The organism is Billgrantia zhangzhouensis (assembly GCF_021404465.1).
Classification (GTDB): domain Bacteria; phylum Pseudomonadota; class Gammaproteobacteria; order Pseudomonadales; family Halomonadaceae; genus Halomonas; species Halomonas zhangzhouensis.
In genome coordinates, this window is the sequence record NZ_JABFTT010000002.1 from 282526 (window position 1) to 397868 (window position 115343).

Consider the following 115343-nt stretch of genomic DNA (forward strand, 5'->3'; position numbering starts at 1 on the left):
TTGATCGATGCCTCAGCATTGGAGAGCCTGGATGCCATCAACGCCCGCCTCCGGGATTCCCGCGTCACCCTGCACCTGGCCGAGGTAAAGGGGCCGGTGATGGACCGCCTGAAGCGCAGCAACTTTCTCGACGACATGACCGGGCGCGTGTTCCTCAGCAGCTACGCCGCCTGGCGAGAACTCTCGCGCCCTCCCGCATGACACCGCAGACGACGGCGAGCAGTGATGCGAGTTCTGCGGCTGAACTTGCCTAGACCTTTGGTTGCACAAACCCTTTTCAGCTTCAGCTAAACCATGCCAAGCCCTTAGTTTTCTTGGCCGCTGCTCCCTCCCTGAGGAGACATTCCGCCTAGCGGAAAAGCCTATAGCGTCTCATCCGCAAGCATGCGTTGACACTGTCGCGGCGCCTTTCTAGTATCGATTGCAGTTTCGGAATCAAATACCGCATAGCAAAACAAGAACCGATACAGGAGACTCCCATGCGCCAGCTGTCCCAATCCCGCGCGCTTATCGCCCTTCCGCTTTCGCTGCTCTCCGCCGGCGTGACCCAGGCCGCCGAGGTCGAGCTGCCGCACACCATGGCCTGGACCGCCTACGGCACCAACTCCAGCGGCTATGCCCAAGCCGTGGCCATCGGCAACATGCTGCAGAACCATTACGGCACCTCGGTGCGCATCCTGCCCGGCGACAACGACGTTTCGCGCATGACGCCGCTCAAGCAGGGCCGCGTCGACCTGTGCGCCTGCGGTATCGCCAGCTACTACGGGGCCGAGGGCGTAATGATGTTCGCCCACCCCGACTGGGGCCCCCAGCCCATCCGGCTGCTCACGACTTCCACCGCCTCCTTCGGCCTGTCTCTGGCGGTGGCCGGCGACCTCGGCGTCGCGACCCCGGCCGACCTGGCCGGCAAGCGTATCGCCTATATTCGTGGTGACGACGCCCTCAACAAGGGCACCGAGGCCTACCTGGCCTTCGGCGGGCTGACCTGGGATGATGTCGAGCGTGTCGATTACCCCGGCTATGCACGCTCCTTCGACGGCATCATCGCCGGCGATGTCGACGCTTCTTTCACCACCACCGTGACGCCGCCCGCCCAGCAGCTCGCCAGCAGCCCCCGCGGCGTCAGCTGGCCGGTGCTCGACCCTGACGATGCCGAGGGTTGGGAACGCATGCTGGCGGTGGCGCCCTACTTCCAGCCCCATGAGGTCACCGCCGGGGCCGGTGACGTCAGCACCGACAACCCCGTACCCAGCGCCAGCTACCCCTATCCTATTGTGGTAGCCAACCAGGACCTCGATGACAACATTGCCTACGGCCTGATCAGGGCGCTGCAAGACAACTACGACGACTACAAGGATGCCGCGCCCGGAGCGATGGGCTATGCCCTGGAGTACCAGGACCTGACCTGGGTGCTGCCGTTCCACGACGCCGTGGTCGAGTACTACAAGGAGATTGGCGAATGGACCGATGACATGCAGGCGCACCAGGACTCGCTGGTCGAGCGCCAGTCATTGTTGCTTGAGGCCTGGAACGCCTTCATCGAAGACGCTCCCTCCGACGAAGAGGAGTTCCGCGATGCCTGGATGCAGGCACGTGCCACGGCCTTGCGCGAGTCCGGCTTCGAACCAGTCTTCGAATGACCGCGCCATCAGCGATTGATTTCGGGGCGGCTATGCCGCCCTTTGCCGCCTCACGGATGCTGCCATGACCACCGCTAATATCCCCCCCGAGTCGCCACGCCAGCTCAAGGAAAAGGTCACCCATGTCCGCCCGCTGCCCACCGCCCTGCGCTGGATCCCCGGCGCGGTGACGGTCGTACTGATGGCCATGACGTTGGACTACTTGTTCAACCTGGGCTGGCTGCGCTTCGTGACCGGACTGGAGACGCAGTTCTACTACGCCGTGGTGGCCCTGCTGCTGCCGCTGGTCTATCTGCTGTGGCCGATCCTGCCTTCGCGGCAACACCTCCCGGTGCCGTGGTATGACTATCTGCTCAGCGCAGCCACCCTGGTCGTCGGTAGCTACTTCGTCTATCACGCCGAATCGATCCTCGAGCGCGGCTGGGCCTTTGCCGCCCCCGATACGGCCATTCTGGCCAGCTATGCCTGGTGGCTGTTGATCGTCGAGGCCGCCCGGCGTGCCGGCGGCTGGCCGATTGCCATGATCGTGGCGACGTTCTCGCTCTACCCGCTGGTGGCCGATATCGTGCCCGGGCCGATCCAGGCGTTTCCTTCCACCCTGGAGGAGACCGCCATGTACCACACCATGAGCACCGAAAGCATCATGGGCGTACCGCTGCAGGCCTTCGCTGGTCTGGTCATCGGCTTCCTCGTCTTTGGCGTGGTATTACAGAAGAGTGGCGGCGGCAAGTTCTTCATCGACCTGGCCTTCGCCCTGCTGGGCCACGTGCGCGGCGGCCCAGCCAAGGTGTCGATCTTCTCCAGTGGGCTGATGGGCTCAATGAGCGGCAGCGTGATCAGCAACGTGCTGACCACCGGCGTGCTGTCGATTCCCGCCATGCGCCGCATCGGCATGGGCCGTTCGTTCGCGGGCGGCGTCGAGGCCTGCGCCTCCACCGGTGGCGTGCTGATGCCACCGGTCATGGGCGCCACCGCCTTCGTCATGGCCATGTTCCTCGACGTGCCCTATGCCGCCGTGGCCCTGGCGGCGGTGATCCCCTCGATCCTCTATTTCCTCGGCCTGTTCATCCAGATCGATGCCTATGCGGCGCGCCACGACATCAAAGGCTTGCCTGCCGTAGAACTGCCCTCGGTCGTGCAGACCCTCAAGGAAGGTTGGTACTTCATCTTCGTCTTCGCCCTGCTGGTGTGGATGCTGCTGGTGATGCAGCGCGAGGCCGTGGCGCCTTTCTATGCCACCGCGCTGCTGCTGGTGCTCAACCAGTTCTCGCGTCGCAACCGCTGGGGGCTGCGCGAACTGGGCGAATCGCTCTCTTCGGCGGCCAAGCTGTTCGCCGAGTTGATCGCGATCCTGGCCGGCGTCGGCATGCTGGTCGGTGCACTGTCAATGACCGGACTCTCCGGCACCATCGCCAACGACTTCATCCATATCGCCGGCGGCAGCGTGCCGCTACTGTTGATCATGGGCGCCCTGACCAGCTTCGTCCTCGGTATCGGCATGACCGTCACCGCGGCTTATATCTTTCTCGCCGTGGCGCTGGCGCCGGCGCTGATCCAGGGTGGCGGGCTCGATCCCATGGCGGTACACATGTTCATCCTCTATTGGGGCATGCTCAGCTTCATCACCCCGCCGGTGGCGCTGGGCGCCTTCGCCGCTGCCACCGTGGCCGGTGCCCGCCCCATGGCCACGGGCCTGCAGGCCATGCGCCTGGGCAGCGTGATCTATTTCATTCCCTTCCTGTTCGTGCTCAACCCCGCCTTGATCATGCAGGGGGAGGTATCGCAAATCGGTCTGGTCTTCATTCAGGCCGTGATCGGCATCGTGCTGTTCGCCTCCGCCATGCAGGGTTACCTGATCGGCGTGGGCCGGCTCGGTATCGGCGTCCTGCATGAGATCCCGGCCCGCGGACTGGTGCTGGTGGCCGGCCTGCTGTTCGCCCTGCCCGGCGGCGGCATGGTGCCGCTCAGCCAGATCGAACTGGTGGGTAGTGCGATGGCCGCCCTGCTGCCTGCCATGCTTCTGGCACGCTGGAGCCAGCGCCACGCAGGACCGCATGCGGCGAAGATGGCGCATCCCATCGATTCTTGAGGTTGCGTGCATGTACCATTCATTCAAACCGATGCCTTATACAGGGAGCCATACAGCATGACGTCCCCCGTCGCCTACCAGCGCCACGATGAGATTGGCGTGATCACCATCGACAATCCGCCTGTCAATGCCCTGGGCCAGGCCGTGCGCCAGGGGTTGATGGAAGCCGTCAGCCAGGGTAACGATGACCCACAGGTTAAGGTACTGGTGCTGGTCGCCCGTGGCCGCACCTTCATTGCCGGAGCCGACATCCGCGAATTCGGCAAGCCACCGCAGGCGCCCGTTCTGCCGGAGGTGATCGCCCATCTCGAGGCCAGCGTCAAGCCTATCGTCGCCGTGCTGCACGGTACGGCGCTGGGCGGTGGACTCGAGGTCGCGCTGGGCTGCCAACTGCGTGTGGCACTGCCTGGGACCCAGGTGGGGCTACCCGAGGTCAAGCTGGGGCTGCTGCCCGGCGCCGGCGGAACCCAGCGGCTGCCGCGCCTGGCCGGCATCGAGGCGGCACTAGATCTGATCACCAGCGGGCGCTTCGCCGCTGCCGACGAGGCGCGGTCCCTGGGTATCGTCGATGCCGTGCTCGCTTTCGACGACCCGCTGAAGGCAGGCCTGGCCGCCGCCCGTGAAATCGCCGACGGCACCTGTACGCCGCGAATCACCGGCGAGCTGCCGCCGCCGGCCGCCGTCCCCAAGGCGATCGCGCGCTACCGCGCCAAGCTGGAAGCCGAAGTACCCGAGCTCTTCTCGCCCTTCCGTTGCATCGAGGCGATCGCTGCCAGCTGCGAGGGCAGCCTGGCCGAAGGCCTGCGCCGCGAGCGCGAGCTGTTTCTTGCCTGCATGGAGTCGCCCCAGCGCGCCGGCCTGATCCACGCCTTCTTCGCTGCCCGTGCGCCACACAAGGTGCCAGAAGCAAGCGAGGCCCCCGCCCTGACACGCCTGGCCCTGCTCGGCGAGCATCCCCTGTTCGACAAGCTCAAGGGTAAGGCTGAGCGGGCTGGTATCGAACTCAGCGAGCGGGCCGACGATGTCACCCAGGCCTGCCTCATCGCTGCCGGAGCCGACGCGGCCTGTCCGACCCACGGCCTGCGTATCGCCCTGCTTGACGTGGCAGCGGCGCACGACCTCGGCAGCGTCGACGCCGACCTAGCGCTGATCGTACCTGCCGAGGGCAGCCTGGCCGAGCTGGTAACGCTGCGCGCCGATGCGACCCAGCAGCAGACCGTGGCCAATCTGCTCAAGAACCTTCGCCAGGGAGTAGCGGTCAGCCGCCAGGGCAGCCTGCTCGCCACCCTGGCAAAGGCGGCACGAGACGACGAGACCAACCCGCACGTCGCCATGGAAGCAGCCAGCCTGATGCTGGCCGAACGCGGCTGGGCCTACCGCACCAGCGATATCGACCTGCTCGCCATTGAGGCGTTGGGCTACCCGCGCCACTTGGGCGGCCCCCATCGCCAGGCCCGCTTGGCAAGGGAAGAGCAGCACGGCTGAAGGCAACACAAGTCATTACCAGGCCGCGAGCAGGAACCAACCGGCCAGCAGCGGAATGCAGGCGAGCAGGAAGCGCCCATTCCAGCAATAGCCGATGCGGCTCGATGCGATTCCGGTGAAGCGCGACAGGATCAGCATCGAGGCCGTCATCGGCGATGACATCATCGCCAGCGCCCAGCCCACCATCAGCGATGCTCCGAGCAGTGCCGGCGGCAACCCTTCAATGGGCAGCGTCGGCACCAGTCCCACCAGCAGCGTCACGGTGACGATGGGGTTGATACCGACCTGGGCCAGCCCCATCACCAACAGCATGGCCAGCACGGCGTTGGCCGCCCCCAGCGGCTGCATGGCGACCATCAATGGCCCAAGGCTCTCCACCGGCACCAGCGCTACGCACAGGTGCCCAAGGTAGCCTGCCGCCCCCAGCACCACGACCTCGTTGGCACTCGGTGCCAGCAGCCATGGCAACTGGCGATGCAAGCTGGCCAGCGCCGCCGGCACGCCCAGCATGCCAAGCCGGCGACGCTGCCAGGCGAGCCAGGTGATCGCAGCGAGTGGCGCGCCCATCAACACGGCGATGGGCAGCCGCACCTGCAGCGCCCAGGCCAGCAAAAACACCAGTGAGACGACACCCAACAGCAGCAGGCAGAACTGCCCCAACGGCGCCGCCGAGGGGGCCGGGCCGACGACATGAGCGGGATGCGGGCCGGTGACATGATCGACGCCCCACCCCACCAGGAAGATGAGCAACGCAGCGCCGATCACATAGGGAGCGAGGTCGAGCCAGCGCAGCTCGGGCAAATTGGAGAGTACCACCGCCACGCCGATACCCATGGGCGAGATCAGCGGGGCCAGCGAGAAGCCGCGCAGCAGGGCCAGCATCATCCGTCGCTGGCGTACCTGCCGCACCCAGGCGCGGCCCTGGGCCGCCGCCAGGGTATTGCTCTTCTCGATCATGCCGGCGAACAGGTTGAGTACGCCGATATTGAGAATGATGCCGAACAGCGCCGAGCCGGCCGAGAGGATCGGGTAGCGCCGTCCCGGCGGTTGCAGTAGCATCGCCTCGCCGCAGCGGCGCACCAGACGTGAGCGATAAGCGGGCAAACGCAGCAGGCTGAGCGCCACCACGAAGGTGGCAAAGAAAGCGAAACGGCCGGCTGCCTCGAACAGCAGTCTGCCGGGAGCCTCGCTGCGCCATAGAACGACCACGCTCAGTGCGGCAGCCGCTGCGAGCAGCCAGCGCGCCATGGACGACAGATGCCGGATCACGCCGGCCAGATAAAGGACCAGCGCCAATACTGCCGTGCCCTGCAGCCAGGCGCTGGTGAATACCAGGTGGCCGAGGGTCGTCAGGGTCACCAACACCAGCAGGCTGACATGCAGCCGAACCGGTGCTTCCATCAATGGACTCATGCCTCCCCGCGGTTGGCCAGCTCGCGCAGATGCCCCTTGAGGATCTTGCCGCTGGCGGTGGCTGGCAGCGCGTCCATCAGTACCAGCCGCGTCGGCCGCTTGTAGGGTGCCAGGCGCTCGGCAATGAAGGCCTTGAGCCCCTCTTCGTCAACCCTGGCACCGGGTTCGCACTGGATGAAGGCGACCACCTCCTCGTTGCCCTCCACTTGGCGTCCGATCACGGCCGACAGGGTCACGTCGGGGTGTTCATTGATCACCGCCTCGACGTCGGGCGGATAGATGTTGAAGCCGGAGCGGATGATCAGTTCCTTGCTGCGACCGACGATGTAGAGCTGATCGTCGTCATCAAAGCGGGCGATATCGCCGGTATTGAGCCAGCCGTCCTCGGTCAGGCAGGCACGGGTAGCCGCCGGCTGGCGGAAGTAGCCCTTCATCACGTTGGGACCGCGCACCCACAGCTCGCCGGCGCCGGCATGATCGGGTTCGTCCTCACCGGCATCGCCCAGCGGCTCGAGGCGATACTCCTGCAGCGGCAGCACGCGCCCCACGGTGTTGCTGTCGAAGCTATCGTCGATGCGGGTCTGGCTGATGGTCGGACTCGCCTCGGTGAGGCCGTAGCCGTTGTGCAGCGTGAGCCCGAACAGCGCCTGCACCCGGCGCTTGAGGTCGCCGTCAAGCGGCGAACCGCCGGCAGAGATATAGCGCAGCGCAGGGACCACGAGCGAGCGCCCCTCGCGACGCAGCGTCTCGAGCATGCGCGCGAACATGGCCGGCACGCCCTGCAGCACGGTGATGCGCTCCTGTTCCAGGGCCGCCAGCATGGCGGGGGCATCGAAGCGCGGCACGCAGTAGAGACAGGCACCGTTGTAGAGCGAGCCCATGCACACTGACGACAGGCCGAACACGTGGGACATCGGCAGCACGCCGTAGACCCGCTCGCCTTCGCACAGGTGGCGCATGCCACCGGAGAGCGCAGCGATGTAGAGAATGCCGCGATGCGTGAGCATCACGCCCTTGGGCGTGCCGGTGGTCCCCGAGGTGTAGATCATCGCTGCGACCTGGTCGGCGCCATCGGCCGCGACCGGCTCCGGTTCGACCTCGGCCAGCGGTGACAGCCCGAGCCGGCCCAGCGAGGGGTGCGCGAATGCTTCGGCGCCGTGCCTCCGGCCATGGGCCTCGGCATCGGGAGACGCCTCGCTGGTATAGAAGATCCGCCGTGGCTGGCAGTTGTTGCGAATGGCATCGATCTCCTGGCCTGAGAGCCGCGAGTTGACGATGGCCACCCAGACATCACGCTCGCTCGCCGCCAGCAACAGCACGACCAGCGCCCGACAGTTCTCGCTCACGGTCATGATGCGATCGCCGGGACGAATGCTCAGCGTATCGAGCCACTCGGCGGCGGCGCGTATTTCGCGTCCCAGCTCGACATAGCGCCAGCGCACCTCGCCGTCGACCAGCGCCGGCTGGTCGCTCAAACGCTCGGCATTCTCCAGCACGCGGGTACTCAAGCGCTCGGGCAGCTCGGCCACCAGCTCGCTCGCCAGGCGACCGAAGATCACCTCATCGGGCGCCTGGCGGGGCACCGAGAGAGGTTGGCGCTCAGTTGCGAGAGCCCCCCGCTCGCTATCGAGCGCCATCAGGTCACCTCCCGTACCATGTTGCGTGCGATCACCATCTGCTGAATCTGGGTCGTGCCTTCGTAGATGCGAAACAGGCGTACATCGCGATAGAAGCGCTCCACCGCATACTCGGCCATGTAGCCGGAGCCACCGTGGACCTGCACCGCGCGATCGGCCACCCGGCCCACCATCTCAGCGCAGAACAACTTGCAGCACGACGCCAGGGTGGAGACGTTCTCGCCGGCGTCCTTGCGCCGGGCCGCATCTAGCACCATGGTGCGGCCGGCATAGGCCTCGGTCTTGCTGTCGGCGAGCATCGCCTGCACCAGCTGGTGCTCGGCCAGCGGCACGCCGAACTGCTTGCGTTCGATAGCGTAGTTCAGCGACTCCTCGACGAGGCGTTCGGCCACACCCACGCACACCGCCGAAATGTGCAGGCGCCCGCGGTCGAGCACCTTCATCGCCGTCTTGAAGCCCTGGCCCTCGCGGCCGCCGATGATATTCTCGGCCGGCACCCGGCAGTCCTCGAAGATGATGTCGCAGGTGTGCGCCCCTTTCTGGCCCATCTTGTTGTCGGCCGGCCCGCGCTTGAGCCCTGGCGTGTCGCCCTCGACGATGAAGGCAGTGATACCTCCGGCGCCCTTGTTGCTCGGATCGGTCCGTGCCATTACGGTGAAGACGTCGGCCTCGGGGCCATTGGTGATGAAGCGCTTGGTGCCGTTGAGCACGTAGTGGTCGCCATCGCGTATCGCGGTGGTCCGCAGACTCGCCGCGTCGGAGCCGGAGTCGGGCTCGGTGAGACAGAAGGCACTGAGCAGTTCGCCGGTGGCCAGGCGCGGCACGTACTTCGCCTTCTGTTCCGGGGTGCCGTCGATCAGGATCCCCTGGGCGCCGATGCCGTTGTTGGTACCGAACACCGAGCGGAAGGCTGGCGAGGTCTTGCCGAGCTCCATCGCCACCAGCGCCTCCTCCTCCATGGTCAGCTCCAGGCCGCCGTACTCCTCGGGGATCGATAGGCCGAACAGGCCGACCTCCTTCATCTCCTCGAGCAGTTCCTGCGGCACCGCATCCTCTTCCGCCAGGCGCACCTCGTTGGGAATCAGGCGCTCGCGCACGAAGCGGGAAATGGTATCGATGAGCTGATCGAGCAGTTCGGGGTCACGAATCATGGCATGTCCTCACGCAGGTGGCGGCTGGCTGTCAGACACTGTGGTTAAGAGCTACGGAATGACCAAGAGTAACGGAGCCCTTGAAATGACAGGCCTTTTCTGACTCAATTTCGCATAGCAGAATGAAAAACCGCATTAAGTTGTCAGGCAATGTTGCATAGCCTAGGATGGCAGTCAATATACGGAATGGCATTCCGTCTGGCGAAACAAGCCCCCGTTACAACCTATATAAAGAGGACAGACTCATGCCGAACGACACGCCAACCCCTTCTTTCCAGACGTTGGGTATCGTCGGTACCGGTGCCATGGGGCGTGGCATTGCCCAGATCGCCGCCCAGGCCGGGCTGACCGTCTATCTCCACGATCTGCGCGAAGGCGCCGTCGCCGAAGCGCGAGATTTCATCGGCGGCATGTGGTCACGCGGCGTGCAGAAACAGCGCCTCAGCGAAACCGAGGCCGAGCGCTATCGGGCCAGCCTGAGAGAAGCGGCGACACTGGCCGACCTGGCCGGCTGCGATATCGTGGTAGAAGCCATCGTCGAGAAGCTCGACGCCAAGCAGGCACTTTTCACCGAGCTCGAGGGCATCCTGAGCGACCAGGCGGTACTGGCCACCAATACCTCTTCGCTGTCGGTGACCGCCATTGCTGCGGCCTGCCGCCGGCCCGAGCGCGTCATTGGATTTCACTTCTTCAACCCGGTACCGCTGATGACGATCGTCGAAGTGATCCCGGGGCTGCGCACCGACGCCGAAGTGACCGAGCGGGTCGAGGCACTGGGCCAGGCCATGGGACACTTCACCGCCCGAGCGACCGATACTCCCGGCTTCCTGGTCAATCACGCCGGACGCGCCTTCGGCACCGAGGCGCTGCGCATCCTTGACGAAAGCGTCGCCGACCACGCCACCATCGACCGCATCCTGGTGGACCAGGGCGGTTTCCGCATGGGGCCGTTCACCCTGCTCGATCTTACCGGGCTCGACATCTCCCACGCGGTGATGGAATCGATCTACCACCAGTACTACGAAGAGCCGCGCTTCCGCCCCTCGCCGCTGACCCGCCAGCGGCTGACGGCCGGCCTGCTCGGGCGCAAGAGCGGCGAAGGCTTCTACCGCTATGTGGAAGGCAAGCCGCAGCTGCCCGCTGAACCGCCGCTGCCCCAGGCGGAGCCGCGCCCGGTATGGATCGGCGCCGAGGAAGACGAGGCCCTCCGACAGCTCAGCGAGCTGGTAACCGCGGCGGGTTGGCCGCTGGAGAGCAGTGCGGTCCCCTCGGCCGAGGCGCTCTGCCTGGTCGCCCCGCTGGGTGAGGATGCCACCGCCTGCGCCCTCCGGCTGGGACTCGCCCCAGAGCGCTGCGTGGCAGTGGACCTGCTGGCCGGCCTCGAACGACGTCGCACTCTGATGACCACGCCGGCCACCCAGGCGGAGTACCGCGATGCCGCGATAGTCCTGCTCGGCCACGACGGCACGCCCGTCAGCGCCATCGGCGACAGCAACGGCTTCGTACTGCAGCGGGTGGCAGCATGCATCGTCAACGTGGCCAGCGAAATCGCCCAGCAGGGCGTGGCCGAGCCGCAGACCATCGATCGTGCCGTGGAGCTCGGCCTGGGCTATCCCCGCGGACCTCTCGCCATGGGCGACCATTACGGCAGCCGCCGCATCCTCACCATTCTCGACAACCTGTTGGCCGCCACCGGCGACCCACGCTACCGCGCGAGCCTGTGGCTGCGCCGTCGCGCCACCCTTGGCCTGTCGCTGACCGCAATCTGATGCCGTGAAAGGAGCTTTGCCATGCGAGACGCCTATATCTTCGACGGTTTGCGCACGCCTTTCGGCCGCCATGGCGGCAGTCTCGCCGCGGTGCGCCCCGACGATCTGCTCGGCCAGGTGCTCAAGGCGCTGGTCGAGCGCAACGCCTTCGCCGCCGAGTCCTTCGAAGAGGTACTCGCCGGGTGCACCAACCAAGCCGGTGAAGACTCGCGCAACGTGGCGCGCCACGCGGGACTGCTGGCCGGGTTGCCGGTCGAGGTGGCGGCGCAGACGGTCAACCGGCTGTGCGGCAGCGGGCTCGCTGCGGTGATCGACGCTGCCCGAGCCACCCGCCTCGGTGAAGGCGAGCTGTTCCTGGCCGGGGGGGTGGAGTCGATGTCCCGTGCGCCCTACGTACTGGGTAAGGCGGAGTCGCCCTTCGCCCGCAACCAGCCGCTTTACGATACCGTGATCGGCTCGCGCTTTCCCAACCCCTGGATCGCCCGCGAGCACGGCAGCCACAGCATGCCGGAGACCGCCGACAACGTGGCCCACGACCTCGACATCGGTCGCGAGGCGAGCGACGCCTTCGCCGCCCGCTCACAGGCGCGCTACGCCAAGGCCCAGGCCGATGGTTTCTACGACGAGGAGCTTCTCGCCGTCGAGGTGCCCCAAGGGCGCAAGCAGCCGCCGCTGACGGTGAACCGCGATGAGCATCCGCGTCCGGGCACCGACGCCGACAAGCTGACCCGGCTGGGGCCGCTGTTCGAAGGCGGCGTAGTCACTGCGGGGAACGCTTCCGGCCTCAACGACGGCGCCGCAGCGCTGATCGTCGGCAGCCAGACCGCCGGGGAACGCGCCGGCGTCGCCCCCCGGGCGCGTATCGTGGCCAGCGCCGTGGCCGGGGTGCCTCCCAGAGTGATGGGCCTGGGGCCGGTGCCGGCCAGCCACAAGGCCCTGTCACGAGCCGGCCTCTTCCTTGAGCAGATGGATGTGATCGAGATCAACGAGGCGTTCGCCGTGCAGGTGCTGGGCTGTATCAAGCAGTTGGGCATCGCCGCCGAGGACGAGCGGCTCAATGCCAACGGCGGCGCCATCGCCATCGGCCATCCGCTCGGCGCTTCCGGCGCGCGGCTGGCACTGACGGCGCTGCGCCAGTTGGAGGCCAAGGGCGGCCGCTATGCCCTGGTCACCATGTGCATCGGGGTCGGCCAGGGTATCGCTTGCATCATCGAGCGCCTGGACGCCTGACGGCACCGTTGCCCCGGGCCGGCGTCGCCAACGGACTCGGCCGGGGCGATATGCGATACTTCGCCAAACGATCTCGCGACAGGGAACCCGCCATGAACAAGCCTGCACCGCTGGAAGACGACCAGACCGTACCGGCCAAGGATCGCAACTTCGTCACTGCCCTGGCTCGCGGCCTGGAGCTGCTGCGCGCCTTCGGCACCGGCGAGGAGTACCTGGGCAACGCCGAACTCTCCAGCCGTACCGGCATACCCCGACCGACCGTCTCGCGCCTGACCTACACCCTGACCCAGCTCGGCTACCTGCGTCATAACACCCGGCTGGAGAAATATCGCTTGGGTCCCGGGATTCTGGCACTGGGCTACCGTTTCTTGGCCAACCAGGGAATTCGCGAGATCGCCCGCCCCTTCATGCAGCAGTTCGCCGAAGCCACGGACTGCAACGTCAGCCTGGGGGCGGCCGACAAGACCGACATGGTCTACATCGAGAGCTGCCATGGCAGCGGTCCGTTGATCGTGCGGCTCGACGTAGGCTCGCGGCTGCCGATGGCGACTACGGCGATCGGCCGCGCCTGGCTCTGCGGCCTGCCGGAAGCGCGCCGTGAGGCGATCCTGGCAGAACTTGCCAGAGAGCACGGCAGCGATTGGCCCACGCTCGAAAAAGGTATCAGGCGCAGCCAGGAGGAGTACGCCCGCTACGGTTTCTGCCTCTCTGAAGGCGACTGGCAGTCGCAGATCAGCGCCGTGGCCACGCCGCTGATCCTCGAGGACGGTGCCGAAGTGATGGCGATCAACTGCGGCGGTGCCGCCCACCGCCTGAGTCATTCGGTCATGGTCGACAACCTGGGCCCGCGACTCAAGGAAGTGGCCAGGCGCGTCCTCGGTGAGTTGCAGCATGGCAGTCGCAGGTAGGCCACGACCGAGGCTCCCGCTTGCTGTCGCCTAACGGCGTATGACGATATAGTGATGGCGAGATGCCCCATTTTCAGGGAGAGAGGGACGACTCACCATGCCCGACACCGCTTCCCGTCCCGGCAGGCTGGAGCAGGATGCCCTTCGTCTGAGAGTCATCGGCGACTGGACGCTGCCGCACTATGCCAGACTGCGTGACGCCGTGGCCGGGGTCCACGCCGAGTCGGTAGACCTGGAGCGCCTCGGCGAGCTCGACACCTCCGGTGCCGCCCTGCTGGTCGACCTGCTGGGCCCCGATACCGTACGCGACGTCGCCCAGTGGGCACCGAACCTGCCAGCCGAGCGCCAGGCGCTGCTGAGAGCGGTAGCCGACGCCTCCCGCACTCCCCTGTCCGCGCCGCTTGGGCCTGACAAGGGCCTGTTGGCAGCCTTGGCCGCGCTGGGGCAAATCGTCGAACAACTCGCCCGCCAACAGCTGCAGCTCATCGCCTTCATCGGCCTGACGCTCAGTACGCTGTTAGCCACGCTGGCCACACCCAGGCGCTGGCGGATCACCTCGCTGGTGGCACACGTCCAGCAGACCGGGCTCAACGCCATTCCCATCGTCGCCCTGCTTACTTTTCTTGTCGGTGCGGTGGTGGCGTTCCTCGGCGCCACGGTGCTGCGCGAGTTCGGCGCTACTATCTACACGGTCAATCTGGTGACCTATTCCTTCCTGCGCGAATTCGGCGTGCTGCTCGCGGCCATCCTGTTGGCGGGCCGCACTGCCAGTGCCTTCACCGCCCAGATCGGCTCGATGAAGGCCAATGAGGAGATCGACGCACTACGCGCCCAAGGGCTCGATCCCATCGAGCTGCTGGTACTGCCACGAGTGCTGGCGATGACGATCAGCCTGCCGATCCTGGCCCTGATCGGCATGCTCAGCGGCATGCTGGGCGGCGCACTAGTATGTGCCCTGGCGCTCGACATTCCTCCCAACCAATTCCTCGCCATCCTGCAGCGCGACATCCCGCTACGGCACTTTCTAGTCGGCATGATCAAGGCCCCGCTATTTGCCTTCCTCGTCGCCGTGATCGGCTGCCTGGAAGGCTTCAAGGCCAAGGCCAGCGCCCAGTCGGTGGGTGAACACACCACCTCCAGTGTGGTGCAGTCGATCTTCATGGTAATCCTGCTCGATGCGCTGGCCGCACTGTTCTTCATGGAGATGGGCTGGTGAATCAGAGGGGCGAGGCTATCGTCGAGATCCGTGGGCTGGTCAACCGCTTTGGGCAGCATGTGGTGCATGACGGCCTGGATCTGGACATTCGCCGCGGCGAGATACTCGGCGTAGTGGGCGGCTCCGGCACCGGGAAGTCGGTACTGCTGCGCAGTATCGTCGGCCTCAAGCGGCCCGACGGCGGCACCATCCGCGTCTTTGGCGAGGAACTGCAGCGCCTGCCTTCCGCCCAGCGGGCCCGGGTCGAGCGCCGCTTCGGCGTGCTGTTCCAGCGCGGCGCCCTGTTCTCCTCGCTCAATCTACAGGAAAACGTTGCCCTGCCGCTGATCGAACATGCCGGACTGTCGCAGGCCGATGCCGAGCGTCTCGCCCGGGTCAAGCTGGCATTGGCCGGGCTGCCGCCAGGCGCTGCTCGCCTCAACCCGGCGGAGCTCTCCGGCGGCATGATCAAGCGCGCCGCACTCGCCCGCGCCCTGGCCCTCGACCCCGAGGTGCTGTTTCTCGATGAGCCCACCGCCGGCCTCGACCCGATCGGTGCCGCCGCTTTCGACCGCCTGCTCCTGACGCTGCGCGATGCCCTGGGCTTCAGCGTCTTTCTGGTCACGCACGATCTCGATACGCTGTACTCGAGCTGCGACCGGGTGGCTGTCATTGCCAACAAGCGCATTCTGGTCGCCGATTCGCTGCCAGTGGTGGAGGATACCGACGATCCCTGGATACGCGACTATTTCCACGGCCCAAGGGGCCGAGCCGCCAGCCAGGCGGCACGACACCATTCGTCACCCAACGGGGAGGAACGCTGATGGAGACCCGCGCGCACCATGTCGTGATCGGCTTGTTCGTCGTGCTGGCGGCTGTCGGCGGCCTCCTGTTCGCACTTTGGCTCAACCAGAGCACACGCGACCAGGCCTATACCCAATACGAGGTGCTCTTCAACCACGGCGTCAGCGGCCTCTCGGAAGGCAACGCCGTGGAGTACAGCGGCGTGCGGGTCGGCGACGTGGTCAGCCTGCGCCTTGATCCCGCCGATCCTCGCAACGTCCTGGCCCTCATACGCGTGCAGAGCCAGGTTCCCATTCGCCAGAACACTCGCGCACGGCTCGCCCTGGCCAACATCACCGGGAGCATGTCCATCCAACTGCAGGGAGGAGCGCCGGAAAGTCCGCTTCTGATCACCCGCGGCGACACGCCGCCGCGCATCACCGCCGACCAATCACCGCTCAGCGCCATGCTCAGCGATAGCGAGGAACTGCTGGGTAACGTCAACCGCGTGCTGACGAGGCTGGAGGAGGTACTGTCGGAGGAGAACGTAGCCAGCATCGAACGGACGCTGGCCAACCTGGAGCGCACCACGGCGCAGTTCGCGGCCCTTGGCGACGCTCCGGGACAGTTGGCCGAACGCATGCTCGAGGTGTCCGAGGAAGCCGCACGCACCCTCGCCGAAGTTCGCGCCCTGGCCGGTCGTACGGGTGGCTTGGTCCAAGGTCAGGCAGAGGAAGTACTGGGCAATGCCCGCCAGATCACCAGCAGCCTGGCCCGCACGGCCCAGAGCCTGGAGACATTGCTTGACGACAACCAGGGCGCGCTGGAGAGTGGCCTGCGTGGTGTCCAGGGGCTGGGGCCTGCCACACTCGAGTTGCGCAATACCCTTTCCTCACTCAATCGGCTGGTACGTCGCCTGGAGGAGAATCCGCGCGACTTCCTGCTGGGGCGCGATCGCGTCGAGGAGTTCACGCCATGACCCAGCGTGCCCTGCCGCTCCTGGCCATCGTGATGGCGTTCGCCCTGCCCGGTTGCAACCTGGTACCGGAGCGCACGCCCGTCACCCTCTACGAGCTACCCGCCCAGGCTCTCGATCCCGCCCCGCATGGCAGCGCACAGCGTGAGACTGCCCTGCGCCTGGCCACACCGGATGCCAGCGGGCTGCTGGATGGCACGCGAATCCTTGTCGTGCCCACGCCCAATCAGCCGCAGGCCTATGCCGGCGCACGCTGGGCCGACACCATGCCGCAGCTCATCCGCAACCGCTTGCTCGACGCCTTTCAGGACGATGGCCGCATCCCGAGCCTGGTCCATGCCGATAGCAACGTATCGGCCGATATGGAACTGCTTAGCGACCTGCGCTCCTTTCATAGCCGCTATCGCAACGGCCTGCCCGAAGCGACACTACGCCTGGACGTCAGGCTGATCGACACTCGGTCCCAGCGGCTTCTGGCCAGCCGACGCTTCACTCAGCACCAGCCGGTGGGCAGCGAGTCCATCGAGGCTGTGATCGATGCCTTCGGCATGGCCGCGGACAGGCTGGCTCACGAATTGGTCGATTGGACCGTGAACCGGCTCGAGGACCGCTGATCGCGTCGCTCGGCGGACTGCATCGAATATAGATACTTGGTATAAATGTCGCGCGGTTACCGGCAACGGTAGCGTTTGGTTATCATGCTCGGCAACGACAAGGGAACGACGACAATGACGATGGATAGCTCGCCTCGCCAGAATCTCGGCATCAGCGCCTATAGCTGGCTCAAGCGCGACATTACGCGCGGCGTATTCCAGCCGGGCGAAAAACTGCTGATGAGCCGGCTCAAGGAGCGCTATGGCCTGGGCATCGGCCCGCTACGCGAGGCCCTGTCGCAGCTCGTTGCCGAACGCCTGGTCGTTGCCATCAGCCAGCGCGGCTATCGGGTTGCCCCTATGTCACTGGCGGAGTTGGCCGATCTCTACGACGCCCGGGCCCAGCTCGAGGGGCTGATCTTGCAGCTTGCCATCGAGCGTGGCGACGATGCCTGGGAGGCCGAGATACTGGCCAAGGCGCATACGCTATCGAAGATCATGGAGGTCAACAGTCCCGACGAGCTGCTCGATGTCTGGGACACCAGACACAAGGCATTTCATACCGCCATCGCCAGCGGCTGTCGCTCGCCGCACCTGCTGCAGGTGCGCGAGAGCCTGTTCGACCAGGTCGAACGCTACCGGCACCTGTGGCTACGCGAGACGGTATTCTCGGAAGAAGCCCTCGAACGCAAGCGCCAGGAACATGCGGCGCTGGTTGAGGTGATTCTCGAACGCCGCGCCGAGCGCGCCGCCGACATGATGCGTGAACACCTGATGACCCCGGTGCCTATCATCACCGAGGTGATGACCCGCCGTGGCTTGGCCTGACATTTTCACCAAGGCGTCATCCCATCGTCACGTCTGGCCGGCAACATTCAGGTGACAAGCTGCACCCGGCGGCTTATGTTGAGAAGAGAGGCCCCGCACGCTGCCACAGGGGCCTAGGAGGGGGGAATGCCACATCTGCTTCGGTTCTCACGCGACGTCGAGTCTCGCCTCGAGCGACTCGCCCAGCGTACCGGCAAAAGCAAGGGAGAGCTGATCGAGCGCTGCCTCACCGTAGGCATGCACGACCTGGAGTCCCAACTACTGCTGGAAGAGGCCATCAGCGCCCCGCTGCCGAACCAGCGCCCAGCACTCGACCAGTTGCTGCGTGAAAGCGGCCTCGGCGCTTGATCGTCCCGGTTCAGTGACGTCAGTTCAGTGGCATCGCTCAGCGGAACGCCTCCAGACAGCTGCGGTAGGATGCCAATGCCCGCTCACGAGAGATCGCCATCAGGCCGACCTCCTTGCCCGGCAGGCACTGCGCCAGACGTGCGGCAGCCAGCGGTGTCAGCGCCCCTAGGCGTGGGTAGCCGCCAATGGTTTGACGATCATTGAGCAGCACGATGGGCTGACCATCTGGCGGTACCTGCACCGCTCCCATCGGAATGCCTTCGGAGACCATGCTCCCCAACCGACAACGCAGCTCCGGCCCCAGCAGTCGCACTCCCATACGGTCGGCACGGGTGTCGATGCGCCATGTCGCATTGAACGCACGGTAGAGACTGGTACCGGAGAAATGGCCGATCTGCGCACCGGGCACCAGCGCCAACTGATTGCCGCGCAGCGTCACCCCCTGGGCCGAGCCGAACGGCAAACGACGCCCCCTCACCTGGCACGGGTTCCACTCCAGCCGGTCGCCATCGCCCAGGGCACTGCCATCCCCACGCGGCCCTCCCAGCTGCTCCCGCGGCGTGGCACTGCGACTGCCCAGCACGACCGGCGTGGCCAGCCCACCAGGCACGGCCAGGTAAGCACGCAGGCCATCGCGGGGCTGATGAAAGCTCAGCCGTTGGCCCGCCATGACGGCAAAGGTCGTCCCTGGCGCCAGCGGACGGTCGTCGAGCCGGGCATCGAGGTCGGCGCCCGCCAATGCCAGGGTGGCATCCTGCTCCACCTCCAGCGTCAAGCCGCCGCCGAGCACGATCTCCAGCGCTGCGGCATCCAGCGCGTTACCTAGCAGCCAATTAGCCCAGTGGAACGAGACCCAGTCGGCGGCGCCACCCTGGGTCACGCCCAGGTGGCGCACGCCGAAGCGCCCGCCATCCACCACGAGCGCCAAAGGGCCCGCCTGTACGACACGCAGTAGTGAGTGCGTCATGTGACTCACAGGGCGGCCTCCAGCGGTATGGTGTTGCCACCTTGACGTTCGAACTCGCTCCGGGAAATCGCCATGAAACGCACCCGATCCCCCGGGAGCAGCAGCGGTTCACCGCTCCGCGCATGTTCGAACAGGGGCACGGCGGTGCGCCCAAGAATGTTCCAGCCTCCCGGCGACAGCAACGGGTAGATCGCGGTCTGTCGATCGGCGATGCCCACGCTGCCGGCCGCCACCCGGCGACGCGGGGTCTTCAGCCGAGGCACGGCCAAGGTCTCCTCGACCATGCCCATGAAGCTGTACCCCGGAGCAAAGCCGAGGGCGAAGACGTAATAGTCGCGGCCACAGTGGCGCTGCACGACCTCCTCGACCGACAGTCCGGTGCGCTCTGCCACCCGCTCCAGCTCGGGGCCGACGCTGAGATCGTACCAGACCGGGATCTCGTGGCGACGCCCCAGACCAGCGGCAGCCGGCTCGAGTCGTGAAAGTACGGCCTCGATTCGCGCCTTTGCTTCGCCATGTGTCAGGCGCAGGCAATCGTAGTGCAACATCAGCGTGGTGTAGGATGGCACCAGATCGATCAGCAAATCCCCGAAGGCGTCGCGTAGCGCCCGGTCGGCGGCCACGATCCAGGACATGTTCGACTCGTCGATGTCATCGAACAGACGCACCATGAGCACGTCCATGGCCGCCAATTCGATGCGTGCCCCGTGCGTCATGCCGTTTCCAGCGCCTTGAAGGCATCACGAATCGCGCGCACCGCCGCTACTGATTCGGGGTTGTCGCCGTGGACGCAGAGCGTGTCGCAGGGCAGCCGCAGCAGCGTACCATCGCTGGCCTCGAGCGGTTCACCGCGTGCCAGGCTGACGGCCTGGGCCACGATGGTCGCCTGGTCGCGATGCACCGCTCCCGGCAGCCGGCGGGAGACGAGATGCCCCTTGGCGTCATAGGCCCGGTCGGCAAAGGTCTCGAACCAGATCGCCATATTCATCTCTTCCGCCAGCCGCAGGCTCGGCTCGGGGTCAGCGGTGGCCATCAGCATTAGCGGCAGGTTCGAGTCGAAGCTACGCACCGCTCGCATCACTGCACGCAACAGCTCGACGTCGCGCGCCATGTCGTTGTACAGCGCGCCATGCGGCTTGACGTAGCGAATGCTCGTGCCCTCCGCCTGGCAAATACCCACCAGCGCGCCGACCTGATACAACACCAGGTCCTCGATCTCCTCGGGGGAACAGGCCATGGAGCGACGCCCGAAGCCCATCAGATCGGGATAGGCCGGATGCGCGCCCACTCTCACGCCATGCTCTACCGCGAGCCGCACCGTCCGGCGCATCACATGAGGATCCGAAGCGTGAAAGCCACAGGCGATGTTGGCGCAATCGACATAGGGCATCACTTCGCTGTCGAGCCCCAGCGAATAATTGCCGAAGCTCTCTCCCATATCGCAGTTGAGTAATGGCAAAGTCGTCTGCAACATTGTGTCACCTAGCTCATCGATAATGGAAAGCGCTGTCTATTCGTGTAAGCACGTTCAGGTTGGTTCGAGCTGTTGATAATGAGTGTAGGCACTGACGACCGTTGCCCGCTGCACTTCATGCGCTAGCATGAAGGCATCGCCATATACTGTTTCATCCGGGTATTCGGTAATCAGCATCAATGGCGTCAACTGAGTGTCATCCTGCATTAGCAGATAGGGAATATCATGCATGATGCAAAAGTCGAGCTCACCTGCATGCGCTTCGAAAATCGCGCTCTGGCGTCGATTGAACGCAATCAGTGCTGAAATGTTCGCCAGGTCCCGGATGATGCCCTCAAGTAGTCGCTGCGCCTGGCGTTGCCAACCTTCTCGGTAGCGAACGATCAGGAAGAACCCTTTTGGGATCGTCCACATCTCGAAGCCGCGCGGCACATAACCGGTCAATGGGCGAGTCCACTCGTGGGCTGGATAGCCATGCAGATTCACGTGCAGCCCGGCACCACTGCATTCTATGGCTCGCTCCCGAATCGCGTGCTCGAAACTGCCGCCGAGCGGCTGCGCCTGTAGGTCGCTCCCGAACGCTGTATAACGGGCGGCATGGTGCATATGTTCAGGTTGCTCAGCGGCCAGGCGCTGGCGAAGATGATAACCGTCCGGGTTCTCCAAGGGAGAGATGACGAAATGGGCATTCGGAAGAGCATTCAGCTCAACGGCAGCCCGCAGAGCCCCCACGATACCGGAGGTTTCGTTGGCATGCTGAGCAGCACTGATCAAGACGGCTCTATCGCTCCCGGGGCGATACCGCGCCACCACCGAGCGCCCGCTTCGGCTGTACGAAGACAGCGTCCGCTGCCCCAGTGCATCGAGGATTCCCCTGATCTGAGATTCGCCCAATGGTCGATCGGCCCTGTCCAACGGCGCGCTGGGAGGCACCGGGCTCGCTGACATGTGCAAGCCTTGCAGTGTGACGATTACGCTAGGCAAGGCATCCGGCCGTGTCAGAACCTCCGGCACGATTTGCCCGGGCTGGACCGAGCGATCGCCCAGCGGCAGGCCGGCGCGGTACTGGAAGTATTCGAGCAACGAGAAGTAAAGATCTTCGTGCAGACCTTCTGCCAAGCTGATGTGCTCCGCACCGTGCGCCAGAGGCATATCCTGACTAGGCAGAATGACCCGAAGGTTCAGTTCTTCGAAGAGAGGCTGTTCGTCTTGCCACTCGCTTCCAATGACCGCACTCATGGCAGACTCGAACAGTTGTTCATAATCGGTGCGCAGTGGCGCATCATGGCGCTCACCTGCGACGGAGCACCAGCTCACCCAGCCGCATGGTGACAGCTGAAGAGTATCGACGTGATCGCGATGCATACGGTTGGGTGCAGCAACGCTGTGCTTTGCCACGACACCATCGGCGTGAGTCAGATGCACTTCATAGGAATAGCGGGTAGTGGCCTCTTCGGCCGCTACGGGCTCCCAAGTCAAGGTTACCTCGTCGCCCAGCAGGCCAGCCAAGGGATAGGCTTCCAGCAGGAAGCGGCGCGGTGACATTGCCGGTGATGGATAGAGTATCGTCACGGCCGTCAATGGCTGGTTACCGACTTCCTCGAGAAAGAAGTGGACTAGCGGCTTGTAAGCGCTACGGAAGCGCGCTCGAACGCCATGGCGGGCCAATTCACGCTCAGCGTCCCGGCGAGACTTCAGGTCATCGAATACCCATGCCTCAAGAGAGCCATCTCTGGCCGTGGGCCCACTATATTCGGCCACCAAGGCGTTGACGCTGCGCTCGAAGGTCTGCTTGAGCAAGATCTGCGTCTGCGTCACAGCGATGTCCTCCCGGTGGGGTCCAGGGTATCACGCAACCAATCGCCCAGCAGGTTGAGCCCCAGCACGGTCAGCAGGATTGCCAGTCCTGGGAAGACGCTGACCCACCACGCCGTCTGTAGATAGGTACGGCCTTCGGCCAACATACCGCCCCAGCTCGGGACCGACGGATCGACACCCAGGCCAAGGAAGGTCAGGCTACTTTCCAGCAGAATGTTGTTGGCCACGTTGAGAGTCATCAACACGATGACGGGGCCGATGAGGTTAGGCAGTAGATGCTGGAAAAGGATCCGCGCGTCGCGCACCCCAATGGCCTTGGCCGACAGGATGAACTCACGATCCTTGAGCGACAGCACGGAGCCCCGCACCAAACGCGCATACTGCACCCATTGAGAAATGATCAACAGAATGATCATGTTGGTCAGCCCACCGCCTATCACCGCAATGAAGGTGATCGCCAGCAGGATGAAGGGCAGCGCCAGTTGCACATCGGCGAAGCGCATGACCAGCATGTCGATGACACCACCGTAGTAACCTGAGATGAGCCCCATGACGATGCCTATCACTACCGCTCCCAAGGCGGAATAGACGCCTACCTTGAGAGATATCTCGCCGCCTATGACCACGCGAGCCAGCAGATCGCGCCCCAGGGGATCGGTGCCCAATGGATAGGCCGGTTCGGTCATGGGAGGCACCAGACGCATGGAGAGGTTGATATCGCTGCCACCGCTGGGGAACAGCCAGCCGGACAACAGGATGGCAGAAGCGATACCTCCCACCAGCAGGATGCCCAGAATGAACTCGAGGTTCTTGAAACGCCGCAGAGGCATAGCATTGAGAGACAGCATTACACTTAGTCCTTACGTACTCGGGGATCGACCAACCCGTAAGCGATATCCACCAGAAGGTTGATGGTGATGATCAACAACGAGAGTATGGTGATCACGCCTTGCAGCACCGGGTAGTCGCGCGCCGCGACAGCCTCGAAGGCTAGCGTGCCTAACCCCGGCCAGTTGAAGACCCGTTCTACGACCACGATGCCTCCCAACAGACCGCCGAACTGCAGGCCAAAATAGGTGATCAGCGGGATCGAGCAGTTACGCAATGCATGCTTGTAGAGCACCACCGAATTGGAGAGCCCCTTGGCCCTGGCCACCATCACATATTGGGAGCATAAGGTGTCGAGCATAGTAGTTCTCACTAACCTGACGTTGGTGGCAGTCAGGATGATGCCCATGGTGGCTGCTGGCATGATGAAGCTGGTCCAGCCCTCCATGCCGCTGGGCGGCAGTAGATTGAAGGTGATGGAAAGCAGCAAGACCAGCATGATCGCCAACCAGAAGTTGGGAAAGGAAAGCCCTATCAGCGACAAGACCCGGATCAGTTGGTCCGGCCAGCGCCCACGAGACACCGCCGCCTTGATGCCTAGTGGAATGGAAACCACGACGGAAACGAGCAGAGAGGCGAATGCCAGGGCGAGGGTCGCCGGCAATGCGCGTGCGATGAGGTCACTGACCTGGGTGCCGCCCATGAAGCTGCGACCAAGGTCGCCTACCAACAAGCCGCGAAGGAAGTCGAGGTACTGAGCGATGAACGGCTGGTTGAGACCCAACGCTTCACGAATCCTCTCGAGATCGGCCTCGGTGATGCTCCCAGAGCCTTGGGCTAGCATGACGGCTGGATCACCGGTCAGACGGATGGCGAAGGATACGATCAAGGTGACCGCCAAGACCACGAAAGCGGCTTGCAGTAATCGATAGAATAGAAATTTTGCCACGGATGGCTCCCCTTGGACGATAGCCAGCTGCCACCCAGGAGGAGTGACAGCCAACCGGTCACTTACTCCGAGACGCTGACGTCGGTCAGGCGTAGACGATTGTCGGGGGCAGGCTCGAAACCCTGAACCCGATCGCTGACTCCATAGAGAGCGTTGAGACTGTACAGCGGCATTTCCAAGGCCCTCTCCTGGGTATAGCGGGCGATCTCCTGCAACATTGCCTCGCGCTCGTCACGGTCGGTGATACCGCGCTGTGCGTTGAGCATACGATCCAGTTCCTCATCGCTATCGTAAGGATTCCAGCGCTCACCGGTGTGGTACATCAGATAGGCAGTGTTATCGTAATCGAAAGTCCAACCGCCCCACTTCTGCTGAAACATCTCCCCGGTACGTCCTGCCGGGATGATGTCATTGAGCAGGACATTGGTTTCGTAGGGCTGAATCGATGCGTTGATCCCCACCCCTTGGAGATAAGCCGCCACGACTTGAGCGACCTCACCGAAGGTAGAATCGTTGCCGCGTACATCTATCTGAACGACGGCCCCTGGCTCGACACCGGCTTCGTCGAGCAATTGACGGGCACGTTCGGGGTCGTAGGGGTATGGTTCCAGCTCGGGGTCGTGACCGAATGACTGAGAACCCTGGAAGCTAGCAATCATTTGGCCTTCTCCGGCCAGAATGGAGTCGATGATAGCCTGACGATCTACCGCCATGATCATGGCTCGACGCACTCTTTCATCGGCAGTAATGCCCGACCGAGTATTGAAACGAACTGCCTCCACCGTCGGCGAAGGTACGCTTACGACTCTGATTCCGTTGTGGTTGTTGATGGTATCAATCATGCCGATGGGGATCGTCGGAGGAATGACGATATCGACACGTCCCGACTGCAGCTCAGCAACGGCCGTGGAGGGTTCGGAGATAAAGCGATAGGTGACGCTACTCAGTTTGGGCGCTCCTCCCCAATGATCGGCGAAAGCCTCCAGGCGAACATTCTCACGGGGGCTATAGTCGACCATCCGAAATGGCCCGGTGCCCACGGGATTACTGTTGAAATGCTCGTCTCCATGCTCTTCGATATAGCCCGGCGGTACTATCATGGCACCATAACCAGCCAACTTGGTTAACAGTACGGGGTCCGGCTCGCTCAAGTGGAAGTCGACGGTATAGTCATCGATGATCTCGACGCTCTCGATGGCCGTATAGTTGGAGCGCTGTGGGCCACGCGCTCCCTCCTCTCCCAGCAAGCGCTCGAAGGTGAACTTGACTGCCTCGGCATTGAAGGGTTCACCGTTATGGAAGGTCACGCCTTCACGTAGCTCGAAGCGAATACGCGTGCCGTCATTCAGCACCTCCCAACGAGTAGCCAAACCGGGCACCAACTCCAAATCCGGCCCACGATAGGTGAGGCCATCGAACACGTTGGTGGCAAGCGAAGCCCAGTTCACCAGAAAAGTGTCGATTGGATCCCAGCTGCCGGGATCCTGAGGGGTTGCGATCGTCAACGACCCGGCCAGGGACATGGCGGAAGTTGACAGGGCCGATGCCGCCGCCAGCGCTTTGATCAACGCTCTCTTGTTTTTCATGTTCTTGTCTCCTACAAGCTATTGTTCACAGCGACTGAGCGCTGCGGTTGTGGCTCGCCTCGCGAGAGACGAAATGGCCAGGGTGAACTTCGATCAGCGGGAGAACTCTCGGCTCGTCACCCACCTTCCTGATAGGACTGGGGATCTCTCCCTCCAGCAGCGTATGCTCACGGCGATGGGTAGGGTCGGCCACGGGCACAGCTGCCAGCAACTTACGTGTATAGGCGTGCTGGGGGGCGTCGAACACGCGTTGCCTGGGCCCCATTTCGACGACCTGTCCCAGATGCAGCACTGCCACTCGATGGCTTATCTTCTCGACGACGGCCATGTCGTGACTGATAAAGAGATAGGCCAGTCCTTCTTCCCGCTGCAATGTCATCATCAAATGGATGATCTGAGCCTGAATCGATACGTCCAGTGCCGACAGCGCTTCATCGGCAATGATCAGCTTGGGGCGTGACGCCAGTGCCCTGGCGATACAGATACGCTGACGCTGGCCGCCGGAAAACTCATGCGGATAGCGCTCGGCATGCTCGGGCTTTAGACCCACGCGTTCGAGCAATTCGCTGACGCGGCGCTGGATCATACGCTTACCGCTGAGCAGACCATGGGTATGAATGGGTTCGGCAATCGAAAAACCAACGCTCTTACGCGGATCGAGGGAGGCAAAAGGATCCTGGAAGATGTACTGAACTTCCTGCCGTAGCCGCATCTTCTCGATACGACTCATCTGGGATACTGGCTTGCCGGAGAAGAAAATGTCACCGCTGGTGCTTTCCTGCAGCAACTGGATGGTACGACCAATGGTCGACTTGCCTGATCCCGATTCGCCAACCAGCGCGAGCGTCTCCCCGGGATAAATTTCCAGGCTGACGTTCTCGACGGCATGTACACGGTGACTGACACCACCGAAGAATCCTTTTCGAATGTCGAAGCGAGTGACTAAATTGTCGATTCGTACGATCGGGGGTACATTCGGCTGGACGGTATCCTGCTCCTTGGACTCGCCTCTGCTACAGGCTTCGCTACCGTCGAAAACGACCAAGGGATCGATACGAGGCAGGCTATGGCCTTGCATGCTGCCAAGCTTGGGCACTGCCGAGAGCAGTGCCCTGGTATAGGGCTCCCTAGGAGTGGAGAATATTTCCTCTACCGGGGACTCCTCGACCTTTTCACCCTCTCTCATGACGACCACGTGATCGGCAACTTCCGCCACGACGCCCATGTCATGGGTAATGAAGATCACCGCCATGCCCAGTTTCTTCTGCAGATCACGAATGATTGCCAGGATCTGAGCCTGAATAGTCACATCTAATGCCGTGGTCGGCTCGTCTGCCACCAGTATTCTTGGCTTGCAGGCCAAGGCCATGGCGATCATTACGCGCTGACGCATCCCCCCGGAGAGCTGGTGAGGATAGCGTTTGAGCAAAGACTCGGCGTCGGCCAAACGCACCAGTTCCAGTAGCCTTATGGCCTCCTGTCGCGCAGAAACCCGATCATGGCGCTCATGTAGTATTAGCACTTCGGCGATCTGGTCGCCTATGGTGTAGACCGGATTCAGCGAGGTCATCGGCTCCTGAAAGATCATCGAGATCTCTTTGCCTCGAATACGCCGCATCTCACGATCGGTGAGTTGGGCTAGATCGAGGTATGTGTCGGCACCTGGGCGTTGGAAGCGGATGCTGCCCTTGGTGATCGAGGCGTTCTGATATTCCACCAAGCGCATGATGGCCAGCGAAGTGACGGATTTGCCAGAACCGGACTCGCCGACGATAGCAAGCGTCTCCCCTGCCTGGAGATTGAAAGAGAGGTTCTTGACGACTTCATTGCTACCAAAGGCAACATGGAGGGACTCGACACTCAGCAAAGGGAAAGAGCTCACAGGCACTATACCTATATTTTCTTGGTAATTTACATGAAAATTATATTCATACTATGATCATGTCAATCGCCTTCGCTCGGCCAATGTCCAGGCATCGAGAGTCAGGACTGTCGATGGCAGCGCCTAAGCATCGCGCTTGGACAAGAGCCCATGGACACGTTAGCGCAGGCATACCAATAACCCTACGGCGGTTCATCGATGACAGACTCAAAGGGATCTCAACTGCACGCTCGTGGCCCGATCGTCTCCTCAGAGCATCTTTCGCACAGCGCTCAAGAGCTATCGGAATTCGAATTCGGCCTGATCATCTCAGGTCACGCCTTTCATCGCTGGATGGTACGCTGCATGGCAGCAATCGGTTACTCTGAGTTGAATTCACTGGATATCTTGGTTCTTCATAGCGTAAACCATCGAAAGCGTGCCAAACGTCAGTCCGATATCTGCCTGGTACTCAATATCGAAGATACTCATACGGTGACCTATGCACTGAAGAAGTTGGCTAAGCTGAATTTGGTTAATGGAGAAAAACAAGGCAAGGAGACATTCTTCCGCACCACGAGCGAGGGACGAGAAGCCTGTAGTCGCTATGCTGAGATACGTGAGGCATGTCTCGTCGACTCCTTGTCGTCAATGGGTATCGAACGCCTGGAGATGAGCAAGCTGGCAGGTATGCTCCGTGCGATGTCGGGCTTGTATGACCAAGCCGCACGCGCTGCGGCTTCGCTGTGAAAGCGCAACAGCTGCGCCACTACCTGGGTGCAGCGACGAGTCGCTCACCCTAGAACTTGGAGGTTTAAAATGCCTGTGAAAGACCCTTTCCACTTGGCCGTACAGGTACGCGATATCGAAGAAGCACGTCGTTTCTACGGTGACTTCCTCGGCTGCCCCGAAGGGCGCTCGTCGGAAAGCTGGGTCGATTTCGATCTCTACGGACACCAGTTCGTTTGCCATCTCAACCCAGCCCTCAGGAACAACCCGGTTTCCAGCCACAAGAACCCCGTCGATGGGCATGGCGTACCCGTGCCGCATTTCGGCGTCGTGCTGGAGATGGAGGCCTGGGAAGCGCTGGCTCAAAAACTACGCGAGCACGGCGTGACGTTCGAGATCGAACCCTACATTCGCTTCAAGGGCGAACCCGGCGAACAGGCCACCATGTTCTTCTACGACCCTTCTGGCAACGCCTTGGAATTCAAGGCGTTCAAGAACCGCGAAGAGCAGCTGTTCAAGAAGGCCTGAGCCGGTTGTCTGCCGTCTTCAATAACTGGCGTGTCCCGAGCGCTACGCCCACGCAGCGATGACATGGCACGTTGCAATTTCCTCAGCCGTTGGGTGCGGCCAGGACGCACCCGCTGGCAACATGAGCCAACCTGACAAATCCAACAAGAGGGAAAAACATGAACAAGCTCCTGTCCCGCTCCGTGCTGCTCGCTACCGCCTGCAGCCTTTCCACCGCGGCCAGCGCCGCCGAATGGACCATGGCCACGCCCTATGGCGATGCCAGCTTCCATACCAAGAACGTGAAGCAGTTCGCCGAGGACGTGGCGGAAGCCACCGGCGGCGAGTTGACCATCAATGTTCACAGCGGCGGGTCGCTGGTGGCCCATGGCGAGATCAAGTCCTCGGTACGCCGCGGCACCATCGAAGCCGGCGAGGTCTTTCTCTCGACCCTCTCCAACGAGGATCCGATCTTCGAGGTCGACACCCTGCCGGGCGTGGCCGGCAGCTATGAGGAAGCCTTCGCGCTGTGGCAAACCACCAAGCCGGTGATCAGCGAGCTGTTCGCCAACCAGGGATTGATGCCGCTCTACGCCGTCGCCTGGCCGGCCCAGGGCATCTACACCGATTTCGAACTCGACGCCCCGGAACGCTTCGAGGGCCTGCGCGTGCGTGCGCCGAACATCAATACCCAGCGCTTCGTCGACTATCTCGGCGGCAACCCCACCGAAACCGAGGAGTCGGACATTCCTACCGCCTTCAGTACCGGTCGGGTGGACGCCATGATTACTTCCAGCTCCACCGGCAACTCGATGACGGCGTGGGATTACGTCTCCCACTACACCGATGCCAACCTGTGGCTACCGAAGAACATCGTCTTCATCAATCAGCGCGCCTTCGATCGCCTCGATGAAGCCACCCAAGAGGCCCTACTGGAAGCGGCAGCACGTGCCGAGGAACGTGGCTGGCAGATGAGCCGCGACGACAACCAGACGAGCCTCGAAGCATTGCAAGCCAACGGTATTACCGTGTCCACGCCCAACGAAGAGGTTGCTGCCGCCCTCCAGGCCGCCGGCGACCAGTTGTTCTCCGCCTGGCAGGATCGTGCCGACGAGCAGGCCCAGCAGGTGCTCGAAGAGTACCAGCAGCAGCGCGGCAACTGAGCACACTATCCTGACATGACAGCGTGGTGGGCGACTGCCACGCTTCTCTCAGTTCGCCACGAGGCTCCTGTCATGATCTTCAAGTTCAATGCGCTCTATCGTCTGGGCGCTTGGGGCGCCGCTGCCTGCATGGTGATGATCTGCACCCTGGTCGCCCTTCAGGTTAGCTTCCGCCTGGTCGACGCACTGCTGGTGCTGGTGGGCATGCGCCGCCTTGGCCTGGGCATCACCGGCGTATCGGAGATCGCCTCCTACCTGCTGGTGGGGGCGACGTTCCTCGGCCTCGCCTACACCTTCGTCCACCATGCGCACATCCGCGTCACCCTGCTGATTTCCCGACTGCCATCGGCACTGCGTGCCTGGTTCGAGGTGTTCTGCCTGCTGGTGGCGCTCGTCATCAGCCTGTTGCTGGGCTATGGGCTGGTAGAGCTTGCCCGCGAGAGCCGTGAATTCAACGACGTCTCCTCGGGCTTCCTGTCGATTCCGCTATGGATTCCCCAGACGGTGCTGGCTACCGGTGTCGGCCTGCTCTGCCTGGCACTGGCCGAGGCCCTGGCGACCACCTTGCGCATCGCCATCCGCGAACCGGATCGCTTTCGTGAAGCGACCGCCAACGACGACAGCGATCCCCCCTGAGCCGCGCCTCAACCACACGGAGACACACCACGTGTTGATACTCAGTCTGGCCACCATTTTCACGCTGGCGATCCTACTCGGCAGCGGGGTATGGATCGCCTTCGCTCTGATCGGCACCGCGTGGATCGCGCTGGCCTTCTTCAGCCCTTTCGCACCGGGTCCGATCCTCGCTTCCGATTTCTGGGGTGCCAGCTATGGATGGGACCTGACCGCCCTACCGATGTTCATCTGGATGGGCGAGATCCTGTTCCGTTCGGGGCTTGCTGATAACATGTTCCGTGGCCTGTCACCCTGGCTCAACCGCATTCCCGGCCGCCTGTTGCACACCAATATCCTCGGCAGCGGCATGTTCGCCGCCGTGTGTGGCTCGTCGGCGGCCACCTGTGCCACGGTAGGCAAGATGACGCTGCCGGAGCTGGAACGGCGCGGCTACGACAGCAACATGGCCATCGGTACTCTGGCCAGCGCCTCGACGCTGGGACTGCTGATCCCGCCCTCGATCGTGCTGATCGTCTATGGCGTGGTCACCGAGCAGTCGATATCACGGCTGTTCATGGCCGGGATCGGCCCGGGCCTGATGATTCTGGCACTGTTCATGTGCTACCTGGTTGTCTGGTCGCTGATCAGGGGCAATCGCCAGGGTCTGACCGGTCAGGACGAATCCTCCGTGTCGCTCGCCCAGAAGCTGCGTCATACCCTGGAGCTGATTCCCATCCTGCTGCTGATCGGCGGCATCATCGTATCGATCTATGGCGGGTTCGCCTCACCCACCGAGGCCGCCGCGGTGGGCGTGGTACTGTCGATGCTGATCGCCCGCTGGAACGGCAGCTTCGGCATTGGCATCTTCAGAGAATCGCTGTTCGCCGCCGTGCGCACTGCCTGCATGATCGCCTTCATCATCGCCGGCGCCTCGTTCCTGACGTCCGCCATGGGCTTCACCCAGGTGCCGATGCAACTGGCCCGCGCCATCGGCGAAATGGGCCTGTCACCCACCATGCTGCTAGTGGCACTCACGCTGCTGCTGCTGGTGATGGGCTGTTTCCTCGACGGTATCTCGCTAATCCTGCTGGTCACGGCCATCATCATGCCGTTGGTCAGCGCGGCGGGGTTCGACCTGATCTGGTTCGGTATCTATCTGGTGATCGTGGTCGAGATGTCGCAAATCACTCCTCCCGTCGGCTTCAATCTGTTCGTCATCCAAGGCCTGACGGGCAAGGACATCGTGACCATCACCAAGGCCACGCTACCCTTCTTCCTGCTGATGCTGGCGGCGATCGCACTGATGCACGCCTTCCCCCAGATCGCCCTCTATCTCCCATACAGCATGACGCGCTAAGCGCTGATACCGTTACAGCGATTAGGCCCGGGAGCCACCGTCCCGGGCCTCCTCACGTGGATTGCGTGGGTAGTAGCGCTCGGGCTGACGCTCCACGTGAGCAAAGAAGCGCGTGTCCTTGTAGGGCATCTTCATGAAGCCCGACACCCCCAGCCCCTCGATCAGCCCGACGGCATCGAGAATGTCGTCGAGCCGGTCGCGGAATTCCACCTCGCGGGAGGGATCGAGCAGGCGGTAATAACTGTGGATCTTGAGGTGCTGGGGCAGCGCCTCGAAGATGATCATGCCGGTGTGATGGATGTCGTTGAGCGCCTCCAGAGAGGTGATGATCGGTTCCGGCAGGACCAGGAACTCCTCGGGGTCGGGGCCATCCTCGAAGTAGCTGTGCAGGCGGCTGCGGTCCTCCAGTTCCGGCACGGCGCTAACTTCGTAACGCAGCCGCATGCCGGGCTCGATCACGAACGGATGCGCCGGGCTCTCGCGATCCAGGTGCAGGGTGTCGCGCGCATTGAACAGGCAACTCTTGAAAATCCCCTGGCGATAGATGGCCCGCGCTAGATTGACCATGTTGTTGACCGCCGCGACAAAAGCCGGCTTGAGCGTGGTGTCGTGTAGATTGAGCGAGGTATCGATGTATACGCCCTCGCTTTCCCAGCGTACCGCGAGTCCGCCCACCACAGGGTACTTGCCAAGGCGACTCACTGCCGCCAGGAAGGCCTTTTCGGTCTCGCCCATGCCCTGCATGAAGTTCTTGTAGTAGCGGTCGAGCTGCACGTCGTTGACGTCGCTGAGCGTCTCGCGGCCACCCTCCTCGCGCAGAAAGGCCTTGCGCGAACTGTAGACCACGGTGTCGATCTCCCGCGTCGATGGGCTGACCCAGGCCGGCACCAGCGGCGCTTCCGGCGTCTCGGGCAGATCGATCATCACCACCCGGGCCAGGCGCGGCATCTCGCGAATGAAGTGATCTCCGGCCTGCAGCCGAACCCTCGGGTCCGGGTCGAGCATGCCGTCGAGCATCCGCGCGAACTCCATGGGCAGGCCCAGGGAGGTGGCCGGGATGGCACGGTGGCCGAAGCGGCACGACTGTGCCGAGGCCAGCGCATAGAGGGTGCCAGCAGTGCCCTGCTCGTCGAAGCGCGGCGACGACAGCGCCCCGTTCAACTGCTCCTCGCCAATGAAATAGACGTCACCGAGGCGAGCATTGGTCTGCTGCAGGTTGTCCGACATCAGTTCCATGACGTTGGCGGCGACGAACTGCTGGTTGGCGTCTAGCTGGGCGAACACCGAAGAGCCCCAGTCGATCAGCGCAATCGCCTCGCGGCGGGCATCGAAGACCAGATTCGAGGGCTTGATGTCGCCATGCACGATGGGGCGCCCCGCCGGCCCCGACTCGTGGCGCAGGCTGCGCAGGATGTCGGCAAGCTGGTCGGCAATGCGCACCACCAGGCGCGGAGGAAGGCGCCCTTCACGCAGCGAGACCTCCTCCAGGTTGAGCCCCGGCGCCCGCTGCATTACCAGGATCGACTGGTTGCGCACGCGCTGATAGGCGATCAGGCGGGGCACCCGGGGGTGGTCGACCTGCTCCAACATGAACGCCTCCTCCTCGAGGCGGTCCTGCAACTGCTGGGGCAGGTTGACCCGGGTGAACTTGAACACGTACTCCTCGCCATGAGCAGTAATGCCGGCGAAGACGAAGCCGTAGGCGCCCTTGCCGATCAGCTCGATGTCACGGTAACCCAACTGCTCGAGCTGGGCGCGGCACAGCGCCACCCACTCCTTGAGCTTGCGTGCGTCGTCGTGGCTGAGCAGGTAGATCGACTGCTCTTCGGGGATATAGAACTGCTGCAGCGGCGCCTGGGACATGTGGAATTGCCCATCGAAAGGGAGCCGTCGCGGGCCAGCTCGCCCGGACGGCTCTGCCGGACTAGCCGAGATGCAGGAGCATGGTCTCAGGGCTCTCGAGGTAGCCCTTCCAGGCATTGCAGAAGCGTGCGATGGTGCCTCCGTCGATGACCCGGTGATCACCCGCCCAGGTTACCGTCATGATCGCCCGCTTGACCACTGCGCCGCGCTCATCGAAGCGCGGTAGCCACTGGCTCTTGCCGATGGCGACGATGGCCAGCTCCGGCGCATTGATGATCGGCGCCGCGTAGGTGCCGCCAAAGGCGCCGATATTGGAGATGCTGATGGTGCCGCCCTTGAGGTCCTCCTGTGCCACCCGGCCTTCGCGCGCATCGGCCGTCAGGCGCTGGATCTCACGGGCTACTTCGAGCACGCTGCGCCGCTCCACCTGCTTGACGTTGGGCACGATCAGGCCCGTTCGGCTGTCCACGGCCATGCCGACGTTGACCGAAGGCAGGTAGTGGATCTCGGTGACTTCGGCGTTGAGCCGGGCATTGAGGATCGGCTCCTCGCGAACCGCCAGTGCCAATGCTTTCATGAACAACGGCATCAGCGTCAGGCGAACCTGCTGTGCCTCGGCCACCGGCTTGAGCCGCTCGCGCAGCGCCAACAGCTCGGTGACGTCGATCTCCTCGCCATAGTGGAAATGCGGAATGGTGCTGGCCGACTCCACCATGCGCCGCGCCATTACTGCGCGTACGCCGCGAATCGGCTCGACTCGCACTTCGCCCTCCTCTTGCTTCGACGGCGCCGCTCCCTGCCGAGGAACCTCGCAGCGGGCGGGCGGCGTGCCGGCCCGTGCGGGTCGCGCTTCACCTTGCTCGACCTGGCCGTATCCCCGCTGCCCGTTTTCCAAGTAGCGCAGCACGTCCTCCTTGAGCACACGGCCGTCCTTGCCAGAGCCATCGATCGACTCGAGCGACAGGCCATGCTCGCGCACCAAGCGGCGCACCGCTGGGCTGGCCGGGATGCGCCCATAGGGACCACGGCCGCCGCTGGCCACCGGCACGATGCTTTCCTTGTGCCCGGATGTTTGCGGCAAGCCGGGTTCAGCACCAGACGCCTCAGCGGCAACGATATCTTCGCCCTCCTCGACATGAGCCGGCACATAGGCGAACAGCGGGGCGTGTACCTTGGCGATGTCGCCCTTGGGCACATAGAGCTTGCTTACCGTGCCCGCCTCGGGGGCAGTGATCTCTACCAACGCCTTATCAGTCATCACGTCGACCAGCGGCTGATCCTCCTCGATCGCCTCACCTTCGGCGACGCGCCACTCCACCACTTCGCATTCGACGATACCCTCGCCGATATCGGGTAGTATGAAGTCGCGGGCCGGAACCGCAGCAATGGGCCGCGCCTCGGCCGCCGGGCTTGCCACTTCGTCGTCTTCATCAGCGTCGGGGCGCGGCGGATCGAGCGCCTCAGTGCTCTCGCCCTCCTCGCCATGCGCCTCATAGGCGAACAGTGGGGCATGCACCTTGGCAATATTACCCTTTGCCACGTACAGCCTGGTGACGCGGCCCGCTTCGGGGGCGGTGATCTCGACCAGTGCCTTGTCGGTCATGACTTCGACCACCGGCTGGTCCTCGGCGATCTCGTCACCTTCGCTCACGCGCCATTCGACCACTTCGCACTCCACGATACCTTCGCCGATATCGGGCAGCATGAAATCGCTCATCGTTCTCTCCTGTCCTGATATCGGGCGTCAGTACGCCACGGATGCCTTGATCGCCTCGAATATCTTGAGATGATCGGGCAGGTACTCCTTCTCCAGCGTCAGCGGGAACGGCGTATCCAGGCCCGTCACCCGCTCGATGGGCGACTCCAGGTACAGGAAGCAGCGCTCCTGGATGGTGGCGGCGATCTCACCGGCGAATCCGCCGGTGCGCGGCGCCTCGTGGGTGATCACCAGGCGGCCGGTCTTGAGTACCGACTCGACCACGGTGTCCTCGTCCCACGGCAGGATGCTGCGCAGGTCGATCACTTCGCAGGAAATACCCTCCTTCTCGGCGAGTTCCACGGTGCGCTCGATTACCTCCATCTGCGCGCCCCAACCGAGCACGGTGACGTCGCTGCCCTCCTTGATGACCTCGGCCTCGCCGATGGGCAGCTGGTAGTCCTCCTCGGGCACCTCGCCCACCGCGGCACGATAGAGCCGCTTGGGCTCGAAGAAGATCACCGGATCGGGATCGCGAATCGCCGACAGCAACAACCCCTTGGCCTGATAGGGATTGCGCGGCACCACGATCTTGAGCCCCGGAGTGTGGGCGAAATAGGCTTCCGGCGATTGGGAATGATAGTGGCCGCCGGAGATGCCACCGCCGTATGGCGTACGAATGGTCAGGCCACCGACATTGAACAGGTCACCGGAGCGATAACGGAACTTGGCCGTTTCGTTGACGATCTGGTCGAAGGCCGGAAAGATGTAGTCGGCGAACTGGATCTCGGCCACCGGTACCGAACCCTGGGCCGCCAGGCCATTGGCGAAACCGATGATCCCTTGCTCCACCAGGGGCGTGTTGAAGCAGCGCTCGCGGCCGTACTTCTCTTGCAGATGGCTGGTGGCACGGAAGACACCACCGAAAACGCCGACATCCTCGCCGAAGCAGAGCACCTTGTCGTCCTCGGCCATGGCGATGTCCAGCGCGTTGTTGATCGCCTGAAGCATGTTCATCTTGGGCATGTCAGGCTCCTCCCTGCTCGTCGCCGGCCTTGTACTCGCTACCTGCCGCCTTGACGTCGGGATCGAGCGATCGCGCTCCCTTCGGATAGGCGTCGGGATACTTGCGGATATGGGTCTTGAGCGCGTCGAGCTGGCGCTGTAGCGCCGGCGTCACGTCGGCGTAGACATCCGTGACCAGGCTTTCGAGCGGGGGCGGCGGTCGCTTCTCGGCACGCTTCATGGTTTCGAGCACCTCGCGGCGCAGGCTGTCCTGGAGTTCTTTCTCCTCCTCCTCGCTCCACCAGCCGCGATCGATCAGCCAGCGCTGCATGCGCAGGATGGGGTCCTTCTCGCGCCATGCCTCCTCCTCCTTGCGCGAGCGGTAACCGGAGGGATCGTCAGACGACGAGTGCGCCGCCAGTCGATAGGTCATCGCCTCGATCAGCACCGGTTGGTTTTTTTCCACGGCGATCTTGCGCGCGTCCTGGGTGGCACGATAGACCGCCAGCACGTCGTTGCCATCGACACGAATCACGTGCATGCGATAGCCGAACGCCCGCGGGGCGATGCCGTCGGCGGCGAACTGCTCGCTGGCCGGCGTGGAGATCGCATAACCATTGTTGCGACAGAAGAAGATCACCGGCACCTTATGCACCGAGGCCATGTTCAGCGCCGCATGGAAGTCCCCTTCCGATGCGGCCCCCTCGCCGAAGAAGGTGATGGTGCAATGCCCTTCTCCGGCCAGCTTCTGACCATAGGCGTAGCCGGTGGCCTGGGGAATCTGGGTGGCCAACGGTGAGGAGATGGTCATGTAGTGCAGCTTGCGCGACCCGTAGTGGATCGGCATCTGCCGTCCCTTGCCGTAGTCGAGCTCGTTACCGAACAGTTGGTTCATGAACTCGTCGTAGCTGAAGCCACGGTAAACCAGCGCGCCTTGCTCACGATACTGAGCCATGATCATGTCGGCATCGTCCAGTGCCGCGGTGGCGCCGATCACCGCCGCCTCTTCACCGGTGCACTGCATGTAGAACGACAGCCGCCCCTGGCGCTGCGCCGCCATCATGCGCTCGTCGAGCACCCGCGTGACGAGCATGGCGCGGTAGATCTTGAGCGCCTTTTCCTCATCGAGTTCGGGCGCTTCGGCGCCCTCGAACAAGGTGCCATCCTGCTGCAACAGACGAAACGTGGGGATGTGGAACTCGTCGCCGGTCATGAAGCTTGGCGAGTGGACGTCATGTGTTGTTGTCATCTTCCTGGTCCTTGGGTGGTGGCAGGAGGAATACGCCCCTCGTGAGGGCAGTGTTGTCTCTAATGTAGCCGGCTGCCAGAGGGTCACTCCAGCAAGTCGCCAACGCTGGAGAAGTTGACGTTAACGTAAGATGAATCTAAACGCATCCATTTTGCCAGCCTATAAGCACTTCGTATAAGAAATTCCCTGGTGAGGTGGCAGTCTGACGACATGATGAACCAAAAGACACGCCCCGCCCGGAAGGATCATCCAGACCAGGAGCGACGCCAGACACAGCGACATCAAGCGTCGGGACGACGCTGCATTCGATCGAACGTGCTGTCGACACACAGGGCAAGCAGCCCGATCAACAGCGCACCCTGCACGATATAGGCGGTATTGCCATTGACGATGCCGGAAATGATGGGATCGCCCAGATTACTGGCGCCAACGGTGGCTCCCAGCGCAGCAGTGGCGATATTGATGGTGACGGAGGTACGAATGCCGGCGAGGATCACCGGAGCGGCCAGCGGTAGCTCCACCTGACGCAGGATCTGCCCTGCCGTCATGCCCATGCCGCGCGCCGCCTCGCGTACCTCGGGGTCGATGCCATCGATCCCGGCCAGGGTGTTGCGCACGATCGGCAACAGCCCGTACAGCAGCAGGGCGACGATGATCGGCAAGGTACCGAAACCGAGCGCAGGCACCGCCAGCGCCAACACGGCAACGGGCGGGAAAGTCTGGCCAATGGAAGCGAGCTGCGACACCATTGGCAGGAAGTCCCGGCCAGCCGTTCGTGTCACGGCGACTGCCGCTCCCACCCCCAGAGTTACGGCCAACAGCGAGGCTGCTCCCACCACCAGGACATGCTGTGCCAGCAGAGTGAAGAAACCGGCACGCCGATAGATCACTTGGCGCGTATCCGGCTCGATCAGGCGAAACAGCCATTCCAGGTGAGTCATCCCGGCCGTCAGTAGCAGCAACAGCGACAACCAGGCCAACGGCGCCAGCCAGCGGCGCAAGGAGGCCACCGGCATTCCCGGCACGGCTACCGCCGTCTGGCGATTCATGACGTCTTGGCCCCAAGCAGGCGGCGTAGCGACAGCTCGCCGATGGGGATGTCTTCTTCGTCGACCACCGTCAGGCGATCCACGCGGTGCCACAGCATTACCGACAGCGCCTGACTGAGCGGCGCGCCATACGGAATCCGCTCGCTGGCCAACAAGCGGGGCCCCAGTGGCAGCATGCGCTCGGATACCTGAATCAGCGCTGCCTCCTTGAGGCCGCGATCCAACCCGCCCAGCAGCGATTCGACGAAGGGATTGGCAGGCTCGTGCAACAACTCGATGGGCTTGCCCTGCTGCACGATCCGGCCCTGATGCATCACTACCAGGCGATCGGCCAGCGCCAACGCCTCGTCCATGTCGTGAGTGACGAAGACGACTGTCTTGTGCAGGCGGGCCTGAAGCTCGCGCATCTCCTGCTGCAGGGTTTCACGGGTAATCGGGTCTAGCGCCCCAAAGGGCTCGTCCATCAACAGGATGTCTGGATCGGCGGCCAGCGCCCGGGCAACCCCTACCCGCTGCGCCTGCCCGCCCGAGAGCTGACGCGGATACTTGCCGGCGAACTCGGCAACCGACAGGCCAAGAAGGTGCATCAGTTCCTCGACCCGTTCGCGCACTCTGGCCTTGGGCCACCTCAGCAGACGCGGCACCAGCCCGATGTTGCGCGCCACCGTCCAGTGCGGAAACAGCCCGGTACTCTGGATGACGTAGCCGATCCGCCGACGCAGCTCGACTTCGTCGAAGTTACGCACCGGCTGGCCATCTAGGTGAATCTCGCCACCGTCATGCTCGATCAAGCGGTTGATCATGCGCAGCGTGGTGGACTTGCCACAGCCCGAGGTCCCGACCAGCGCACATAGCTCGCCCTTCTCCACACGCAACGAGATGCCGTCGACTGCGGTCTCGCTGCCGAAGCGCTTGGTCACGTCGAACAGTTCGATCATGCCGCCCCTCCCGGACGCAGGCGTTCACTCAGAGAACCGAACAGGGCATCCGCCACCAGTGCCAGCACGATGATCGGCAAGGCGCCGAGCAGGACCATGTCCATCGCCGCCTGGCCCAGCCCCTGGAAAATGAAGGTGCCGAGCCCACCGGCACCGATCAGTGCCGCCACCGCGGTCAAGCCTATTGCCTGGACCGTGGTGATGCGAATGCCCTCCAGCACCACCGGCAGCGCCAGCGGCAAACGAACCTGCAGGAACACCTGGCGCCGGCTCATGCCCATGCCCCGGGCCGATTCGATCACTGCCGGCTCCACTTCCTCCAGCGCCACGTGAATGTTGCGCACCATGGGGAGCAGACTGTAGCCGAGCAATGCCAGGAATGCCGGAGCCCAGCCGATACCGCTGACGCCGAACGCCGCCAGCCAGTCGAGCCGCGAGCCGAGCCAGGCAAGCGGTGCCAGCAACAACCCGAACAACGCCAGGCTGGGAATGGTCTGGAGGAAGTTGAGCACAGCGAATCCCGTACGGCGGATTCCGGCATGCCGCCGCATGGCCAGAGCCAGCAGTGATGCCAGCACCAGGCTGGCGCCGACAGCCGCGCCGACCAATATCAGATGCGCCAGCAACGCACTCACGAACTGGTCGCTACGCGCCTGGTACTCGCGCAGCAGAGCCAGCGGCTCCAGCCACAGCGCGAGCGACAACCACCAGCTCGAGACCATCGGCACCAGTAGCAGCCAGCCCAACGGTCGCGACAATCCCAGCCGGGTGCGCAGTTCGATCGTTGCCAGCAGCAGCAGGAACAGTACCAGCCAGAGGGAGCGACCGATAGCGACACGCGCCTGCGGCATGTCCGGCTCGACCAGTACCGTCGTTGCCGCCGAAAGCCACAGCGGTAGCAGCGCCAACAGCGTCACCACGGCAACCAGCGAGAGCCTCAGTTCCTTGCGGCCGGGCTTCCAGGCCAGCACTACCACGGCCAGCATGGGCAGGGCCAACAGCACAGCCGGCCAGCCAGCCATGACGCCCAACGCCATGTGGGAAGTGCCGGGTACGATTCGGTTGGGTGCCACGCTGACCGCGTCGAGCGACAGCCACGCGGCCACGGCAGCAAGCATCAGACTCAACAGGACCCAATTGGGAGATTGCCTGCCCTCACCCACGCGTCAGTCCTGCAGTCCGGCCAGATACTCCTCGGCAACCTGGCGCGGATCGAGGCCCTCCACCGCAACCCGGGCATTGAGCTCCTGCAGCGTCTCGAGATCGAGCGACTGGAACAATGGCTCGAGCAGCTCGGCGATCTGCGGGTAAGCCTCGAGCACCTCCTCACGCACCACCGGCGCCGGCTGATAGACCGGCTGCACGCCGAGCGTGTCCTCCAGCACCACCAGGTCCAGTGCATTGAGCCCACCATCGGTACCATAGGTCATGGCACCATTCACGCCGCTGGTCTGCTGCGCGGCGGCGCGCATGGTGGCAGCGGTATTGCCGCCGGACAGCACCAGCAACTGGTCGGCGCTCAGTTCGAAACCATAGGCTTCCTGAAATGCCGGTAGCGCCTGCTCCGATTCGACGAACTCCGCGCTGGCGGCAAACTTGAATTCCCCGCCGTCATCAAGATACTCGGTGAGATCCTCCAAGGTCTCGAGGCCATGCTCACGGGCCAAGTCGCCGCGCACGCTCATGGCCCAGGTATTGTTGGCCTGTGCCGGCGTCAGCCATACCAACCCATTCTCGGCATCCCGCTCGCGCACCGTCTCAAAGGCCTGCTCAGCGTCGTGCCAGACGTCGCTGTCGGCCATGTCGAAGAAGAAGGCACCGTTGCCCGTATACTCGGGATAGAGGTCGATTTCTCCGCTCAGCAGTGCCTGGCGCACGATGTTCGTGGCACCGAGCTGCAGCCGATCCGCGGTCTCGATACCACCCTGCTGCAAGCGCTGGATGATCAACTGACCCAGTACCGAACCTTCGGTGTCGATCTTGGAGGATACCGTCACCGGTTCATTGGCCTGTACGCCCGTCGCGAGCAACAGGGAACCGGCAGCCAACGCCGCCAGGCTGGACAAGGAGCGTTTCATCGTTACCACCATCCGTTGTGAATGTCAGTAGAGTATAAGGCGTGTACAGTTTGACTGTCAGACACGATCTCAACGCGGAGCTACACGCCCACCATGTCCGAGGACGATGCCGCCCTGCTTGCCCGTTGCCATCACCCACTGGTGCGCGATCTGGCCTGGATCGTGCTGGCGCCAGACCTGATCCTCACCCCTTGGCCAAGCAGGCCCAGCCGTGAGGACCTGGGCCTGGAAGGCGATGATCGCCTGCACGCCTGGCTCGGCGAGCTCGAGGCCAATCCCCAAGGGTTGGAGCGCCGGGTGGGCGATACCGTCGACGGCCGCATGGGGCATTATCATGAGCGCCTGTGGCAGTTCCTGCTCGATACCGCGCCGGGTACTCGCCTGCTCGCCAGCAACCTGCGCGTGCACCAGGGCAAGCGCACCCTTGGCGAACTCGATCTGCTCTATCGTCGACGAGACGACCCTACACCGGTACATCTAGAAGTGGCGATCAAGTTCTACCTGGGGCTACCGGAAGGCCCCGGCCCGCTTCATGACCAGGCCCGCTGGATCGGTCCCGGCAGCGCCGACAGCCTGGCCACCAAGCGCGAGCACCTCGACCGTCATCAACTGCGCCTGACGGAGAGAGTCGAAACACGCACGACGATCCGCCAGCACACCCATCCTCGTGACATCGGCCCAGCCCCAGAGGTTGCCATCCAGCGTCAGCTGGCGATACCCGGTGTGTTGTTCTATCCCTGGCAGACACCCATGCCGGAACCGCACGAAGCGTCTTCCGACCACCTGCGCGGCCATTGGTTGCACTGGTGCGACTGGCGGCGACTGCGCGACGGCCTGGCCCGTGGCACGCGTGCCGCCTGGCTGGTCAAACCTCACTGGCTGGCACTGCCGCGGGACGAAGCGTTCCTGCCGCTACATCAGGTCGAGGCGCGCCTCGCCCAGCATTTTTCCCGCCCCTCCGCTCCGGTGCAAATCGCCCTGCTCGACCCCCGCGCTCACGGGCGCCGTCATCGGCGCCTGTTCATCGTGGACGACAGCTGGCCACTGCAGATACCGCTGCCTCCCGACCGCTTGCCTGACCCAGACACGACTGCGCCCGGCCGCAGCCGGGCGCAGAGACATTGAAGCTCCGTTATGGTTTCGGCGACTCGAAGACCCAGCTTGTCCCCTCTCGGGAATCCTTGAGCACGATGCCGAGTGCGGCGAGTTCATCGCGGATGGCATCGGCGGCAGCGAAGTCCCTGGCCTGCTTGGCCTCGGCCCGCTGCAGGATGCGTGCCTCGATCTCCTCTTCGCTCAACGGCAGCGCCGCCTGGCCGCCCCTGAGGAAGGCCTGCGGGTCCTGGCCGAACAGCCCCAGCACGCCGCCCAGACGACGCAGCTCGGCAGCCAGTGCCGGCGCCTCGTCGGGCGCTTCCTTCCTGGCACGGTTCAGCTCGCGCACCAACTCGAACAGCACCGACAGCGCCTCCGCAGTATTGAAGTCGTCATCCATGGCGGCGGTGAAGCGTTCGGCGAAGCGGCCATCGATCGCGCCCATGGCGCTCCCGGGCTCAAGCCCCTCGAGAGCGGTATAGAAACGCTCCAGCGACTTGCGCGCCTCGGCCAGCGACTCGGGGGCATAGTTGATCGGGCTACGATAGTGACTGGCCACCAGCAGGTAGCGCACCACTTCCGGATCGTGAGCCTCGAGTACCTCGCGGATGGTGAAGAAATTGCCCAGCGACTTGGACATTTTCTCCTGATTCACCCGCACTGCCCCGGCATGCATCCAGGTGTTGACGTAGGGCTTGCCAGTGGCCGCTTCGGACTGGGCGATCTCGTTCTCGTGATGCGGGAAAGTCAGGTCCGGTCCGCCGCCGTGAATATCGAAGGTATCGCCCAGGCAGCAGGTCGACATTGCCGAACACTCGATATGCCAGCCGGGGCGCCCTTCACCCCAGGGCGATGGCCAGCTCGCCTCGCCCGGTTTGGCATCCTTCCACAGCACGAAGTCGAGCGGATCCTCCTTGTATTCGTCGACCTCGACCCGGGCGCCGGCACGCATCTCGTCCAGGTTGCGGTTATTGAGCTTGCCGTAGCCCTCGAACTTGCGCACCCGGTAGTAAACGTCGCCGTTGTCGGCCGGATAGGCATAGCCCTTGCCGATCAGGGTTTCGACCATGGCGATGATCTCGGCCACGTGGCCCGTGGCACGCGGCTCGTGATCGGGACGCAGCACGCCAAGACGCGCCTCATCCTCGTGCATGGCATCGATCATGCGCTCGGTCAGCGCCGTGATGCTCTCGCCATTCTCCTCGGCGCGCTTGAGGATCTTGTCGTCGATGTCGGTGATGTTGCGCACGTAGGTGACGTCGAAGCCACGCCAGCGCAGGTAGCGGGTCACCACGTCGAAGGCCACCATCACCCGGGCATGGCCCAGGTGGCAGTAGTCGTAGACGGTCATGCCGCAGACGTACATGCGCACCTTGCCCGGCTCGATAGGGGTGAGCGTCTCCTTGCGCCGCGTCAGCGTATTGTAGATCTGCATGTCAGCCCTTCTTCTGGCCATCTTTTTTCTGGGCTTCTTGCTTCTGAACCTTGGCCCAGCTGTCCTTCAGCCCAACGGTACGATTGAACACCAGCTTGCCGTCGCGACAGGCGTGACGGTCGGCACAGAAGTAGCCTACACGCTCGAACTGGAAGCGCGACTCGGGCGCTGCGTCGGCCAGACTCGGCTCGCCCATAGCCTGACAGACCTTCAGCGACTCGGGATTGAGATGCTCGAGGAAATCGGCGTCCTTGTCCTTGTCGGGTTGCTCGACCAGGAACAGGTTGTCGTACAGGCGCACCTCCATGGGTACCGCATGAGTGGCACTGACCCAATGGATCACACCCTTGACCTTGCGCCCCTCGGGGTTCTTGCCCAGGGTGTCGAAATCCACCGAGCAGCGCAGCTCCGCGACCTCGCCGCTGTCGTCCTTGACCACCTCGTCGCAGCGGATCACGTAGGAGTTACGCAAGCGCACCTCTTGACCGGGCGCCAGGCGGAAGAACTTCTTCGGCGGCTCCTCCATGAAGTCTTCCCGGTCGATATAGAGCTCGCGGGTGAACGGCACCCGGCGCAGGCCCATGCCCTCCCGAGCGGGGTGACCAGGCACTTCGTACACTTCTTCGTGGCCCTCGGCTACGTTGGTCAACACCACCTTGAGCGGATTGAGCACGCACATGGCGCGCGGCGCATTGTCCTCGAGGTCCGAACGGATGGCATGGTAGAGCATGGCGATATCGACCAGCCCCCCATCGGCCCGGGTCACGCCGATCATCTCGCAGAACTTGCGGACCGATGCCGGGGTATAGCCGCGGCGGCGCATGCCCGAGATGGTCGGCATACGCGGATCGTCCCAACCATCGACGATACCCTCGTCCACCAGCAGCTTGAGCTTGCGCTTGGAGGTCAGGGTGTAGTTCATGTTGAGCCGGGCGAACTCGATCTGCCGCGGCTTGGCCGGCACCGGTAGATTGTCGAGGAACCACTCATAGAGCGGGCGGTGATCCTCGAACTCCAGGGTGCAGATGGAGTGGGTCACCCCCTCGATGGCATCGGACTGGCCGTGGGCAAAATCATAGGAAGGATAGATCTTCCACTTGTCGCCGGTCTGATGGTGGTGGGCATGGCGAATGCGGTAAAGGATCGGATCGCGCAGGTTGATGTTGGGCGACGCCATGTCGATCTTGGCACGCAGCACCTTCCCACCCTCGTTGAACTCGCCGGCGCGCATGCGCTCGAGCAGATCGAGGTTCTCCTCCACGCTGCGCTCGCGCCAGGGGCTGGGACGTCCCGGCTCGGTCAGGGTACCGCGGTACTCGCGAATCTCGTCGGGCGAAAGGTCGTCGACGTAGGCCTTGCCCTCGCGAATCAAATGCTGCGCCCAGGCATAGAGCTGATCAAAGTAATCGGAGGCATAGCGCACCTCGCCGGCCCACTCGAAGCCGAGCCAGCTGACATCCTCCTTGATCGCATCGATGTAGGCCTGCTCCTCCTTAGCCGGGTTGGTGTCGTCAAAGCGCAGGTGACAATCCCCACCGAACTGCTCGGCCAGGCCGAAGTTCAGACAGATCGACTTGGCATGCCCCACGTGCAGGAAGCCATTAGGCTCCGGCGGAAAACGGGTGACGATCTTGTCGCTACGGCCGGCCTGGATTTCGTCGCGGATCTGGTTGCGGATGAAATTCGGCGCACTGGCGGTTTCGGTGGTCATGTTGGAGCGAAAAGCCTCTGGTTGGAACGCGAATCCGGAGCGCGGGCAAAGCCTGAAAAAACAGCACCGCCCCCAGCCTCGGCAAGCCAATGAATCCGACGCGCTTCGCGCATCGATACAAAACCGCTATTATAACGCCACGCCCCTGCACGGCGCCAAGGCGCGCAGCTTTCGAAAGGAAAACTTCGATGATCATTCTCGAGACCAGCTATGGCGACATCACCATCGCCCTGAACCATGACCAGGCGCCCAAGACCGCGGCCAATTTCGAGCAGTACGTGCGCGACGGCCACTACGACGGCACTCTCTTTCACCGCGTCATTCCCGGATTCATGATCCAGGGCGGCGGCTTCGACCAGGACTTCAACCAGAAGCCCACCCGCGACCCGATCGAGAACGAGGCCGACAACGGCCTGAAGAACCTGACCGGCACCCTGGCCATGGCCCGCACCCAGGACCCGCACTCCGCCACCGCACAGTTCTTCATCAACGTGGCCGATAACGACTTCCTCAACCACAGCGGCAAATCCATCCAGGGCTGGGGCTACTGTGTCTTCGGTGAAGTGGTCGAAGGCATGGACGTGGTCGAACGCATCACCGCCGTGGACACCACTCGTCGAGGCATGCACGCCGACGTGCCCGCCGAAGATGTGATCATTCAGCGCGCCTACGTCAAGGACGAAGCCAGCGACAGCTGATTCCCGCAGGCCTGCACGCCCGCATGGGGCGGGCGTGTAGCGGCTCGCTTCCCCAAGCCTAGAGACATGGCCATGACCACAACCCTGTTGATCTCCGACCTGCACCTGCACCCCGGCGCTCCTGAGGTCACCGAAGGCTTTCTCGACTGGCTCGACCGGCGCGCCCGCGGTGTCGATACGCTCTATATCCTGGGAGACTTCTTCGAGGCCTGGATCGGCGACGATCTGCTCGACCACGTCGATCAGGATCCCAGCGGCAACGCCGCCCTTGCCCTGCGCGTGGCCACGGCACTTCGCCAATTGACCGACGACGGCACCGCGCTCTATTTGATGCATGGCAACCGCGACTTCCTGCTCGGCCACCGTTTCGCCGATGCCATCGGCGCCAAACTGGTCGCCGATCCTGCCGTCCTGCGCTTCGCCGACGAACCGGTCCTGCTCATGCACGGCGACAGCCTGTGCACTCGCGACGAAGCCTACATGGCCTTTCGCGAACAGGCACGCAATCCGGCCTGGCAAGAGCAGGTCCTGGCCATGCCGTTGGCCGACCGCATCCAGTTGGCTACGGCCCTGCGTCAGCAATCCGGCGAGGCGACCTCCAACAAGGCCGAGGACATCATGGATGTCACTCCCGAGGAGGTCGAACGCGTCATGCGCGATCATGGCGTCACCACGCTGATCCACGGCCATACTCACCGCCCTGCGGTACACGAGATCGAGATCGACGAGCAGCCCGCCCGACGCATCGTGCTGGGCGACTGGCAGCCCGGCAGGGGCTGGGAGGTCGAGATCGGCCCCGAAGGCGACCCAGTGTTGCGAGAGCTTGCACTCCAGCCAGGCCGCTCATGAACGCATGCCGTCCCTGTCCTGTAGGCGGCATGCCTGCAACGCGGACAAAGTCTCCTCGGCGGGCGGCATGAGTTCCAGCTCACCGATCAGCTCCAGCCGTGAATCCTTGCGCCAGGCACTTGCCGCAAGACTCGTACTCCCCTCACCGCGATTGTAGAGCCGCCATCCCGCGTCCGTGTGCCAGACCCCTTTTATACGCAGCCCGGCAGGCAGGCGATCCAGTACCTGGGTCAAACGATCGAGATCGAAGACATCCAGCGGATGCCAGCGCCAGCTCAAAGCCTGGTAGCCCAGGGATCGACCGCTCTCCTGCTGAGGCTGTCCGGGAGATGGCAAGGCTGCGACAAAGTCATCGAGCAACACCGCTGGCTTCGCTACATCGCGCAATGCAGCGTGTGGGGCGCTTTGTGGCGCGCCCCCGGCGTCTACCCGATGCCGGCCGCCATCCACCAACAGCGCGATCGGCAGCTCACCGAAAGGCGCTTCCCTCACCCACTTCTTGGGTGGCCACAACGCTTCGGCATGACGCCGGGCAGCGCTCAACTGATCCGGCCCTACCCTGTCGGTCATGGTCAACGCCACCGCATCGGCCATAGCCAACTGGTCGTTGAAGGTTGCGTGCTCACGTGCACGGGGGTCGGCGAGCCGGGCCGGGTCGAGTAATACGATGACATCGCGTATCTCGAGGACCCCGGCAAAGGCCTCGCCCTGAAGCACATCGAGCAAGCCGGCCGGATGACCAAGCCCCGAAGGTTCAATGATGAGACGGTCGGGACGGTGGCGATGCAGCAGATTGACCAGGGTTGCCTGTAGCACGAAGGAGAGCTGGCAGCACAGACACCCGCCGGGCAGTCCCTTCACGATCACATCGTCACGCACCTCGAACATGGTCTGGTCGATGCCGACCTGACCAAACTCGTTGATCAAGACCGCCCACCGTTCCTTCTCCGGCTTCTGCTCGATCAAGCGTCGGATCAGTGTGGTCTTGCCGCTGCCAAGGAAGCCGGTAAACAAGTGAACGGGTATCGTCGAGAGAGGTGCCGCCCGCATGATGCGCCCTGCCTATGAAATTCGTTATAACATAACATATCTAGATACACCGTTTTAGCCCTGATTGGCGACTCGCCCGAAGAGGACAGGAAGATAACGGTATAAAATCGAACCAAAGAAAAAGGGGGCACTCGCCCCCTTCTCTTGCTGCAAGCGCTTTCAACGCTGAGTGATGTCGGCTGTCTCACGCAGGTGGGTGCTCAGCCCCTGGATGGCGGCTTGAGCACGCAGTTGCTCCGCCATGCGTGCCACGAAGGCTTCGGCTTGTTCATCCACTTCCCCGATCTCGACATCATCGAGCGCTATCAGCACGACACGGCCGCCATCGCTGGCGTGACCGTAAACGGCAGTGTCGTCTGCGGGCTGCGGCAAACGGAAGGCTGCCTGCAGCACTGTGCGCGGCACGTTGCCCTGCTGGCGGGTCGCTCGCTCCACCTGCTGCCACTCGAACTCGAGGTCCTCACCACTACGCAGGCGTTCGAGACGCTCACGAGCAACCTCCAGCAGCGCCTCTCGCTGCTTGCGCTGTTCGACTGAAGCCGCCACACGCTCACGCACCTCCTCGAGCGGCAACACCGTCGCCTCGCGGTGCTCCGCCACGCGTAACACCATGCGGCGATCCTCGTCGAGTTCGATGACCTCGCTATTGAACCCTTCGACAAGTACGTCCTCGCTGAAGGCCTCGTTCATGATACCGGGCTCGGATAACACACCCTCGTCCCCTTCACGTGAAACCCACTCGCTCTCGCGCAGCTCCAGGTCCAGACTATCGGCCACGCTAGCCAGATCGTCGGCGGCAAAGCTCTCATCGATAAGCGCCTGGACACGACGGTTGAACGCGTCGTTTACCTGGCCTAGCGCAAGCTCCCTTGCAAGGTCGTCGCGCATCGCTTCCAGTGGCGCCTGATCCAGCTCCGTGACCTTGACCAGGTGCAAGCCGTTACTGGTTTCGACGATACCTGACACCTGCCCCGGAGAGAGCGCGAAAGCAGCGTCATCAAAGGCATCGCCAAAGAAACCGCGGCTGATCACTCCCAGGTCGCCGCCCTGTTCGGCTGTCGAGGGATCATCGGAGAACTCGAGCGCGAGGTCTTCGAAGGACTCGCCGGCGGCCAGTCGTTCGCGCACCTCTTCCAACTGCGCCACGGCTTCGTCGCGACTACGCTCGCCCTCGAACGTGGCCATGATGTGCGACACGCGACGATCTGCATCCCGCCCGCGCTCTTCCCATGCCTGGCGAATGGCTTCATCGCTGACCTCGACCCGTTCGGCCATTTCCTGGCGGTCGACGATGACATACTCCAGACGCACCTGCTCAGGACGCTGGTAATTCCCACGATGCTCTTGGTAATAGGATTCCAGGTCCGCCTCGCTGGCCTGCACAGGCTCGGCGAGCTCCTCGGGACTCAGGACGTGATAGCGGAAGCTGCGCACTTGGCGCTGCAGCGCGGCCAGGCTCTCACGCTCGTTATCAAGGACGAAGTCACTGACCGCGAGCCCCTGCTGCAGTTGCTGGCGCTTGAGATCGACGCGCAGCGCAGCCCGGAACGAGTTGGGCGTGAAGCCGGCGCTGGCCAGGCGGTTGCGGAACAGGTCGGTATCGAAGTGTCCGTTCTGGTCCTGGAACTCGGGCAGCGTCACGATCACCTGATCGAGCTGCTCGTCGGAGAGGTAGAGTCCACCATCCTCGGCGAAAGCCAGCAGCAGGCGCTCGCCGATCATTTCGTCGAGCACCTGGCCGCGCAGAGCCCTTTCCTGCTCGGGCGGCACCTGACCGGAACGGATCGCACGCTGCACTTCCATTTCCAGTTCCTGGCGGGTGATGCTCTGCCCGTTGACCTTGGCGACTTCATCGCCTCCCCCACCGAACAGCCCCACCAGGGACTCGACGCCGAACAGCGCCATGGTAACCACCACGGCACCCACGATGATCTTGGCACCCCAGCTTCTGGAGCGATCACGAATACTTTGCAGCATGCAGGCCTCGGTTGCTGGTTGTTGGCTGGCTGTGGCGCCACATTATACGTTGGCGGGTCGCCGTGGGCCATCTTGACCGCCCCCGACGACTGGTTCATGGCAAGGCACGGAGCCGCTAAAAAAAGCGCACCGCCGAAGCGGTGCGCCTGATCGTTTGCTGCCGATGCGGGCCTGTCCCTAGCTGGGACTATCGGCACAAATAATCCGTTGACTCAATTCACAGAGTCTTTCAGGGCCTTGCCGGCCTTGAAGGTCGGCACCTTGGCTGCGCTGATCTGGATCGGCTGGCCTGTCTGCGGGTTGCGGCCGGTGCGGGCGGCACGCTCCTTCACCGAGAAAGTACCAAATCCGACAAGAGATACACTGTCGCCTTTCTTGAGGCTTTCGGTGACGGTGTCGACCATGGCATCCAGTGCGCGAGACGCAGCGGCCTTGGGAATGTCGGCAGACGCGGCGATAGCTTCGATCAGCTCGGATTTGTTCACACTTCACCCCTTGACTGTTTCAGAAAATGGCTCTAATCGGCGTGCCTTTCGCCTGGCAACACGATCACAGCATGGCTGGCAGTTTATAGCAATGCTGTAAAAGAGGTGTCAAGCAACTGCGGCGCCAAACCGCGTCATGCCGGGAATTCCGACCCCGACATGACACAGCAATTATCGTTAATGTGTACTGATCATGCTGGAAGAAGAAGCGGAATCTTCCGTTCGTGATTCTTCTCCACCATTGCCGGCCCTTTCTGCCAGGGCCGCCTCCAGTACCTCGTCGATCCAACGGACGGGCCGGACATCCAGCGCGTCCTTGATATTATCCGGCACCTCCTTGAGGTCCCGGCGGTTCTCTTCCGGAATGAGCACAATCTTTATACCACCGCGCCGTGCTGCCAGCAATTTCTCCTTTAGCCCCCCGATCGGCATCACCTCGCCCCGCAGATTCACTTCACCGGTCATGGCCAGGTCACAGCGTACCGGACGGCCGGTATACGCGGACACCATGGCCGTGACCATGGCAATACCGGCGCTGGGGCCATCCTTGGGCGTGGCGCCTTCCGGCACGTGGATATGCAGGTCTTCCTTCTCGAAGCGCTCCGGATCGATACCCAGCGTACTGGCACGCGCCCGCACCACGGTGTGGGCAGCACTGACGGACTCCTTCATCACGTCGCCCAGCGAGCCGGTCTTGTTGATCCGCCCCTTGCCCGGCGTGACCACCGATTCGATATTGAGCAGCTCGCCTCCCACCGAGGTCCAGGCCAGGCCGGTCACGCGCCCCACCTGATCCTCCTTGTCGGCCAGGCCATAGCTGTAACGTCGTACGCCGGCATAGGTCTCGATATCGGCCGCCGTCAGCATCACCGGCGCCTGGGCGCCCTTGCCCTCGTGCTCGAGCCGCTCGCGCAGGACCTTGCGACACACCTTGGCGATCTGCCGCTCCAACTCACGCACCCCCGCCTCACGGGTGTAGTAGCGGATCAGCTCCAGCAGCGACTCGTCGGAGAAGCTCAGTTCCTCGTCCTTGAAACCGTTGGAGTTCAACTGCTTGGGCACCAGGTAACGGCGCGCGATGGCCTGCTTCTCGTCCTCGGTATACCCCGGCAGACGAATGACCTCCATGCGATCCAGCAACGGGCCGGGAATGTTCATCGAATTGGCGGTACAGATGAACATCACCTCGGAGAGATCGTAATCCAGCTCCAGATAGTGATCGCTGAACTTGTCGTTTTGCTCCGGATCAAGCACTTCGAGCAGCGCCGAGGCGGGATCGCCACGGTGATCCATGCCGATCTTGTCGACTTCGTCGAGCAGGAACAACGGATTCTTGACCTCGGCCTTGCTCATGCGCTGAATCAGCTTGCCCGGCAGCGAACCGATGTAGGTGCGGCGATGACCGCGGATCTCGGATTCGTCGCGCACGCCACCCAAGGCCAGGCGCACGTACTTGCGGTTGGTGGCCCGAGCGATCGACTGGCCGAGCGAGGTCTTGCCCACCCCCGGCGGTCCCACCAGGCACAGCACCGGCCCCTTGAGCTTCTTGACCCGCTTCTGCACCGCCAGGTATTCGAGGATGCGCTCCTTGACTTCATCGAGACCGTAGTGGTCCTCGTCCAGTACCTTATGGGCGTGTATCAGGTCATGCTTGACCCGGGTACGCTTCTTCCACGGCACCGACACCAGCCAGTCCAGATAGGAGCGCACCACCGTAGCCTCGGCAGAGCTCGGCGACATCATCTTCAGTTTGCCGAGCTCCTGCACGGCTTTGTCGCGCGCTTCCTTGGGCATGCCCGATTCTTCGATCGCACGCTCGTACTTCTCGGCCTCGTTGGGCACGTTCTCGAGCTCGCCCATCTCCTTCTGGATGGCCTTCATCTGCTCGTTGAGATAGTACTCACGCTGGGACTTCTCCATCTGGTCCTTCACGCGGGATCGAATGCGCTTCTCCACTTGGAGCAGATCGATCTCGGATTCGATCAGCGCCATGAGATGCTCGATGCGCTCACGCACACGATCCATTTCCAGTAGTTGCTGCTTGTCCTGGATCTTGAGCGAGAGATGAGCACAGATCGTGTCGACGAGACGACTCGGGTCTTCGATGCCCGAAAGCGAGTTGAGTACCTCGTTGGGGACTTTCTTGGAGAGCTTGACGTACTGCTCGAACTGATTGAGCAGCACCCGCACCAGCGCTTCCTGCTCACGCTCGCTCAGGGGTTCGCTGTCGCGCAGTACCGCCTCGGCCACGCTGTGGCCCTGATCGGTATGGTGAACTTCACGCAAGTCCGCCCGCGACACGCCCTCGATCAGCACCTTGACGGTGCCATCGGGCAGCTTGAGCAGTTGCATGATTTCAGCAACGGTACCGATGGTGAAAAGATCGTCGGTTCCCGGGTCATCCTGCCCAGCCTCGCGCTGGGCAACCAGCAGCACGCGTTTGTCGGCCGCCATGGCCGCATCGAGGGCCTGGATCGACTTCTCGCGGCCGACGAACAGCGGGATCACCATCTGCGGATAGACGACTACGTCCCGCAGTGGCAGTAGGGGCAGACTCAGGGTCTGAACGGCGTTCTGCTGCATCGCAGACGTTCCTCAAACAGAAATCGGTGGATACAGGGGGGATTGGGGCACGGCACCCCCATTGCAAGGGGCTGGCGAACATGGAAAGGGGCCGCCCGAGCGACCCCTTTCCGTCATGGGCTGGCAGCGGCTCGCCGCCCAGCTTCAGCCGTCAGTACCGTCGACCCGCTGGTCCTGCTGCGAATAGATCAGCAAGGGGTCGCTCTCGCCGGCGATGACCGATGCATCGATGACCACCTTCGAGACTCCCTCCATCGAGGGTATTTCGTACATGGTATCGAGCAGTACCGACTCAAGGATGGAGCGCAGCCCACGGGCGCCGGTCTTGCGCGCCATCGCCTTGGCCGCCACGGCACGCAGGGCGTCCTCGCGGAACTCCAGCTCGACGCCCTCCATGTCGAACAGGCGGGCGTACTGCTTGACCAGAGAGTTCTTGGGTTCGGTAAGAATCTGGATCAATGCATCTTCATTGAGCTCAGTCAGGGTAGCGATGACCGGCAGGCGGCCAACGAACTCCGGAATCAGGCCGAACTTGACCAGATCCTCCGGCTCGACGTCGGCAAGCAAATCACCCACCCCCTTGGTCTCGTCCTTGCTCTTCACCTCGGCACTGAAGCCGATACCGCCCTTCTCGGCACGATCGCGAATCACCTTGTCCAGCCCGGCAAAGGCGCCGCCAACGATGAACAGGATGTTGCCGGTATCGACCTGCAGGAACTCCTGCTGCGGATGCTTGCGGCCACCCTGTGGTGGCACGGACGCTGTGGTGCCTTCGATCAGCTTGAGCAGGGCCTGCTGCACACCCTCGCCCGACACATCGCGGGTGATCGAGGGGTTATCCGACTTGCGCGAGATCTTGTCGATTTCGTCGATGTAAACAATGCCACGCTGGGCCTTCTCCACATCGTAATCGCACTTTTGCAGCAACTTCTGGATGATGTTCTCGACGTCCTCGCCTACGTAACCCGCTTCGGTCAACGTAGTCGCATCGGCGATGGTGAAGGGCACGTTGAGCAGGCGCGCCATGGTCTCGGCCAACAGCGTCTTGCCACTGCCGGTAGGCCCGATCAGTAGAATATTGGATTTGCCAAGCTCCACGTCGTCGCCCTTGACGCCAGCGCGCAGACGCTTGTAGTGATTGTAGACCGCCACGGAAAGCACCGTCTTGGCGCGGTCCTGACCGATCACATACTCATCCAGGGTGCGACGAATCTCGCGGGGAACGGGAAGACGCTCCTCATCGCTCTCGGCATCGGCATCGAGAACTTCCTCGCGAATGATGTCGTTGCAGAGATCGACACACTCGTCGCAGATATAAACGGACGGGCCTGCAATCAGCTTGCGTACTTCGTTCTGATTCTTGCCGCAGAACGAGCAGTAAAGCAGCTTGCCGCCTTCGTCCTTGCCTTTGCCGTCGGCCATTCGCGTACCTCTGTCACTTCGGCGGCCAGATCGGCCGCCGGTAATCACGTAGTTGAAGCGTGCTTGATTTCACGCTATCAGGATGTGGGCCGCTTATCCAGTACGGCGTCGATCAGACCGTATTCCACCGCCTGAGTGCCGCTCATGAAATTGTCGCGGTCGGTATCTCGAGCGATGGTATCGATATCCTGCCCGGTGTGGTGGGCCAGGATATGGTTCAGCTTGTCCCGAATCCCCAGGATCTCGCGGGTATGAATCTCGATGTCCGAAGCCTGCCCCTGGTAGCCCCCCAGCGGCTGGTGGATCATCATGCGCGAATGCGGCAAGCAATAGCGCTTGCCCGCCGTGCCGCCGGCCAGCAGCAAGGCGCCCATGCTGGCAGCCTGGCCGATGCACACGGTGGACACGTCAGGCTTGATGAACTGCATGGTGTCGTACATCGCCATACCGGCCGTCACTGAACCACCAGGCGAATTGATATAAAGGTGTATGTCCTTGTCCGGGTTCTCGGATTCAAGGAAGAGCAGCTGCGCCACGATCAGGTTGGCCATATGATCTTCCACCGGACCCACCAGAAAGATCACACGCTCCTTCAGCAGCCTGGAGTAGATATCGTAGGCCCGCTCGCCACGCGCGCTCTGCTCTACGACCATTGGCACCAAGCCGCCGGCGTTTCGGGTCTCGAACTCGTTGCTCATCAGTGTGATGTCCTTGCATCCGATGAATGAAAGCGGCATCTCCGCCGGCCACCAGCGAGGTGACCGGCGAAAACCCTCAGGTCGCCAATCAGCCCTTGGCTTCCTCGCCTTCGCCTTCCTCGCTCTCCTGGTCACCCTGCTGGGCGGCGGCCAGGGCCTGCTGATAGCTCATTTCGACATCCTTGACCGAGGCCTGCTCCAGCAGCTTGTCGACGGCCTTTTCTTCGAGGATAGCCGACTTGACCTGAGTCTTGAGCTGGTCGTTGCCCATATAGTAGTCAACGACCTGCTGCGGCTCCTGGTACTGTTCGGCCAGTTCCCCGACCTTGGCGCGGATCTCGTCGTCGCTGGCATCGAGCTCGTTCGACTTGATCACCTCGGCCAGCAGCAGGCCGACCTGAACGCGGCTCTTGGCCTGCTCGGAGAACAGTTCGTTGGGCAACTGGGAAACGTCGAAATCCTCGCCCAGCCCGAATTGCTGCGCCGCCTGACGCTTGAGCGCATCGGTTTCCTGCTGGACCAGTGCCTGGGGCACCGGAATGTCGTTGGCCTTCTTCAGGGCCTCGAGAACCTGCTGCTTGACCCGATTGTCGACGGCCTGCTTGGCCTCGCGGGACATGTTCTTCTTGACTTCGGCGCGGAATTTCTCGGCGTCGCCGTCTTCAACGCCGAAGCGCTTGATGAACGCCTCGTCGACCTCAGGCAGAGCCTGCCCCTGGACCGCATGCACCTTGACCTTGAAGGTGGCGTCCTGGCCAGCCAGGTGTTCAGCCTGGTAATCCTCGGGGAAGGTGACCTTGATCTCCTTCTCCTCGCCAGCCTTGGCGCCAATGAGCTGATCCTCGAACCCCGGGATGAAGTTGCCGGAACCAAGCACCAGATCGTGCCCTTCGGCACTACCACCCTCGAAGGGCTCGTCGCCAAGGAAGCCCTGGAAATCGATCTTGACCTGGTCGCCCTCTTCGGCAGCCCGCTCGACCTCTTCCCACGTGGCGTTCTGCTTACGCAGGGTCTCGACCATCTCCTCGAGATCGGCATCGCTCACTTCCACCACCGGGCGCTCGACCTCGGTACCTTCGATCGAGGCCAGCTCGACCTCGGGGTAAACCTCGAGGGAGGCCACGAACTCAAGATCCTTGCCCGCCTCGTCGACCTTGGGCTCGATGCTCGGGAAGCCGGCCGGATTGAGGTTCTGCTCAGTGATGGCACGCACATAACGCTCACGCATCAGTTCGCCCACGACCTCGTCGCGCACGCCGCGGCCGTAACGCTGGCGCACCACGGACATGGGTACCCGGCCCTTGCGGAAACCGTTGAGGCGAATGTTCTTCGCCGTGTCCTTGAGGCGGGCTTCGACGGCCTCGTCGACCTCGGCGGCCGGCACCTGGAACGTGACACGGCGCTCGATCTGGGAGGTCGTTTCGACGGAAACTTGCATGAATGGTCCTCTACCGACTGGGGCGTTCTAGGAAAGCGTGGAATGTAAAAGAGAGATTCTAAGAATCCCGCCCTACGCTGGCAAGCGTTACGCCATACAGAGTGGGGGCGATCGCGGGTTTTACAAGGGGTCGGCAGTCTGCCGGACAAGCTCACCGCCAGGCGAGCACACACGACCATCAACGACCGACACCCGGGCAAGACAACTCGACCGGGCAGGCAGAAAACACGAAAGGAAACCAGGCAAAGACTGGTGCAATGGGGTGGATGATGGGGATCGAACCCACGACCACCGGAGCCACAATCCGGGGCTCTACCACTGAGCTACATCCACCATTGCAGAATCAAGCGTATCGCTCAACGAAATACCGGCCGATTGGGGTGGATGATGGGGATCGAACCCACGACCACCGGAGCCACAATCCGGGGCTCTACCACTGAGCTACATCCACCGTATCGACGCTGCGTCACTACAAATGACGCCCACAAGTAACGCCATTTCAAGATCAAGAACAGCACTTCGAGCAAACAACACCCGAGACACCATCCTCGAACCGGAGGCCGCCCTGCCTGGAAGCGTGGCACGCCCAGCAGGACTCGAACCTGCAACCTACGGCTTAGAAGGCCGTTGCTCTATCCGGTTGAGCTATGGGCGCATTCTACGTTCCATGCCAACTGACCGCAACCCCGTTTCGCTTTTTTCCCAGCATAAACAAAAGGTTGTGGTCGGGGTGGAGGGATTCGAACCCCCGACATCCTGCTCCCAAAGCAGGCGCGCTACCAGACTGCGCTACACCCCGCCGGCCTTCGCTCGACCTCGACACCGCAGAGCGGGCCTCACCGAGCGCTGCGTATTCTACGCGAGAATCGCCTGCGGTCAATAGCTTCCTGACACAACGGGGCTTTTGCGCTTTGCCTGGGAGGCGCGTCATGCGAAAATCGGCCCCTTCGAATTCACCGCCGGCCTCGCCAGCGCCGCACACACCACTCGTCAGGGGGAGACACGATGACTGCCCAACTCATCGATGGCAAGGCCATAGCCGCTCAGGTCCGTGAACAGGTTGCGCGCCAGGTGGAAACGCGCCGCAGCGAGGGCAAGCGCGTCCCCGGTCTCGCCGTCGTCCTGGTGGGCGACGACCCGGCTTCCCACGTCTACGTGAGTAACAAGCATCGCGCCTGCGAGCAGGCCGGCATTCTCTCCTTTCGTCATGCGCTGCCCGGCGACACTTCGCAGCAGGCGCTCGAGCAACTCATCGACGAGCTCAATGCCGACAAGCGCATCGATGGAATTCTGCTGCAGCTACCGTTGCCCGCCCACCTGGATGCCCGCCCGATCCTCGAGCGCATCCTGCCGCACAAGGACGTCGACGGATTCCACCCCTACAACCTCGGCCGCCTGGCCCAGCGTCTACCGGTCCTTCGCCCCTGTACGCCCAAGGGCATCATGACGCTGCTACAGGCCAGTGGCCTGAAGGTACGAGGAATGGACGCCACCGTAGTTGGCGCATCCAACATCGTCGGACGCCCCATGGCGCTCGAACTGATGCTGGCGGGCTGCACCACCACCGTTTGCCACCGCTTCACGCGAGAACTGGAATCGCACGTACGCCGGGCCGAACTGCTGGTCGTCGCGGTCGGCACCCCCGGCCTGGTAAAGGGCGAGTGGGTCCGCGACGGGGCGATCGTCATCGATGTGGGGATCAACCGGGAGGAAGACGGACGGCTGGTCGGAGACGTGGAGTTCGGCCCAGCCGCCGAGCGCGCCGCCTGGATCACTCCGGTGCCGGGAGGCGTAGGGCCGATGACGGTCGCTTCGCTGCTGGAGAATACCCTGTTCGCAGCCGAACGCCATGACGCCATGGAGCTGGAAACCGCCTCCTCCTGAACCAGGCCTGACATTGGCGTGCGGCTCGGATAGAATGCGCGCTCCGTCAATATCGGAGAATCGGGAGCAAATGAAACGCATCGGCATCATTGGCGCCATGGCCCAGGAGGTAGACCGCCTCGCTGCACGGCTGGAGGGACGCAGCACTCGTACCCACGTGGGCTGCACCTTTCACCAAGGCAAGCTGCACGGCGCCGATGTCGTGGTGCTCCAGTCGGGCATCGGCAAGGTCAACGCCGCCATCGGCACTACCCTGCTGCTCGACATGTACCAGCCTGAGGCCATCATCAATACCGGCTCGGCTGGCGGTTTCGGTGAGGGGCTAGAGATCGGCGACGTGGTGGTATCGAGCGAGGTGCGCCACCACGACGTGGATGCCGTGGCATTTGGCTACGAACACGGCCAGGTACCACAGATGCCGGCCGCCTATCTCCCTGACGAACGCCTAGTCGCCCTTGCCAGGGAGTGCGTCGAGGAACTGGGCGAGGTCAAGGTGACCGAGGGCCTGATCGCCACCGGCGATGTCTTCATGGCCTGCCCCGAGCTGGTGGCCAAGACCCGCTCGCGCTTCCCCACCATGCTGGCAGCCGAGATGGAGGCCGCTGCCATCGCCCAGACTTGCCACCTGTACGGCTGCCCGTTCGTGGTCATTCGTGCCCTTTCCGACATCCCCGGCAGCGGCGACAACCACATATCCTTCGAGCAATTCCTCGACAAGGCTGCCGCGCACTCGGCGCGCATGGTCGAAGCCATGGTCGCACGGCTTGCTCCTCAGGCGGAACCTGAACTCACCCCCCGATGAGCCCATCGCTGAACCGCACCCAGCGATTGCCTGGGTCGGCTGGCAATGCAGATTATCAACCGTCATTGGGCCAACGACGCAGCGGCCGCCTCAAGGGTGGCCGTTGCGTCAAGAAAGAGAAGGAGAACAGTTACGCCTGGAGCTTCCAGGCGAGCATCTCCCCCGCCTTGAGCGGTACGATGCGCTGGCCGCCGGCATAGGGTAACGAGTCGGGCAGCCTCCACTCCTCACGCACCAGCGTGATCGTGTCGCCATTGCGCGGAAGGCCGTAGAAATCGGGCCCGAAATGACTGGCGAACCCTTCCAGTCGATCCAGCGCCCCGGCCTGCTCGAAGGCCGTGGCGTACAGCTCGATCGCCGCCGGCGCGGTGTAGGCGCCGGCACAGCCGCAGGCCGACTCCTTGTCGCCCTGGGCATGAGGGGCGCTATCGGTACCAAGGAAGAACTTGCCGCTGCCCGAGGTGGCAGCAGCCAGCAGTGCCTCGCGGTGACGCTCGCGCTTTAGGATCGGCAGGCAGTAGTAGTGGGGGCGAATGCCGCCGGTCAGCATATGGTTACGGTTGAACAATAAATGGTGAGCCGTGATAGTCGCTGCCACATTGGCCGGTGCCTGGGCAACGAATGCGGCAGCATCCGCCGTGGTGATGTGCTCGAATACCACCTTCAGAGTGGGGTGGCGCTCGAGCAGCGGCTTCATCACTCGCTCGATGAAAACCGCCTCGCGATCGAAGATATCGATCTCGGCATCGGTAACCTCGCCGTGTACCAGCAGCGGCAGCCCCAGGCGCGCCATGGTGGCGATCGTTGCGTCACAGTGCGCGACGTCGGTCACACCCGAATCCGAGTTGGTCGTGGCACCCGCGGGGTAGAGCTTCACTGCATGCACCCTGCCGCTCGCCACGGCACGCTCGATCTCCTCGGCCGGCGTGTTATCGGTGAGATACAGCGTCATCAACGGCTCGAAGGCTAAACCTTGCGGGCGCGCGGCCAGGATCCGCTCACGATAGCTCAAGGCCTGCTCGGTCGTCGTGACTGGCGGCTTGAGGTTGGGCATGATGATCGCACGTCCCATCTGACGGGCAGTGGCAGGCACCACGGCCTCGAGCGCCTCACCATCGCGCAGGTGCAGGTGCCAATCATCGGGGCGGGTCAGGGTGATTGCGTTCACGGCGTATCCTGTGGTTCAACTGGAATGTCGAAGCCAGAGTATACCGGAAGGTCGCGTCCGGTTGCCCGGGTGGCGGGAACTGAGCCGACAATTTCGGCGCGACGGCAGCATGTCGAGTCGATTTGCCGTATCATCGACGCCGTTTTTATCGCATGAGACCTTGCCAATGCCCCGGGTTCGCCACTACGCCGATATCGTCGCCATCCTGGCCGGGCTGATGTGGGTCGTGTTCTTCTGGTCGATCAGCGTCTCGGCCAGGATGGACAGCGTCGAGCCCACCCTGGCCGCCATCCTCGCCCTCGGCGCCATGATCCTGGTCAGCTTCATGCATCGCCCGTTTCGCGTTCATCTCAGCCGCTACCACGTACGCAAGCGGCGCACCGAAATGTGGATGCATATTCTCGCCCTGCCGATGGCGCTTGCCCTGCTCCTCGGCATGCTCATCGAGACCCTGTTCGCCCCCATGAGCGGCCAGCAGAAGATGCTGCTGTTCAACGTGCTGGCCACCGCCGGCTGGGTGGTCTATGTAATGACCCTGTTGATCAAGTCAATCCACCACCAGTGGCGCCGGCGGCGCAATCGCGCCGGGTGAAACAGGGGCTAGGGGCTAGAAGCGGTCCGCACGGAACGGTGCCATATCGACCGCTGTCGGCTCCCCCTCCATCATCTCCGCCATCAGGCGCCCGGTCGCCGGCCCCATGGTAAAGCCTTGGTGGCCGTGCCCAAAGGCGAGCCATAGCCCCTTGTGGCGCGGCGCAGGGCCGATGATCGGCTTCATGTCCGGCAGACAAGGGCGTGCGCCCTTCCACGGAGCCTCCTCCAGCCGCCCGCCAAGCGCGGGATAGAGTTCTCGAGCCCGGCGTTCGGCGGCATCCAACTGCGCTTGCGAAGGTGGCGCGTCGAGACGGGCCAGCTCGGCTCCTGTGGTCAGCCGGATGCCGGCACGCATCGGCGCGAGGATATAGCCAATGTCGGCATCGGCGACCCAGTGCCGCAACCGCCTCTCCCGTTCAGCGCCGTAGTGCATGTGATAGCCCCGCTTGACGAACGTGGGCAGGTGATAGCCCAGCCCCCTGAGCCAACCTCCCGCCCACGGGCCCAGCGCCACCACCACCTCGTCGGCCTCGTAGCTGCCGCTATCGGTCTCGACATGCCAGCCCTGCCCCGCCTGGCTCACCCACTCGATGTTCGCCTGCAGGAACTCCCCACCCTGGCGCTTGTAGCTTTCGGCATAGGCTGCCACCAGCCCGCCCGGATCAGCCACGCTCCAGGAGTTGGTCCAGTGAACGGCTCCGGCCAAGCCGGGCTTGAGATCCGGCTCGAGCCTGGCCAGCGCGACGGCGTCGAGTGCCTCGTGAGCGACACCGAAGCGCATTGCAGCATCCTCGGCCTCCCGCTGGCGACGCTCGAGTTCGGCTCGACTACGGTGCACTTCCAACCAGCCCTCCTTGCCGATCAGCCCCGCGGCACCGGCCGCCTCGATCATCGGTGCGTGCTCCTGGGTAGAAAGCATGATCAATGAGGCGTACTCGGCAACGATACGCTCGTAGTGGCGCGGCGCCGAGTAGCGCCAGTAGCCGTACAGCGGTCCGGCAAACTGCAGCATGCCACTCAGCCGATAGCGAATGTCGACCCGCCGGTTGGGTAGTGCGCTGAGCAATTTGCCGAACTCGCGGGGAAAGGTATAGGGTCGCACCGCCTCGCGCTGGATCAGCCCACCGTTGCCATAGGAGGTCTCCTGCCCGGGCGGGCGGCGATCGACCAGCAGCACTGAGCGGCCGCGACGAGCCAGGTGCCAGGCGATGGAGACGCCAATCATGCCGGCTCCCAGTACGACGGTTTGACGCGACATGCCACTCCTCCCTTTGCGACCGGCCCTCTGCCGGAAAAAGAGCGCATAGTCTAGCAGTGCAACCAGGGCGGACACCGCCTGAAATCCACTTCTTCATGCCTTGGATCAAGGCAACCTACTCGACTTGGCCCTGGACCTGCAGCTTGGTGCGGATGAAATCGGAATGGCTGACGTGCAGCAGCTCGGCCAGACGGCGGATACGATGCTCCTCGAGCGCGTTGTGGTTGGCATCGGCATTGGCCAGCGTCCACATCATGCGCACCAGCTCACAGCGCTGGGCATAGTCGTAATGCTGCTTGATCAGGCTGACGAACTGATAGTGATCGACCGAGAGCTCCACCTCCTCGCGCGCCATCTCCATCAACTCCTCCACGGCTGCGGCGGGAAGCTGGAAACGACGCATGAGCAATTGGCGCAATGCATCGAGTTGCACCTGATCGGTATGGTAGTCGGCACGCATCACCTCGCACAGCAGCGCGGCGGTGGCAAGCTCCAGGGTCGGGGCCGGATCGTCCGAGCGCTCGGGCTCGGCCAGGGCCTGTTGGAAGAAACGCTGAATGGTGTCGAGCATGACGGATCCCCTGCGACGTTAACGCTTCAGACCCACGGCGGCGTCGGGCGTTCACTCCCGGGCGCCGGTTCGTTCCTCTCAATATCCCGTCAGGCGGGGCAGCCAGGTCGCCAGAGCAGGCGTGGCAATGAGGATCAGGATGGTCAGCAGTATCGGAATCAGAAACGGGAGAATGGCGATGACGATCTGCGAGTAGCGCAGTCGCGTGATCCCGACCATCAGGAACAGCACCGTACCGAACGGCGGTGTGATGACCCCCACCGACAAGGTGATCACCATGACGATACCGAAGTGAATCGGATCGAGGCCGGCGGCCAGGGCGGCAGGCACGACGATGGGCGTGAAGATCAGGATGCTCTCGATCACCGACATGAAACAGCCGATCAGCAGGAAGAACAGCGCGAAGGCCAGCAGCAGCATGAACGTTGGCATGTCGATGCCGGCAACCTGAGCCGCCAGGGCCTGGGGAATGCCGATGCGCACCAGGATCCAGCCATAGAAGCTCGATACGGCGATGATCAGCAGGATCGCGGCACTGAACATGAGCGTGCGCCGGAAGGCATGGAACAGGTCGCGCCACGACAGATCGCGATAGACCAGCCCACCCAGCACCACGGCGTAGAGCGAGGCGATGGCACCGGCCTCGGTAGGCGTGAAGAGTCCGGTCCAGATGCCGCCAACGATGATCGCCGGCATCATCAGCGGCAGGAGCGCACGCCTACCGGTACGCAGTACCTCTCGGCCATCGAACGGCACGGGCGGCGGCATGGCCACGCGCTTTCCGGCACCGAGCGCCACCGTCATCCCCATGAACAGCAGCGCCATCAGGATACCCGGCACCAACCCCGCCATGAACAGGGCGCCGATGCTTACGTTAGCCAACCAACCATACACCACCAGCGCAATGCTCGGCGGCAGAATCGGTCCGATCACACTCGAGGCCGCGGTGATGCCGGCCGAGTAGCCCAGGTCGTAGCCACGCTCCTTCATGGCCTTGATCTCGATGCTGCCAAGCCCGGCGGCATCGGCCACCGCGGTGCCCGACATGGTGGCGAAGATCGAGCTGGCGACCACGTTGGCATGGCCCAGACCACCCTTGGTAAAGCCTACCAGCGCCGTGGCGAAATCGAAGATCCGCGTGGTCGTCGAGCCGGTATTCATGATGTTGGCGGCAAGGATGAACAGCGGTATCGCCAGCAAGGTGAAATTGTTCAGCGTCTGCACCATGCGCAGCGACATCAACTCCACCGGCAGGCCGCCGGTGCCGGTAACCGCCAGCGCAATGAAGGAGGTGATACCGATCGCCACGACGACGGGCAGGCCGATGGCCATGAGCAGCAGCAGCCCGCCGACGAACACCATGAGCTCCTGCATCAGTTGGCCTCCTGCTCGGCCTGAAGGGAAGCCTGCCACGACACCGGTCCGCGCAGTGCCTGCCATAACGCCAACACGGCCATGCCGGCGAAAGCAATGAAGATGCCGTAATAGAGGTAGCTGAAGCTGATGCCCAACGACACCGTGCGGTTGTTGGCGCTGACCATGGACATCGTGAGAGAGCCATAGGCCGCCAGCACGAAGAAGCCGCACGAGAGCAGCGCTACCAGGCGGTACTGCAAGTGACGCGCCAACGGGCTGAGCTTATGGCTGAAGAGATCGACGACAAGATGCTCGAAGCGCACCCAAGCCGACAGCGAGCCGAAGGCGACGGCATAGATCGCCAGCATGGAGGCGACCTCCTCCGTCCATGGCATGCCCAAGCCAATCACGTCACGCGCCAGCACGGCGGCCACGATCAAAAGCAGCACGCCGGCCAGCAGCAATACGCCCACGATATCGCAGACCAAGGTAATCCCCCGCAGCAGATGACACGCAACCCGGTCCAGCCCACTCTCGGGCGGCGTTGAAGAAGACGTCAAGATGGTTCCCTCCAGGCAGGAAACGCCAGCGGCGTCCCGGATGGGGCGCCGCTGGCCGTTCGATTCGACACGCGGATGTCAGTCGGCCGCGCCATTGCCCATGGCATCATCCATCACGCCATCAGCCATATCGGCCATGACGCGCTCGATGGCCGGCATGGCCGCCTCGCGGAAAAGCGACACATCGGGCTCGATAATGGTCATGCCCGCTTTCTCCAGCTCTTCGAGGTAGTACTCGTCGAACTCACGCTCCACCTCGGAACCGTGCTGGCGAGCCACATGGATGGCCTCGGTGATCAGTTCCTGGTCTTCGGCATCGAGTCCGCTCCACCAGCGCGAGCTTGCCACCCAGTTCCACGGGAACATGACGTGGCTGGTCAGGATAATGTGATCCTGCACTTCCCACAGACGCCGGGTATAGGGTGATGACAAGGAGTTCTCATGGCCATCGACCTGACGGGTCTGCATGGCCAGGTAGATTTCCGGTGCCGGCACGTTGACCACCTGAGCACCGATCTCCTCCCACACCTCGAGCCATACCGGCAGCGACGGCAGGCGCAGGCGGAACCCTTGCAGATCGTCGGGGGTGTGAATCGCCTTGTTGGCGGTCATGTGGCGCGGGCCGCGATGCTGGGTACCGAAATACTTGAGCCCGCCCTTATCTTCGGCCAGCTCGATCAGGCGCTGGCCCGACGGGCTCTCCATGTAGGCGTCCACTTCTTCCCAGGTAGAGAAGACGAAGGGCACGGTGATGGCGTCATACTCGGGAGCATACTGCTGGCGCCAGTTGCCGCCGGTAATGGAGATCTGGGTCTGCCCCAGGTTGAGCAGTTCCAGTACCGCGTCCTCACCGCCCAGAGAGCCGGCCAGGAAGGGGCGTACGTTGAAGCGTCCCGGCGCCTGCTCCTCCAGATACTCGGCGAAGCGCTCGACGGCAGCACTCTCGGAGCCGCCTTCGCTCATGGTGTTGTTGACCTGGATCTCGATGGTATTGGCGAGCGCGAACGGGGCGCTCAACATGCCAAGCGTGGCCAACGAGGCAAGGAGGGACTTGCGCATGGGTGCTCTCCTGATCGTTATCGTTATGTTGATTGTCGTGATGGTTATCGTGATGGCGTGCTGTGATCTTGAAACATGCACTCGCTGCGCTCAAATCGATTTTGATGAAGGCTGCCTTCGCCATTGACGATGGCTCTGAAGCCCATCAGGAAAGGCATTCCTCAGCCGTATGGACACAAGACACTGCGACCAATGGCTAATATCTTGAGAAAGACGAGCATCCGTCAATGAAGCTTCACTTCATGAGGGTTCATCATGCACGAAACCGCACCCATCGCTTTCATCACCGGTGCCACCTCGGGCATTGGCCAGGCCTGTGCCGAGACTTTCGCCGCGGCCGGCTGGGGGCTGGTGCTCACCGGCCGCCGCCGGGACCGCCTGGAGGCGCTGCGCCAGCGTCTCGGCGATGCGGTCCCGATCCATGTCGCCGCACTTGACGTCACCGACCGCCAGGCCATCGAGCGCGTCGTCGACTCGCTGTCCGCCCCCTTCGACGACGTCAGACTGCTGCTCAACAACGCCGGCCTGGCGCTCGGCAAGGGTCCTTCCCAGGATGCCGATCTCGACGACTGGCACGCCATGATCGACACCAACATCAAGGGCCTGGTCACGGTCACGAGACTGCTGTTGCCAAGGCTGATCGCCCATGGCGAGGGCGCCACCATCATCAATATCGGCTCCATCGCCGGCCACACGCCCTACCCTGGCGGCCATGTCTACGGCGCCTCGAAGGCCTTCGTCGAACAGTTCAGCTACAACCTGCGCTGCGATGTGAGCGGCTCAGGCGTACGAGTCACCGATCTGGCTCCGGGCATGACCGTGAGCGAATTCACCGAGGTCCGCATGAAGGGCGACCGGGACTTCGCCGAGCGCTACTACGCCGGCACCCGAGCGCTGCAGCCCGTCGACGTGGCCGTACAGGCGTTGCATGTCGCCGAACTGCCATCCCACGTCAACATCACCCGGCTCGAAGTCACCCCTCTGTGCCAGCAGTGGTCACCGTTCACCATCCTGCGCGATGGGTGACGCCTCGCGGCCGACCAGATGATCGACCAGGTGCCGGGCGATCACCGGCAACCCTTCGTACTGGCGTATGCCGATCACCAGCTCGCGCCGGGCCCAGGGATCGCTCAGCGGAATGCTGCGCAGCTTGAGGTCGCGCAGATCGCGATAGATGGTCTTCTCAGGCAGTACGCCGACGCCCATGCCGTGATGGATCATGCGGCAGATGGCATCGAAACTGCGTACCTGGATACGCATGCGCAGGGTCTTGCCCGCCTGACTGGCCTGCTCGTGCAGCAGCGTCTGCAACGAGGCGTCCTGCTGCAGGCCGACGAAATCGTATTGGGTCGCTTCAAGCAATTGCAGCGACTCGCGCCCGGCCAGGGGATGGTCATGTGGCGTCATCAGCACCAGCCGGTCGCTGCGATAAGGCAGGATCTGCAGACAATCGCACGGCACGTGCCCGGCAAAGATTCCTATATCGGTCAGGCCGTCGCGCACCGCGGCGATCACTTCGGAACTGACCCGTTCCTGGAGATCGATCTTGATCTGGGGGAACTGGCGGGAAAAGGCGCTCAGGTCCTGCGGCAGAAAGGCGATGATCGCCGAGGTATTGGAGTGGATGCGCACATGGCCGCGGACGCCCTCGCCATACTCGCTGAGTTCGGCGGAGAGCCGTTCGATGTTCTCGAGGATGCGTCGCGCATGATGCAGGAAGGCATGCCCGGCAGGCGTCAGCTCGACGCCGCGGGGACGTCGATACAGCAGCGCCGTTCCCACCAGCGACTCGAGATCGCTGATGCGCTTGCTGACGGCCGCCAGCGCCATGTGCTCGCGTTCGGCGGCAGCGGTCAAACGCCCCTCGTCGGCGATCGAGACGAACAGCTTGAGGGTGACGAAGTCGAATCGACGCACGGCAGCATCCCCGCGAGTGGTGAAAGCGCCCATGTTACGCCAAGGCTTCGCCAGAAACGAATCCAGACTTCCCCTTTCCTGAATTGTTGTGCCCGGTGTTCTCACGCATCCTGACCCAATTCCGCACAAGGAGTCGCTGCCATGGCATTATCGGAAGACCGGCGCCTACCGCTGGATGGCTTGAAAGTACTCGAGCTGGGCCAGCTGATCGCCGGCCCCTTCGCCACCAAGCTACTCGGCGAATTCGGCGCCGACGTGATCAAGGTCGAACCTCCCGGCACCGGCGACCCTCTTCGTCGTTGGCGAATGATAGAAGACGACACCTCGCTGTGGTGGCACGTCCAGACTCGCAACAAGCGCTCGGTGTCTCTCGACCTGCGCAGCCAGGAGGGGCAGGATCTGGTGCGTCGTCTGGTTGCCGAAGCGGACGTACTGGTCGAGAACTTCCGCCCCGGCACCCTGGAGGGCTGGGGGCTCGGCTGGGACGCGCTCAGCACCCTCAACCCGGGGCTGATCATGGTGCGCGTCTCGGGCTACGGCCAGACCGGCCCCTACCGCGACAAGCCGGGTTTCGGCGTGATCGGCGAGGCCATGGGCGGCCTGCGCTTCCTGACCGGTCACCCGGGTCAACCCTCGGTGCGGGTCGGTGTCAGCATCGGCGACTCGCTGTCGGCTCTCTACGCCGTCATCGGTACCCTGCTGGCCCTGCAGGAGCGCGTCCGCAGCGGCCAGGGCCAGGTGGTCGATATCGCGCTCTACGAGTCGGTCTTCGCCATGATGGAGAGCCTGCTGCCGGAGTACGACGCCAGCGGCGAGATTCGCCAGCCAAGCGGCAGCGCACTGCCCGGCATCACGCCTTCGAACGCCTACCGCACGCGTAGCGGCGACTACGTGCTGATCGCCGGCAACGGCGACAGCATCTTCAAGCGCTTGATGCAGGTGATCGGGCGCCCGGACCTTGGCGACGATCCTGAGTTGGCCCACAACGACGGCCGCGCCCGGCAGGCAGAGCGCATCGATACCGCCATCGAAGCCTGGACCCTCGAGCGCGAACGCGACGACATCCTCGCCCAGCTCGATGCCGCCCGGGTACCGGCCGGCTACCCCTATACCGCCGCCGACATCGCCCACGACCCTCACTATCTCGCACGCGAGATGATCCAGAGCATTACCCGCCCCAACGGCAAGCTTCTCAAGGTGCCGGGCGTGCTGCCCAAGCTGAGCGCCACTCCCGGAAGGCTCGGCGAGGGTGGCCCGGGACTGGGCCAGCACACCGACGAGGTGCTCGACGAACTGGGCATCGACGCCGACACACGGGCGAAACTGCGTCAGGCCGGCATCATCTGATCGAGACCGGACAGCCGCCAGGAGAGCTGCATGACAACGCTGCAAATCAATGAAGTGGCGCCCCGAGATGGCCTGCAGATCGAGGCCGAATTCGTGCCAACCGAAGCGAAGATTCGCCTGATCGACGCCCTCTCGGCCACCGGGCTGGCACGCATCGAGGCGACCTCCTTCACCTCGCCCAAGGCGATTCCCAACCTGCGCGACGCCGAAGAGGTGGTGCATGGCATAAAGCGTCGGCCGAGCGTGGGCATCACCGTGCTGGTGCCCAACCTGCGCGGCTGCGAACGAGCGCTGGCCTGCGGCGTCGACGAGATCAACCTGGTGATGTCAGCCAGTGACTCCCACGGCCTGGCCAACCTGCGCATGACGCCCGAGCAGTCGCTCGAGCGCTTCGTCGAGATCCTCGCCGCCACCCGGGGCAGCGGCGTCTTCGTCAACGCCTCGCTGTCGACCAGCTTCGGCTGTCCATTCGAAGGCGAAGTCCCGGAAACACGAGTGCTGGGCCTGGTGGAGCGCCTGCTCGAACTGGGTGTGGAAGGGATCACCCTGTGCGACACCACCGGCATGGCCAATCCCGCACAGGTCGGCAGGCTGTGCGAAGCGGTGCTGGAACGCTGGCCGGAAGCGCCCTTCACCCTGCACTTTCACAATACGCGCGGCATGGGACTGGCCAATACGCTGGCCGCCTGGCAGGCCGGCATCGTGCGTTTCGATGCCTCGCTGGGCGGCCTGGGCGGCTGCCCCTATGCACCCGGCGCCACCGGCAACGTCTGTACCGAGGATCTGGTGCACATGTTCGAGCAGATGGGGGTAGCAACCGGCGTGGATCTGGATGCCCTGCTCGCAGTATCGGCAGGCCTGCCCGAGCTGGTGGGGCATGCCACGCCAGGCCAGGTGGTCAAGGCCGGCAAGGCGGATCGCCGCTATCCCATGCCCGTACGGTAGGTTTGGGCGGGCGTCATGACGCCTCGCCGATGCCCTGCACCACGTAGTCCCGTGCCACACCGATGTGGTAGTCGACGGCCTCGCGACACTGCTCTCGATCGCCGCTGGCCAGCGCATCGAGCAGCGCCCAGTGGCACGTGGCAATACTGTCGGGATCGGCATGAGTCTTGCCGATCAGTGCCATGCATAGCCGCAGTTCGTGGGTGATGTCGTCGAACGTCCTGAGCAGGCGCCGGTTACCAGCGAAGGCAATCAGCATGCGATGGAAAACGAGATCCTCCTCGATCTTGCGGCTGTCGCTATCGTTAAGCGCCACTTCGCACATCAACTCGACCTGTCGGCGCAGAGCCTGCTCCTTCTCGGCGTCGTAGTTCTCGACCAGTCGTGCCAACGCATGGCGCTCCAGGCACAGGCGCAGATCGAACACGTCATTGAGTTCCGCGGCATCCAGGGCGCGCACGAAGAAGCCCCGTCGCGGTTGCGACACCAGCAGACCGCGACTCTCGAGCAGCCGGGCCGCCTCCCGGACCGGCGCACGGCTGACGCCCAGGTCACGAGCCAACTGCACTTCCGACAGTCGCTCACCGGGCGCGTAGTGCTGGCTGATGATGGCCTGGGTAAGGAAGTCGGCGACCTGCTCCACCAGATTGCGCTGCTGGATGACCATGCCGCTACCGAAAGCATTGGAAGCTGTCATTCTTCGGGGCTCTTGCGGGTTGACACCGCTAGAGTATGACTCAATACCAGCCATGTCGACCGTCGATTGACGACTGTCGACAGCTTGGTATCGCACTGCTAAGGTCATATTGCTGATAGACGGCAACTATCCATTCAAGAACAAATCGCCGAGACAACAAGAAGGAATCCGATAATGAGAAAGACGCCCTTAGCCTTGGCCGTCGCGACTCTGGCCTTCACTTCCGCTTTTGCCACCGCCGACGAGCCCAAACGCGGCGGTGTCATCGACACCATCATCCAGCCCGAGCCACCCGGCCTGGTATTGGGCATGGTACAGAACGACCCAACTCGCAAGGTCGCCGGCAACATCTATGAGGGCCTGCTGCGCTACTCCACCGATCTGGAGCCGATTCCACAGCTGGCCGAGTCGTGGGAAGTCAGCGAGGACGGCCTGACCTGGACCTTCCACCTGCGCGAAGGAGTACTGTGGCACGACGGTGAGCCCTTCACCGCCGAAGACGTGGTGTTCTCGGCCGACGTCTTCCACCGCGAACTCAACCCCAGTGCCCGTGCCGTGCTGCAGCACGTCGAAAGCATCGAGGCCACCGACTCTCATACCGTGGTCTTCACCCTGGCCGAGCCGTTCGGGCCGTTCCTGATCTCGTTCGAGGCCGGCACCTTCACCATGGTGCCCAAGCACATCTACGAAGGCACCGACTTCCGCGACAACGAGGCCAACAATCACCCCATCGGTACCGGCCCGTTCAAGTTCGACAACTGGGATCGCGGCACCGTGATCCAACTGGTACGCAACGACGACTACTACGAGGAAGGCTTGCCCTATCTCGACGGTGTGAATTGGCACGTCATTCCCGACGGCGCTTCCCGGGCAGTGGCCTTCGAGAATGGCACCGTCGACGTATTACCCAACGGCACCGTGGAAAACTTTGACATTCCGCGCCTTTCCGCCATGGAGAATACCTGTATCACCGACGAGGGCAACGAGTACTTCAGTCCCTTCGCCATGCTGTGGATGAACAACCGCGAAGGCCCCACCGCCGACAAGCGCTTCCGTCAGGCGGTGATGTACGCCATGGATCGTGAGTTCGCCCGTGACGTGCTGTGGAACGGGCTCGGCCAAGCTCCGCTCTCCGCCTTCGGCTCCAACGCCAAGTTCCGCCATGACGGCCTCGACCCCTACGATCACGACCCGGACCGCGCCCGCGAGCTGCTCGAAGAAATGGGCTATGACGGCGAGGAAGTTCGCCTATTGCCGCTGCCCTACGGCGAGACCTGGAATCGCTGGGCCGAGGCCGTACAACAAAACCTGCGCGAGGTGGGTGTCAACGTGCGTACCGTGGCCACCGACGTGGGCGGCTGGAACCAGCGCCTGGGCGACTGGGACTTCGACTTGGCCTTCACCTACCTCTACCAGTATGGCGACCCGGCGCTGGGTATCACCCGCTCCTACCGCTCGGACAACATCGAGAAGGGCTCGCCGTGGAACAACGTCGAGGGCTACGAGAACGAGCGCATCGACGAGCTGTTCGACCAGGCGGCAACCGCCTACCCGGAGGAGGAGCGCGAGGCGCTCTACCACGAAGCCCAGGAGATCCTGCACGAGGACGTGCCGGTGGGCTGGCTGATGGAACTCGGTTTCCCGACCATCTATCGCTGCGACGTGCAGAACCTGATCACCTCCGGTGTCGGGATCAACGACGCGTTCAGGGATGCCTGGCTCGACCGCTGATCGCTCTAGCATAACGGGGCGGCCTGCCGCCGCCCCGCTTTGCACGACAACAAACCGCCGAGCGAGATCGAGCCTCGCGTAACGCAGCGATTCGCTCGCCCAGGCATTTGCGTACCCTCAAGTACCCAGAGGCTTGCTGCATGCTCTATGCCCGCTTGATCGTGATGCGGCTGCTCAAGGCCGTCGTCGTACTGTTTCTGATCATCATCTTCAATTTCGTCCTGATCCAGTTGGCACCAGGCGACCCCGCCGCCATCCTGGCCGGTGAAGCCGGTGCTACCGATCAGGAATTCCTGCGCCAGCTGCGCGAGCGCTTCGGTCTCGACCAGCCGCTTTACGTCCAGCTGTGGCGCTACGTCTCGGGCATCGCCACGCTCGACTTCGGCTGGTCCTATCGCCAGGGTATGCCAGTCCTCGACCTGATCCTGGCACGACTCCCGGCCACCTTGCTGTTGACCGGCACCGCCTTCGTCCTGTCACTGGCGCTGGGGATCGTGCTTGGCTCCATGGCCGCGGCCCGGGTCAAGAAACCCTCGGGTTCACTGATCATGGCGTTGGCGCTGATCTTCTACGCCACCCCGCTGTTCTGGGTCGCACTGATGGCCGTGGTGTTGTTCTCGGTCTATCTCGGCTGGCTGCCGGCCTATGGCATGGTCACGGTGGGTGCCGGCCATACCGGCTTCGCCCTGGTACTCGACGTGGCCAAGCACCTGGTCCTGCCGGCCACCACGCTGGCGCTGTTCTTCATGGCCATCTATACCCGCATGACCCGCGCCTCGATGCTCGAGGCGAGCCAGCAGGACTACGTCAAGACCGCTCGCGCCAAGGGGCTCAGCCCCCGCGTGATTCAGCGCCGGCACATCCTCAGAAACGCCCTGTTGCCGATCATTACCCTGGCCGGCCTGCAGGCGGGCCAGATGGTCGGCGGCGCCATCCTCACCGAGACGGTCTTCGCCTGGCCCGGCATCGGCCGGCTGATGTTCGAGGCGCTGCAGCAACGCGACTACAACCTGCTGCTGGGGATCTTCTTCTTCTCCGCCGCCCTGGTGATCGTGTTCAACATCATTACCGATCTGGTCTATCGCCTGGCGGACCCGCGCATCAAGGAGGCCTCATGAGCTTCTTCGCCCGCTTTGCCCAGAACCGCGGCGCCTTGGTCGGCCTCGCCATTCTGCTCGCCATCGTGCTGATGGCGATTCTCGCGCCGCTGCTCTATCCCGAGTCCCCCTGGCGCATGGTACAGCGCCCCTTTCTCGCCCCGATGGAGGTCGAGGGCTTCTGGCTGGGCACCGATACCATGGGTCGCGACGTCGCCGCCGGGTTGATGCACGGCGCCTGGGTCTCACTATTGATCGGCCTCATCTCGACCACGGTGGCACTGCTGATCGGCGTGCCGCTGGGCGCCGTGGCCGGCTACTACGGCGGGTTGATCGACGACGCCCTGATGCGCTTCACCGAATTCTTCCAGACCATCCCCAACTTCGCCCTGGCCATCGTGCTGGTGGCGATCATGCAGCCGAGCGTGGTTTCCATCGTGTTGGCGATTGCCATCGTCAGTTGGCCACCGGTTGCGCGCCTGGTACGCGCCGAATTCATGTCGCTGCGACATCGGGAGTACGTGGAGGCCGCACGCCTCGTCGGCCAGACCAACCGCACCATCATCCTCAAGCAAATCCTGCCCAACACGCTGTCGCCGATCATCGTGCTCGCCTCGTTGATGGTAGCCACGGCGATCCTGCTGGAATCGGCCCTCTCCTTCCTGGGCCTGGGCGACCCCAACGTAATGTCGTGGGGCTACATGATTGGTGCCGCACGCACGGTGATCCGCCAGGCCTGGTGGCTGAGCTTCTTCCCCGGTGTGGCGATCCTGCTCACGGTGCTGGCGCTCAATCTGGTCGGCGAAGGGCTCGACGACGCTCTCAATCCCAAGCTCGCCCGCGAACGCTCATAGGAGAGGGACCATGAACGACAACACCCCGGTACTGAGCATTCGTGGCTTGACCCTGGCATTGCCCCAGGGCGCGGATCGCGATTACGCGGTGGAGGACGTCAGCTACGACGTGGCTCGCGGCGAGATCATGTGCGTAGTGGGCGAATCCGGCTCCGGCAAGTCGATGGCGGCCAATGCCGTGATGGGCCTGCTGCCCAAGGGAGTCCGCCCCACCGCCGGCGAAGTGCTGTTCGACGGCCAGGACCTGCTCGCCCTCAGCGAGAAGCAGCACCGCAAGCTACGCGGGCTGCGCATCGGCATGATCTTTCAGGAGCCGATGACCGCGCTCAATCCATTGATGCGGGTTGGCGCCCAGATCGCCGAGGTCTTCGAGGCCCACGGCAAGTACACGAGCCGCGAGCGCCAGGCCAGGGCACTGGCACTGCTCGAGGAGGTCGGCATCCCCCAGCCCGACCGGGCCATTCGCGCCTACCCCTTCCAGCTCTCCGGCGGCCAGCGCCAACGGGTAATGATCGCCATGGCACTGGCGCTGGAACCGGAGTTGCTGATCGCCGACGAGCCCACCACGGCACTCGACGTCACCACCCAGGCGCAGATCCTGGAGCTGATCCGCGACCTGCAACAGCAGCGCGGCATGGCGGTGATGTTCATCACCCACGACTTCGGCGTGGTGGCGGAGGTCGCCACCCGTGTGTGCGTGATGCGCTACGGCCGGATCGTCGAACTCGGCACCGCCGACGAAGTGCTCGACAACCCGCGCCACGAATATACCCGGGCCCTGCTCGAGGCAATCCCCAGCAATGTGATACCCGAAGCGAGAGGCGGCGAACGCCCCACCCCGCTGCTGGAAGTGCGCAACCTGAACAAGATCTTCCGCTCACGTAGCGGCCTGTTCAAGCCGGCGCGCGAGGTACGCGCACTGGACGACGTCTCCTTCACTTTGGCCCCCGGCGAGACAGTTGGCATCGTCGGTGAGTCCGGCTCGGGCAAGTCGACTCTCGGGCGCTGCGTGGTGCGTCTCGAGCGACCCGACAGCGGTACACTCGCGCTGGCGGGTACCGACTTCTCCTCACTTCGCGGAGATGCACTGCGCCGCGAACGGCATCGCGTGCAGATGATCTTCCAGGATCCCTACGCCTCGCTCAACCCGCGCCACCGGGTCGGCTATGCCATCGCCCAGGGCCCCATGGCCAACGGCGTGCCGCGCGCCAAGGCCATGCGCCAGGCGGAGGAACTGTTGGAGCTGGTGGGGCTCGGCGCCGTGGCCGTGGATCGCTTTCCGCACGAATTCTCCGGCGGCCAGCGTCAGCGCATCGGCATCGCCCGCGCCCTGGCGCTGAACCCGGAACTGATCGTGGCCGACGAGGCGGTGTCCGCACTCGACGTATCGATCCAGGCCCAGGTGCTCGCACTGCTCGAGGAGCTCAAGCAGAAACTGTCGCTCTCGCTGCTGTTCATTACCCACGACCTACGCGTCGCGGCCCAGATCTGCGATACCATCATCGTCATGCAGCAAGGCCGCATCGTCGAGCAGGGCACGGCCCAGGAAGTCTTCCTCAGCCCGAAAGAGGCCTATACGAAGCAGCTTCTCGAAGCCATTCCCGGCCGTGCGCACGAAGCGGCCATGGCCTGAAAAGCAAGAGGCTGAAGAACCAGGAAAGCAAAGGATACCGAATGCAAGCACTGCTAAAGGATATCGCCGCCATCGTCGGCCCAGGCAACGTACTCACGGATAACGACGTGGCCCAGCGCCAGGTCGACTGGATGAGCGGCGCGAGCTGTTGCGCCGGGGCCATCATACGCCCCGGCACCACTGCCGAGCTGGCCGCGGTGATGCGCCTGTGCCATGCCGCCCGTCAACCCGTAGTGACCCACGGCGGGCTCACCGGCCTCGTCCATGGTGGCGAGGCAGCATCCGACGAGCTGGTGATTTCGCTCGAGCGGATGAACGCCATCGAATCGATCGACCCGGTCAGCGGTACCATGACCGTGCTGGCCGGCACGCCCCTGCAACGGGTACAGGAAGCCGCCGCCGAGCATGGCCTGCAGTTCGCGCTCGATCTCGGCGCACGGGGCTCCTGTACCATCGGCGGCAACATCGCCACCAACGCCGGCGGCGTGAGGGTGATTCGCTACGGCATGATGCGCCAGCAGGTACTCGGCCTCGAAGCAGTACTCGCCGATGGCACCGTGGTCAGTTCGATGAACCGCATGCTCAAGAACAACGCCGGCTACGATCTCAAGCAATTGTTCATCGGCAGCGAAGGCACACTGGGTATCGTCACTCGTGCCGTGCTCCGCCTGCATCCCAGGATGACCAGCGAGCGTACCGCCCTGGTGGCCTGCCCCAACTTCGACGGAGTAGCCGGGCTGCTGGCCCATCTGGGGCGCGAACTCGGCGGCAGCCTCGGCACCTTCGAGGTGATGTGGCATAACCACTATGCACTGCTCACCGAGGAGAGCGGTCGCAATACACCTCCCTTGCCGCCCCACTGGCCCTATTACGCCATCGTGGAGTCGCTGGGCAACGACGACGCGGTCAACACGGCGCAGCTCAACGCCGCTCTGGAGTCGGCTCTCGAGGCCGGCCTGATCGAGGATGCGGTGCTGGCTCAGTCCGATGCCCAGCGCCAGGGCATCTGGAACATTCGCGAGGACATTGAGGGTCTGATCCAGCATCTTGCTCCTCTCTTCACCTTCGACGTCAGCCTGCCCATTCCCGACATGCCCGGCTATGCCATGGAACTCGAGCAGGCGGTGCAGCAGCGCTGGCCGCAAGGACGCATCGTGGTCTTCGGCCACCTGGGCGATGGCAACCTACATGTTTCGGTCAGCGTCGGCGATGGCGAGCCGGTAACCCGCCGTGCCGTGGAGCACATCGTCTATGGCCCCCTGGCCGAACTGGGCGGTTCGGTTTCCGCCGAGCATGGCATCGGCCTGGAGAAGCGTGACTACCTGGCGCTGTCACGCACGCCAGAGGAGATCGCCTTGATGCGCACCCTCAAGCGTGCGCTGGATCCACTGAACCTGCTCAACCGCGACAAGGTCCTGGCCCAGGAGGACTGAACCACGCATGCGGCCCCAGGCTCCCTCCTCCACCTCGACACTGCCACGTCGCGATCTCACCACGCTGCTGCTGATCGCGGCGATCGGACTGTTCTGGGGCGGCAACTGGCCGGCGGTGCGCTTCAGCCTGATGGACATCCCGCCCTTCAGCCTGCGCGCGATCGGCTTCAGCGCCGGAGCGCTGATGCTGCTGGGGTGGGCGTGGCTGAAGCGCTGGCCGCTCGCCATCATACCGGGGGAACACCTATGGCTGGCCGTGACCGCTCTGTTTACCATCCTCGGTTTCAACCTGGGCACGGCTTTCGGTCAGTTGCACATGCCGACTTCCCAGGCCGCCATCGTCGCCTTCACCATGCCCTGCTGGGCGCTGCTGCTGGCCATCGGGCTGCTCGGCGAACGGGTGACGACACGCCAGTGGCTCGGCCTTGGTCTGGGCCAGGCGGGCCTGCTGGTACTGCTCGGCCCGGCCGCCTGGCAGGCCGGCTTCGAAGGTCTCGCCGGCCCTGCGTACGTGCTCGGTGCCGCGCTCTCCTGGGCGTTGGGTACCGTGCTGACCAAGCGCCGCGGTAGCTGGCAGGGCCATCCTGTGGTGATCACGGGCTGGCAGTTCGCGCTCTGTGCCCTGCCGATGATCGTGCTGGCCGCCCTGCTCGAATCGCCGGGTACCCCCGCCAACTGGCAGGATTCGACCTGGATCGGTCTGGGTTATCATCTGGCCTTTGCCATCTGCCTGGCGCAGATGCTGTGGTTTCGCAACGTCAACTGCCTCACCGTCGGCCAGTCCACCATCAGCACGTTGATCATTCCAGTGGTTGGCGTTTCCAGTGCCGTAGTGTTGCTGGACGAGCCGCTCACGTTCAGGTTGCTGCTGGCTCTCGCACTGATCCTTTCGGCCGTGGCCATCGTCATGACCCAGCGCAAGCCACCGCCTTGAGCCCGCGACAGCCTTGAGCCAACAACTGCCTTGAGCCAATAACAGTCTGCTGCGACGATCCCTCACATTGCTTCTCGAGTACTGGAGTCTTCCATGCCCCGTTTCCCCGACCACTTGACCGGCCCCGGTCCCAGCAACCCTTTTCCCGGCATCAAGGTGCTGGAGCGGCGTATCGGCCGGGAGATCCCCCATCGCCTGGGCTCCAATGAGGGGCTCGACATGCCCCACCGGGCACTGCGGGAACGCTTCGGCGACGCCATGGTGGAGCACGTCTACTGCTATGGCGATTCGGAAGCGCTCGGGGTACGCCAGCGGCTTGCCTCCCTTTATGGCCTGCCGCTGGAAGCCACCCTGGTGGACGCTGGCGCCGACAGCCTGATCGCCCTGGCGCTACGCACCGTGGCCACGCCCGGTTGTACGGTGGTGAGCGCCAGCGGCACCTATCCCACCTTCGGCTACTTCGCCCGTGGCCAGGGCTGTCACCTCGTCGAACGGCCCTATCGGGAGGCGCCGGGCCTGCTCTCGCCCGACCTCGAGGCGCTGCTGGCCAGCGCCCACGAGCACCGGGCCCGGCTGGTCTACGTCGCCAACCCCGACAACCCCAGCGGACATCTCCACAGCGACGAGGAGATCCGCCGGCTGCGTGCCGAACTTCCCGATGATTGCTGGCTGCTGCTCGACGAGGCCTACCACGACTTTCGCGACGACGCCGACTCACCGTTCAGTCGCGAGGTGCTTCCCGGGGTGATCCGGCTGCGCACGCTGTCCAAGGCCCATGGGCTGGCCGGGATGCGCATCGGCTACGCCATTGCCGAGCCGGAAACCCTGGCCATGATGATGAAGGTACGCATTCATTACGCCGTATCCGCCCTGACACTGGCCGTCGCCGAGACCGTGCTCGATCACCACAGCGAGGTGGAAGCACACATTCGTGACGTCAAGCAGCGCCGCGAACGCCTTGCCCGGCATTTTCGCGACCTGGGTGCCGACGTGCTGCCCAGTGCGACCAACTTCATCGCCATCCGCCTGCCCAGCGCAGCGCTGGCAGGACGACTCAATCAGGAGCTGCTCGAAGCCGGCCGTCTCATCGCCCGCCCCGCGCATCAGGATCTCGGCCACGTGCTGCGTATCACCGCCGTGGAGGATGCCCTGGTGCCCGGTCGTTTCGAGATCCTCGAGCGTGCCATCACCGAAGGTCGGGAAGACTAGCACGAGGAGATCTTCGGCCCGGCCTGACATGGGAGGACACCCTTTCCACGCTGATATGCCGTAGAATCGGGGCAATGCCAGGTATCAAGGAGGACGCCGATGATCCGCATCCGCCCCTACCAGTCGGGCGACTGGCCCGTCATGTGGGATTTCATTGCCCCGGTGCTGCACGCCGGCGACAGCTACGCCGTACCGCGCGATATCGGTGAATCCGACGCCTATCGCATGTGGGTCGAGCTGCCGCGTGCCGTGCGCGTGGCCGAGGATGCCCGCGGGCGCGTCCTCGGCACCTATTTCCTCAAGCCCAACCAGCCGGGCCCCGGCGATCACGTGTGCAACTGTGGCTACCTGGTGGCCGAACATGCCCGCGGACAAGGCATCGCCAACAAGCTATGCGAGGATTCGCTACGCGTCGCGCGTGAGCTGGGTTTCACCGCCATGCAGTTCAACATGGTGGTCTCGACCAACGAGGTGGCGATCCGTCAGTGGCAGAAGCATGGCTTCAAGATCGTCGGCACCCTGCCCGGCGCCTTCCGCCACCCCCAGTTGGGGTTGGTCGACGCCCATGTGATGTACCGCCTGCTGTGAATAGTGTGTGCGAGCGAGCCACCATGGTATGACCGGCGATGCGGTGGTTAGCCTGTTACTTAATGTCAGCGTAGCGATTGACCCTGCTGGGCTGCCTGGGGCATCCTCCATAACGGTTTGACCCGTCAAAGGAAAATTAAAATGAAAACGTTCGCACGCAGCACGCTGGCACTTGGCATCTCTCTCGCCCTGGTTTCCGCTGCCCAGGCCTCCGATTTCGAGGACATGGATCCCGTCACCCTGCGTCTGGCCCATGTGGTCAACGAGCAAGACGGATTCCACATCGCTGCGGTCAAGTTCCAGGAACTGGTCGCCGAGCGCACCGACGGCACCATTTCCATCGACATCTACCCCAATGCCTCGCTGGGTGACGAACGCACCCTGCTCGAGGGCATGCAGATCGGCACCGTCGACATGGGCGTGATCACCAACGGCCCGGTGGCCAACTTCGTCGAGGAGATGGCGGTGTTCGAACTGCCGTTCCTGTTCCCCTCGCCGGAAGCCGCCTACGAGGTCCTCGACGGCGAGATCGGTCAGGAGCTGCTCGACAAGCTCGCCGACGTCAACCTCAAGGGCCTGGCCTACGCCGAGCGCGGTTTCCGCAACCTGACCAACAGCGAACGCGCGGTACGCAGCCCCAACGACCTCGACGGCCTGCGCATCCGCGTAATGGAAAATCCGGTCTACACCGACACTTTCCGCGAACTCGGCGCCAATGCCATTCCCATGGCCTGGACCGAGGCTCTGACGGCCATGCAGCAGGGCACCATCGACGGCCAGGAAAACCCGGTCAACGTCATCCACTCGTTCAAGCTGCACGAGACCCAGGACCACATGACGCTGTCGCGCCACACCTACGCGCCGGCCATCTTCGTCATGGGCATGCCGGCCTGGAATCAGTTGCCTGAAGCTGCCCAGGAAGTGCTGATCGAAGCCGCTCAGGAGGCCGCCGAGCACGAGCGCCACATGAACGCCGAGATGGAGGCCGCCCAGCTCGACGAGCTGCGCGCTGCTGGTATGGAGATCGTCGAGGATCCCGACCTCGAGGCCTTCCAGGCTGCCGTGGAGGGAGTCTACGAGAAGTATGGCGACCAGTTCGGCGACTACCTCTCCCGCATCCGCGAGGCCCTGCGATAAGTGAACGCTCCGCTGCACGCTCTCACGAGCTTGCTGCAGCGTAGCGAGCGCGCCCTCGACGCCGTCATCCAGCCCATCGTATTTCTGGGCATGGCGGCGTTGATCGGCGTGATCACGCTGCAGATCGTCTCTCGTGTCTTCTTCACGGCGGTGGGCTGGACCGAGGAAGTCGCGCGCTTCCTGCTAATCTGGATCACCTTCCTCGGCGCCACCCTGGCGTTCCAGCGTGGTCGCCATATCGCCGTGACCTTCGTCGTCGATGCCTTGCCTCCGCGCCTCGCGCAACTGGCACGTATCGCCGCGGTACTGGTGGCGCTGGGCTTCATGCTCGCGCTGGTCGTTATAGGCTATCGCTACATGCAGGTGCAGAGCTTCCAGCGCTCCGCTTCACTGCGTCTCTCGATGACCTACGTCTACGCCGTGATCCCCCTCGCCGCCGCCATCATGGCCTGGTACGCCCTGGTCGATATCGTCGAGTTCATCGTCAAGGGGCCCCGGGCAGGCGAGACAGGCAGTGGCACCGCCGAGGAGCCGCCGCCATGACCGCCCTGCTGTTCGTGCTGTTCTTCGCCTTCATGCTGCTGGGCGTGCCGATCGCGCTCGCCATCGGTGCCAGTACGCTGCTCGCCCTCAACGCCCAGGGCGTGCCGCTGATGGTGGTGACCCAGCAGATGTTCCAGGGCATCAACTCCTTCGCCCTGGTGGCCATACCAATGTTCATCCTGGCCGGCGACCTGATGGCCCAGGGCAAGGTCAGTGAGAAGCTGGTCGATTTCGCCGACTCGCTGTTCGGCTTTCTCAAGGGCGGCCTCTCCATCGTTTCGGTCGGTGCCGGCATGTTCTTCGCGGCCATTTCCGGCTCCGGTGCCGCCACTACCGCCGCGGTGGGCTCGAGCCTGGTGCCCGAACTCAAGCGCAAGGGCTACGATCCGGCATCGGCAGCCAGCCTGATCGCCGCCAGCGGCACCATCGGCGTGGTGATACCGCCTTCGGTGCCGATGATCATCTATGCCGTCATCGCCCAGCAGTCGGTATCGAAGCTGTTCCTGAACGGCATCGTTCCGGGCATCCTGATGGGGATCGGGCTGGCCGCCATCGCCATCGTCCAGGCCTATAGGCGCAACTACCCGCGCGGTACCGCGCTGTCACCGGCGACGATCTGGCGCACCTTCAAGGGGGCGAGTTGGGGCCTGATGACACCGGTGATCATCCTCGGTGGCATCTTTTCCGGGGTATTCACACCGAGCGAAGCGGCCGTGGTAGCCGTCAATTACGCCCTGCTCGTCTCGCTGTTCGTCTATCGCGATCTTTCCTTGGCCGATGTCTATCGCATTCTGATCCGCTCGGCGATCACCACTGCGGTGATCATGCTGGTCATCGCCACCTCGGCGGTGCTGAGCTGGACGCTTTCCAGTTGGCAGGTTCCCGGCGCCATCGCCCAGGCGGTGTTGTCGCTCTCGACCAATCCTTATGTCATCATGCTGCTGGTGGTGGCGGTGATCCTGCTGACCGGGATATTCATCGAAACCGCCAGCGCCCTGATCATCCTCACGCCGGTGTTGCTGCCGCTGGTCGGCCAGCTCGGCATCGACCCGATCCACTTCGGCATCATCATCGTGATGGGCCTGGCGATCGGCATGATTACGCCGCCAGTAGCCATCAATCTCTACGTCGCCTCGTCGGTGACCCAGCTACCGCTGGAGCGGATCACTCGCGCCATCCTGCCTTATCTGCTGGGCCTGATCGCGGTTCTGCTGCTGGTGGTCTACGTCCCGATCCTGCTGGGCTGGTCGGGATGAAGCCGCTTCAACCACTTGACGACCTTGCGGTCTGGCCTCAGGCTGGCCGCTGACCACCCATCGAAGGGATTCCACGTGATTACCATGCTGCGCCTCGCATTTCCTCTTGGTCTTGCCCTTGGCCTCGCCCTGCTCGCGGGCTGCACCACCTACACCTACGAAGACGGCAACCGCGAGACCCTATGGGGCGTCCCGGCCGAGGAGGAAACCCGGCGCTATGAGGACGATCGCCAGGCCGAAGGCGTACGCTATCGCGTACCGGGACAGGTCGACGAGACCCGCAGCGAAGCGGAGCAGTGACACCGCTCAGGCATGCAGGCGCAGCACCACGCTGAGGTTGTTGGCCGGCATCTCGATGGCCTGCTCGAGCATGAAGCCATGCGGCTGGGCCTCGGCCACGACGCTCTCGAGATCGCGTACCCCCCAGCGCGGATCGCGCGCCTTGAGATCGGCATCGAAGGCGGCGTTGCTTGCTGCGGTATGGCGACCGTCACGGCGGTACGGTCCGTAGAGATAGAGCACCCCGCCCTCTCGCAGCCGCTGCGCCGATCGCGCCATCAGTGCTTCGGTCACTTCCCACGGCGAGATGTGCACGAGGTTGATCGCCACCACGGCGTCGAAGGGACCGGCCGGCCAGATCCCCCCAACATCCAGCGGCATGGGCGCTTGCAGGTTGGCGAGGCCGGCGTGTTCGCGCCAAGCCGAAATCGAATCGCGCGCCTCGGGATTGGGATCGCTGGGCTGCCACTCCCAGCCTGGTCTTGCAGCGGCAAAGTGCACTCCGTGCTCGCCGCTGCCGCTGGCTACCTCCAGGATCCGGGCCCGTTCGGGCAGGATCATGCTCAAGACATCGAGTATCGGCTGGCGATTGCGAGCCGCGGCTGGGCTCATCATGCGGCGGCTCATGGTCTCGGTCGGCCTCGCTGTTCATGGTCGGTTAGATGGATACGAACAAGGCCCCGGTGACTGCCGGGGCCTGAATTTCACGGATGACGACTCACGGATGGCGGCGACGCTGGTGCTCTGCCGTCGAGCGCGCCTGACGCCCACGAAAGCCGTCGATCATCTGCTTGCCCTTGCGCCTGAGCCTCTCACGATTTTCCGGTTTGCGCAGCCACCATGCTGCCGCGAGTCCTATTAGCTTCTTCATACCTGACCTCCTGTTGTCGGGCGGGCGACTCTTCCTGTATGGACCGCGGCACGGGTCAGGTCAAGCGTAGCGGCCCCCTTCCGACCATGGCTCCGGCCTCGTCGTCATTCGCCAAGCATGGCTTCCTCTGCCATGGTTAAGGTGGTTCAACCACCATGGAGGAAGTCATGACGCGAACGGCACGTGTCGAGCCGATCAAGGAAGAGAGTCGCGAGGCGATTCTGGTAAGCGGTTGGCGGGTGCTCGACGTCACCGATCCCGACCTGCCGCAGGAGATCTCGCGCCACGATACCGAACCGGAGGCCATCGAGGCCGCCCGCCAGTACGAGCACGAGACCTCGCTCGAACCTGGGTCACCACCCGACGACACCCAGGATTACGATGCCTCCGATCCCCAAGGCGGCAAGGATCTACCCTGAAACCTTCACCGAGCTTGAGCCCGGGCTCGGCATGGCCAGTCGTGCTTGCCGGGCCACTCTATATCGCCCGAAGGGCTGGAAAGTTTCTTTCCGCTTAATTAGCGACACTCGGTTTCGAGCGAACATGACGAGCGACCGTCAGGCTAGCTTCAAGGCTATGGACATTTGGCGGCAGGTGCCTTGCGTCCGCCATCCGGTTAGACTGGGTGCCTAGACAATTCGCTTTTGCATGAAGGACTCAGCACAGCATGGGCAGCACGCTCCCGCTCTACCTGCAGATTCAGCAGCACCTGCTAAGGAAGATCAACGACGGTGAGTGGCCGGCGCATCACCAGATCCCCCCCGAAGAGCGCCTGGCTCGCGATTTCGGCGCCAGCCGCATGACCGCCAACAAGGCGATCCGCGATCTGGTGCAGCAGGGCTACCTGACTCGTCAACCGGGGCTCGGTACCTTCGTCACCGACCGCAAGGCCGAATCGTCGCTGGTCGACGTGCACAACATCGCCGAAGAAGTGCGCGGACGCGGCCATCGTTACGGCAACGACGTGCTGCTTGCCGAGGCCATTGCCGCCGACGACGAAGTGGCGCTGCGCCTGGGCGTTCGCCTCGGGACCCGAGTCTTCCATACGCGCATCGTGCATCGTGAGAACGGTGTGCCGATCCAGCTCGAGGAGCGCTTCGTCAATCCGCGCTGGGTACCCGATTATCTGGAGACCGATTTCAGCTGCCACACGCCCAATGAGATCCTGGTGGCGGCCTGCCCCATCACCGATATCGAGCACGTGGTCGAGGCGATACGGGTCGACAGCGTTACCGCAGGGTACCTGGAGATCGATGTCTCGCTCCCCTGCCTGAGCATGATCCGGCGCACCTGGTCGGGAGAGCACCTGATCAGCTACGCCCGACTGATCCATCCGGGCGATCGTTACAAGTTGCGCTCCGCAGTGCACCGCAACAACGCCTGAGCGTTGGAGAATGCCGTGGCCGGGCGGGTGCTCGACCACGGAGCTGAGTCGGATCAGGCGCCGCCCATGGCCTGGACCAGGTAACCTGCCGGCACGGCAAGCATCAGGCTCAACGCCACGCGCAGGCACCAAACCACCACGATGCGCCCTACCGAAAGCGGAATGCTGGTCGCCAGGATGCAGGGAATCGAAGCGGAGAAGAACAGCACCGCCGAGACCGATACTACGCCGGCAGCGAAACGGGCGACGAACTCGGCTTCCGTCATCAGCAATGCGGGCAGGAACATTTCTGCCAGTCCCGCCGCAGATGCCTGAGCCAGCGCCATGCCGTCCTCCAGCCCCCAGATCGCCACGAAGGGGTAGAACAGCAGCCCCAGCCACTCGAACAGCGGGGTGTACTTGGCCACCAGCAGCCCGAGCAATCCCACCGACATAATCGACGGCAGGATACCGATAGCCATCAGCAGCCCTTCCCGCACGTTCAACGCCACGCTGCGATGTAGCCCCGGCGCCCTGTCCGCCACTGCAAGCCCGGTCTTCCACGCGGTGGCCAGTCGCTTGCCGGGTATGGCCTCGGGCTCGCCATCGCTCCTGTCATCGTTCATTTGCGACAACGGCGGCAAGCGAACGGTGACAGCGGTGACCGCGAAGGTGATCGCCAGCGTCAACCAGAAGTAGAGATTCCATACGCTCATCAGCTCCAGGGTACGCGCCACGATGATCATGAACGTCGCCGAGACCGTGGAGAAGCCGGTGGCGATGATGGCCGCCTCCCGTGCCGAGTACTGCCCTGCCTGGTAGACCCGGTTAGTGATCAGCAGGCCGATCGAGTAACTGCCCACGAACGAAGCCACCGCATCGATGGCGCTGCGTCCCGGCGTGCGCCAGATCGGCCGCATGACCGGCTGCAGCAATACACCGACCAGCTCCAACAGCCCGTAGCCGATCAGCAGCGCCAGGAATACCGCACCGATCGGCACGATCAACCCGACTGGTATCACCAGTTTGTCGAACAGGAACGGCAGCATGTCCGGCTCATGCAGCAGTCCCGGCCCCCAGCCGGTCAGCGCCATCACGGCTACCGCCACGCCGGCCAGCTTCAGCACGGTGAAAATACGCTCGGTCAGGTTGCGCTTCCAGGTCCCCTTCCACAATGGATAAGCCGCGCCGGCCACGATCAGCGTCAGCGCATACAGGCCGGCGGCTTCGCCCAGCAGGCCCCGGGCTGCGGTGACCATATGGTCGAGCAAGATGCTCTGGCGCCCGCCGAGAGTGACGGGAACGAAGAAGATCAAGATGCCCAGTGAGCTGGGCACGAACAGCTTGGCTGCCGTGATCCAGGCGCCACCGCGCAAATTGCGGGTGGCCGGTTCCGGTATCGCCATGGTCGTTTCCTCGCGTTGTGATTGTGGTCGTGGGGCTCGTCCTGCCACTTGGCAGCGTCTTGTATATACAATAAGGCTTGACCAAGCACCAAAAGCGATTTGCCGAAGCTTCTCGTACTTTAGTCTAAAACCATATCTTATCCGCTAAACGATAAGTTCATAATACATTGTTTTTAATAAATTAAATGAACCAAGCGGCGAACTGGACACGGTTTGTCTCCGGTGTCTCCCCGAGAACCGCTTGACCTCACGGTTGCGACAATTTAATTGTATATACAATACGCATGACAGGAGCCATCATGACCACGCACCCACCGATCCGCCGACTCTGGCGCGACGTCACTCTGTTCGATGGCATGGATACCCTACCCGAGCCGATGGCGGTCATCGTCGAGGGCGGGCACATCGTGCGCGTCGTACCTTCCGCCCGGCTCGCCGACGACGAAGCCGCAACCTGCACGCTGCAAGGGACTGGAGGAGTGCTGACCCCCGGTCTCGTCGACTGCCATACCCATCTGGTGTTCGGCGGCTCGCGAGCCGATGAGTTCGAGAGCCGCCTGGAGGGTGTCAGCTACGAGGAGATCGCCCGACGCGGCGGCGGGATACTGAGTACGGTGCACGCCACTCGGGCCGCCAGCGAGGAAGCCCTCTTCCACGCAGCGAAACCGCGGCTCGAAGCCTTGATGCGCGAAGGTGTAACGACCGTGGAGATCAAGTCCGGCTACGGCCTGAGTGTCGCCGACGAACTGAAGATGCTGCGCGTGGCACGCCGACTCGGCGAAGAACTGCCGGTGCGGGTGGTCACCACCCTGCTGGGGGCCCATGCCCTACCGCCGGAGTACAAGGACAACAGCGACGGCTACATCGACCTGGTGTGCCGCGAGATGATCCCTGCCGCGGCCGCCGAGGGACTGGCCGATGCCGTTGACGTGTTCTGCGAGAAGATCGCCTTCTCCGTGACCCAGTGCGAGCGCGTCTTCGAGGCCGCCGAAGCTCACGGCCTGCCGATCAAGGCCCATGCCGAGCAGCTCTCGAACCTGGGCGGCAGCGCCATGGCGGCCCGGCATGGCGCGCTTTCCGCCGACCATATCGAATATCTTGACGTGGAAGGCGTCAGCGCCCTGCACGAGGCCGGCAGCGTCGCGGTGCTGCTGCCCGGCGCTTTCCATACCCTGCGTGAGACGCAGTTGCCGCCCATTGCCGCGCTGCGCGAAGCCGGCGTGCCCATGGCCATCGCCACCGACGCCAACCCCGGCAGCTCACCGCTGTTCATGCCGACGCTGATGCTCAACTTCGCCTGCACCCTGTTCCGCCTGACGCCACGCGAGGCCCTGGCCGGCATGACCGCCCACGGCGCCCAGGCGCTGGGCCTGCACACGCAGCAATTGGGGCGCATCGTTCCGGGCGCTCCGGCGGACCTGTGCCAGTGGGATGTCGAATCGCCCGCCGAGCTGGCCTACGCCGTACAGCCCGGTCGACTGCGTCAACGCGTTTATGGAGGGGAACCGACCCATGTCCAAGGACAGCACTGATCTGCACTTGGCCGAGTCGGACATCGATATGTCCGTGTGGGCCGGGCGCGAGGACCCGGAACCCGACAGCCTGCGCTGGCATCAGGTCATCACGCCGGTGAAGCAGAGCAGCCCCCCCGGCGCCGCCCTGCTCGGCTTCGCCTCGGATGCCGGCGTGGCCCGCAACCAGGGCCGCGTGGGTGCCGCCGAAGGCCCGCGGGCACTGCGCAAGGCACTGGCACCGCTGGCCTGGCATCGCAACGCGCCGGTGTTCGATGCCGGCGACGTGAGCTGCCACGGCAACGACGACCTCGAAGCGGCGCAGCAGCGCCTGGCCGAACGGGTCGCCGCCCTGCTATCGGCGTCGCACCTGCCGCTGATTCTCGGCGGCGGCCATGAGGTAGCCTTCGGTAGCTGGTCGGGCCTGGCACGCCACTTCGGGGCGCAGGGCGAGGCTTGCCCGCGGATCGGCATCGTCAACCTCGATGCCCACTTCGATTTACGCGATCCAAGCCACGTGCGCTCCTCCGGCACGCCCTTCGCCCAGATCGCCGCCGAGTGCGACCGTCGAGGCTGGCCGTTCCGCTACGCCTGCCTGGGCGTGAGTCGGGCCAGTAATACCCGCGCCTTGTTCACCCGGGCCAGGGAACTGAACGTGCTGGTACGCGAGGACCACGAGATCGATGCCCTGCGCCTCGATGCCATCGTGCGCGACCTGCAGCGCTTCATGGCCCGCTGCGACCACCTCTATCTCAGCATCGACCTGGACGTGCTGCCGGCCGCCGAGGCACCGGGGGTCAGCGCCCCCGCCGCCCGTGGCGTCCCCCTGGCGCTGATCGAACCGTTGCTCGAGGCCGTACGCGACAGTGGCAAGCTGCGCCTGGCCGACATCGCCGAGCTCAACCCGAGCTTCGATATCGACGGCCACACCGCCAAGGCCGCGGCACGCCTGATCCACCGGCTGACGCTGGATACCTGAACCGACACTAGCGACTTGCTACACCAGAGAGAACACGACGATGAATAGCCATACCACTCCTGCCGATCCCCGCCACGACGCCAGCCGCCGTATCGCCGCGCCCACCGGCTCCGAACTCAGCTGCAAGAGCTGGCTCACCGAAGCTCCGCTGCGCATGTTGATGAACAACCTTCACCCCGACGTGGCCGAGCGCCCCGAAGACCTGGTGGTCTATGGCGGTATCGGGCGCGCCGCCCGCGACTGGCAGTGCTTCGATACCATCGTCGCCACACTCAAGCGCCTGGAGGACAACCAAACCCTGCTGATCCAGTCAGGCAAGCCGGTAGGCGTGTTCGAGACCCACAAGGATGCCCCGCGAGTGTTGCTGGCCAACTCCAACCTGGTGCCGGCCTGGGCCAACTGGGAGCACTTCAACGAGCTCGATCGCAAGGGCCTGATGATGTACGGCCAGATGACCGCCGGCTCGTGGATCTACATCGGCTCCCAGGGCATCGTCCAGGGCACTTACGAAACCTTCGTCGAGGCCGGACGCCAGCACTACGACGGCGACCTCACAGGCCGTTGGATCCTCACCGCCGGGCTCGGCGGCATGGGCGGCGCCCAGCCGCTGGCAGCGAGCCTGGCCGGCGCCTGCTCGCTGAATATCGAATGCCAACAGTCGCGCATCGACTTCCGCCTGCGCACCCGCTACCTGGACGAGCAGGCCGAGGACCTCGACGACGCCCTGGCCCGCCTCGAGCGCTACACCGCCGAGGGCAAGGCGGTCTCCATCGGCCTGTGCGCCAACGCCGCCGACGTGCTGCCGGAACTGGTCAAGCGCGGCGTACGGCCGGACATGGTCACCGACCAGACCAGCGCCCACGACCCGCTGCACGGCTACCTGCCGTCGGGCTGGAGCTGGGACGAGTACGTGGCCCGCGGCAAGAGCGAAGCCGAAGCGGTGGTCAAGGCTGCCAAGCAGTCCATGGCGGTGCACGTGCAGGCCATGCTCGACTTCCAGAAGATGGGCGTGCCCACCTTCGACTACGGCAATAACATTCGCCAGATGGCCAAGGAAGAGGGTGTCGCCAACGCCTTCGACTTCCCCGGCTTCGTACCGGCCTACATCCGTCCGCTGTTCTGCCAGGGCATCGGCCCCTTCCGCTGGGCCGCGCTTTCCGGCGATCCGGAAGACATCTACAAGACCGACCAGAAGGTCAAGGAACTGATCCCCGACGATCCGCACCTGCACCGCTGGCTCGACATGGCCCGCGAGCGCATCAGCTTCCAGGGTCTGCCGGCACGCATCTGCTGGGTCGGCCTCAAGGATCGCGCCCGCCTCGGCCAGGCCTTCAACGAGATGGTCAAAAACGGCGAGCTCAAGGCCCCCGTGGTCATCGGTCGCGACCATCTGGACTCCGGTTCGGTAGCCAGCCCCAACCGTGAGACCGAAGCCATGATGGACGGCTCCGACGCCGTTTCCGACTGGCCGCTGCTCAACGCCCTGCTCAACACCGCCGGCGGCGCCACATGGGTCTCGCTGCACCACGGCGGCGGCGTGGGCATGGGCTTCTCCCAGCACGCCGGGGTGGTGATCGTCGCCGACGGCAGCGACGACGCTCACGCCCGCCTTGGCCGGGTACTGCGCAACGACCCGGGCACCGGGGTGATGCGCCACGCCGATGCCGGGTACGATATCGCCAAGACCTGCGCCCGTGAGAACGCTCTCGACCTGCCGATGCTCGATAAGTAAGAGCGGCCCGATAAAGGAACCACAGTGATGACCCACCTAGAGATCCAACCCGGCAAGATGACTCTGGCTCAGGCGCGTCAGGTTTTCGAGGCGCCGTTGCGCGTGACGCTGCCCGAAAGCGCCAACGCCGACATTCAGCGCGCCGTCGATTGCGTCAATCACGTAGTAGCCGAGGACCGCACGGTCTACGGCATCAATACCGGCTTCGGCCTGCTGGCCCAGACCCGCATCGACCATGACCATCTGGAGGATCTCCAGCGCTCGCTGGTGCTGTCTCACGCCACCGGCGTCGGCGAGCCCATGGAAGACGCGTTGGTACGGCTGATCATGGTACTCAAGGTCAACAGCCTGGCCCGCGGCTTCTCCGGCATCCGCCGCGAGGTGCTCGACGCCCTGCTCGCCCTGGTCAATGCCGAGGTTTACCCGCACATTCCGCTGAAGGGCTCCGTCGGCGCCTCCGGCGATCTGGCGCCGCTGGCCCATATGAGCGTGGTGCTGCTCGGCGAAGGCAAGGCACGTCATCGCGGCGAATGGATCCCAGCTCGTCGGGCTCTCGAGATCGCCGGGCTCGAGCCGCTCAGGCTTGCCCCCAAGGAGGGCCTGGCGCTGCTCAACGGCACCCAGGCCTCCACTGCCTACGCCCTGAAAGGGCTGTTCGAAGCCGAAGACCTGTACGCCGCCGCCACGGTGTGCGGCGCGCTGACGGTGGAAGCCACGCTCAGCTCCCGCTCGCCCTTCGATGCCCGCATCCACGACGCCCGTGGGCAGCGCGGCCAGATCGACGCCGCCACGGCCTATCGCTACCTGCTGGGCGAGCGCAGCGAGATCAGCGACTCCCACGCCCACTGCGACAAGGTGCAAGACCCCTACTCACTGCGCTGCCAGCCCCAGGTGATGGGCGCGGTGCTGACCCAGATCCGCCAGGCCGCCGAGGTGCTGGCCGTGGAGGTCAATGCGGTATCGGACAATCCGCTGGTGTTCAGCAACGAAGGCGACATCCTCTCCGGCGGCAACTTCCACGCCGAGCCGGTGGCCATGGCCGCCGACAATCTGGCCCTGGCACTGGCCGAGATCGGCTCGCTCACCGAGCGCCGCGTCTCGCTGATGATGGACAAGCACATGTCGCAGCTGCCGCCGTTCCTGGTGGAGAACGGCGGGGTCAACTCCGGCTTCATGATCGCCCAGGTCACCGCCGCGGCACTGGCCAGCGAGAACAAGGCCCTGGCCCACCCCCACAGCGTCGACAGCCTGCCTACCTCGGCCAACCAGGAGGATCATGTCTCCATGGCGCCGGCCGCCGGCAAGCGGCTATGGGAGATGGCCGACAATGTCAGGAGCATTCTCGCCATCGAATGGCTGGCGGCCTGCCAAGGGCTCGATTTTCGACTCGCCTCGAATCAGCAGCGCATGAAGAGCACGCCGCACCTGGAGCAGGCCAGGCAGGCGCTGCGCAACGAGGTCTCGTACTACGACCGCGACCGCTTCTTTGCCCCCGACATCGAGCGGGCCACCCAACTGCTTGCCTCTCGGACGCTCAACGAGCTGGTGCCGGAGGACCTGCTGCCGAGCCACTGACCCGGCGGCCCGGCTGAGGTAAGATATGCTGCCCCGGCGCTTCGGCCCGGGGCTTCACTCTGCCTGACCTCATCTCGACATTCGTTCATTCAGCCAAGAGCCGCACATGAATGCCATCGTTCTGGCCATCCTGGTCATGGTCACCCTGAGTCTTGCCCGCATTTCCGTCGTCTTCGCCCTGATCGCCGCAAGCCTGGTGGGCGGGCTGGTAGCGGGCATGCCGCTGACCGCCATCATGGATGCCTTCAATCAGGGGCTGGGCAACGGTGCTACCGTCGCCCTCTCATACGCCGTGCTGGGCGCCTTCGCCGTAGCCCTGTCCCGTTCCGGTATCACCGAACTGCTCGCCAATCGGGCCATTCGCGGGCTGCACCTGGACGACCAACCGTCAAGCCGGCGCTGGGTCGCCTTCACCCTGCTCGGCGCCCTGTTGGCCACCGCGGTCAGTTCGCAGAACCTGATTCCGGTGCATATCGCCTTCATCCCGGTACTGGTACCGCCGCTGCTCAAGCTGATGAATCATCTGCGCCTGGATCGTCGCGTGGCAGCCTGCGTGATCACCTTCGGTATCACCGCGCCCTACATGCTGCTGCCGGTAGGCTTCGGCTCGATCTTCCTCAACGACATCCTGCTCGCCAACCTCAACGACAGGGGTGCCGCATTTGGCCTCGACGTCACCCGTGGCATGGTGCCCATAGCCATGCTGATGCCCATCGGCGGCATGGCACTGGGACTGGCCGTCGCCGTGCTGTTCAGCTACCGCCGGCCGCGCCGCTACGAGGATCGCGACCTGGCCCACGGCGACGAGACCCCGACCGAGGCCGCGCGCCACCTGGCGCCCTGGCAGATGGCGGTGCTCGGCGCCTCGCTGGTGGGCACCGTGGCGATCCAACTGCTCTCGGGTTCCATGGTGCTGGGCGGGTTGTTCGGTTTCGCCCTGCTCTCGGTGAGTGGCGTGTTCCGCTGGCACGAGCAGGACGACATCTTCACCGAAGGCATGCGCATGATGGCCCTGGTGGGTTTCATCATGATCAGTGCCGCAGGTTTTGCCGGGGTGATGCAGGCCACCGGGGAGGTGCCCGCACTAGTGGAGAGTTCGGCGGAGCTGATCGGTGACAACAAGGGCCTGGCCGCCTTGATCATGCTGCTGGTCGGCCTGTTCATCACCATGGGCATCGGCTCGTCGTTCTCCACGGTGCCGATCATCGCTTCGCTCTACGTGCCGCTGGCGCTGAGCTTCGGCTTCTCGCCCATGGCCACCATCGCCCTGGTGGGCACCGCCGCCGCCTTGGGCGACGCCGGCTCTCCCGCCTCGGACTCGACCCTCGGCCCCACCGCCGGGCTCAACGCCGACGGCCAGCACGACCATATCTGGGACACCGTGGTGCCCACCTTCCTGCACTACAACGTGCCGTTGATCGGTTTCGGCTGGCTGGCCGCCATGGTGCTTTGATAGGGCTTACCTGGCAGCGCTCAAGCCGGGCCGCAGCAGCCCTTGAACTTGCGCCCGCTGCCGCAGGGGCAAGGGTCGTTGCGGCCGGGCTTGAGGCGGGTGACGCTGGGGGTGCCGTCCAGGTAGTACCAGCGCCCCGCCTCATGCACGAAGCGCGAATTCTCCTCCAGCACGCCCCAGCGCCGGCCCTCGCGGAAGGTCGCACGAAAGTGCACGCGGCCCCGATCTCCATCCTGCCCATGATCCAGCACCTCCAATCGCACCCAGCGTGTCGACGCATCGAGGTCCAGCGCGGTCGGGCGCGTGCTCGGGTGCCAGGTGTCTTGCAAGTACTCTTGCAGGCACAGGGCGAAAGCGCTGTAGCGGGAGCGCATCAGCGCTTCCGGAGTGGACGCCGGCTCACCGGCATGAAAACGGCCGCAGCAGGCGGCCAACGGCAATAGGCTACCGCAAGGGCAGCTCGTCTCTCGCAGCGATGTCATTGGCTCTCTCGTACCGGACGAGCCACCATCATAACGCAAGCCCTCGCCACCTCGCTGTCACCGCGATGCCGCCCCTACGTCGCACATCGCCCCAATCCCACGCGGGCTTGGACCACGTTCCTTGCCCTGGATCACTGCATCGCAGCATGGGGGTGTGATATATCTGGCGCTGCCCTCTTCACGTTCTCGGAGGTAAGGGAATGCCTGAACGTCAAATCGCTCCCCGCACCGCCTGGCATGCGCTCAGCGAAGATGAAGCCCTCCAGCGACTCGAGTGCGACCGCAATGGCATCGACGACGAACAGGCGGCATCACGCCTGGCGCGTTACGGCCCCAACCGGCTGAGGCAGGCCAAAGGGCGTCCCTGGTGGCAGCGCCTGCTGGAACAGTTCAACAACATCCTGATGATCATTCTGCTGCTGGCAGCGGTAGCCAGCCTTGGCCTCGGCCATACGTTGGACGCCCTGGCCATCGTCGGGGTAGTCATCATCATCGCCCTGATCGGCTTCATCCAGGAGGGCAAGGCCGAACAGGCACTGGAAGGCATCCGCAACCTGCTCTCGCCGCAGGCGGCTGTGCTGCGCAACGGCCGGCGCCAGACCATCGACGCCGAGGCGCTGGTTCCCGGCGACATCGTCATGCTGGAGAGCGGCGATCGCGTGCCCGCCGACCTGCGCCTGCTAGAGGCCAAGCGCCTGCGTACCGAAGAGGCAGCGCTGACCGGCGAATCCTCACCGGTCGACAAGCAGACCGACGCAATCGGCGAAGCAGCCGACCTTGGCGACCGCAGCAGCATGGCCTACGCCAGCACCATCGTGGTACAGGGCACCGCCTTGGGCCTGGTGGTGGAGACCGGCCCCCACACCGAGATCGGGCGCATCTCCGAGATGCTGCGCGGCGTGGAGAAGCTCAAGACACCGCTGCTGCAACAGCTCGACCGCGCCGGCCGCGTGCTGGCGGCATTCATTCTGGGCGCCGCGCTCCTCACAGCGGCCATCGGCGTCATCGTCCACGGTCAGCCCGTCAGCGCCATGTTCATGGCCGCGGTAGGGCTGGCGGTGGCCGCCATTCCGGAAGGTCTGCCCGCCATCGTCACCATCAGCCTGGCTCTCGGTGTCCAGGTCATGGCCCGGCGCAATACCATCATCCGCCGCCTGCCAGCGGTAGAGACACTGGGCTCGATCTCGACCATCTTCTCCGACAAGACCGGCACCCTCACGCGCAACGAGATGACGGCCCAGGCGATCTGGCTACCCGAGGGTGAGTTCCGCCTTACGGGGGTCGGTTTCGCTCCCGAGGGCACCTTTCACCTTGCTCCGGAAGATGCCGAAAGCAACGAGGACGGAGAGCAGGTCGCATTGGACAACCATCCGGCGCTGGCTCACTTCCTCGCCGTCGGCGTGCTGTGCAACGACGCCGAGCTGGCCGAGGAGAACGGTCGCTGGACCATTCATGGCGACCCCACCGAGGGAGCGCTGGTGGTGGCCGCCGCCAAGGGCGGTGTCGACTGCCGCGAGCTTCGTCGCGCCCATCCGCGCCGGGACGCCATCCCCTTCGAGTCCGAGCGCAAGTACATGGCCACGCTCAACGAGCTGGAAGGCAAGCGCCTGTTGGTCAAGGGGGCGCCGGACCGGCTGCTGGAGATGTGCCACAAGGTACGCACGGCGGACGGCGACGGCGAACTGGATCACGCGGCCTGGGAAGAGCGCATTCATGCGCTCTCTTCCCGCGGGCTGCGCGTGCTGGCGCTAGCGGAGAAGGTAGCCGATCACATCGACGACGAACTGAACGATAGCCACGCCGAAGAGAGCCTGGTGCTACTGGGCCTGGTAGGCCTGCTCGACCCGCCGCGTGAGGCCGCCATCGAGGCGGTGAAGCGCTGTCTCCAGGCCGGCATTCGCCCGGTGATGGTCACTGGCGATCATGCTGTGACCGCCCGCGCCATTGCCGAGCAGCTCGGCTTTTCCCATACCGACCGGGCGCTGACCGGCCGCGACGTGGAAGCCATGTCCGACGAGGAACTCGAGCGCTGCATCGTCGAGGTCGACGTATTCGCCCGGGCCGCACCGGAACACAAGTTGCGCCTGGTGAAGGCCATGCAGGCCAGGGGCGGCATCTGCGCGATGACCGGCGACGGGGTCAACGACGGGCCGGCGCTCAAACGCGCCGATGTCGGCGTGGCCATGGGCATCCAGGGCACCGAAGCCGCCAAGGAAGCCGCCGAGATGGTGCTGGCCGACGATAACTTCGCCACCATCGTCGGAGCCATCGAAGAGGGGCGCAAGGTCTACGACAACATTCGCAAGACGGTGACCTTCCTGCTGCCGACTAACGGCGGCCAGGGCCTTGCCATCATGCTGGCCGTGCTGGCCGGCATCTTGCTGCCGATAACCCCGCTACAGGCGCTATGGGTCAACATGGTGGTGGCGGTGACCCTGGGCCTGGCGCTGGCCTTCGAGGAGGGCGAGACAGACCTCATGCTACGCCAGCCCCGCGACCCTTCCGCCGCCCTGCTCGACCTGTTCCTGCTATGGCGGGTCGTATTCGTCTCGGTCCTGCTGCTGGCCGGGGTGTTCGGCATGTTCAGCTGGATCCTGCTGGCACAGGGCGGCAGCGAGGAGCTCGCCCGCGCCGGCGCCGTCAACATGCTGGTCATGAGCAGTGCCGCCTACCTCATCAACAGCCGTTTCCTGCTCAACAGCGCGCTCTCCCTGCAAGGAATCCTTGGCAGCCGTCCGGTGTGGCTCGCCATCGGCCTGGTGGTCCTGCTGCAACTGGGCTGGACTTATCTTCCCTTCATGCAGGTGGTGTTCGGCAGTGCGGGCCTCGGCATGCAGCACTGGCTGGCCATCGTAGCGGGCAGCATCGCCTTGTTCCTGATCGTGGAGTTCGAAAAATGGGTGCTACGGCGGCGCCGCAACGAGGCCACCCGCCACCGGGGCACGGCGTCTCGCAGCAACGACAGTCAGGCCAGGAGACCTGCGCCCGAGCGCTAGCTGTGCTACCCCTATAGGCACCGGAAGGAACCCGAGCCTCAGGAGATCAAGGATGACTGCACGTGACGAGGAAGAACGGACTCCCTGGCATGCCATGTCGGGACAGGAGGCACTGGAGCGCCTCGATGCCAGCCAGGACGGCCTTGGCGCCGACGATGCGCGAGAGCGGCTAGAACGGTACGGCCCCAACCGGCTCCAGCAGGATGAGGGAACGCCGTGGTGGCGCCGGCTGCTGGGTCAGTTCAACAACGTGCTGATGCTGATCCTGATCGTAGCGGCGGTCGCCAGCCTGTTTCTCGGCAAGTTTCTCGACGCCTCGGCGATTCTGGGCGTGGTGATCATCATCGCCCTGATCGGCTTCATCCAGGAGGGCAAGGCCGAGAAGGCGCTGGACAGCATTCGCGACATGCTCTCGCCCAAGGCCAAGGCGCTGCGAGATGGTCATCAGAGCGAGATCGATGCCGAAGAGCTGGTTCCCGGCGATATCGTAAGGGTCGAAGGCGGCGACCGTGTCCCCGCCGACATCCGCCTGCTCGATAGCAATCGCCTCGAGGCCGAGGAAGCCGCCCTGACCGGCGAATCCACCCCGGTAGACAAGTCCGATGAGGCCGTCGACGAAGAGGCCGATCTCGCCGAGCGGAGTTCGATGCTGTTCGCCGGCACCATCGTGGCCAAGGGCACCGCCACGGGGGTCGTGGTGCAGACCGGTTCGCATACCGAGATCGGGCGCATTTCGGAAATGCTGCGCGGTGTCGAGCAGCTCCAGACACCATTGGTACAACAGCTCGACCGGGCGGGACGCATCCTCGCCTTCTGTATCGTTGGCGCCGCGTTTCTGACCGGCGCCTTCGGCGTACTGATGCATGACCAGCCCTGGGCCGACATGTTCATGGCCGGCGTCGGGCTTGCCGTGGCGGCCATTCCCGAAGGGCTGCCAGCCATCGTCACCATCTCACTGGCCTTGGGCGTGCAGTCGATGGCCAACAAGAACGCCATCGTGCGCCGTCTGCCCGCGGTGGAAACGCTGGGTTCGATCTCGACCATCTTCTCCGACAAGACCGGCACCCTCACCCGCAACGAAATGACGGCCCAGGCCATCTGGCTGCCCGAGGGTGAATTTCGTCTCTCCGGCATCGGCTTCGCCCCGGAGGGCAAGTTCCATCTTGCCCCGCGAAACGGCACGTCGGGCGAGCACGACGAGCAGGAGCGGCACGGTAAAGAGGAACGGCATGGCGAAGAGGAGGACTACGGCGAGGAAATCTCACCGGAGGACTACCCCGCCCTCACCCATTTCCTTCAAGTGGGCGCGCTGTGCAACGACGCCGAGCCATGCCACGAAGACGAGGCGTGGTCGATAGCAGGCGACCCTACCGAAGGCGCGCTGGTCGTCGCTGCCGCCAAGGCGGGGTTCGACACTCACGACCTCAATGACGAGCACCCTCGCGAGGACGAGATTCCCTTCGATTCCGAGCGCAAGTACATGGCCACCCTCAACGACCTGGAGGGCAAGCGCCTGCTGCTCAAGGGCGCGCCGGATCGCCTGCTCGACATGTGCGAAAAGGAGCGCGGCACGGATGGCGACACCGAACTCGACCGCGACGCCTGGGAAGAGCGAATACACGAGCTCTCGTCACGCGGTCTGCGCGTGCTGGCCCTGGCCGAAAAGGAAGCCGGAGACGTCTCGGGTGAACTCGAGGACGACGATGTCGAACACGGCTTGACCCTGCTCGGCCTGGTGGGTCTGCTCGATCCCCCACGGGAAGCCGCCATCGAAGCGGTCGCCAACTGCCAGAAGGCCGGGATCCGCCCCGTGATGGTGACGGGAGATCACGCCGTCACGGCCACCGCCATCGCCGATCAGCTGGGCTTTGCACGGACGGAGCGCGCCCTGAGCGGCCATGAGATCGAGGCCATGGGCGATGAGGAGCTGGAGCGGGAGATCACCGAGGTCGACGTCTATGCCCGCGCCGCCCCCGAGCACAAGCTGCGCCTGGTGCAGGCCATGCAGGCGCGCGGCGGCATCTGCGCGATGACCGGCGACGGAGTCAACGACGGGCCGGCGCTCAAACGCGCCGATGTCGGCGTGGCCATGGGTGTCCAGGGTACCGAGGCGGCCAAGGAAGCCGCCGAGATGGTGCTCACCGACGACAATTTCGCCACGATCGTGGCTGCGGTGGGCGAAGGTCGCAAGGTCTACGATAATATCCGCAAGACCACCACCTTCATTTTGCCGACCAACGGTGCCGAGAGCCTGGCCATTCTTCTTGCCATTCTCGCCGGCATCACCCTGCCGATCACCGGCCTTCAGGTGCTGTGGGTCAACATGATCACGGCCGTCACCCTGGGTATCGCCCTGGTATTCGAGCATGCCGAGGACAACGTGATGGAGCGCAAGCCCCGCGATCCTCATGCGCCATTGCTCGACTTGTTCATGCTGTGGCGGGTCATCTTCGTCTCGATACTGCTGGTCGTGTGCGTGTTCGCCATCTTCAGTTGGATCCTGTACGGCCAGGGCGGCAGCGCCGAACAAGCCCGCAGTGGAGCGGTGAACATGCTGGTGGCCGGGGAGATCGCCTATCTCATCAACAGCCGCTACCTGCTCAACAATACACTCTCACTGTCAGGCCTGTTCGGCAGCCGCCCGGTGCTGCTGGCGATCGCGCTGGTCGTCGTGGTGCAGCTGGGCTGGACCTACCTGCCCTTCATGCAATTGGTGTTCGGCATCGAGGGCCTCACGTTGAGCCATTGGGGGGCGATCCTCGTCGCCAGTATCGCCGTCTACCTGATCGTGGAGGCCGAGAAGTGGGTGCTGCGTCGACGTCAGACACACACGGAAAGCGATCGCGTCGCGACCGCTCCTGCCGCCAATTGATCAGGAGCGTCGCTTGGTGCGGGCGGTAGCCTCGGCGGTGGTGGGATCCTCCGGCCAGGGGTGCTTGGGGTAACGGCCGCGCATCTCGCGGCGTACCTCGGGGTAGCCGTTGGCCCAGAAGCTGGCGAGATCCGCCGTAACCTGCAGCGGACGCCGTGCTGGCGAGAGCAGGTGCAGCAGCACCGCCACCCGCCCCTCGGCGATTCGCGGCGACTCCTGCCAGCCGAAGGTCTCCTGCAGCTTCACCGCCAGCACCGGCGCCCGCCCCTCCAGGCACGGCGTGTAGTCGAGGCGTATCTGCGAGCCGCTGGGCACTTCGAGGCGCTCCGGCGCCAGCACATCGAGGCGGCTGCGTAGCGACCAGTCAAGGCTATCCAACAGCAAGCGGCCCAGCGGCAGCCGTGTCACCGTGTCGAGGCTTCTGGCACCGTCTAGGTGCGGCCCCAGCCAGGCGTCGAGATCATCGAGCAGCGCCGGCAGCGACCAGTTGGGCCAATTCTGCTCATCATCACAACGAGAGCCCAGCTCCTGGCGCAATAGCGCCACCCTGCCACGCAGCTGCTCGGCGCTGTGGTCGAAGGGCAGCTCGCCGCGCCGGCGCAGCGCATCGAGCAGCGCTTGACGCACTGCCTCCGGCGGCAGCGACGAAAGCGGCTTGCGCTCGAGCACTACCGCTCCCAGGCCGCGAACCTGCTCGCCGATCAGGCGCCCCTGCTCCTCCGACCACTCCAGGCTCGCCCGCCATTCTCGCGTTTCGGGAAACAGCGCCTCGAGCCGCGGTCGCTCGATAGCCACGCCACGAAAGATTCGCGCGCCGCTGGCCTGGCCGTCGAGATCGGCGGCCACCAGCAGCTCGGCATGGGCCAGCGGATGCCGCTCTGGCAGGGTCGCCAAGCCACCGGACGCCAGGCGGAAGCGACCCGGCCCGGTGTCGTGATGGATACGCTGCGCCACCCGGTCCGGATAGGCCAGCGCCAGCAGCTCCCCCAGCGGGGCCAAACTCGAGACCTCCAGGCGCACACCGCCAATGCGGGCCAGGCGCTGGGCCTCACGCTGCCATTGACGGTGAGCAGCGGGCTGCGCCAGACGAGCCTGAAGCGTGCGCTCCAGGTCCTGTTCGCCGTCGAGATCGCGCCCTTCAAGCGCCGCCACCAGGGCACAGGACAGCGGCACGGCGTCGAGTTCGCCGGCACGCGCCAGCATCGCTGCCAGGCGCGGATGGGTGGGCCAACGCACGCAGGCACGGCCCAGCTCGGTGAGCAGGAAGCCTTCGTCCATCAGGCCGAGCCGCTGCAGCAGACGCCGCCCCGCGGCCAGCGCCCCGGCGGGCGGCGGCGTGATCCAGGCCAGCCCGGCCGGATCGACGATGCCCCAGCGGGCCAGCTCGAAGGCCAGCGGGGCGAGATCGGCCTGCAGCATTTCCGGCTCGCCGTGAGCCGGCAGCGGCTGCTCCTCGGCCCACAGTCGCAGGCAAAGCCCCGGTCCCTGACGCCCGGCCCGGCCGCGACGCTGATCGGCGCTGGCGCGATTGACACGGCGAGTCTCCAGCCGGCTGAGCCCGCTGCGCGGCTGGAACACCGGTACCCGCTCCTGGCCGGCATCGACGACGATGCGTACGCCATCCACCGTGACGCTGGATTCGGCGATAGCGGTGGAGAGCACCACGCGCCGCTGGCCGTCAGGCTCGGGCTTCAAGGCGCGGCGCTGCTCTTCGAGGGGCAACCGCCCGTGCAGTTCGCGCACCGCCAGTTCGGGCTGGCGGCTCGCCAGCTCATGCGCCAGGCGGCGGATCTCGGCCACGCCGGGCAGGAACACCAGAGCATCGCCTTCGCTCAGGGCAAGGGCTTCCCCTATCGCCTTGGCCTGTTGGCCTGCGGCGTCGTCCCTGGAATTGATATGAGTGCTGAGTGGACGATAGCGGGTCTCCACCGGGAAGCTGCGCCCCTGGCTCTTGAGCAGCGGCGTGGCTTCGCCGAGCACACCAAGCAAAGCCTCGACGTCAAGGGTGGCCGACATCACCAGCAGACGCAGGTCGTCACGCACCGACTGGGCATCAAGCGCCAGGGCCAGCCCCAGGTCGGCCTCCAGGCTGCGCTCGTGAAACTCGTCGAAGACGATGCCGCTCACCCCTTCGAGCAACGGATCGTCCTGCAGCATGCGCGTCAGCACCCCTTGGGTGACCACCTCGAGCCGCGTGTTGGACCCCACCCGGCTCTCGCCGCGCATGCGGTAGCCAACGGTCTCGCCTATTCCTTCGCCCAGGCTTTCCGCCATGAAGCCGGCGGCCAAGCGAGCGGCCACCCGACGCGGCTCCAGCAGCAGCAGGCGGCCTTTGCCACACTCACCCAAACACCAGGCCTCGTTCAGCAACGCCAACGGCACCCGAGTGGTCTTGCCCGCCCCGGGTTCGGCGACGAGCAGCACTCGGGAGTGCGCGGCCAACGCCTGGCGGATCGCCGGCAGTTGGGCATCGATAGGCAGTTCGCCGGCTAGCGTCATCGAATTGTCATCTCGCCTCATATACGATTTGCCATATGTTTCTGCCAAGCCACAGGACACCTCATGACCCTACTCATCGGCATCAACGGCTTCGGCCGTATTGGCCGCCTGGCGCTGCGTGCCGGCTGGACCAACCCGGACCTCGAGTTCGTGCGCATCAACGACCCGGGCGGCGATGCCGCCACTTTCGCCCACCTGCTGCAATTCGACTCGGTACACGGCCAGTGGAGCGGCGGCGGCGATGATATCACGTCGACCGAAGACGCCATCGTGGTATCCGGCAAGCGCATCGCCTTCAGCGCCAACCGCGAGATCGCCGATACCGACTGGTCCGACTGCGACGTGGTGATCGAGTGCTCGGGCAAGATGAAGAGCACCACCAAGCTCCAGGGCTACCTGGACCAGGGCGTGAAGCGCGTGGTGGTCAGCGCACCGGTGAAGGAAGAAGGCGTGCTCAACGTGGTGATGGGGGTGAACGACCACCTCTTCGACCCCGCCAGCCACCGCATCGTCACCGCGGCGAGCTGCACCACCAACTGCCTGGCGCCGGTGGTCAAGGTGATCCACGAGCAGCTCGGCATCCGCCACGGCTCGATGACCACCATTCACGACATCACCAATACCCAGGTGATTCTGGATAGCCCGCACAAGGATTTGCGCCGGGCCCGGGCCTGCGGCATGAGCCTGATCCCGACCACCACCGGCTCGGCCAAGGCGATCACTGCCATCTTCCCTGAACTCGAGGGTAAGCTGAACGGCCACGCCGTGCGTGTGCCGCTGGCCAACGCCTCGCTCACCGACATGGTGTTCGAGGTGGCGCGCGAAACCACGGTCGAGGAGGTCAATGCGCTGCTCAAGCAGGCCGCCGAGGGCGAACTGGCTGGCATCCTGGGCTATGAGGAGCGCCCGCTGGTCTCCATCGACTATCGCAGCGACCCGCGCAGCTCCATCGTCGACGCCCTCTCCACCATGGTGGTGGCCGGCACCCAGGTGAAGCTCTACGCCTGGTACGACAACGAATACGGCTACGCCTGTCGCACCGTGGAACTGGCCGCCAAGGTGGGGAAAGCCACCGGGGTGGAGAGCGGCGGAAGATGATCGCCCGCGTTGCCGCTCTGCCCCGCGAGGTTCGCCAATATTTGCTGGTGACCGGCAACTACTGGGGCTTCACGCTCACCGACGGCGCCCTGCGCATGCTGGTGGTGCTCTACTTCCACCAGCTCGGCTATTCAGCGCTGGAAGTCGCGCTGCTGTTCCTGTTCTACGAGTTCTTCGGCGTAGTGACCAACCTGGTGGGCGGCTGGCTGGGCGCGCGGCTGGGGCTCAACCGCACCATGAACCTGGGGCTGGGCTTGCAGATCGTCGCCCTGGCCATGCTGCTCCTTCCCACGGCCTGGCTCACGGTGCCCTGGGTAATGGCGGCCCAGGCACTCTCGGGCATCGCCAAGGACCTCAACAAGATGAGCGCCAAGAGCGCGATTAAGGGCCTGGTACCGACGGGCGACGAGGGACACACCTCACTCTACCGCTGGGTGGCGCTGCTCACCGGCTCGAAGAACGCACTCAAGGGAGTGGGCTTCTTTATCGGCGGGCTGCTGCTCACGCTGATCGGCTTCCAGGGCGCGATACTGGCCATGGCGCTGATGCTCATCGGCGTGCTCTGCCTCTCGCTCGTCCGCCTCGACGCCGACCTGGGGCGAGCCAAGGCCAAGCCCAAATTCCGCGAGATCCTCTCCAAGAGCCGGGCAATCAACATTCTCTCGGCGGCGCGAATGTTTCTGTTCGGCGCCCGCGACGTGTGGTTCGTGGTGGCGCTGCCGGTGTTCCTCGCTACCCAGTTCGGCTGGGACCATTGGCGAGTCGGCGGTTTCCTGGCGCTGTGGGTGATCGGCTACGGGGCACTGCAGGCGGTGGCGCCACGCATCACCGGGCGCACGGCGGGACGCGGCGCCGCCATCGCTTGGGCCGCGGCACTGGCGGCGCTACCGGCATTGATCGCGCTCGGTCTTCAGTGGGAGTGGCAACCGCACGTGGTATTGCTGGGCGGGCTGTTGCTGTTCGGCGCGGTGTTTGCGGTGAACTCCAGCCTGCATAGCTTCCTGATCGTGCGCATGGCGCGCTCGGACGGGGTCTCGCTGGACGTGGGCTTCTACTACATGGCCAACGCCATGGGCCGACTGATCGGCACCCTGCTCTCCGGCTGGCTCTACATGACCGGCGGCCTCACCGCCACGCTGTGGGTATCGAGCGCCATGCTGGTGGCCACGGTGGCGATCAGCCTGGCGTTGCCGAGGGAGGCCTCACCCCACACCCCTTGAGGATCACCTGGGTCAGGAACCGAGTAATGCGCTCGACGTCGGCATCGCTGATCTCGTCCTTGCCGGTAATGCCCAGCACCTGAGCCTCGAAGTCGGCGTAGTGCTGGGTGGCCGACCAGATCAGGAAGATCAACCATACCGGATCGACCGGGTCCATCAGGCCCCGCTCTTCCCACTGCTCGAAGATTCGCGCCCGGGTCTGCACCCACTGGCGCAACTCGCCACGCAGATAGCCCTGCAGGAAAGGCGCACCGCCAAGTATCTCCGCGGCGAACAGCCGCGACCCTTCCGGGTGCTGACGGGAGAGCTGCATCTTGCTGCGAATGAACGCTTCGAGCACCTCTGCGGGGTCGTCCTCCACGCTGATGTCGTCGAGCAGGGCATTCCAGCGCGCCATCATGCGCTCCAGCAGCCGCACGTAGAGGCCCCGCTTGTTGCCCATGTAGTAGAGCACGTTGGACTTGGGCAGCCCCGCCTCCTCGGCGATGGCCTGTACGCTGGCGCCACGGTAACCGTACTGGGCGAAGACCCGCTCGGCAGCCTCGAGAATTTCACGTTCGTTGCGCTCACGGGTAGCGCCATTGCTCTCGCTGCCCTGCCGCGAGCGCAGCATGGACTCGGGTTCGGTCACGTCTGTCATCCAAAGGCCCTGCCCTTCGTGAGGTGGTGAGACAAAGCAAGAGAGTGCCCCACCGCGGCAGTTCCTGCAAATGAGACCATCGGCGCCACTGGCTCTTGCAAAGTGCGACATCCTGGCCCATGCTGACAATATCCTGACCACTTGGTCAGAACCTGCAAGACGGACACAAGGTCAATAGTCAATAAGAGACCGTTACAAATTCTTGGAAGAGTCCCTAACAAGAGCCTTTAACAAGCGTTCTTAACAAAGAGTCCTAAACAAGAGACAAGGCGATGATCGACTTCATGCTCAACGGACAGCCGTGCCGGAGCGAGGCCTCTCCCGAAACCAGCGTGCTCGAGTTGTTGCGCGAAACGCTGGGTGTCACGGGCACCAAGGAGGGCTGCGCCTCGGGCGACTGCGGTGCGTGCACGGTAGCTATCGGCGAACCCGGCCCTGACGGCGAGATGCGCTACCACAGCGCCAATGCCTGCATTACCCCTGCCCACCAGCTCAATGGCCGTTATCTGGTCACCGTAGAGGGCCTCGCCCACGGCGACGCGCTGCATCCGGCCCAGGCGGCCATGGTCGCGTGCCACGGCAGCCAATGCGGCTTCTGCACCCCGGGTATCGTCATGTCGCTGTTCACCCTGCACGAACAGCAACGCCAAGCACCGGCCCCGTTGACTCCCCAGCGCCTGGAGGCCGCACTGGGCGGCAACCTGTGCCGCTGCACCGGTTATCGCCCGATCCGCGATGCCGCTCTGAGCATGAACCAGCATCCCGAGAATCGCCCCTTGTGGCTCGACGCTGCCGCGGAAACCAAGAATGAGGCGAAGGCGGCCGACAACGACACCGCCTTCCTGCAGCCCACCACGCTTGCGGCACTCACCGACTGCCTGAAGCGGCACCCCAAGGCGCGGCTCGTTGCTGGCGCCACCGACCTGTGGCTCGAATCGACCCAGCGCCTGGCGCGCTTCGAGCGCGTGATCGACGTAACCCGGGTCGCCGAGCTCAATGCCATCGACGAGGCCACGCTGGAAGATGGCCGCAGCGGCTGGTGGATCGGCGCCGCCGTCACCTACTCGCGCCTCGAGCCGCTGCTGGAAGAGCACTACGACGCCTTCGCCCACCTGCTGCACCGCCTCGGCTCCCAGCAGGTGCGCAACCGCGGCACCCTGGGCGGCAACGTCGCCAACGCCTCGCCCATCGGCGACACCCCGCCGGTGCTGCTGGCGCTGGGCTCGCGTCTGCGGCTGGTGGGTCCCGAAGGCGAGCGCGAACTGCCGCTGGACGACTTCTTCCTCGACTACAAGCGCACCGCACTACGCGAGGGCGAAGCCATTCGCGCGATCTTCCTGCCGCGCCCCGAGGCGGACCAAACTCTCAAGGTGTGGAAACTGTCCAAACGCCGTGAGGACGACATCTCAGCGGTGCTGGGCGCCTTCGCCTACCGCCTGAAGAACGGCGTGATGCGCGACGTGCGGCTCGCCTACGGCGGCATGGCGGCGATCCCCAAGCGGGCCGCCAATGCGGAAGCCGCCCTGGAAGGCAAGGCACCGGACCTGGCGACCTTCCAGGCGGCCCGCGAGGCCCTGTCGAACGATTTCCAGCCCATGAGCGACGTGCGCGGCAGCGCTCACTACCGCCGGCTCTCCGCCGCCAACCTGCTCGAGCGCCTGCGTCTTGTGATCGCCCAGGCCGACACCGACAGCCCCCGGGAGGTGATGCTCCATGCGTACGCTCACTAAGCTTTCCAAGGCGCCCGGTGCCGCGCCTGAGGTGAATAAAGACGCCACCGCCGACATGAGCGCGGACTCCGCTGTGGCGCGCGAGGAACTCAGGGGCGAGATCAAGGGCGCCAGCCCGCTGGCGCGGGATACCGTCTCCCCGGGCACGCATCCGCACTCTCGCGCCCATGAGAGCGCGATCAAGCACGTGACCGGCCGCGCCGCCTATATCGACGATATCAAGGCGCCGGCCGATGCCCTGCACGTGGCACTGGCGCTCTCGCCCGTCGCCCATGGCCGCCTGACCCGGCTCGATCTGGACAAGGTGCGCGCCATGCCCGGCGTGGTCGACGTGGTCGGCTTCCATGACGTGCCCGGCCACACCGATATCGGCCCCGTGTTCCCAGGGGATCCGATCTTCGTCGAGGATGAGATCAGCTACGTCGGTCAGGTACTGTTCGCCGTCGCCGCCGAGAGCCATCGCGCCGCCCGCGAAGCGGTGAACACCGCCCTGGCCCAGGGCATCGCCGAGATCGACGAGCAGCCGGCCTGCCTCGATCCGGTGGCCGCTACCGAGCGCGGCGAGTTCGTGCGCCCCACCCACGTGCAGCAGAGCGGCGATTGGGAACAGGCCCTGGCCAACGCCGCCCACGTGGTCGAGGCGGAGCAGTTCGTCGGCGGTCAGGAGCACTTCTATCTGGAAGGTCAGGCCTGCCTGGTGCAGCCCACCGAAGACGAAGGCGTGATCGTCCACACCTCCAACCAGCACCCCAGCGAGACCCAGAAGCTGGTGGCCGAGGTGCTGGGCATCCCCTTCCACGCCGTGACCGTGGAAGTACGCCGCATGGGCGGCGGCTTCGGCGGCAAGGAGACCCAGGCCTCACCCTGGGCCTGCATCGCCGCGCTGATCGCCCGGCGCACCGGCCGCACCACTCGCGTGCGCCTGCCCCGCGCCGACGACATGCGCGTCACCGGCAAGCGCCACCCGTTCCACAACCGCTACCGTCTCGGCGTGGATGAGCAGGGCGTGATCCAGGGCGGCGAGATCACCGTGATCGGCGACTGCGGCTACTCCCCCGACCTCTCGGACGCCATCGTCGACCGCGCCATGTTCCACAGCGACAACGCCTACTCCCTGGGCGAAGCCCGGGTGACAGGCCACCGCGCCCGCACCCACACCGCCTCCAACACCGCCTTCCGCGGCTTCGGCGGCCCCCAGGGCATGATGGTGATCGAGGCGGCGATGGACGATATCGCCCGGCGCATCGGCGAAGATCCGCTCACGGTGCGCAAGCGCAACTTCTACCGCCCCGGCCGCCAGACCACCCACTACGGCCAGCAGGTGGATCAGATCAAGCTGCTGCGCGAGCTGGTCGAGCAGTTGGAAACCAGCAGCGAGTACTGGGCACGGCGGCGTGCCATCACCGAGTTCAACGCCGAGAGTCCGATCATCAAGCGCGGCCTGGCGCTCACGCCGGTGAAGTTCGGCATCTCCTTCACCGCCAAGCACCTCAACCAGGCCGGCGCCCTGCTGCACGTCTATACCGACGGCAGCGTGATGATCAATCACGGCGGCACCGAGATGGGCCAGGGCCTGCACACCAAGATCTGTCAGGTGGTGGCCCGTGAGCTGGGGCTGGATACCGACGAGGTGCGCATCACCGCCACCCGTACCGACAAGGTGCCCAACACCTCGCCCACCGCGGCCTCCAGCGGCGCCGACCTCAACGGCCAGGCCGCCCGCGATGCCTGCGTGAAGCTCAAGCAGCGCCTGTTCGACTTCGCCCACGAGCATCTCTACAAGGATCAAGGCCTCGACCGCGAAGAGATGCGCCTGGAAGCCGGCCACTTGGTGGCGGGCCACGGCGAGAGCGAGCGCCGCATTCCCTGGGGCGAGCTGGTCCAGGCGGCCTATCTCAACCGCATCTCGCTCTCCGAGAAAGGCTTCTACGCCACGCCGCTGATCCACTACGACCGCAACACCGGCCAGGGCCGCCCCTTCTACTACTACGCCTTCGGCGCCGCCGTGGCCGAGGTCAGCGTCGACACCCTGACCGGCGAGTACCAGGTCGAGCGGGTCGACATCCTACACGACGTGGGCGACTCGCTGAACCCGGCCATCGACATCGGCCAGGTGGAGGGCGGCTTCATTCAGGGCATGGGCTGGCTGACCAGCGAGGAGCTGAAGTGGAACGAGGCCGGCCGGCTGATCTCCGACGGCCCCGCCACCTACAAGATCCCGACCTACGGCGATCTGCCGCCGGTGTTCAACGTCAAGCTGATGGAGGGCCACCCCAACTCCATGGCTAGCATCTACCGCTCCAAGGCGGTGGGCGAGCCGCCCTTCATGCTCGGCATGGCGGTGTGGTCAGCGCTGCGCGATGCCCTGGCTAGCCTGGCAGACTACGCCGAAGCCCCACGACTCGACACCCCGGCCACCCCGGAGCGGGTACTGCTGGCCGCCGAGGAGCTGCGCAGCCGCTACGACAGCGCGCAACTGGAACGAGGCGCGCCGTAATGAACGCGCCACGGCCCACACCCTGGCACGAAGCGCTGCACCGGCTGCAGCTCGAGGGGCTGCCCCACGCGCTGGCCACGGTGGTGACCAGCGCCGGCTCCACACCCCGCGAGCCCGGCGCGCGTATGGTGATCAGCGAGAGCGAAGTGTTCGACACCCTGGGTGGCGGCACCTTCGAGTTCCAGGTGATCGACGCCGCCCGCGAGAAGCTGACGCGGGGCGAAGCCGGCATGAGCCTCGAAGCCTTCGCCCTGGGCGGGCGCAGCGGCCAATGCTGCGGCGGCTTCGTCAACGTGCTGCTGGAGGTGTTCCCCGGCAGCGCGGCCACGCTGGCCGTCTTCGGTGCCGGCCACGTCGGCAACGAGCTGGTACGCCTGGCCGCCCCGTTGCCCTGGCGCGTGCTGTGGCACGACAGCCGTGAGGGCGTATTCCCCGCCTGGAGCAAGGAGCAGTCGCGCCTGGCCTGCCATCACGCCCCGGACCCGCATGCTGCCGTGGCGGCGCTGCCGGCAGGCAGCCACGCGCTGGTGCTGACCCACGACCACGCCGAGGATCGCGCCCTGGTCGACGCCCTGCTCCAGCGGGACGACATCGCCTCCATCGGCCTGATCGGCTCCAAGAGCAAGTGGGCCAGCTTCCGTTCGCGGCTTACCGATGCCGGCCACGACGACACGGCCCTGGCCCGGGTGCGCTGCCCCATCGGACTGGCCAGAGGCCCGGATGGCGAACCGATCCGAGGCGGCGACAAGACGCCCTACGCCATCGCCATCGCCGCCCTGGCCGAACTGCTGCCGATGGTGGGCAATGCCGAGCGCGCCGATCAACGCGGCCTGGCGCCGGCCGTGCTGCGTGCTCTTTTCAACTGATTACTTGAGGGGCGCCGGGGACAGGCCAAAGGGGAGGTCCTTCGCCATGGATGGCGAAGGTAGCGCCCAGGGACGGGTTCACAGCGCCTCCCCGATGGCCTCCTGTGGCCGGAACAGCCCGATGACTGCAATCAACGAGCCCCAGATATGACGATCAACGAATCCCGCATAATACGCGCCGAACTGCTGAGCTTCGATGCCGATCCCGGCGAAGGCGACAGCCCCGCCGAAGGCAGCGTGCGCCACTACGCCGACGGCGCGCTGTGGCTGGAGAACGGCCGCATCAAGGCCATCGACGACTACGCAGCGTTGGCGCCACGCCTGCCCGAAGGCATCGAGACGGTGGATCATCGCGGCAAGCTGGTGATGCCCGGCTTCATCGACAGCCACGTGCACTACGTGCAGTTGGAGATCATGGCCTCCTACGGGCGTCAGCTGCTGGACTGGCTGAACGAATATACCTTCCCCGAAGAGTGCAGCTTCGCCCAGCGCGAGCGGGCCGAGGTGATCTCCAATGCCTTCCTCGACGAGATGCTGCGGGTCGGCACCACCACCGCCCAGGTGTTCTGCTCCAGCCACCCCACCTCGGTGGAAGCCTTCTTCTCGGCCTGCCGCGAGCGTGATTTACGCATGCTGGCCGGCAAGGTGCTGATGGATCGCAACGCCCCCGAGGCGCTGTGCGACGACACCTACGGCGGCATTCGCGACACCGAACGCCTGATCGGCGAGTGGCACGGCAGAGGGCGCCTGGGCTACAGCCTGACCCCGCGTTTCGCGCCGACCTCCACCCGCAAGCAGCTCGACGCCACCGGCGCACTGCTACGCAACGACCCGAGCCTGTGGCTACAGACCCACCTCTCCGAGAACCCCGGCGAGCTCGACTGGGTGGCCGAACTGTTCCCCGAGAGCCGCGACTACCTCGAAGTCTACGAGCAGTCCGGGCTGGTCGGCCCGCGCAGCACCTTCGCCCACGGCATCCACCTCGACCAGGAGATGCGTGGCAGGCTGGCCGAGCGCGGCGCCAACATCGCCTTCTGCCCCAGCTCCAACATGTTCCTCGGCAGCGGCCTGTTCGACCGCCTGGCGGCACGCGAGGTCGGCCTCAACATCACCTACGCCAGCGACGTCGGCGGCGGCACCGACCTCTCCGGCCTCGCCACGCTCAAGGCCGGCTATCAGGTAGGCCAACTGCGCGGCCAACCGCTAACCGCCTGGCAAGGCCTCTACGGCCTCACCCTTGGCAACGCCAAGGCGCTCTCGCTGGACGACAAGATCGGTCGCCTCGCCCCCGGCATGGAAGCCGACTTCGTCGTCATCGACCCCGATGGCTCCCCGCTGCTTGGGCGCCGTCACGCACGTTGCAAAACCCTCGGCGAGCGGCTGTTCGCCCTGATGATGCTCGGCGACGACCGCAGCATTCTGGAAACCTGGGCCGGGGGACGCTGCCAGCACCGCCGCGACCAGGTCTAGGCTAAGCCTGAAACGAAAATGGCGAGTGGCTCTCAGAATTCATGAGGACCACTCGCCATGGGTGAAACGCTCGATAACGTGGTAACGAACTCAATACCTAGCTAGCTGCGCTTGTAGGCATGCTTGCGATGACCAATCTTCACGACCGTTACGACAACGAGCTCATCTGCCACTTCATATATGATTCTGTACACACCCTGCCGGATTCGGTAGCGCTCTTGCCCTGAAAGCTTTTCACTCCCGACTGGACGGGGATTCTCCTGCAGCTCCTCCATGCGCTGCAGAATGCGGGCAACGTCTTTGTTGGGGATTGGACGAAGATCTTTCGAGACAGATTTCTTGAACACAAGCTTATAGTTTGCCATGAGCCTTCAAATCGTCCAGCAAAGCCTCATAGCTCATTGTTGGCTCAGCAATCCGTTCCTCGAACGCCGCCAAATCTTCCTGATCCTCAGCTAATGCCGCACGAACGGCATCGTTGACGATATCCGATAAGGAACGATGCGTATGCGCAGCCTTCAGCCGCAGCGCAGCGTGTAACTGAGGGTCAAAATAAACCGTAGAACGCTTCGATGTCTCGCTCATGAGCTCCTCCAAACCTCGCGACGTCAAGACATTGTAGCACCATGACGTCAAAGCATCAAAGTTGACCAGCTAACATTTCTGTCAAGCACCTGCTGAAGGTGTTTCATCAGACGCACTGCCAGGACGCCGATCGCGAAGCTTACGGCGAGATGGCATGGCAGGATCATCGGGCTGATCGTGGCGCACAGGCCGGAGGTCGCCAAGGCGCAGACGGCGGCACGCGATCAGAAGATCGAGGCACTGCAGGCCGATGCTCGCCAGTGGTTCGAGAAGCTGGATAACCAGGATGCCGGGCGTCGCTACCGCGGCAGAAAGCTCTCCGATGCCGGCGTTACCGCCAGGTTCTACAAGGCCGTCACTGACGCTCACCTCGGGCATATCCTGAAGGTCGACCTAACGACCGAGACGTTCAACTATGTGCTGGATCAGCGTGCACTGGATCGCGCCAGGATGATGGATGGCAAGCTGCTGCTGGTCACCAACATGGCCGATCACGAGCCGAGACACTCTGCTGCTGCTGAGCCTTGGCTCGCCATTGATAGAGCTGGCTAGGTTGAAGACCCAGCTCACGAGCTGCGGCACTGGCTCCAACACGGTCAGCGAGTGCCAGGGCCTCGGCTTTGTAGGCCTGGGAGTAACGGGTACGGGTCTTCTTTGTCATCGACGTTGCTTGCCTTGCCATGGGGTCACCTCGTTCAGGGTACTACCTTAACGGGGTGTCCACTGTTGCTGGGCAAGATCACTGTGTAGGCGTGCACGGGTAGGCGCAACATGTCGTCACGAAAACAAATGCAGGGATCTGCACCTCATTCCCGATGTCGACTCCACGTTGTGGCAGTATTCGTACTGAGTCAGGCGATCTCACCTCGCCCTATGGAAGCCATGGTGTGTCGTGTAAAGGCTGAGCGAGAGAGGAATTCCGCCAGCTGCTTGGTTGCATACTTATGTGTTGCCTGAATCATAACGAGCTCGACCATCGGTAATTCTGGAAATCCCTCTTCGTCTCCAAGAATGATATGATCCTCCGCAAGCGCACTTGCAGGAAGAACACCGATACCGAGGCCAGCCGATACTGCAGCACGTATATTCTCGTAGGACGCACTTACATACGCACCGTAAGCATTCTTTCCTGCTTTATCCAGCGCTGTGAGCGCCGCGTTTCTATAGCAACATCCATCAGGAAAGATCACAAGAGGTACTTCCGTCATGCTATCAAATCCGTACTGCTGTGCAGCCACCCAGTATAGTGGCTCTCTCCGCAATGAGTGCATCTTCCAGCGATTATCGCTTGGTACGAAATTCTCTAAGCACTTTAGAATGATAAGATCAAGTCCACTATTTTCAATCTGATAGAGTAGTTGCGAGGAAAGTGCAGAAATGACCTCTAGGCGCAGCTTGCGATTCAGCTCCGCACACCGAGATATGGCA

99 protein-coding genes, 4 tRNA genes and 2 pseudogenes (2 of these 105 only partly in view) are annotated in these 115343 nt (G+C 64.1%); 55 read left to right on the forward strand and 50 right to left on the reverse strand.

Annotation, left to right across the window (positions count from 1 at the left end):
* The 4 genes from HOP51_RS03225 to HOP51_RS03240 form a co-directional block, all read left to right on the forward strand.
* Positions 1-201, forward strand: the end of a protein-coding gene (locus HOP51_RS03225; protein ID WP_234272500.1) for a SulP family inorganic anion transporter. 1512 nt of this gene lie to the left of the window's left edge; 201 of the gene's 1713 nt are visible here — the last part of the coding sequence; the start codon falls outside the window, past its left edge; the stop codon is at positions 199-201.
* Between the two features lie 278 nt (positions 202-479).
* A complete protein-coding gene (locus tag HOP51_RS03230; protein ID WP_234272501.1) occupies positions 480-1640 on the forward strand; it encodes a TAXI family TRAP transporter solute-binding subunit in 1161 nt (386 codons plus the stop codon).
* A 64-nt stretch (positions 1641-1704) separates the two neighbouring features.
* The gene (locus HOP51_RS03235; protein ID WP_234272502.1) at positions 1705-3729 is read left to right on the forward strand and encodes a TRAP transporter permease; all 2025 of its coding nucleotides are present in this window, start codon (positions 1705-1707) and stop codon (positions 3727-3729) included.
* A 57-nt stretch (positions 3730-3786) separates the two neighbouring features.
* Positions 3787-5214, forward strand: a complete 1428-nt coding sequence (locus HOP51_RS03240; protein WP_234272503.1) for an enoyl-CoA hydratase/isomerase family protein — start codon at positions 3787-3789, stop codon at positions 5212-5214.
* 15 nt (positions 5215-5229) lie between these two features.
* Here HOP51_RS03240 and HOP51_RS03245 read toward each other — a convergent pair whose 3' ends face one another.
* The 3 genes from HOP51_RS03245 to HOP51_RS03255 are packed head-to-tail and all read right to left on the reverse strand — an operon-like array spanning position 5230 to position 9415.
* On the reverse strand, positions 5230-6615 hold the full coding sequence (locus tag HOP51_RS03245; protein ID WP_234272504.1) for a hypothetical protein: 1386 nt from the start codon (positions 6613-6615) through the stop codon (positions 5230-5232).
* A gap of 8 nt (positions 6616-6623) precedes the next feature.
* Positions 6624-8264 carry a class I adenylate-forming enzyme family protein gene (locus HOP51_RS03250; protein WP_234272505.1) on the reverse strand — a complete coding sequence of 547 codons (1641 nt, stop codon included), beginning with the start codon at positions 8262-8264 and terminating at the stop codon, positions 6624-6626.
* Entirely contained in the window at positions 8264-9415 is a 1152-nt protein-coding gene (locus HOP51_RS03255; RefSeq protein WP_234272506.1) for an acyl-CoA dehydrogenase family protein, read from the reverse strand. Before HOP51_RS03255 ends, HOP51_RS03250 begins: the two co-directional genes overlap by 1 nt.
* A gap of 245 nt (positions 9416-9660) precedes the next feature.
* Between HOP51_RS03255 and HOP51_RS03260 the strand changes: the two genes are divergently transcribed.
* The 9 genes from HOP51_RS03260 (at position 9661) to HOP51_RS03300 (ending at position 18045) form a co-directional block, all read left to right on the forward strand.
* Positions 9661-11184, forward strand: coding sequence for a 3-hydroxyacyl-CoA dehydrogenase (locus HOP51_RS03260; RefSeq protein ID WP_234272507.1), 1524 nt, complete (start codon positions 9661-9663; stop codon positions 11182-11184).
* A gap of 21 nt (positions 11185-11205) precedes the next feature.
* Positions 11206-12414: a 3-oxoadipyl-CoA thiolase gene (locus tag HOP51_RS03265; protein WP_234272508.1), complete on the forward strand. Its 1209-nt coding sequence runs from the start codon at positions 11206-11208 to the stop codon at positions 12412-12414.
* Positions 12415-12506: 92 nt separating this feature from the next.
* On the forward strand, positions 12507-13322 hold the full coding sequence (locus HOP51_RS03270; RefSeq protein WP_234272509.1) for an IclR family transcriptional regulator: 816 nt from the start codon (positions 12507-12509) through the stop codon (positions 13320-13322).
* A gap of 97 nt (positions 13323-13419) precedes the next feature.
* A complete protein-coding gene (locus tag HOP51_RS03275; protein ID WP_234272511.1) occupies positions 13420-14538 on the forward strand; it encodes an ABC transporter permease in 1119 nt (372 codons plus the stop codon).
* Positions 14535-15341: an ABC transporter ATP-binding protein gene (locus HOP51_RS03280; protein ID WP_234272512.1), complete on the forward strand. Its 807-nt coding sequence runs from the start codon at positions 14535-14537 to the stop codon at positions 15339-15341. Before HOP51_RS03275 ends, HOP51_RS03280 begins: the two co-directional genes overlap by 4 nt.
* Complete coding sequence (locus tag HOP51_RS03285) at positions 15341-16279, forward strand: MlaD family protein (RefSeq protein ID WP_234272513.1); 939 nt, start codon at positions 15341-15343, stop codon at positions 16277-16279. The genes HOP51_RS03280 and HOP51_RS03285 overlap by 1 nt, the downstream gene beginning before the upstream one ends.
* On the forward strand, positions 16276-16890 hold the full coding sequence (locus HOP51_RS03290) for an ABC-type transport auxiliary lipoprotein family protein (RefSeq protein ID WP_234272514.1): 615 nt from the start codon (positions 16276-16278) through the stop codon (positions 16888-16890). Before HOP51_RS03285 ends, HOP51_RS03290 begins: the two co-directional genes overlap by 4 nt.
* Positions 16891-17010: 120 nt before the next feature.
* Positions 17011-17697: a DNA-binding transcriptional regulator CsiR gene (gene csiR / locus HOP51_RS03295; protein ID WP_407061776.1), complete on the forward strand. Its 687-nt coding sequence runs from the start codon at positions 17011-17013 to the stop codon at positions 17695-17697.
* Positions 17698-17823: 126 nt separating this feature from the next.
* A complete protein-coding gene (locus HOP51_RS03300) occupies positions 17824-18045 on the forward strand; it encodes a hypothetical protein (protein WP_234272516.1) in 222 nt (73 codons plus the stop codon).
* 37 nt (positions 18046-18082) lie between these two features.
* Here HOP51_RS03300 and HOP51_RS03305 read toward each other — a convergent pair whose 3' ends face one another.
* The 8 genes from HOP51_RS03305 to HOP51_RS03340 form a co-directional block, all read right to left on the reverse strand.
* Positions 18083-19012: a 5-oxoprolinase subunit C family protein gene (locus HOP51_RS03305; protein WP_234272517.1), complete on the reverse strand. Its 930-nt coding sequence runs from the start codon at positions 19010-19012 to the stop codon at positions 18083-18085.
* Between the two features lie 5 nt (positions 19013-19017).
* On the reverse strand, positions 19018-19728 hold the full coding sequence (gene pxpB / locus HOP51_RS03310; RefSeq protein WP_234272518.1) for a 5-oxoprolinase subunit PxpB: 711 nt from the start codon (positions 19726-19728) through the stop codon (positions 19018-19020).
* Positions 19725-20486, reverse strand: a complete 762-nt coding sequence (locus HOP51_RS03315) for a 5-oxoprolinase subunit PxpA (RefSeq protein ID WP_234272519.1) — start codon at positions 20484-20486, stop codon at positions 19725-19727. The genes pxpB and HOP51_RS03315 overlap by 4 nt, the downstream gene beginning before the upstream one ends.
* Before the next feature lie 54 nt (positions 20487-20540).
* A complete protein-coding gene (locus HOP51_RS03320) occupies positions 20541-22304 on the reverse strand; it encodes a M14 family metallopeptidase (protein WP_234272520.1) in 1764 nt (587 codons plus the stop codon).
* Complete coding sequence (locus tag HOP51_RS03325) at positions 22301-23152, reverse strand: ABC transporter permease (RefSeq protein ID WP_234272521.1); 852 nt, start codon at positions 23150-23152, stop codon at positions 22301-22303. Before HOP51_RS03325 ends, HOP51_RS03320 begins: the two co-directional genes overlap by 4 nt.
* A 5-nt stretch (positions 23153-23157) precedes the next feature.
* A complete protein-coding gene (locus HOP51_RS03330) occupies positions 23158-24081 on the reverse strand; it encodes an ABC transporter permease (RefSeq protein ID WP_234272522.1) in 924 nt (307 codons plus the stop codon).
* A 62-nt stretch (positions 24082-24143) separates the two neighbouring features.
* On the reverse strand, positions 24144-25667 hold the full coding sequence (locus HOP51_RS03335) for an ABC transporter substrate-binding protein (RefSeq protein WP_234272523.1): 1524 nt from the start codon (positions 25665-25667) through the stop codon (positions 24144-24146).
* A 25-nt stretch (positions 25668-25692) separates the two neighbouring features.
* Entirely contained in the window at positions 25693-27549 is a 1857-nt protein-coding gene (locus HOP51_RS03340; RefSeq protein ID WP_234272524.1) for an ABC transporter ATP-binding protein, read from the reverse strand.
* 198 nt (positions 27550-27747) lie between these two features.
* Between HOP51_RS03340 and HOP51_RS03345 the strand changes: the two genes are divergently transcribed.
* The 5 genes from HOP51_RS03345 to HOP51_RS03365 all read left to right on the forward strand — a co-directional run bounded on the left by HOP51_RS03345 (position 27748) and on the right by HOP51_RS03365 (position 31899).
* Positions 27748-28278, forward strand: coding sequence for a winged helix DNA-binding protein (locus HOP51_RS03345; RefSeq protein WP_234272525.1), 531 nt, complete (start codon positions 27748-27750; stop codon positions 28276-28278).
* Positions 28279-28347: 69 nt separating this feature from the next.
* A complete protein-coding gene (locus tag HOP51_RS03350; RefSeq protein ID WP_234272526.1) occupies positions 28348-28785 on the forward strand; it encodes a VOC family protein in 438 nt (145 codons plus the stop codon).
* A gap of 158 nt (positions 28786-28943) precedes the next feature.
* Entirely contained in the window at positions 28944-29927 is a 984-nt protein-coding gene (locus HOP51_RS03355; protein WP_234272527.1) for a TRAP transporter substrate-binding protein, read from the forward strand.
* A 72-nt stretch (positions 29928-29999) separates the two neighbouring features.
* A complete protein-coding gene (locus HOP51_RS03360; RefSeq protein WP_234272528.1) occupies positions 30000-30563 on the forward strand; it encodes a TRAP transporter small permease in 564 nt (187 codons plus the stop codon).
* Between the two features lie 31 nt (positions 30564-30594).
* Complete coding sequence (locus HOP51_RS03365) at positions 30595-31899, forward strand: TRAP transporter large permease (protein WP_234272530.1); 1305 nt, start codon at positions 30595-30597, stop codon at positions 31897-31899.
* 21 nt (positions 31900-31920) lie between these two features.
* Here the strand turns inward: HOP51_RS03365 and HOP51_RS03370 are convergent, their stop codons facing one another.
* From HOP51_RS03370 to osmF, 8 genes are all read right to left on the reverse strand, one after another.
* The gene (locus tag HOP51_RS03370; protein ID WP_234272531.1) at positions 31921-33762 is read right to left on the reverse strand and encodes a protein kinase domain-containing protein; all 1842 of its coding nucleotides are present in this window, start codon (positions 33760-33762) and stop codon (positions 31921-31923) included.
* Positions 33763-33823: 61 nt separating this feature from the next.
* Positions 33824-35479 carry a dihydrolipoyllysine-residue acetyltransferase gene (locus tag HOP51_RS03375; RefSeq protein WP_234272532.1) on the reverse strand — a complete coding sequence of 552 codons (1656 nt, stop codon included), beginning with the start codon at positions 35477-35479 and terminating at the stop codon, positions 33824-33826.
* A gap of 27 nt (positions 35480-35506) precedes the next feature.
* Entirely contained in the window at positions 35507-36484 is a 978-nt protein-coding gene (locus HOP51_RS03380) for an alpha-ketoacid dehydrogenase subunit beta (protein ID WP_234272533.1), read from the reverse strand.
* Position 36485: 1 nt separating this feature from the next.
* Positions 36486-37712, reverse strand: coding sequence for a thiamine pyrophosphate-dependent dehydrogenase E1 component subunit alpha (locus tag HOP51_RS03385; RefSeq protein ID WP_234272534.1), 1227 nt, complete (start codon positions 37710-37712; stop codon positions 36486-36488).
* A gap of 281 nt (positions 37713-37993) precedes the next feature.
* A complete protein-coding gene (locus tag HOP51_RS03390) occupies positions 37994-38761 on the reverse strand; it encodes an ABC transporter permease (RefSeq protein WP_234272535.1) in 768 nt (255 codons plus the stop codon).
* The gene (locus HOP51_RS03395; protein ID WP_234272536.1) at positions 38758-39699 is read right to left on the reverse strand and encodes an ABC transporter ATP-binding protein; all 942 of its coding nucleotides are present in this window, start codon (positions 39697-39699) and stop codon (positions 38758-38760) included. The genes HOP51_RS03390 and HOP51_RS03395 overlap by 4 nt, the downstream gene beginning before the upstream one ends.
* Entirely contained in the window at positions 39696-40862 is a 1167-nt protein-coding gene (locus tag HOP51_RS03400; protein WP_234272537.1) for an ABC transporter permease, read from the reverse strand. The genes HOP51_RS03395 and HOP51_RS03400 overlap by 4 nt, the downstream gene beginning before the upstream one ends.
* 3 nt (positions 40863-40865) lie before the next feature.
* Complete coding sequence (gene osmF, locus HOP51_RS03405) at positions 40866-41777, reverse strand: glycine betaine ABC transporter substrate-binding protein OsmF (protein WP_234272538.1); 912 nt, start codon at positions 41775-41777, stop codon at positions 40866-40868.
* A gap of 93 nt (positions 41778-41870) precedes the next feature.
* Between osmF and HOP51_RS03410 the strand changes: the two genes are divergently transcribed.
* Entirely contained in the window at positions 41871-42902 is a 1032-nt protein-coding gene (locus tag HOP51_RS03410; RefSeq protein WP_234272539.1) for a DUF1853 family protein, read from the forward strand.
* A 7-nt stretch (positions 42903-42909) separates the two neighbouring features.
* Here the strand turns inward: HOP51_RS03410 and cysS are convergent, their stop codons facing one another.
* Positions 42910-44307 carry a cysteine--tRNA ligase gene (gene cysS, locus HOP51_RS03415; RefSeq protein WP_234272540.1) on the reverse strand — a complete coding sequence of 466 codons (1398 nt, stop codon included), beginning with the start codon at positions 44305-44307 and terminating at the stop codon, positions 42910-42912.
* A 1-nt stretch (position 44308) separates the two neighbouring features.
* On the reverse strand, positions 44309-46018 hold the full coding sequence (locus tag HOP51_RS03420) for a glutamine--tRNA ligase/YqeY domain fusion protein (protein WP_234272541.1): 1710 nt from the start codon (positions 46016-46018) through the stop codon (positions 44309-44311).
* A gap of 188 nt (positions 46019-46206) precedes the next feature.
* Here HOP51_RS03420 and HOP51_RS03425 point away from each other — a divergent pair, with 188 nt between their 5' ends.
* Together HOP51_RS03425 and HOP51_RS03430 are read left to right on the forward strand one after the other, a co-directional pair.
* Positions 46207-46716, forward strand: a complete 510-nt coding sequence (locus HOP51_RS03425; protein WP_234272542.1) for a peptidylprolyl isomerase — start codon at positions 46207-46209, stop codon at positions 46714-46716.
* A gap of 72 nt (positions 46717-46788) precedes the next feature.
* Entirely contained in the window at positions 46789-47565 is a 777-nt protein-coding gene (locus HOP51_RS03430; protein WP_234272543.1) for a UDP-2,3-diacylglucosamine diphosphatase, read from the forward strand.
* On the opposite strand, the gene HOP51_RS03435 is transcribed toward HOP51_RS03430, so the two are convergent.
* The 11 genes from HOP51_RS03435 to HOP51_RS03485 all read right to left on the reverse strand — a co-directional run bounded on the left by HOP51_RS03435 (position 47560) and on the right by HOP51_RS03485 (position 58017).
* Positions 47560-48615: a CobW family GTP-binding protein gene (locus tag HOP51_RS03435; protein WP_234272544.1), complete on the reverse strand. Its 1056-nt coding sequence runs from the start codon at positions 48613-48615 to the stop codon at positions 47560-47562. The two genes, HOP51_RS03430 and HOP51_RS03435, sit on opposite strands and share 6 nt — an antisense overlap.
* A 159-nt stretch (positions 48616-48774) precedes the next feature.
* Positions 48775-50592 carry a SurA N-terminal domain-containing protein gene (locus HOP51_RS03440; RefSeq protein ID WP_234272545.1) on the reverse strand — a complete coding sequence of 606 codons (1818 nt, stop codon included), beginning with the start codon at positions 50590-50592 and terminating at the stop codon, positions 48775-48777.
* Positions 50593-50804: 212 nt separating this feature from the next.
* Positions 50805-51077, reverse strand: a complete 273-nt coding sequence (locus HOP51_RS03445) for an HU family DNA-binding protein (protein WP_086509724.1) — start codon at positions 51075-51077, stop codon at positions 50805-50807.
* 177 nt (positions 51078-51254) lie between these two features.
* Positions 51255-53660: an endopeptidase La gene (gene lon, locus HOP51_RS03450; RefSeq protein ID WP_234272546.1), complete on the reverse strand. Its 2406-nt coding sequence runs from the start codon at positions 53658-53660 to the stop codon at positions 51255-51257.
* 144 nt (positions 53661-53804) lie between these two features.
* Positions 53805-55082: an ATP-dependent Clp protease ATP-binding subunit ClpX gene (gene clpX / locus HOP51_RS03455; RefSeq protein ID WP_234272547.1), complete on the reverse strand. Its 1278-nt coding sequence runs from the start codon at positions 55080-55082 to the stop codon at positions 53805-53807.
* A gap of 77 nt (positions 55083-55159) precedes the next feature.
* Positions 55160-55780, reverse strand: a complete 621-nt coding sequence (gene clpP / locus HOP51_RS03460) for an ATP-dependent Clp endopeptidase proteolytic subunit ClpP (protein ID WP_234272548.1) — start codon at positions 55778-55780, stop codon at positions 55160-55162.
* Between the two features lie 88 nt (positions 55781-55868).
* Positions 55869-57218 carry a trigger factor gene (gene tig / locus HOP51_RS03465; protein WP_234272549.1) on the reverse strand — a complete coding sequence of 450 codons (1350 nt, stop codon included), beginning with the start codon at positions 57216-57218 and terminating at the stop codon, positions 55869-55871.
* A 258-nt stretch (positions 57219-57476) separates the two neighbouring features.
* Positions 57477-57551 (reverse strand) — tRNA-His (locus HOP51_RS03470).
* Positions 57552-57594: 43 nt separating this feature from the next.
* Positions 57595-57669: transfer RNA gene (locus HOP51_RS03475), tRNA-His, on the reverse strand.
* A 127-nt stretch (positions 57670-57796) separates the two neighbouring features.
* Positions 57797-57873: transfer RNA gene (locus HOP51_RS03480), tRNA-Arg, on the reverse strand.
* A gap of 67 nt (positions 57874-57940) precedes the next feature.
* Positions 57941-58017, reverse strand: a tRNA-Pro gene (locus HOP51_RS03485).
* Positions 58018-58223: 206 nt separating this feature from the next.
* On the opposite strand from HOP51_RS03485, the gene folD reads away from it, so the two are divergent.
* Positions 58224-59102: a bifunctional methylenetetrahydrofolate dehydrogenase/methenyltetrahydrofolate cyclohydrolase FolD gene (folD, locus tag HOP51_RS03490; RefSeq protein WP_234272550.1), complete on the forward strand. Its 879-nt coding sequence runs from the start codon at positions 58224-58226 to the stop codon at positions 59100-59102.
* 70 nt (positions 59103-59172) lie between these two features.
* Positions 59173-59904, forward strand: a complete 732-nt coding sequence (gene mtnN, locus HOP51_RS03495; RefSeq protein WP_234272551.1) for a 5'-methylthioadenosine/S-adenosylhomocysteine nucleosidase — start codon at positions 59173-59175, stop codon at positions 59902-59904.
* A gap of 130 nt (positions 59905-60034) precedes the next feature.
* On the opposite strand, the gene pyrC is transcribed toward mtnN, so the two are convergent.
* A complete protein-coding gene (pyrC, locus tag HOP51_RS03500; protein ID WP_234272552.1) occupies positions 60035-61072 on the reverse strand; it encodes a dihydroorotase in 1038 nt (345 codons plus the stop codon).
* Positions 61073-61238: 166 nt separating this feature from the next.
* Here pyrC and HOP51_RS03505 point away from each other — a divergent pair, with 166 nt between their 5' ends.
* Positions 61239-61664, forward strand: coding sequence for a hypothetical protein (locus tag HOP51_RS03505; protein ID WP_159551950.1), 426 nt, complete (start codon positions 61239-61241; stop codon positions 61662-61664).
* Positions 61665-61679: 15 nt separating this feature from the next.
* Here the strand turns inward: HOP51_RS03505 and HOP51_RS03510 are convergent, their stop codons facing one another.
* The 5 genes from HOP51_RS03510 to HOP51_RS03530 form a co-directional block, all read right to left on the reverse strand.
* Positions 61680-62924 carry an NAD(P)/FAD-dependent oxidoreductase gene (locus HOP51_RS03510; RefSeq protein ID WP_234272553.1) on the reverse strand — a complete coding sequence of 415 codons (1245 nt, stop codon included), beginning with the start codon at positions 62922-62924 and terminating at the stop codon, positions 61680-61682.
* Between the two features lie 115 nt (positions 62925-63039).
* Positions 63040-63495 (reverse strand): tellurite resistance TerB family protein, encoded by a 456-nt coding sequence (locus HOP51_RS03515; protein WP_234272554.1) that lies wholly within the window; start codon positions 63493-63495, stop codon positions 63040-63042.
* Positions 63496-63573: 78 nt separating this feature from the next.
* Entirely contained in the window at positions 63574-64869 is a 1296-nt protein-coding gene (locus HOP51_RS03520; protein ID WP_234272555.1) for a TRAP transporter large permease, read from the reverse strand.
* Positions 64869-65411, reverse strand: coding sequence for a TRAP transporter small permease (locus HOP51_RS03525; RefSeq protein WP_234272556.1), 543 nt, complete (start codon positions 65409-65411; stop codon positions 64869-64871). The genes HOP51_RS03520 and HOP51_RS03525 overlap by 1 nt, the downstream gene beginning before the upstream one ends.
* A gap of 78 nt (positions 65412-65489) precedes the next feature.
* A complete protein-coding gene (locus HOP51_RS03530; RefSeq protein ID WP_234272557.1) occupies positions 65490-66470 on the reverse strand; it encodes a TRAP transporter substrate-binding protein in 981 nt (326 codons plus the stop codon).
* A 255-nt stretch (positions 66471-66725) separates the two neighbouring features.
* On the opposite strand from HOP51_RS03530, the gene HOP51_RS03535 reads away from it, so the two are divergent.
* On the forward strand, positions 66726-67496 hold the full coding sequence (locus HOP51_RS03535; RefSeq protein ID WP_234272558.1) for an SDR family NAD(P)-dependent oxidoreductase: 771 nt from the start codon (positions 66726-66728) through the stop codon (positions 67494-67496).
* Here HOP51_RS03535 and HOP51_RS03540 read toward each other — a convergent pair.
* Positions 67467-68387, reverse strand: a complete 921-nt coding sequence (locus HOP51_RS03540; protein WP_234272559.1) for a LysR family transcriptional regulator — start codon at positions 68385-68387, stop codon at positions 67467-67469. The two genes, HOP51_RS03535 and HOP51_RS03540, sit on opposite strands and share 30 nt — an antisense overlap.
* A gap of 141 nt (positions 68388-68528) precedes the next feature.
* Here HOP51_RS03540 and HOP51_RS03545 point away from each other — a divergent pair, with 141 nt between their 5' ends.
* Together HOP51_RS03545 and HOP51_RS03550 are read left to right on the forward strand one after the other, a co-directional pair.
* On the forward strand, positions 68529-69734 hold the full coding sequence (locus tag HOP51_RS03545; protein ID WP_234272560.1) for a CaiB/BaiF CoA transferase family protein: 1206 nt from the start codon (positions 68529-68531) through the stop codon (positions 69732-69734).
* 30 nt (positions 69735-69764) lie between these two features.
* The gene (locus tag HOP51_RS03550) at positions 69765-70679 is read left to right on the forward strand and encodes a hydroxymethylglutaryl-CoA lyase (RefSeq protein ID WP_234272561.1); all 915 of its coding nucleotides are present in this window, start codon (positions 69765-69767) and stop codon (positions 70677-70679) included.
* A gap of 13 nt (positions 70680-70692) precedes the next feature.
* Here the strand turns inward: HOP51_RS03550 and HOP51_RS03555 are convergent, their stop codons facing one another.
* A complete protein-coding gene (locus HOP51_RS03555; RefSeq protein WP_234272562.1) occupies positions 70693-71376 on the reverse strand; it encodes a GntR family transcriptional regulator in 684 nt (227 codons plus the stop codon).
* A gap of 174 nt (positions 71377-71550) precedes the next feature.
* On the opposite strand from HOP51_RS03555, the gene HOP51_RS03560 reads away from it, so the two are divergent.
* The 12 genes from HOP51_RS03560 to HOP51_RS03615 all read left to right on the forward strand — a co-directional run bounded on the left by HOP51_RS03560 (position 71551) and on the right by HOP51_RS03615 (position 84091).
* Positions 71551-73107: an ABC transporter substrate-binding protein gene (locus tag HOP51_RS03560; RefSeq protein WP_234272563.1), complete on the forward strand. Its 1557-nt coding sequence runs from the start codon at positions 71551-71553 to the stop codon at positions 73105-73107.
* A 140-nt stretch (positions 73108-73247) separates the two neighbouring features.
* A complete protein-coding gene (locus HOP51_RS03565; RefSeq protein ID WP_234272564.1) occupies positions 73248-74225 on the forward strand; it encodes an ABC transporter permease in 978 nt (325 codons plus the stop codon).
* Positions 74222-75058: an ABC transporter permease gene (locus HOP51_RS03570; RefSeq protein ID WP_234272565.1), complete on the forward strand. Its 837-nt coding sequence runs from the start codon at positions 74222-74224 to the stop codon at positions 75056-75058. Before HOP51_RS03565 ends, HOP51_RS03570 begins: the two co-directional genes overlap by 4 nt.
* 10 nt (positions 75059-75068) lie before the next feature.
* Complete coding sequence (locus HOP51_RS03575; protein ID WP_234272566.1) at positions 75069-76691, forward strand: ABC transporter ATP-binding protein; 1623 nt, start codon at positions 75069-75071, stop codon at positions 76689-76691.
* A 41-nt stretch (positions 76692-76732) separates the two neighbouring features.
* The gene (locus tag HOP51_RS03580) at positions 76733-78124 is read left to right on the forward strand and encodes an FAD-binding oxidoreductase (protein ID WP_234272567.1); all 1392 of its coding nucleotides are present in this window, start codon (positions 76733-76735) and stop codon (positions 78122-78124) included.
* A gap of 7 nt (positions 78125-78131) precedes the next feature.
* Positions 78132-79058 carry a DMT family transporter gene (locus HOP51_RS03585; protein WP_234272568.1) on the forward strand — a complete coding sequence of 309 codons (927 nt, stop codon included), beginning with the start codon at positions 78132-78134 and terminating at the stop codon, positions 79056-79058.
* A 93-nt stretch (positions 79059-79151) separates the two neighbouring features.
* On the forward strand, positions 79152-80267 hold the full coding sequence (locus tag HOP51_RS03590; RefSeq protein WP_234272569.1) for a pyridoxal phosphate-dependent aminotransferase: 1116 nt from the start codon (positions 79152-79154) through the stop codon (positions 80265-80267).
* Positions 80268-80366: 99 nt separating this feature from the next.
* Positions 80367-80855 (forward strand): GNAT family N-acetyltransferase, encoded by a 489-nt coding sequence (locus HOP51_RS03595; protein WP_234272570.1) that lies wholly within the window; start codon positions 80367-80369, stop codon positions 80853-80855.
* Between the two features lie 141 nt (positions 80856-80996).
* The gene (locus HOP51_RS03600; protein WP_234272571.1) at positions 80997-81992 is read left to right on the forward strand and encodes a TRAP transporter substrate-binding protein; all 996 of its coding nucleotides are present in this window, start codon (positions 80997-80999) and stop codon (positions 81990-81992) included.
* The gene (locus tag HOP51_RS03605; protein ID WP_234272572.1) at positions 81993-82535 is read left to right on the forward strand and encodes a TRAP transporter small permease; all 543 of its coding nucleotides are present in this window, start codon (positions 81993-81995) and stop codon (positions 82533-82535) included.
* Positions 82532-83791, forward strand: a complete 1260-nt coding sequence (locus tag HOP51_RS03610) for a TRAP transporter large permease (protein WP_234272573.1) — start codon at positions 82532-82534, stop codon at positions 83789-83791. Before HOP51_RS03605 ends, HOP51_RS03610 begins: the two co-directional genes overlap by 4 nt.
* Positions 83792-83875: 84 nt before the next feature.
* A complete protein-coding gene (locus tag HOP51_RS03615) occupies positions 83876-84091 on the forward strand; it encodes a hypothetical protein (RefSeq protein ID WP_159551913.1) in 216 nt (71 codons plus the stop codon).
* 6 nt (positions 84092-84097) lie between these two features.
* Here HOP51_RS03615 and HOP51_RS03620 read toward each other — a convergent pair whose 3' ends face one another.
* Both HOP51_RS03620 and HOP51_RS03625 read right to left on the reverse strand, forming a co-directional pair.
* Positions 84098-84685 carry a DUF938 domain-containing protein gene (locus HOP51_RS03620; RefSeq protein WP_234272574.1) on the reverse strand — a complete coding sequence of 196 codons (588 nt, stop codon included), beginning with the start codon at positions 84683-84685 and terminating at the stop codon, positions 84098-84100.
* A gap of 103 nt (positions 84686-84788) precedes the next feature.
* Complete coding sequence (locus HOP51_RS03625; protein WP_159551909.1) at positions 84789-84941, reverse strand: hypothetical protein; 153 nt, start codon at positions 84939-84941, stop codon at positions 84789-84791.
* A gap of 167 nt (positions 84942-85108) precedes the next feature.
* On the opposite strand from HOP51_RS03625, the gene HOP51_RS03630 reads away from it, so the two are divergent.
* Both HOP51_RS03630 and hutC read left to right on the forward strand, forming a co-directional pair.
* Entirely contained in the window at positions 85109-85360 is a 252-nt protein-coding gene (locus HOP51_RS03630; protein WP_234272575.1) for a hypothetical protein, read from the forward strand.
* Between the two features lie 248 nt (positions 85361-85608).
* A complete protein-coding gene (gene hutC, locus HOP51_RS03635; RefSeq protein WP_234272576.1) occupies positions 85609-86325 on the forward strand; it encodes a histidine utilization repressor in 717 nt (238 codons plus the stop codon).
* 53 nt (positions 86326-86378) lie between these two features.
* Here hutC and HOP51_RS03640 read toward each other — a convergent pair whose 3' ends face one another.
* Positions 86379-87710: a YjiH family protein gene (locus HOP51_RS03640; protein WP_234272577.1), complete on the reverse strand. Its 1332-nt coding sequence runs from the start codon at positions 87708-87710 to the stop codon at positions 86379-86381.
* A 299-nt stretch (positions 87711-88009) separates the two neighbouring features.
* Between HOP51_RS03640 and hutI the strand changes: the two genes are divergently transcribed.
* The 5 genes from hutI to HOP51_RS03665 all read left to right on the forward strand — a co-directional run bounded on the left by hutI (position 88010) and on the right by HOP51_RS03665 (position 94960).
* Entirely contained in the window at positions 88010-89242 is a 1233-nt protein-coding gene (hutI, locus tag HOP51_RS03645) for an imidazolonepropionase (RefSeq protein WP_234272578.1), read from the forward strand.
* Entirely contained in the window at positions 89223-90200 is a 978-nt protein-coding gene (hutG, locus tag HOP51_RS03650; protein ID WP_234272579.1) for a formimidoylglutamase, read from the forward strand. The genes hutI and hutG overlap by 20 nt, the downstream gene beginning before the upstream one ends.
* A gap of 40 nt (positions 90201-90240) precedes the next feature.
* Complete coding sequence (gene hutU / locus HOP51_RS03655; protein ID WP_234272580.1) at positions 90241-91932, forward strand: urocanate hydratase; 1692 nt, start codon at positions 90241-90243, stop codon at positions 91930-91932.
* Between the two features lie 27 nt (positions 91933-91959).
* Positions 91960-93507: a histidine ammonia-lyase gene (hutH, locus tag HOP51_RS03660; protein WP_234272582.1), complete on the forward strand. Its 1548-nt coding sequence runs from the start codon at positions 91960-91962 to the stop codon at positions 93505-93507.
* Between the two features lie 106 nt (positions 93508-93613).
* Complete coding sequence (locus tag HOP51_RS03665; protein ID WP_234272584.1) at positions 93614-94960, forward strand: Na+/H+ antiporter family protein; 1347 nt, start codon at positions 93614-93616, stop codon at positions 94958-94960.
* A 20-nt stretch (positions 94961-94980) separates the two neighbouring features.
* On the opposite strand, the gene HOP51_RS03670 is transcribed toward HOP51_RS03665, so the two are convergent.
* The gene (locus tag HOP51_RS03670) at positions 94981-95442 is read right to left on the reverse strand and encodes a YchJ family protein (protein ID WP_234272585.1); all 462 of its coding nucleotides are present in this window, start codon (positions 95440-95442) and stop codon (positions 94981-94983) included.
* Between the two features lie 200 nt (positions 95443-95642).
* Between HOP51_RS03670 and HOP51_RS03675 the strand changes: the two genes are divergently transcribed.
* A complete protein-coding gene (locus HOP51_RS03675; protein WP_234272586.1) occupies positions 95643-98438 on the forward strand; it encodes a cation-translocating P-type ATPase in 2796 nt (931 codons plus the stop codon).
* Positions 98439-98490: 52 nt separating this feature from the next.
* Positions 98491-101310, forward strand: coding sequence for a cation-translocating P-type ATPase (locus HOP51_RS03680; protein WP_234272587.1), 2820 nt, complete (start codon positions 98491-98493; stop codon positions 101308-101310).
* Here the strand turns inward: HOP51_RS03680 and hrpB are convergent, their stop codons facing one another.
* Positions 101311-103809, reverse strand: a complete 2499-nt coding sequence (hrpB, locus tag HOP51_RS03685; protein ID WP_234272588.1) for an ATP-dependent helicase HrpB — start codon at positions 103807-103809, stop codon at positions 101311-101313.
* Positions 103810-103872: 63 nt separating this feature from the next.
* Here hrpB and HOP51_RS03690 point away from each other — a divergent pair, with 63 nt between their 5' ends.
* A complete protein-coding gene (locus HOP51_RS03690) occupies positions 103873-104907 on the forward strand; it encodes an ArsJ-associated glyceraldehyde-3-phosphate dehydrogenase (RefSeq protein WP_234272589.1) in 1035 nt (344 codons plus the stop codon).
* Positions 104904-106127: an organoarsenical effux MFS transporter ArsJ gene (gene arsJ / locus HOP51_RS03695; RefSeq protein WP_234272590.1), complete on the forward strand. Its 1224-nt coding sequence runs from the start codon at positions 104904-104906 to the stop codon at positions 106125-106127. Before HOP51_RS03690 ends, arsJ begins: the two co-directional genes overlap by 4 nt.
* On the opposite strand, the gene HOP51_RS03700 is transcribed toward arsJ, so the two are convergent.
* Positions 106084-106767: a TetR/AcrR family transcriptional regulator gene (locus HOP51_RS03700; RefSeq protein ID WP_407061772.1), complete on the reverse strand. Its 684-nt coding sequence runs from the start codon at positions 106765-106767 to the stop codon at positions 106084-106086. The genes arsJ and HOP51_RS03700 overlap by 44 nt on opposite strands.
* Positions 106768-107039: 272 nt before the next feature.
* Between HOP51_RS03700 and xdhA the strand changes: the two genes are divergently transcribed.
* From xdhA to guaD, 4 genes are all read left to right on the forward strand, one after another.
* A complete protein-coding gene (gene xdhA, locus HOP51_RS03705) occupies positions 107040-108497 on the forward strand; it encodes a xanthine dehydrogenase small subunit (protein WP_234272593.1) in 1458 nt (485 codons plus the stop codon).
* Complete coding sequence (xdhB, locus tag HOP51_RS03710) at positions 108481-110994, forward strand: xanthine dehydrogenase molybdopterin binding subunit (RefSeq protein ID WP_407061773.1); 2514 nt, start codon at positions 108481-108483, stop codon at positions 110992-110994. Before xdhA ends, xdhB begins: the two co-directional genes overlap by 17 nt.
* A complete protein-coding gene (xdhC, locus tag HOP51_RS03715) occupies positions 110994-111860 on the forward strand; it encodes a xanthine dehydrogenase accessory protein XdhC (protein ID WP_234272594.1) in 867 nt (288 codons plus the stop codon). Before xdhB ends, xdhC begins: the two co-directional genes overlap by 1 nt.
* Positions 111861-112007: 147 nt before the next feature.
* The gene (guaD, locus tag HOP51_RS03720) at positions 112008-113330 is read left to right on the forward strand and encodes a guanine deaminase (RefSeq protein ID WP_234272596.1); all 1323 of its coding nucleotides are present in this window, start codon (positions 112008-112010) and stop codon (positions 113328-113330) included.
* A gap of 101 nt (positions 113331-113431) precedes the next feature.
* Here the strand turns inward: guaD and HOP51_RS03725 are convergent, their stop codons facing one another.
* Together HOP51_RS03725 and HOP51_RS03730 are read right to left on the reverse strand one after the other, a co-directional pair.
* Entirely contained in the window at positions 113432-113695 is a 264-nt protein-coding gene (locus HOP51_RS03725) for a type II toxin-antitoxin system RelE family toxin (RefSeq protein ID WP_234272597.1), read from the reverse strand.
* On the reverse strand, positions 113682-113915 hold the full coding sequence (locus tag HOP51_RS03730) for a hypothetical protein (RefSeq protein ID WP_234272598.1): 234 nt from the start codon (positions 113913-113915) through the stop codon (positions 113682-113684). Before HOP51_RS03730 ends, HOP51_RS03725 begins: the two co-directional genes overlap by 14 nt.
* A gap of 89 nt (positions 113916-114004) precedes the next feature.
* Here HOP51_RS03730 and HOP51_RS03735 point away from each other — a divergent pair.
* A pseudogene (locus HOP51_RS03735) lies at positions 114005-114419 on the forward strand (IS1634 family transposase); the annotation flags it as partial.
* Here HOP51_RS03735 and HOP51_RS03740 read toward each other — a convergent pair.
* A pseudogene (locus HOP51_RS03740) lies at positions 114403-114597 on the reverse strand (transposase); the annotation flags it as partial. The pseudogenes HOP51_RS03735 and HOP51_RS03740 overlap by 17 nt on opposite strands.
* Positions 114598-114766: 169 nt before the next feature.
* On the reverse strand, positions 114767-115343 hold the 3' portion of the coding sequence (locus HOP51_RS03745; RefSeq protein ID WP_234272600.1) for a LysR substrate-binding domain-containing protein. The gene runs 359 nt beyond the window's last position; 577 of the gene's 936 nt are visible here — the last part of the coding sequence; the start codon falls outside the window, past its right edge — the gene reads right to left on this strand; it ends in the stop codon at positions 114767-114769.

What these genes read in the sequence shown, in the direction of transcription:
- HOP51_RS03230 (WP_234272501.1), top strand. Translation starts at nt 480, where the DNA reads ATGCGCCAGCTGTCCCAATCCCGCGCGCTTATCGCCCTTCCGCTTTCG.
- HOP51_RS03235 (WP_234272502.1), top strand. Translation starts at nt 1,705, where the DNA reads ATGACCACCGCTAATATCCCCCCCGAGTCGCCACGCCAGCTCAAGGAA.
- HOP51_RS03240 (WP_234272503.1), top strand. Translation starts at nt 3,787, where the DNA reads ATGACGTCCCCCGTCGCCTACCAGCGCCACGATGAGATTGGCGTGATC.
- HOP51_RS03245 (WP_234272504.1), bottom strand. Translation starts at nt 6,615, where the DNA reads ATGGAAGCACCGGTTCGGCTGCATGTCAGCCTGCTGGTGTTGGTGACC.
- HOP51_RS03250 (WP_234272505.1), bottom strand. Translation starts at nt 8,264, where the DNA reads ATGGCGCTCGATAGCGAGCGGGGGGCTCTCGCAACTGAGCGCCAACCT.
- HOP51_RS03255 (WP_234272506.1), bottom strand. Translation starts at nt 9,415, where the DNA reads ATGATTCGTGACCCCGAACTGCTCGATCAGCTCATCGATACCATTTCC.
- HOP51_RS03260 (WP_234272507.1), top strand. Translation starts at nt 9,661, where the DNA reads ATGCCGAACGACACGCCAACCCCTTCTTTCCAGACGTTGGGTATCGTC.
- HOP51_RS03265 (WP_234272508.1), top strand. Translation starts at nt 11,206, where the DNA reads ATGCGAGACGCCTATATCTTCGACGGTTTGCGCACGCCTTTCGGCCGC.
- HOP51_RS03270 (WP_234272509.1), top strand. Translation starts at nt 12,507, where the DNA reads ATGAACAAGCCTGCACCGCTGGAAGACGACCAGACCGTACCGGCCAAG.
- HOP51_RS03275 (WP_234272511.1), top strand. Translation starts at nt 13,420, where the DNA reads ATGCCCGACACCGCTTCCCGTCCCGGCAGGCTGGAGCAGGATGCCCTT.
- HOP51_RS03285 (WP_234272513.1), top strand. Translation starts at nt 15,341, where the DNA reads ATGGAGACCCGCGCGCACCATGTCGTGATCGGCTTGTTCGTCGTGCTG.
- HOP51_RS03290 (WP_234272514.1), top strand. Translation starts at nt 16,276, where the DNA reads ATGACCCAGCGTGCCCTGCCGCTCCTGGCCATCGTGATGGCGTTCGCC.
- csiR (WP_407061776.1), top strand. Translation starts at nt 17,011, where the DNA reads ATGGATAGCTCGCCTCGCCAGAATCTCGGCATCAGCGCCTATAGCTGG.
- HOP51_RS03300 (WP_234272516.1), top strand. Translation starts at nt 17,824, where the DNA reads ATGCCACATCTGCTTCGGTTCTCACGCGACGTCGAGTCTCGCCTCGAG.
- HOP51_RS03305 (WP_234272517.1), bottom strand. Translation starts at nt 19,012, where the DNA reads ATGACGCACTCACTACTGCGTGTCGTACAGGCGGGCCCTTTGGCGCTC.
- pxpB (WP_234272518.1), bottom strand. Translation starts at nt 19,728, where the DNA reads ATGACGCACGGGGCACGCATCGAATTGGCGGCCATGGACGTGCTCATG.
- HOP51_RS03315 (WP_234272519.1), bottom strand. Translation starts at nt 20,486, where the DNA reads ATGTTGCAGACGACTTTGCCATTACTCAACTGCGATATGGGAGAGAGC.
- HOP51_RS03325 (WP_234272521.1), bottom strand. Translation starts at nt 23,152, where the DNA reads ATGCTGTCTCTCAATGCTATGCCTCTGCGGCGTTTCAAGAACCTCGAG.
- HOP51_RS03335 (WP_234272523.1), bottom strand. Translation starts at nt 25,667, where the DNA reads ATGAAAAACAAGAGAGCGTTGATCAAAGCGCTGGCGGCGGCATCGGCC.
- HOP51_RS03345 (WP_234272525.1), top strand. Translation starts at nt 27,748, where the DNA reads ATGACAGACTCAAAGGGATCTCAACTGCACGCTCGTGGCCCGATCGTC.
- HOP51_RS03350 (WP_234272526.1), top strand. Translation starts at nt 28,348, where the DNA reads ATGCCTGTGAAAGACCCTTTCCACTTGGCCGTACAGGTACGCGATATC.
- HOP51_RS03355 (WP_234272527.1), top strand. Translation starts at nt 28,944, where the DNA reads ATGAACAAGCTCCTGTCCCGCTCCGTGCTGCTCGCTACCGCCTGCAGC.
- HOP51_RS03360 (WP_234272528.1), top strand. Translation starts at nt 30,000, where the DNA reads ATGATCTTCAAGTTCAATGCGCTCTATCGTCTGGGCGCTTGGGGCGCC.
- HOP51_RS03370 (WP_234272531.1), bottom strand. Translation starts at nt 33,762, where the DNA reads ATGTCCCAGGCGCCGCTGCAGCAGTTCTATATCCCCGAAGAGCAGTCG.
- HOP51_RS03375 (WP_234272532.1), bottom strand. Translation starts at nt 35,479, where the DNA reads ATGAGCGATTTCATGCTGCCCGATATCGGCGAAGGTATCGTGGAGTGC.
- HOP51_RS03380 (WP_234272533.1), bottom strand. Translation starts at nt 36,484, where the DNA reads ATGCCCAAGATGAACATGCTTCAGGCGATCAACAACGCGCTGGACATC.
- HOP51_RS03385 (WP_234272534.1), bottom strand. Translation starts at nt 37,712, where the DNA reads ATGACAACAACACATGACGTCCACTCGCCAAGCTTCATGACCGGCGAC.
- HOP51_RS03390 (WP_234272535.1), bottom strand. Translation starts at nt 38,761, where the DNA reads ATGAATCGCCAGACGGCGGTAGCCGTGCCGGGAATGCCGGTGGCCTCC.
- HOP51_RS03395 (WP_234272536.1), bottom strand. Translation starts at nt 39,699, where the DNA reads ATGATCGAACTGTTCGACGTGACCAAGCGCTTCGGCAGCGAGACCGCA.
- osmF (WP_234272538.1), bottom strand. Translation starts at nt 41,777, where the DNA reads ATGAAACGCTCCTTGTCCAGCCTGGCGGCGTTGGCTGCCGGTTCCCTG.
- HOP51_RS03410 (WP_234272539.1), top strand. Translation starts at nt 41,871, where the DNA reads ATGTCCGAGGACGATGCCGCCCTGCTTGCCCGTTGCCATCACCCACTG.
- cysS (WP_234272540.1), bottom strand. Translation starts at nt 44,307, where the DNA reads ATGCAGATCTACAATACGCTGACGCGGCGCAAGGAGACGCTCACCCCT.
- HOP51_RS03420 (WP_234272541.1), bottom strand. Translation starts at nt 46,018, where the DNA reads ATGACCACCGAAACCGCCAGTGCGCCGAATTTCATCCGCAACCAGATC.
- HOP51_RS03425 (WP_234272542.1), top strand. Translation starts at nt 46,207, where the DNA reads ATGATCATTCTCGAGACCAGCTATGGCGACATCACCATCGCCCTGAAC.
- HOP51_RS03430 (WP_234272543.1), top strand. Translation starts at nt 46,789, where the DNA reads ATGACCACAACCCTGTTGATCTCCGACCTGCACCTGCACCCCGGCGCT.
- HOP51_RS03435 (WP_234272544.1), bottom strand. Translation starts at nt 48,615, where the DNA reads ATGCGGGCGGCACCTCTCTCGACGATACCCGTTCACTTGTTTACCGGC.
- HOP51_RS03440 (WP_234272545.1), bottom strand. Translation starts at nt 50,592, where the DNA reads ATGCTGCAAAGTATTCGTGATCGCTCCAGAAGCTGGGGTGCCAAGATC.
- lon (WP_234272546.1), bottom strand. Translation starts at nt 53,660, where the DNA reads ATGCAGCAGAACGCCGTTCAGACCCTGAGTCTGCCCCTACTGCCACTG.
- clpX (WP_234272547.1), bottom strand. Translation starts at nt 55,082, where the DNA reads ATGGCCGACGGCAAAGGCAAGGACGAAGGCGGCAAGCTGCTTTACTGC.
- clpP (WP_234272548.1), bottom strand. Translation starts at nt 55,780, where the DNA reads ATGAGCAACGAGTTCGAGACCCGAAACGCCGGCGGCTTGGTGCCAATG.
- tig (WP_234272549.1), bottom strand. Translation starts at nt 57,218, where the DNA reads ATGCAAGTTTCCGTCGAAACGACCTCCCAGATCGAGCGCCGTGTCACG.
- folD (WP_234272550.1), top strand. Translation starts at nt 58,224, where the DNA reads ATGACTGCCCAACTCATCGATGGCAAGGCCATAGCCGCTCAGGTCCGT.
- mtnN (WP_234272551.1), top strand. Translation starts at nt 59,173, where the DNA reads ATGAAACGCATCGGCATCATTGGCGCCATGGCCCAGGAGGTAGACCGC.
- HOP51_RS03505 (WP_159551950.1), top strand. Translation starts at nt 61,239, where the DNA reads ATGCCCCGGGTTCGCCACTACGCCGATATCGTCGCCATCCTGGCCGGG.
- HOP51_RS03510 (WP_234272553.1), bottom strand. Translation starts at nt 62,924, where the DNA reads ATGTCGCGTCAAACCGTCGTACTGGGAGCCGGCATGATTGGCGTCTCC.
- HOP51_RS03515 (WP_234272554.1), bottom strand. Translation starts at nt 63,495, where the DNA reads ATGCTCGACACCATTCAGCGTTTCTTCCAACAGGCCCTGGCCGAGCCC.
- HOP51_RS03520 (WP_234272555.1), bottom strand. Translation starts at nt 64,869, where the DNA reads ATGCAGGAGCTCATGGTGTTCGTCGGCGGGCTGCTGCTGCTCATGGCC.
- HOP51_RS03530 (WP_234272557.1), bottom strand. Translation starts at nt 66,470, where the DNA reads ATGCGCAAGTCCCTCCTTGCCTCGTTGGCCACGCTTGGCATGTTGAGC.
- HOP51_RS03535 (WP_234272558.1), top strand. Translation starts at nt 66,726, where the DNA reads ATGCACGAAACCGCACCCATCGCTTTCATCACCGGTGCCACCTCGGGC.
- HOP51_RS03545 (WP_234272560.1), top strand. Translation starts at nt 68,529, where the DNA reads ATGGCATTATCGGAAGACCGGCGCCTACCGCTGGATGGCTTGAAAGTA.
- HOP51_RS03550 (WP_234272561.1), top strand. Translation starts at nt 69,765, where the DNA reads ATGACAACGCTGCAAATCAATGAAGTGGCGCCCCGAGATGGCCTGCAG.
- HOP51_RS03555 (WP_234272562.1), bottom strand. Translation starts at nt 71,376, where the DNA reads ATGACAGCTTCCAATGCTTTCGGTAGCGGCATGGTCATCCAGCAGCGC.
- HOP51_RS03560 (WP_234272563.1), top strand. Translation starts at nt 71,551, where the DNA reads ATGAGAAAGACGCCCTTAGCCTTGGCCGTCGCGACTCTGGCCTTCACT.
- HOP51_RS03565 (WP_234272564.1), top strand. Translation starts at nt 73,248, where the DNA reads ATGCTCTATGCCCGCTTGATCGTGATGCGGCTGCTCAAGGCCGTCGTC.
- HOP51_RS03570 (WP_234272565.1), top strand. Translation starts at nt 74,222, where the DNA reads ATGAGCTTCTTCGCCCGCTTTGCCCAGAACCGCGGCGCCTTGGTCGGC.
- HOP51_RS03575 (WP_234272566.1), top strand. Translation starts at nt 75,069, where the DNA reads ATGAACGACAACACCCCGGTACTGAGCATTCGTGGCTTGACCCTGGCA.
- HOP51_RS03580 (WP_234272567.1), top strand. Translation starts at nt 76,733, where the DNA reads ATGCAAGCACTGCTAAAGGATATCGCCGCCATCGTCGGCCCAGGCAAC.
- HOP51_RS03585 (WP_234272568.1), top strand. Translation starts at nt 78,132, where the DNA reads ATGCGGCCCCAGGCTCCCTCCTCCACCTCGACACTGCCACGTCGCGAT.
- HOP51_RS03590 (WP_234272569.1), top strand. Translation starts at nt 79,152, where the DNA reads ATGCCCCGTTTCCCCGACCACTTGACCGGCCCCGGTCCCAGCAACCCT.
- HOP51_RS03595 (WP_234272570.1), top strand. Translation starts at nt 80,367, where the DNA reads ATGATCCGCATCCGCCCCTACCAGTCGGGCGACTGGCCCGTCATGTGG.
- HOP51_RS03600 (WP_234272571.1), top strand. Translation starts at nt 80,997, where the DNA reads ATGAAAACGTTCGCACGCAGCACGCTGGCACTTGGCATCTCTCTCGCC.
- HOP51_RS03610 (WP_234272573.1), top strand. Translation starts at nt 82,532, where the DNA reads ATGACCGCCCTGCTGTTCGTGCTGTTCTTCGCCTTCATGCTGCTGGGC.
- HOP51_RS03615 (WP_159551913.1), top strand. Translation starts at nt 83,876, where the DNA reads ATGCTGCGCCTCGCATTTCCTCTTGGTCTTGCCCTTGGCCTCGCCCTG.
- HOP51_RS03620 (WP_234272574.1), bottom strand. Translation starts at nt 84,685, where the DNA reads ATGATGAGCCCAGCCGCGGCTCGCAATCGCCAGCCGATACTCGATGTC.
- HOP51_RS03625 (WP_159551909.1), bottom strand. Translation starts at nt 84,941, where the DNA reads ATGAAGAAGCTAATAGGACTCGCGGCAGCATGGTGGCTGCGCAAACCG.
- HOP51_RS03630 (WP_234272575.1), top strand. Translation starts at nt 85,109, where the DNA reads ATGACGCGAACGGCACGTGTCGAGCCGATCAAGGAAGAGAGTCGCGAG.
- hutC (WP_234272576.1), top strand. Translation starts at nt 85,609, where the DNA reads ATGGGCAGCACGCTCCCGCTCTACCTGCAGATTCAGCAGCACCTGCTA.
- HOP51_RS03640 (WP_234272577.1), bottom strand. Translation starts at nt 87,710, where the DNA reads ATGGCGATACCGGAACCGGCCACCCGCAATTTGCGCGGTGGCGCCTGG.
- hutI (WP_234272578.1), top strand. Translation starts at nt 88,010, where the DNA reads ATGACCACGCACCCACCGATCCGCCGACTCTGGCGCGACGTCACTCTG.
- hutG (WP_234272579.1), top strand. Translation starts at nt 89,223, where the DNA reads ATGTCCAAGGACAGCACTGATCTGCACTTGGCCGAGTCGGACATCGAT.
- hutU (WP_234272580.1), top strand. Translation starts at nt 90,241, where the DNA reads ATGAATAGCCATACCACTCCTGCCGATCCCCGCCACGACGCCAGCCGC.
- hutH (WP_234272582.1), top strand. Translation starts at nt 91,960, where the DNA reads ATGACCCACCTAGAGATCCAACCCGGCAAGATGACTCTGGCTCAGGCG.
- HOP51_RS03665 (WP_234272584.1), top strand. Translation starts at nt 93,614, where the DNA reads ATGAATGCCATCGTTCTGGCCATCCTGGTCATGGTCACCCTGAGTCTT.
- HOP51_RS03670 (WP_234272585.1), bottom strand. Translation starts at nt 95,442, where the DNA reads ATGACATCGCTGCGAGAGACGAGCTGCCCTTGCGGTAGCCTATTGCCG.
- HOP51_RS03675 (WP_234272586.1), top strand. Translation starts at nt 95,643, where the DNA reads ATGCCTGAACGTCAAATCGCTCCCCGCACCGCCTGGCATGCGCTCAGC.
- HOP51_RS03680 (WP_234272587.1), top strand. Translation starts at nt 98,491, where the DNA reads ATGACTGCACGTGACGAGGAAGAACGGACTCCCTGGCATGCCATGTCG.
- hrpB (WP_234272588.1), bottom strand. Translation starts at nt 103,809, where the DNA reads ATGACGCTAGCCGGCGAACTGCCTATCGATGCCCAACTGCCGGCGATC.
- HOP51_RS03690 (WP_234272589.1), top strand. Translation starts at nt 103,873, where the DNA reads ATGACCCTACTCATCGGCATCAACGGCTTCGGCCGTATTGGCCGCCTG.
- arsJ (WP_234272590.1), top strand. Translation starts at nt 104,904, where the DNA reads ATGATCGCCCGCGTTGCCGCTCTGCCCCGCGAGGTTCGCCAATATTTG.
- HOP51_RS03700 (WP_407061772.1), bottom strand. Translation starts at nt 106,767, where the DNA reads ATGACAGACGTGACCGAACCCGAGTCCATGCTGCGCTCGCGGCAGGGC.
- xdhA (WP_234272593.1), top strand. Translation starts at nt 107,040, where the DNA reads ATGATCGACTTCATGCTCAACGGACAGCCGTGCCGGAGCGAGGCCTCT.
- xdhB (WP_407061773.1), top strand. Translation starts at nt 108,481, where the DNA reads ATGCGTACGCTCACTAAGCTTTCCAAGGCGCCCGGTGCCGCGCCTGAG.
- xdhC (WP_234272594.1), top strand. Translation starts at nt 110,994, where the DNA reads ATGAACGCGCCACGGCCCACACCCTGGCACGAAGCGCTGCACCGGCTG.
- guaD (WP_234272596.1), top strand. Translation starts at nt 112,008, where the DNA reads ATGACGATCAACGAATCCCGCATAATACGCGCCGAACTGCTGAGCTTC.
- HOP51_RS03725 (WP_234272597.1), bottom strand. Translation starts at nt 113,695, where the DNA reads ATGGCAAACTATAAGCTTGTGTTCAAGAAATCTGTCTCGAAAGATCTT.
- HOP51_RS03730 (WP_234272598.1), bottom strand. Translation starts at nt 113,915, where the DNA reads ATGAGCGAGACATCGAAGCGTTCTACGGTTTATTTTGACCCTCAGTTA.